This is a genomic window from Alcaligenes endophyticus, from assembly GCF_026344035.1.
GTDB classification, from domain to species: domain Bacteria; phylum Pseudomonadota; class Gammaproteobacteria; order Burkholderiales; family Burkholderiaceae_B; genus Alcaligenes; species Alcaligenes endophyticus.
The window spans coordinates 57,672-166,869 of record NZ_JAPKND010000009.1; the positions used below are offsets into that span (position 1 = coordinate 57,672).

A 109,198-nucleotide genomic window follows, 5' to 3' on the forward strand; every position below is an offset into this window, starting at 1 on the left:
TTGAGTTGCGGCCGGCTGTGACACAAGTGGATGACTTGTTAGGGGAAATTAAGCTGCGTACAGATGTCCAAGAGCGTGTGCTGGTGACTACTCTGACTAAGCGGATGTCCGAAGATCTGACTGACTATCTGAGTGAGCATGGTATTCGAGTGCGCTACTTGCACTCGGATATTGACACCGTAGAGCGGGCGGAAATTATTCGGGATCTGCGCCTTGGGGCATTTGATGTATTGGTTGGGATCAACTTACTGCGTGAAGGGCTAGATATTCCCGAGGTTTCCTTAGTGGCGATTTTAGATGCAGACAAGGAAGGATTTTTGCGCTCCGAGCGCAGCCTGATTCAGACAATAGGACGAGCGGCTAGAAATCTGAACGGCAAGGCGATTCTGTACGCAGACCGGGTCACGGATTCTATGCAGCGCGCCATGCAAGAAACAGAACGGCGCCGCAATAAGCAAATACAGTTTAATGAAGAGCACGGCATTACCCCTAAAGGCGTGACTAAAGCGGTGCGTGAGCTTATTGATGGGATTGTGGTACCCAGTAACGTGGGCGAGCAACTATTGGAGGACTTTCCGATTGAGTTGTTACGTGATGAGAAGGCCATGTCGCGGGAAATACGCAAGCTTGAAAAAGAAATGATGGACCATGCTAAAAATCTAGAGTTTGAACAAGCAGCGCAAGCGCGTGACAAGCTGCATAAACTGAAAGACAAACTACTTGCCTTGTGAGCAGAAGGGGCAGGGCATAACGTTGTGATGGAACAACGGTGTGCGTAGCGCTGGGACTATCTTTTTTAATAAAGAAATATAAATTTGTCCTAGGTCATTCGTTGTCTGCAGTGGTTCACGCCACTTTTCCGCTATTTATCGCTTTTCTTCTTGGAGCTATTCGCGCTGAGTTACTGTTAATCAAGTCGTGTATAGCATGTAATATTTACATCATAAACGCAGGTGGTGGGCCTGAGATTTGTTATACTGGACTAAAATGGTCGGATATGGATTTAAGCATCCGTACATATTAGTTATAGGCAAGGAAACTATCATGCGTTTGACGACTAAAGGGCGTTTCGCGGTAACAGCGATGATTGATCTGGCATTACGCCAGCAAAGTGGGCCAGTTACTTTGGCCGGAATCAGCCAGCGTCAGGGTATCTCCCTTTCTTATCTGGAGCAGCTTTTTGGAAAGTTGCGTCGCCATGAGCTGGTTGACAGCGTACGCGGGCCAGGGGGGGGCTACACCTTAGCTCGTTTAGCACGTCATATTACAGTGGCCGACATGGTGTTTGCTGTTGATGAGCCGGTAGATGCCACGCAGTGCGGGGGTAAAGGCAATTGTAAAGTGGGTGAAGACGGTACGCGTGGCGAATGCATGACACATGAGTTATGGGCGACACTTAGTCGTAAAATGGTAGATTATCTTGACTCTGTATCGCTGCAAGACTTAGTTGATAAGCAGCGTATGCGACAGCTAGAAATAGCCGCTCAAGAAGCGCATAGGAATGAAGCGAGCACAGCCAGTGTGTAAATGCGCTGCGGTTGGCCGGCTAAAAGCTCAATCAGGAATATTATGACAAGTAATAAGTCCCGTATCTATTTGGATTACGCTGCGACCACGCCAGTGGACCCTGAAGTGGTGGACGCAATGTTGCCTTGGCTTTACGAGCGTTTTGGGAATCCCGCCTCTGGTAGTCACGACTACGGCTGGGATGCCCAAGATGCCGTTGAGCATGCTCGGCGGCAGGTGGCCGCTTTAGTGGGGGCAGAGCCGCGTGAAATTGTGTGGACCTCGGGCGCAACAGAATCTATCAATCTGGCCTTGAAGGGTGCAGCACAGTTTTACCAGTCGCGTGGCAAACATATTATTACTCTCAAGACCGAACATAAGGCGGTGTTAGATACTTGCCAGGCCCTTGAGGAGCAAGGCTTTGAAGTTGCCTACTTGGATGTGCAGCCGGATGGTTTAGTCAATCTAGAGCAGTTCAAGGCTGCCTTGCGTCCTGATACGATTCTCGCTTCGGTATTGCTCGTTAATAATGAAATAGGTGTGATTCAAGATGTGCCAGCGTTGGGGGCTGTGTGTCGGGAGCACGGAGTGGTTTTCCACGTGGATGCGGCTCAGGCACCAGGTAAAGTAATAATCGATCTGGCTTCTTGGCCGGTGGATCTCATGTCCTTGTCGGCACACAAAGTTTATGGGCCTAAAGGTGTAGGGGCTTTATTTGTACGTCGTAAACCCGCTATTCGTTTGAAGGCTCAAACTCATGGCGGTGGGCATGAGCGAGGTTTTAGATCAGGTACTTTAGCAACCCATCAAATTGTGGGCATGGGGGCGGCGTATGCGAAAGCGCAGCAGCTCATGGAGGCGGAAACTCTACGGGTTGCGCAACTGCAGCAGCGTTTGCTGGATGGTCTCAAAGATTTGTCCGGTTTGCATGTGAATGGTAGTTTACGCGCTCGCGTGCCTCATAATATAAGCCTTAGCTTTGAGAATATTGAAGGTGAGGCCCTGATGATTTCTTTAAGTGAGCTTGCCGTCTCTAGTGGCTCGGCCTGCACTTCGGCCAGCCTTGAACCTTCTCATGTATTGCGGGCCTTGGGTTTAGACGACCAATTGGCACACTGTACGCTGCGTTTGAGCTTAGGGCGTTTTACCACTTTTGAAGAAATTGATCGTACGATAGTGGCTATAAAAGAAAAAGTAGCCCATCTACGGGCGATCTCTCCCTTGCTTGACGCTAATCCCCTACCTGTTTAAGAAGGACTGAGAGTACAGTAATTATGGTTTATAGTCCCTTAGTGATGCAGCATTTTCAGCACCCTTGTGGTGTGGGGGTGCTTGATATTCAGCAGGACAATGTAGTGTGGGCGCAGGCGGGTACCCACGAGCAAGGTGCATTAGTACACGTCTACTTGCAGTGGTCAGCACAAAACACCATAGAGCAAGCACGTTTTAAAGCTTATGGTTGCCCTTGTACGATTGCGGCCGTGTCCTGTCTAGTGTCACAATTGACGGGCTTGGATGTTGCGCAAGCAAAGGCATTGAGTGCGGGGAATTGGGCCGCAGCACTACAACTTCCGCCCATTAAGTTGCACTGTGCAATGCTTGCCAAAGAGGCGGTGACCACTGCTTTACAACATTGGCAAAATAAACAGCAGGACTAGAAAGGGCGTGTTGCCTTTTTAGATTTGATTTTGTAGGAAGGAACAATATGTCTATTAATTTAACTCAACAGGCCGCTGAGCATATTGCTCGGCACTTGAAAAAACGGGGTTCGGGCATAGGGTTGCGTTTGGGGGTGCGTCTGACAGGCTGCTCGGGCATGGCGTATAAAATGGATTATGTCGATGAAGCGGTAGAGGGTGATCAGCTCTACGAAGAGTTTGGCGTCAAATTATACGTGGATCCAAAAAGCCTCCCGTTTATTGAAGGTACGACGATAGATTACGGACGCGACGGGCTTAATGAAGGGTTCCGTTTTCGTAATCCTAACGAGAAAGCGTCCTGCGGATGCGGTGAGTCTTTTACTGTTTAGGTTGATATGTCTTTACGATTTGGGCTGGCGGCTAATCAATTGCATCACGACTCGGCGGATGCAGCACTATTTCACTGGCTGAGACGCTCTGCCAGTGGTATACGAGAGCTTGAGATCGAGCTCTATACCGTTGGGCGTACCTGTAATGCGATCGAGCGTTCGGGCTTGCTAGAGGGGTATGCTGGCTTAATTCGTTACCCCTATGGGCGCGAAGGTGGCTTGATGAAGCTGGTGGCGCGAGTCACACGTAGCCCAGATGGCACTCCTCCATTTGATGGTGCTATTTACCTCATTGATCCTGTCGATCCGTCCTCTGTTTTTCCCGAGGCACAGGCTTTAAAGCGACAGTGCATTACGCATGGTAAACCGTTCATCTCTACGCTGATGGGCGCGATAGAGTGGGTCGAGGTAGAGCGAGTGAGCCGTGGGTTATGGCCTGACTCTAGTCATAAGCGAATGTTTGATCTCAACGAACAAACTGTGGCGTTGATTGCTCACGATGCGTTGAAGGCCGAAATGGTGGATTTTGCAGCTCAGCATTTTGATTTATTATCTCGCTTTGCTCAGCGTGTGGGCACAGGAACCACCAGCAACCGTCTTAATGATATGGCGTGGTCTAAGGGGTGGCCTAAAGACACTCCTTGGGTACAGGCTTATCTGAGCGGTCCTTTAGGGGGCGATGCGCAGATTGCTGAGTTGGTGTTAGAGCAGCGTTGTCAACGAGTGATTTTTTTTGAAGACCCTCATGTAGCGCGACAGCATGAAGCCGATATTCAACTGTTAGAACGCGCGGTGCGCGTTATTACTGACAAAGCCAGTTGTATTGCTTCTCCTGTGGTTGCCCATAAGTGGGCAAGGGCTGTTTCGCGTATGCTGTGATTGTGTCGTGCATCAGCTAATGCTGTCATGCTACTAAAGCATGTGTTAAATAAACTAAGCCGCCCCTTGAGGCGGCTTAGTTTTTCTGTACTATCCCCCCGTATGAAAAGGGAGGGCTGCTTGCTTAGTCTTCGCGACGTAAATGAGGAAAGAGAATGACGTCTCGTATCGCAGGGCTATCACTTAAAAGCATCACCAACCGATCAATGCCAATACCACAGCCGCCTGTGGGAGGCATGCCGTATTCTAAAGCTCGGATGTAGTCGGCGTCGTAGTACATGGCCTCTTCGTCGCCCGCATCTTTGGCTTGCACTTGAGCTTGAAAGCGCGCTGCTTGGTCTTCAGGGTCGTTGAGCTCAGAAAAACCATTCGCTATTTCCCGGCCGGTAATGAATAGTTCAAAGCGCTCAGTGATCTCCGGATGCAGATCTGAAGCGCGAGCTAAAGGGGAAACCTCAACGGGGTAATCAATAATAAAAGTCGGGTTCCAAAGCTTGGACTCAGCAGTTTCTTCGAATAGAGCCAGTTGTAGGGCTCCTAGGCCGGCATTCAGCAGTGGTGGAGCATTCACATCAACTTTTAGGCGTTGTAGCTCTTGGCGTAAAAAGTCAATGCTGTGTAGCTGCTCGTCGCTGTATTGTGTGGTGTACTTTTGTATCGCTTCGGTAATCGTGAGGCGGTCAAATGCTTGGCTTAAATCAAGCGTTTGTCCTTGATACTGAATGCAGGCGCTACCGCAAGAGGCGATCGCCGCTTCCCGAATCAGGGTTTCGGTGAAGTTCATCAGCCACTGATAGTCCGTGTAAGCCGCGTAGAATTCCATCATGGTGAATTCTGGGTTATGACGCGGGCTCACCCCTTCATTGCGAAAATTTCGGTTGATCTCAAAGACGCGCTCAAAGCCCCCAACGACTAACCGTTTTAAGTAAAGTTCAGGCGCAATGCGCAAGTACATTTCCATGTCTAGGGCATTGTGGTGGGTCGTAAAAGGCTTGGCCGAGGCTCCCCCTGGTATGGGGTGTAGCATAGGAGTTTCGACTTCTAGAAAGCCTGATTCGATCATGTGCTGACGTATGCTGCCGATGGCTTTACTACGCGCCAGAAATGTCTTTCTAGTTTCCTCGCTCATAATGAGATCGACATAGCGCTGACGGTAACGCATTTCTTGGTCAGCCAAGCCATGAAACTTGTCAGGCAAAGGGCGCAGCGATTTTGTTAATAAGCGGATGCTAGCAGCGTGAACAGAGAGCTCACCTTTATTAGTTTTGAAAACCGTGCCGCTCACCGCTAAGATATCGCCGATATCCCATGTTTTAAAGTCTTCGTAAACCTCTTCGCCTACCGAGTTTTTATCCAAATAGATTTGAATGCGCCCGCTGCTGTCTTGCAACGTAGCAAAACTGGCTTTACCCATCACACGCTTAAGCATCATACGGCCTGCTACTTGAGCTTGATGGCCCTCCTTGGCGAGCGTCTCTTTATCTAACTGGTCATACTGCTGATGTAGAGTTTGAGCGTGAGTGTCGGGTTGAAAGTCGTTAGGAAAAGCTTGGCCTTTTTCGCGTAATTTATCGAGTTTGGCGCGACGCTCAGCGATGAGGCGGTTTTCATCCACGGGTGTGATGTGGTCTGTGGGTTCGGTCATGGTATGGGTTCTATTCGTAGTGACGTATATCGTCTATGGTGACACGGCCAAAGTTGGGGCTGTCTAGGTAGGCGACGATGCGCTGTGCAGTGAGTTCAGCCGAGCTAAGTTGCTGATTTTTGTGCAAGTCAATAAAGCGGTTAAGGTCGGGGAAGTTGTCTTGGTCTTGCGAGCGGATATGGGCTTGCATATCAGTATCGATCACTCCAGGGGCCAAGGAAACCGCTTGTAGATCTGGGTTTTCTTGCTGGAGCACTTGGGTGTAGTAGTCAAGAGCGGCTTTTGTCGATCCGTAGACCGCCCAACCTGCCACCGGCCTGCGACCTGCGCCGGAGGAAATATTCAGAATTTGGCGTTGCGTCTTATGTGGCGCGTGCTGCAAAAAAGCGCTGCACAGGCTAATAGGCGAGAGCAAATTCAGTTGGTAGGCAGTGGTAAGGGCCGTAGAGTCGTCGAGGTTTTTACAGGCAGCTACAGGAGCTACAGTGCCGGCATTATTGATCAATACATAGCGCTGCGCTGGCGTAGCCAGTAGGCCTTGTATTTGCTCCACGGCGCTACGGGCACCTTCTGGCGTACTGAGATCTGCCTGAACATGTAGGTGATCAAATGAGGGGTGTGTTTGTGCAGCCCAGGGTAGGGCGGCGCGCGACATGGTAACCAGCAGGGTGTTGGGGCGTGCGTAGCACTGTGCCAATGCTGCTCCTAAGCCGCGTGACGCTCCTGTCACAAACACTAGGTTTTCAACGTGCATTTAAACCCCTAGTTTTAGGCTGGCTTCAATAAAGGGATCAAGATCCCCATCCAGAACCTTTTGTGTATTAGATATTTCGACGTTGGTACGCAGGTCTTTAATGCGACTTTGATCCAGCACATACGAGCGGATCTGATGGCCCCAACCCACATCGCTTTTCGAATCTTCCAGCTTTTGCTGTTCCGCCATGCGTTTGCGCATTTCTAGCTCGTACAAACGTGATTTCAGCATTTGCATGGCTTCTGCGCGGTTGCGGTGTTGAGAGCGATCATTTTGACACTGTACAACAATGCCCGTCGGTTCGTGCGTGATACGAATGGCTGAGTCGGTTTTGTTGACGTGCTGGCCTCCGGCACCACTGGCGCGATAAGTGTCTACACGCAGGTCCGCAGGGTTCACGTCAATTTCAAAGGAGTCATCAATTTCGGGGTAAACGAATACGCTGGAAAATGATGTATGACGTCCGTTGGAAGAGTCAAAGGGGCTTTTGCGTACCAGTCGGTGCACCCCAGTTTCGGTGCGCAAATAACCATAGGCGTGATCGCCTTCGATTTTAAGCGTGGCAGATTTCACCCCGGCTACGTCACCGTCAGACTGCTCAAGAATCTCGACTTTAAAACCTTTATGCTCGCAATAGCGTATGTATTGCCGTAACAACATAGAGGCCCAGTCTTGTGCTTCTGTACCGCCCGCGCCTGCCTGGATATCCATAAAGCAATTTAAGGGATCCGCAGGGTTAGAGAACATGCGTCGGAACTCAAGTTCGTCAATTTTGGTGGCCATACCGTCTAGGTCTTGTTCAATGGCGACAATCATGTCGTCATCATGGTCCAAGGCAGCCAGTTCAAATAAGTCTCGCGCATCTTGTAAGCCGCTGTGTAGTGTGTCGAGTACGCCGACTACATTCTCTAGGCTTTTTTTCTCGCGTCCTAAGTCTTGGGCTTTTTGTGGGTTGTTCCAGACATTAGGGTCCTCCATTTCGGCGTTGACTACTTGCAAACGCAAAGATTTGTCAGCGTAGTCAAAGATACCTCCGTAGGGCTTCTTCTCGTTCGGAGTAATCTTCGAGACGAGCTTCTAGTTGATTTAAACGTTCCGATTCCATGGCCAATCCGATATTTCAGTAAGGTTTCCCGATAAATAGGGGAAACCTTGGATTTTAACCTGATCGGGGAGAACTGGCACGTTTAGGATGTACGGGGCGTAAATTTGTATTTATGCCGCCAAGCGATAATTGCTTTGCGTAGCACTATACGACGAGGCAAGGGCAGAGTCGCCGTCAGCGTATTCTGAAGCGCGTAGCGAATCTTGCTCATAGTCTACGGAGTTTGGGTCATCGCACTCTAGCTCAAAGTGTGAGACTACCTCTTGGAGACGTTCGGTTTCTGTCAACTGCTGTTCGGTGGTTTGGGCGGCTGCTTGCACTAAGGCGCTGTTATGACGGGTGATTTGATCAAGCATCGTCATGGCCTGACTAACCTGCTCAACACCAGCGGCCTGCTCTTGTGAGGCTTGCGCGATTTCAGCAACGATGTTGCGTACTTTGTGCACCGTTTGCTGTGTGTGCGACATCGCACGTTCCATGGAAGCCGCTGAGCTAGTTCCATTTTTTACTTGCTCGATAGAGCGCGAGATCAGAGTTTCGATTTCGCGTGAGGCATCGGAGGAGCGTAAGGCTAGTTGCCGTACCTCGGTGGCCACCACCGCAAAACCTCGGCCATGTGTGCCAGCACGAGCGGCCTCCACGGCGGCATTTAAAGCGAGAATATTGGTTTGAAAAGCGATGTTGCGTATAAGAGTTGTGATGTCGCTCATTTGACGCGAACTGTCTCGTATGGACTCCATGTTGTTAAGTAAATTTTGGGCCAACGTAGTGCTATTGAGCACTTGCTGTGCTGCTTCTTGAGCAAGCCTATCGGCGTGTTGCGCGTTATCAGCGTTTTGACGCACAGTTTGTGCCAACTCTTCCATGGTGCTGACGGTTTGTTCTACATTGGTGGCTTGTTCTTGCGTACGTAAGGCAAGGTTATGATTGCCCTGAGAAATGGATTGCGAACTTTCAGCAATAAATAAAGTTCGTTCACGTACTTGATTGACCGCCCCGTGTAGCCCAACCCCAATGCCATTTAGTGCATGCAGTAGTTCGCCTAATTCGTCGTGGCGAATCACTTGTAAGCGAGCCGAGAGGCGGCCAGCAGCAAGTTCGCGAGCTAAGGCAACGCCTTGGTCTAGAGGGTGTTTAATAGAGCGGTAAAGAGCAAGTAGACCTATGCCGCTAGCGGCAAAAAACAACAAAAGAGCGATCATCGCAAACCAAAAGGCTCGATTGCTGGTTTGTCTTGCTTGGGCGATCTCCAGATTCATGCGCGAAGACAGTTGCTGCTCAAAGTTATTGATGGCGGTTTCGATATTGGACGCTGCTTGGGCATATTGTTGGCTAAAAACCAAGACCTGGGCCATCAGTTGATTAGGTAAGGCGACACGTATACCCCCTTGGCCATCGTCGAACTCTCCGGCGGCAGTACTAATGGCTTCTACTTGTGTCGTGCTTAAGGCTAAGATTTGCTCGTAAGCAGACTCAATATTACGTAGTTCTTCGGCCGTAAAGGAAAGGCTGTGGAACTCTTGCAAGAGGCTAGGGAGCGAGCTGTTGGGAGTGGTATGTTTAAACGCCTGAAGCGCTTCTTCGTATTGTTGCTTAAATTCTATTTGTTGCGAAGAAACAAAGGCGATTGAGTGACGGCTGAGAGCATCGCTGGTGTTATTTAAACGATTCGCTAAGCGAGTCGCTAAATAACGATTTTCTTCGAGTTTTTGTAGATGGTCTTGGCTGTGCAGCAAATGCTGGGTGACGCCAAATATCAGTAATGAAAACAGGCTTAAGAAAATGAAGTACGCAATAAAGCCGGTTTTTATAGTAAGCAGTTTACGCAAGGTGGGCACTCCAGTTCGTTATAGGAATGCGAGCGTTGAACTAGCTTTTTAAACGCACCCTATCAAATTGAAATGATTGTTGCATTTCAATGTGACAAGGGCGTTTCTTCATAACTGTATCTAAAAATATCAGTTGTGGCGACGACGTGGGGTGCTGCTAACAACGGGACGTTTATTGAGGTGACGGAAAATGATACGCCCTTTGCTCAAATCATAAGGGGACATTTCCAATGTCACTTTGTCACCGGCCAAAATGCGTATATGGTGCTTACGCATTTTTCCGCCAGTGTAAGCGATCACCGGATGACCATTGTCTAAGGTGACACGAAAGCGAGAGTCGGGCAGGATTTCGGTCACAGAACCTTGCATTTCAAGTAATTCTTCTTTAGCCATACTAAGACTCCTATAAAAATAAAACATGCCCTGGCAAGCAAGCAGGGGCGAGTCGTTGGCGCAAACCAATAGGGGAGCAGGTCGCATATCGTGGAAGCGATTGCGGAAACGGCGGTATTCGGGGGGCGATTGCTCGCTACGAATGGGGTCTGCGCTTGCTTATCAACCTAGTGGCTGATAAATGTGCTGCCTGTCAAGGCAGTGGTGGATGAGGCCGGACGTGCCGGATAAAATGGTGTGCGCCTTGTATGCTGGGCAAGGGCCGTGCTGCGCTGCACTATAATAACAGAAGTATAAGGTAAATTAGTTGTATGGTCAAATAACTCGCTTGTGGAACCTCTTAATCGAAGGGGGGGTGGTTTTCTTATATACTTTCAAACTTTGGCCACGAACCTGTGCTATGCGTGTGGCGAGCAAGTAGAGACGATTTATTCCATGCAAGAACCTAAGCATCAGGGCTTGAGCGTAAGCAATATTGTTTTGTTGGTGATTCCCACCTTCTTGTGGGCAGGCAATGCCATTGTCGGACGGATGGTGCATGCATGGATCCCGCCTATTACCCTGAATGTTTTACGGTGGTCGGTGGCCTTTATTGTGCTGCTATTTTTTGCTCATAAAATTTTGCGCGCTGGTAGCAGCCTTTGGAGTCAATGGCGTCGTTATTCCATGCTTGGCTTACTAGGCATAGGTTTATACAACGCATTGCAATATATGGCTTTGCAGACTTCAACGCCTATCAACGTTACCTTAGTTAACGCCAGCTTACCTTTTTGGATGTTGTTGATAGGGCGTTTGTTTTTTCGCATGGTCGTGAGCCCACGCCAATTGGTAGGCGGGGTATTTTCTCTACTCGGCGTCACCATTGTGCTGGCACAAGGAGATCCGCAGCAGTTGCTTCATTTGCGCTTTGTGCCCGGTGATATTTACATGATCCTTGCGACGATAGCGTGGGCACTATATAGCTGGATGCTTAGTGCTAAGCCTCACCCCGAAGATATGCTGCAGCATTGGTCTTATGCGATATTTGCGCAAATATTCTACGGTGTGTGGTGGTCCGGTTTGTTTGCCGTAGGCGAGTGGCAACTCAGCGATTGGCAAATTCAGTGGAGTTGGCCTTTAGTGTTAGCGATCCTGTATGTCGGCATTGGCCCGGCTTTGATAGCTTTTCGCTGCTGGGGGGTAGCCGTACAGCGAGTCGGGGCCGCGACGGCAGGCTTCTTCGTGAATCTGCTGCCTATTTTTGCTGCTGTGTTATCGGTGTTGATACTGGGGGAAAGCCCACGGCTCTACCACGGGCTTGCTTTCTTGTTGGTGGTGGCAGGGATAGTGATATCTTCCGCGCGCCAAGGGCGCTAGCACTCTAGCAAATCACTGATGCTGTGGGCCTTTTATGGTGATGTATTCGGTCAGGTCAATGGTATGGCCATAAAGCGGTTGATCTGTACTAATAAACGCTTCTTGTACTGGCCGGCCTAGGAGCAGATGTTTTTCTTTAGTCGCTGACGGGTATAAGTGGGGTAGGGGTGGTGGTGCTATGCGGGTCGGGTTGATACGCAGAGCGAGAGGTTTCGGTGTGTAGCAGCTCAATCGCCAGTTTTAAGTGTGCAGCTTGAGATGTGATGTGCTTTACCGTGTGGCCTAACGTGTGCACCAGCTGGGTATTATCTTTGGTTCCTTGGTCAATGCGTGTAACGGCTTGGTGAATATGCACTAAGCCTGCTGCTTGCTCATCCGACGCCGCGGCAATTAAGGTGATAATTTGTTGTACCTCTCTGACCGACGTAACTATATTTTGCATGGAATTCTGGGTTTTTTCCACTTGTTTAGCACCATAGTTCATGCGTGTCACCGACTCTACGACTAAGGCTTTTATCTCACCCGCTGCCTGAGCAGTTTTCTGTGCTAATTGGCGTACTTCCGCGGCTACCACGGCAAAACCTCGCCCTGCTTGACCTGCTCTGGCCGATTCTACGGCGGCGTTTAGGGCTAAAATATTAGTTTGAAAAGCAATGCTTTCTATTATGCTGACTATGTCAACGATGCGCTGCGAGCTTTGATGTATTCCGTGCATGACGTTGACCATGTCTTGCACCACACCGCCCCCATGTTCCGCGGTGTGTAAACTATTTTTGGCGAGCTCATCGGCCAGTTTTGCATTATCCGCGTTTTGCTGCACTGTGGTAGTGAATTGCTCCATGCTGGCGGCTGTTTGCTCTAGTGAGCTTGATTGTTCTTGTGTGCTGGCCGCTAAATGCTGGTTATTGCGAGTGAGAAGGTCAGACGTACTTAATGAGGCATGAATGCCAGTACGTACATCGTGGGCTAAACCCACTAAACTATTACGCATCATATCTAAGTAGAAGTAAAGTTGCGTGACCTCTTCGTGTCGATTTGTCGTGTTGAGCTCGACCAGTAGATTGCCAGTAGCAATTTGCTGAGCTACCAAAGTCGCATGGTGTAAGGGGGCAAGCATGCGTCGGCCGACTAACCAGCCATAGGCAAGGAGTGCTACGTTGGTGCTACTAAGTGCTGCTAAGCTTCCGAGCAAGTAGGGCCCATTGGCTCCGCTGTGCAATAATAAATAAAAACTTAACGCGCTACACAGCAAGCTAAGTAAACCCAAGCGTAGTAAACAGGCGTGTAAGCTTTGGCCTAATGGTTTGGCAAAGCGTTGTACTAAAGACCTTATCGCGCCGCTGTACGGTTGACCTTGACGTAGGCCAGACCGTATCCGTGTTGATGAGTGCATGCCTTGATACAGTTGTTCGGCTGCTTGTATTTCCTCAGCATTGGCACGTGTTCGTACCGACGCATAGCCGACTACTTGGGCTTGCTGGAAAAGGGGAATGACACGTGCTTTAATCCAGTAAAAGCCACCATCCTTGCGTCGATTTTTAACTATTCCCGACCATGCTTGTTTTTTCTTCAACGTTTGCCAGAGATCTTCATATACCTGTTTGGGCATATCAGGATGACGTACAAGGTTGTGCGCTTTGCCTAGTAGCTCTGCTTGAGTATATCCGCTCACTTCAATAAACGCTTGGTTCGCATAAGTGATTCGGCCTTTTAGATCTGTTTTTGAGATTAGGTAAATTTGATCAGGTACGACGGTTTCCTGATCGGTAATCAGAGAATTCATGCGCATGACAGCATCACAAAAAAGAGCAGGCCCAGAACAAACGCAGGGATTTACGCTTCCGAGACAAGCACAGTGAGGGACCCCTGTTGCCGTGAAAGTAACATAGGTATCAAATTGTATCGTTTTGTGATGAGTGGCGGGCCCGCAAAGTCATGAGTTTTTGCTATTAATCAAACAAGTTGGTGTATGCGACAACATGCAAGCCGCAGAATGGTCGCACAAGCTCAGCGGTGGCAAAGCTTGTGCCACCGAAACTAAGCTACGCAAGTAGCCCGTGCTACTTGAGCTGATTAGTTTGCTGCTGCCCTGCAGAGGGTAAGTGCTGATAAGACATCACTTGTGTGCTGTGCGGTGTGTGTTGTAAACGGAGTATCTCTTCGTGGTGTTGCTGAGTAGAGCGATTCTCGTCGGGGGTGACCAGCACTTTCATCGCGTCTCCTAATTCATGTGCTTGTAGCGCAAGATTACGTACGGTGTGCCCCAACTCATGCACCAGCACGGCATTTTGGTGTGTCACTCCGTCCATCTGTGACATAGCTTGGTTTATTTGATCCAGCCCGGTTGCTTGTTCGATGGAAGCAACAGAGATCTCTCCAATAATGTCTCTCACTTGCTTGACGGAGGTCACAATATCTTCCATGGTGCTACCGGCACTAGCCGCTTGTTCTGCGCCTACGGCCATTTGTCCTACGGAAGCATCAATGAGCTGCTTAATTTCTCCGGCTGCTTGAGAGCTTTTTTGGGCCAGACTGCGAACCTCTCCGGCAACTACAGCAAAACCTCGTCCTGCTTCGCCGGCTCGAGCAGACTCAACCGCGGCATTTAAGGCCAAAATATTGGTTTGAAAAGCGATACTTTCAATCATGGTAACGATGTCCCCAATGCGTCGAGAACTATCATGGATTTTTTGCATAGTATCGACGACTTGATGCACCACGCCGCCACCACGCTGTGCAATTTGCATACTGGCATCGGCTAACTGGTTGGCTTGATTGGCATTGTCGGCATTTTGTTTGACCGTAACGGTGAGTTGCTCCATGCTCGCGGCCGTTTCTTGTAGCGAAGCGGCTTGATCTTCTGTACGGGTAGCTAAGTGTCTATTGTTTTTTTCCAGCGCCAATGATGTGTTAATTGAGTTTTCAATCCCGTGCCTAGCGTCATTAGCGATGCCAACTAAGCTTTTTCGCATTAGGTCCAAGCAAAAATAGAGTTGGCTGACTTCGTCGTGCTCTTGTGAGGGTGGGCAATCGATATCTATGCCTAGGTTACCTGCGGCGATTTGTTGGGCAATCATGGCCGCTTCATTCAAGGGCTGTGTTACACGCTGAGAAATAATCCAACCGTAGCCCATCATCAGAGCCATGGCGCCTAGCAATAAGCCGCTTATCCAAAGTTGTGCATTCGCCGGCACGCCACCGGTTAAAGCAAAGTAGCTAGCGGTTAATGTGGTGGCAATAGCGAGCATGCTCATACGAAACATGCTGGCGCGCAGGCTGCGATTAAAAGGCTGGCGCAGTAAGTTAAGCGTCTTACGCCAACCTGTGGGGGCTTTTCTCCCACCTTTCACTGTGTAGCCGCCGGCGCGATTTTCATTCAGGGCTTGGTAGAAGGCTTGCGCATCGGCGACTTGTTCTGCGCTAGGTTTGACACGCACTGAGGCGTAGCCGGTTACCTGACCATTTTCGTAGACTGGAATGGCCATCGCATAAACCCAATAAAAATCTCCGTTTTTACGTCGATTTTTTACTACTCCCATCCATGTCTGCTCGGCATGTAGCGTATCCCAGAGATCTTGAAACGCCGCTGCAGGCATATCAGGGTGACGTACGATATTGTGGGCTTTGCCAAGCAACTCTTCACGGCTGAAACCGCTAATATCGATGAACGCGTTATTGGCGTAAGTAATACGTCCTTTAAGATCTGTTTTGGATATTAAGTACTGGTCAGCGCGTACATGCACTTCGTGGGCTGAGATAGGATAGTTTTTACGCATTCAATGATCAAGTTTATGGTTCTATCTTATTTACGGTAGTTCTTTTGATTAATTTAGCTTTCTACTTTTCCTGCCAAAATTAGCAGCGATTCGACGGTGTGGAAAGTGTGTGGTAGCAGCAAGTTATAGTTCCGTTCGAATGCCCACAGCCCGTCTATAATCAGATAGCGTCGTTTTTATTGCTTAAGGCCAGAGGGTGTGTTTGTGAGTGTGATTATGGAACCTGCAGTCAGTGCTGAACTTGTGGCGGTGTTAATTGCTGTGAGCGATGGCGAACCTCGTGTGCTAACCACCGAGTGCGCGCAGGCGTTGCCAGCAGGGCCGTTCCAACAAACACATCGTTCCTTACAAACAGGCTTGAGAGACTGGGTGGAGTCGCAAACTCATCATCCCTTAGGGTATGTTGAGCAGCTTTATACCTTCGCCGACCGGGATCGTTTTAATGCGGATGGCTCGCGGGTTGTCTCAGTGAGCTACGTAGGATTAACACGAGAAGTAGGCCGGCCTGATATTGCTCAGGTAAGCTGGCAAGATTGTTATCGCTATTTTCCTTGGGAAGATTGGCGGGCTGGTGAGCCCGCTCTCATTGAGCAAGTGTTAATTCCAGCACTCAAGCACTGGGCGACACAGGAGCCCGAGCTTCAAGCCGCTCGTTGGCAACGCATTCAGTATAGTTTTGGCTTGCAAGGGGCCGCATGGAATGAAGACTTGGTGCTGCAGCGTTATGAACTGTTATTTGAAGCAGGTCTTGTTACCGAAGCGCAGCGACGCCAAGATAAACAGGCACTTTCCTCACTCAATACGCGTCTTGGCTTAGCTATGGTGCATGATCACCGGCGGATTTTGGCCACCGGTTTGGCGCGGGTGCGTGCCAAAATTAAATACCGTCCTGTTATCTTTGAGCTCATGCCCGCTGAGTTTACGCTGCTGCAGTTACAGCAAGCGGTCGAGGCGTTAGCTGGCCGCGGCTTACATAAGCAGAATTTTCGCCGCTTGATTGAACAGCAAGCTTTGGTTGAGGAGACAGGGGCGATGACAACGGGCGGATCGGGTCGTCCTGCGAAGCTGTTTCGTTTTCGGGGTGATGTATTGCTTGAACGCGCTATATCGGGGAGTAAGTTGCCGCTGGCCCGCCAGGCCCGTTAGTAGCAGGGTGTATCACCGCGTCGTATGTGCGGTTTATTTTGACAAATATTATGCTCAGTAGTAGCATAATTGCTGTCTATATTTTTTCGATTATATATACTCAATATGAGCAATAAAAAAGTGACCATACTAAAGGAGGCTGAGGGCAATGTGCTTTCATCTGTGAAAGAAGGCGTGGTGCCCCCTTTACCTGATGTAATGTTAGAGCCCCTTGTAAGGGCAACCTTGCTAGAGGATTTGGGTCGGGCAGGTGATCTGACGACTGATGCTATGGTGAGTCGCACCGAACAAGCGGAGCTACGTATTGTGGCGAGAGAGGCGGGAGTGTTGGCGGGACTTGACTTAGCACGCTTAGCCTTCCGCCTGTTAGATCCCACGATACATTTTGAGGCGTGTGTGTCAGACGGGGCTAACTTGCTGCCGGGGACCCCGATTGCTATCGTCAAAGGCTCAGCGCGCTCTATCCTGACGGCAGAACGCACGGCGTTGAATTTTTTAGGGCATTTAAGCGGTGTGGCCAGCGCAACGGCATCTATAGCCCGCGCTATTGCTCCTTATGGTACGCAACTAACTTGTACCCGAAAAACAATACCTGGTTTGCGAGCCCTGCAAAAATACGCGGTGCGCGTCGGGGGCGGGCGAAATCATCGCTATGGTTTAGATGATGCTGTATTGATTAAAGATAATCACATCGCTATTGCCGGTGGTTTACGTGTGGCGGTAGAAAAAGCGCGTCAGTATATAGGGCATTTAGTCAGTATCGAAGTTGAGGTGGATACCCTTGAGCAACTACAGGAAGCCTTAGACCTAGGGGTGGATTGTGTCTTGCTGGATAACATGGAGTTGGCGGTATTGCGTGAGGCTGTTGAGTTGGTCGCAGGCCGCGCTACCACTGAGGCTTCTGGACGCATCACACCAGAGACAGCGGTTGAAATTGCTCGCTGTGGCGTTGATCGCATTGCGGTGGGGTGGATTACGCACAGTGCCAAAGTGCTTGATATAGGCTTGGATGCCTGATCATGATGCTCACTCAGCTTTTTTCTGCTTTGCGTCAACACGCCCCTGTGATCGTGGCGGGCGTGTTATTAGCCAGTGCTGCGGGCCTGTATGCGCAGCAAAGCAACCCTGCGACGCCCATGGCACCCAAGGCTTATCCGAACAAACCAGTGCATTTGGTGGTAACGTTTCCGCCAGGAGGCGGTACGGATTTGTTAGCGCGCAAGCTGGCTGCTCAATTAGAGCGGAAGTGGGGACAAAGCTGGATAGTGGAAAATAGACCTGGAGCCAGCGGTAATATAGGGGCACGGTGGGTAGCTAGCGCGCCAGCAGATGGTTACACCTTGCTTATGGTGAATAGTTCGTTTGCGATCAATCCTGGTGTGTTTGATGCCTTAGAGTTTGATCCCAAGCTTGATTTTACCGCGGTGGCAAACGTGGCGTATGTGCCGTCTGTGTTCGTGACGGCGCCGCAAAGTGATGTGCACACCATGGCTGATGCTTTGCAACTCGCCCAGAGTGCAGAGGGAGTGCATTTTGCCTCTTGTGGAAATGGTACGCCTCAACACTTAGCGGGTGGCTTATTGCAAGGCCTAGGGGCATCAAACTTATTGCATGTGCCCTATAAGGGTTGTGGGCCTGCATTAACCGATGTTATGGCGGGTCAGGTGACATTAGGGATAGTCACATTGTCCAGTGCGAGTGCTTTGATTGAGGCAGGGCGTTTACGCGCCTTGGCGGTAACGTCGCCGCAGCGTCACCATACCCTGCCGCAAGTACCCAGCGTGGCACAAGCCTTGGGGCAGCAGTATGAGTTGGATCAGTGGCACGGTGTTTTGGCGCCCGCTGGCACTCCTGTTGAGGTAGTCGAAAAGCTCAATAACACCATCAATGAGATCGTAGCCCAAACGCCCATTCGAACAGATCTGGAAGCGTTAGGGTACACCTTGACGGCACAGCCGGCCCGGGAGTTCCAAGATATTGTGTGGCGTGATATAGATCGGTTTATGGCGCTAACAGACACCATGGGACTGCGGGCGCAGTAGAGTTAATTATAGAAAAAGGGCATCTTGTTCGGTGGGGGGCGGGAGGTATTCCCGGTGAAACCAGTGCTGTTCGAGAAATAAACGATGGCATAAGCCATCTTTACTGCTGTTCTCAGGGATGAGTAGCTCGGCACGCTGGCTGCTATCTTGATTGAAGTTGTCAGCTTCCACTTCGGCGGTGGCAAAGTAAGCTTCCGGGTTGAGCTCAGGTACGCCGTGATCTTGTACAAACTGAAGTATGGCCGCGCGGCCCAAAGGGGTCAACGAGTAGGTGTAGCTCATGATCCGTCTCCTGTGATTAGGAGTATTTATCATGCGTGTTTATGCTCGAGAGCACAAGCGGTATAGATGGCTAATTGTTATAGCATGTAAAAAGCCCGCCTGAAAAGGCGGGCTGGCTGGTGGTGCTGGTAGTTAGAAACTACCGAACATAGTGCCTAAGGCAATCACAACTGCCACAGCAAGCAGTGGCCAAACCATGGTAACCATAGCGATGTTGGCATATGACTGGCGGTGATTTAAACGGCAGATGGACAGTAAGGTAATAATGGCGCCACAATGCGGCAAGGTGTCTAGGCCCCCGGCCGACATCACCGCTACGCGGTGTAATAGTTCTGGACTAATGCCAGCAGCATGGGCCATTTCCAAGTAAGTGGAACCTAACGTTTGCAGGGCAATACTTAAACCACCCGATGAGGAGCCGGTAATACCTGCTAGCGTGGTCATTGCGACCGCTTCGGAGATCAGCGGATTCCCAGGTGCAACGTTGAGGACAAAGTCGCGAATGATGACAAAGCCAGTGAGGCTAGCAATAACGGCCCCGTAACCAACTTCAGAGGCGGTATTAAACAGGGGTAGCATAAAACCAAATATCCCCTTGTTCACCGTTTCGCGCAGGTTGTGCCAACGCCCCAAACGGATAAGAACTAAGCTGGCATTAGCCACCACCAAAGCGATAATCAAAGCCCATAAACCAACCGTGTTTTTAGGGTTGATGCTGGGGAATTTCTCTGTCACTGTACTGAAGTCGTAACCGGGGAATATACCGTAAGTAAATAGCGCATTTACGCCAATCACTAAGAACAATGGCAGTAGAGCCAATGCGACGGGCATAATAGTAAGCCCTTCTTTGCGGTCATCGTCCGAGTCTACGGCATCTTCAGGGTGCTCGCCGTAGCCTTCCTGCGCAGCGGCGGCTTTTTTCGCTCGGCTTTGTAACCACCATAATCCACCCACGGCCATAATAATTGACCCAATAATACCTAGGCCAGGCGCAGCAAATACGTTCGTGCCATAGTAAGGAATGGGTATAGCGTTTTGGATAGAAGGGGTACCAGGCAAGGCAGTCATGGTAAAGGTAAAGGAGCCTAGGGCGATGCTGGCGGGTACTAATCGTTTAGGGATGTTGGCGGCCTGGAATAGATCTTTGGCAATCGGGTAGATCGCAAATGCCACTACAAATAAAGACACTCCACCGTAGGTGAGTATGGCGCAAGCCGCAACGACTGTTGAGATAGCATGCTTATCGCCCAGACGACGCACAAGGTATTGAGCAATGCTGTTGGCCGCGCCAGAGTCCGCCATAAGCTGACCAAAGAGAGCGCCAAGTAAGAAAATAGGAAGAAACGACAGCACATAGTTACTCAGTGCTGACATGAAGGTGTTGGTGTAAATTGGTAATAAAAATCCGGCATCACCCGATAGCAACACAGCTAAAGCGGCCATCAGTGGCGCGAGTAACAGTACTGTTATCCCGCGGTAAGCCAAGTACATCAATAACACTAGCGATAATAAAATAGCAAGGGTGCTTCCCATAAGCGTGGGCTCCAGCCAATGAATGAAAAAAGTATTTTGTTTATGTTGACAGGCGGCGTTTAGCCTTGGATGGTGGTCCATCAGGAGTTAAAGACGCGCCTTCATCTAGTATGTAAGCTGACTGTGACAAGAGCATAAATGTCATCAGTTGCCATCATAGTCAAAAAGATGAGTATGCTTCAAACTCAGAGCTACTATTTTGCGTTAGGTCAGTCACTTAGAAAGTTATTTTGACGCCCGCAATATAGACTCTACCGCCCACCTTGCCACTAGGTGCTGCGGTTTTTGCAGGGGATGGTGATTACTTCCACTTAGGGAGCAGCGCGCCGCATATCTTCGCTGTAGTTAGTCAGTAAGCGGCGTGCGCCCTTACAGAGCCTATTTTTAGGTAAGGTGTAAGCCGCCTATAGCATCGCCGCGGGGACGGTGTCGTAAAACTGGCATACGTTGCTTGGTACTAGAGCCGCTGCAGCCGCATCCAGAATGATATGTGCTTTAGGATGCTGTTTTAAAATGGTAAAAGGTACTAGGGGGCTGACCTCATGCTCGTAGTACTTCGCGATGGTGGCTGCTTTGCTGCTGCCGGTCGCGACCAAAATAATTTCGTGAGCATCCATAATATCTCGCATTCCCATCGTAATCGCAGAGGCAGGCACAATTTCATTGGGGCCAAAAAAACGGCTGTTATCAATCCGAGTGCGCTCAGATAGTTCCACCACATGGCACTGGCTGTCAAAAGGTGTGCCGGGCTCGTTAAAGCCTATATGCCCGTTACTGCCGACCCCCAGCAATTGCATCGCAATACCACCATGGTCACGTATTGTGTCCGAGTAGGCTTGGCAGTATGCCGGCAAGTCATGGGCCAGACCGTCGGGAATATGAATGCGAGAGCGGTCAAAGGCTAAATGGCGTAGCAAATGGTGTTCCATGTACGCAGCGTAGCTTTGCGGATGCTGGGCAGGCAGGCCTACATATTCATCCAAATTGAACGTGCTAACTTGCGAAACATCGATGTTGCGCGCCAGCGCCTGTTTGACCCATTGAGCATAAATCGGCTCCATGGTGCCACCGGTGGCTAAACCCAATATCACATCAGGTTGTTGAGAAATACGTTGAATAAACAGAGTACTAACGTATTGAGCGACGTGATCCGTGTCAGGGAAAACAATAAACATGGGCGGCCAGTAGGGGGCAATTAGTAAATAGAAAGTGATCGTAGCACAGCGGCGAGAGCGTTTGTAGGGATTTTTGTTGCGTTTTGTGCTGTTGAAGTTCGATGATGATTTCTTAGGTTTGGGTACGCCTGTGAGTGCTCGGGGAGTGAAGAGTGTACGTTAACTCTTCTCGTTAGCATGGGTTGGTTCTTAAAGAGATTGTGGCACTGCGATATATGTTCGTCGTTGCCACCCTTGCGCTCCAAACCGAGCAGTCTTAAAGTGTTACGCTCAGACTAAAAAGGAGACAAGCGGCTTATGAGTAAGAAGCAAGCGGAAGGGGCCGTAGCGCGGTTTGATTATATTGTCGTGGGAGGCGGGAGTGCGGGAGCTCTATTAGCCAATCGTTTAAGTGCTGATCCGGCAAACAAGGTATTGCTGTTGGAAGCAGGGGGTACTGATACTTATCATTGGATTCGTATTCCGGTGGGGTATTTGTACTGTATCGGTAATCCCCGAACGGATTGGTGCTTTTTTACCGAATCCGAAACCGGCTTAAACGGGCGCAAACTGCGTTATCCCAGAGGTAAGGTGCTAGGCGGCTGCTCCAGCATTAACGGCATGATTTACATGCGTGGACAAGCCAGGGACTACGACGCCTGGGCGCAGATGACTGGTGACGAAAGTTGGTCGTGGGAGCATGTTCTTCCTCTATTCATGAAACATGAGAATTCGTATCGCCTAGATGCAGATGAGCGGGCCGATGTTCGCCAGTGGCATGGACACCAAGGTGAATGGCGAGTAGAAGCGCAGCGTTTGCATTGGGACATACTGGATGCCTTTGCGCAGGCGGCGCAAGAAGCGGGAATACCCGCCACTGAAGATTTTAATCGGGGTTGCAACGAGGGGGTCGCGTATTTTGACGTGAATCAAAAGTCGGGTTGGCGCTGGAATACGGTCAGTGCTTTTTTACGGCCAATTATGAAGCGACGTCCCAATTTGACGGTTTGGACACAAGCACAAGTGGCGCGCCTATTAATAGAAAAAACGGATAGTGGTTTGCATTGCAATGGGGTGCTGGCTCTACATCAGGGCAGCATGAAAACGCTGGCTGCGGATCGTGAGGTTGTTTTGTCGGCGGGAGCCATTGGTTCGCCCCACCTGTTACAGCTTTCAGGTATTGGCCCTGCGGACTTATTGCAGCAGCATCACGTTGACGTGGTGCTTGATCGCCCCGGAGTGGGGCGCAATTTACAGGATCATCTGCAGATCCGTAGCGTGTATAAGGTGCAGTCGGCGCTAACTTTAAATGATAGAGCACGCACGTGGTGGGGCAAGGCGGGTATAGGCTTAGAGTATTTGTTGCATAGGCGTGGGCCGATGAGTATGGCACCCTCGCAATTAGGTGCTTTTACGCGTTCCTCGCCGGATTATCGTTATCCTAATATTCAATATCATGTGCAGCCATTAAGCCTAGGAGCTTTTGGAGAGCCTTTGCACGACTTTTCTGCTTTTACGGCGAGTGTATGCAATCTTAATCCAAGCTCTCGCGGTCACGTAAGCCTACAAGGCCAAGACTTTTCACTTGCCCCTAAGATTTCACCTAACTATCTCAGCACGCAGGAAGACAGGCAGGTTGCCGTGGATAGCTTGCGCTTAACACGTAAAATAGTGCAGCAATCGGCCCTCAGTGCATACCATCCACAAGAATTTGTGCCAGGCGTTCAGTTGCAAAGCGACGAAGATTTAGTACGAGCTGCAGGCGATATTGCCACCACTATCTTTCATCCGGTAGGCACCTGTGCAATGGGGCGTAGTGATGATGTAGACTCCGTAGTGGATGCGCAACTTCGTGTGATAGATGGGGTAGGGGGGGTAGTGAAGGGGTTGCGGGTGGCTGACGCTAGCATCATGCCCAAAATTTGTAGTGGTAATACAAACAGTCCCACCATTATGATTGCTGAAAAAGCTGCGCAAATGATACTTAATAGTCGTTGAGGTCATTGCCTTGGAGGCACCCCAGAAAATTAATTACGTATTATTAAGAGCTAGTTTTGCGTACCACAGAAAATACGGCACTGGCTTTGAAAATAGCTTGTTCGTTAACGCTTAGGGTGCAATCAACAAAGCTTAGCGAGCGACCGCTACGGCGTATGTAGGCTCGTGCAATGATCCAGTCTCCTAATCGAGCAGGGCGCATGAACTCTGAGGTCAGGCTGACGGTGACTACGTGAGTGCCCGTAGCGTAGCCCAGTCGTGCTGCCTCGCCCATGGCATTGTCGGCTAATGCCATGAGCATGCCACCATGGCCCATCTCTTGTTGATTTAAGTGTTTGTTTTCTAGATGAATGGCTACACACATGTCTACCCCGTCTTCCTGTTTTTCGTAATAGGGGCCACAGAGCGCATTGAATGGGCTTTTGGCGCGGGCTTGGGTGAAGCCCTCTGGTATGGGGAAAAGGGAAGTGGGGGTAGGGTTTTGAGTCATGAGTGGGTCCAAAGGGTAAAAATAGATGGCACGACAACTAGCGATAGCATTGCTTGCTAATCTTTAAGCTTGCTCGCTGGTGGGTGGACATCATACGCAAAATAGAACCTTTTAGGTGGCGAGTGAGTAGATTCTTATTTAAAGAAATCGAGCCAAGGCTTGCGTGGCCTCGGGCGACTCAAGCCGCTCAATAAAGAACGCTACTTCCTGCTCGATAGCACGGAGCAAGGCAGGACGACCAGGCTCCCGTAGCATACGCTTAGATAAACGTAAGGCTTGTAAGGGTTGTGCTGCTAATCGCGCAGAGCAAGCTAAGGCCTCATCTAGACTAGTACCATTGGCGCTAACAGCGTTAAGTAATTGAGCCTCTAGAGCTTCTTGCGCTGTAAAGCTTTGTCCTTGCAACAACCAAGCACTGGCTCTACGTCGGCCCACCAAAGCTTCCAGTAAAATGGTGGTACCACCCTCAGGACAGAGGCCTAGTGACACGAAAGGCAAGCTAAACACAGTATCCGAATCCGCATAAACAAAGTCGCAGTGCAGCAGCAAGGTGACTCCTATACCTACCGCATGACCTTGTACGGCAGCAATCACAGGTATGTCGGTGTTGACCAAGCTGCGCAGGAAGTCTAATGCAGGATTGTTGGCTTGTGGCTGGCGAAAGTGCGCAAAGTCATGAATATCATTTCCCGCGGTAAAGTGGCCGCCAGAACCTGTGAGCAAAATGCTATGACAGTCTTCTGGGGCGTGATCGATGGCGTTGCTTAACTGCTCATACATCGCAAGATTAATCGCATTACGACGCTCGGGGCGTGCAAAGGTTAAAGTGAGTAAGCCATGCTCGTAGTGTTTTTTTATCATCGTGTGCGTTCCTAGGCGAAAGGCTGCTGAGTCAATTTCTCTTTGCTGCGCAGATAATCTTGGCGTAACTGTTGCACTATGTCTTTTACGCTTTGTATATGCTCAATGCTGCCCACTCCTTGACCGGCTCCCCAGATATCTTTCCAAGGTTTACTGTCGCTGGTATTTACGTGGGAAGTAGTGTCTTTGGCCGTTAGTTGTTCGGGGTCCAGGCCTGCTCGCTCTATGCTAGAGCGCAAGTAATTGCCGGGTATGCCGGTGAAGTAGGGGGTGTAAATCACATCTTTAGAGCCACTATCAATAATGGCTTGTTTGTATTCAAGGCTGGCATTGGCTTCTAGGCTAGCGATAAAGCGTGTGCCCATATACGCAAAGTCGGCTCCTAGCGCTAAGGTTGCAGCGATGTCTTGCCCGCGAGACAAGGCTCCTGATAGAGCAAGCGGGCCATCGTAAAAGCGTCGGATTTCCCCCACTAAAGCGAAGGGGTTTGTCGTTCCGGCATGGCCGCCAGCACCGCCACACACCGCTATTAAACCGTCGACACCCGCCTCTAGTGCTTTCTGCGCATGTCGTACCGTGGTGACGTCATGAAATACTTTGCCGCCCCAGGCATGTACCGTATCGACGATGTGATGGGGGGCGCTTAGGCTAGTAATGATAATGGGAACCCGATGCTGCGCGCAGACAGCCAGGTCATGCTCAACACGGGGGTTGCTGCGATGCACGATGAGATTGATCGCGTAGGGCGCCACTTTTCTTGAGGGGGCATTAAGCTTGATATGAGCCAGGTGCTGTTCTATTTGACTGAGCCACGGGGATAGGTCGGCAGCGTCACGTGCATTTAAGGATGGCATGGCACCTACAATCCCTTCAGAGCATTGAGCGATCACTAGGGGAGGCGTAGAAACGATAAATAATGGCGCGGCGATGACCGGCAAACTAAGTTGTGTATACAGCTCGGCGACCGTAGGGTGCATGGTACGACTCCTAGTCAATGGTGACGGGTTTATGTAGAAAAAGCGAGTTTTTCAAAACCGTGTTTTATGCCTACTTTCAGAAGCTATGCTTTCCTTGATAGCTACTTTACTGCTATGGTGCAAGGGGTAGCAATCGTCGTCATAAGGAGTACTCATGCGTGGGCTAATGATAGTAGGGGTAGCGGTGGTATTGGCAGCATGTCAAAGTCCAAATCGGCCATCTCAATCCATTGATATTCCTGAGCCTCCTCAGTATCAGCAAGTGCAAGGGCAATCGCCATTAGAAGTAGGCACCCAAGAGTGGATGGCGATGGTGACCGAACGGGTGGGTGTCTCTGATGGCCATGGCGGCGGGCCTGATTATGGCTCGCAGGAGTGGTGTGATGCAGTGCATTACCGTGTGTATGGTCAGCATGCTCCTAAACCTGTTGCCTGCGATACACAGTGGATGCGGCAGATTGATGAATATCTGCGCCAGCGTTAAGATTTTAAAAGTATAAGTGGCATACTACATTGCCAGCAGTCTCAGGCTATCGGTGCATGTATTGTGTCCGAGTAAACAGAATGCTAGACCTGTTTTACGCTTATTTAAGCCCTCTAGGAGAAAACTATGTCAGTGGAAAAAGTCAGCGATAAAGTAGCCGCTCGTGCTAAAGAAGGGATTGCTAGTGGCGCCGAAAAACTAGAGCAAGCTGTGGATGTCGCCGCTCAAACCAGTAAAAACACGGCACGTCGTGTACGTGCGAGTGTGGAAGATTTTGTGCAAGAATACGATGGTCTGTATGCTGAGGGCAAAGATGTGGTCGAAGAGGCACTGATTTGCACAAAAAATATGGTGCGTGCTAGGCCTTTGACTAGTTTAGCCATGGTAGGTTTATTGGGTTACTTGCTAGGGCGCTTGCGCTAATAGTGGTGCCTTTTTAGGCAGGCTGCTAACTTGGTAGCCTGTGTTCAGTGCTAGTTTTACCTACTCTTAGGCGAAATGCCATGCGTGTGCTTTATCCATTAAGGTCTATGCTCGGTTTAACTATGATTACTGGCTCATTGGGGGCGTGTAGCAATATGGCTAGCTCACCCCCTGCAGCCCAACAACTGGCGTTGGCAAACCCAGCTACGGTGCATTGTATTAGTATGGGAGGCGAGTCCATCTCGCATCGAACCAGCGGTGGAGAGTATTCAACGTGCCGGCTGCGTGATGGCAGTGAGCTAGAAGAGTGGCGTTTTTACCGCCAAAGCTTTCCACATCTTTATTAGCTGGTTTGCGGGGCGGCGTTAAATGCCTAAGTCGTTCTGTGCTTTCTCAGCCCGTTGCGCGGCGGCCAGAGTGATGAAGGCTCGTTTAATAAACTCCATGTTGTTTTTGTAGGCTTGCACTGATAAGCCGGCTATGGCTTCCACAGTAGGCTTTTCTGCTTGCTCTGCTTGTTCAATAATAGTTTCTAGTGTTTTGGCAAAATAATCGCTAGAGTGATCTAAAAAGCTGCCCACTTGATTGACTTGCTCATTGGTTTGGCCTTTAAGCTCAGCAAGTACAAAGGTGAGAATTTCTCGCAACCCATGTACTTCCGCGCGTAATTGGGCGTAGCGAATTTCAGATTCTGTCATGATAGGTTCTCCGGCATAGGGTAATTAGCCCACGCATTTAACCATACTCTGTTCGTCCGTAACCATGGTTTAGGCTGTTGGAGGCGGTTGGCAATATAAAAATATGTCGCTAAAGTGCCTATTTCCTCTTTTTTTAGCCGTAACAAGCAGTACTAATGATGCTAAACTATGACAGTTAATCGGTTTTTAGCAGGAAGCATCACACCATGACTATCACTACGCGAACTACCCACTGGTCTGTCTAGCCTTGGCTGCGTAGCGTTTCTTTGCTTTCTTAAAAAACGTTCAAATCAAAAGCGCGGCTAAAGTGTCGCGCTTTTTTATTTCCAGGAAGTTTTATGGTCCGAATCACTCTACCCGATGGCTCCCAGCGCGAGTACCCGGGGCCAGTTACTGTTAGCGATGTCGCCAATTCAATTGGCGCCGGTTTAGGGCGTGCAGCCTTGGCTGGGCGTGTGCGAACGGCAGGTAGCGAGGATTCGCAAGTAGTGGACACGTCGCATCTAATAGAACAAGATGCCGAGTTGGCTATTGTGACAGCCAAAGATGCAGACGGCCTAGATGTGATTCGTCATTCTACTGCACACTTGCTGGCTTACGCCGTTAAAAGCTTGTACCCGCAGGCACAAGTCACGATAGGTCCGGTTATTGATAACGGTTTTTACTACGACTTTTCATACGAGCGCCCTTTTACGCCTGAAGACTTGGAAGCTATCGAGAAAAAGATGGTCGAGTTGGCTAAAAAAGATGAAGCGGTGGTGCGTGAGGAGTGGCTGCGTGATGACGCTGTGGAGTTTTTTCGTGGCATAGGAGAAAACTACAAAGCGGAGATTATCGCTGCTATTCCGGCTAATGAGCCTATTAGCTTATATCGAGAAGGCGATTTTATCGACTTATGTCGTGGTCCGCACGTGCCGTCTACCGGAAAGCTAAAAGTTTTTAAGCTCATGAAAGTAGCGGGGGCTTACTGGCGCGGTGATAGCAACAATGAAATGCTACAACGTATTTATGGTACCGCTTGGGCCACCAAAGACGAGCAACAAGCTTACTTGACGATGCTCGAAGAGGCCGAAAAACGCGATCACCGTAAATTGGGGCGTGAGTTAGATTTATTTCATTTCCAAGACGAGGCCCCAGGACTCATTTTCTGGCACCCTAAGGGCTGGACAGTGTGGCAGCAAATCGAACAATATATGCGTAAGGTATACCAAGATAATGGTTACCAAGAGGTTAAAGCGCCGCAAATTCTAGACTTGTCGTTGTGGAAAAAAACAGGGCATTGGGATAATTACGCCGATAATATGTTTACCACCGAGTCCGAGCACAGAACCTATGGCTTGAAACCCATGAACTGCCCGGGTCATGTGCAAATCTTTAACTCTGGTTTGCACTCGTACCGAGAGCTGCCTATTCGTTATGGCGAGTTTGGCCAGTGCCATCGCAACGAACCCTCTGGCTCTTTGCATGGCATGATGCGTGTGCGCGGCTTTACTCAGGATGACGGGCACGTTTTCTGTACAGAAGATCAGCTACAAGACGAGTGCGCCGCTTTCACTGCCTTATTGCAAAAAGTCTATGCCGACTTTGGTTTTAAGGAAATTTTGTATAAAGTGGCCACTCGCCCCGCTAAGCGTATTGGTGCCGATGAGGTGTGGGATAAAGCCGAGCAAGCCCTAATTGAAAGCTTGCAGCGCACCGGATGTGAGTTTGAAATATCCGAAGGTGAAGGCGCTTTTTATGGCCCTAAAATTGAATATACCTTGAAAGACGCTATTGGTCGCCACTGGCAATGCGGTACTATACAAGTAGACTTTTCCATGCCAGCGCGTTTGGGGGCTGAGTACGTCGATGCGCAGGATCAGCGTCGTACCCCAGTGATGTTGCACCGAGCTATTTTAGGGTCGTTTGAGCGCTTTATCGGGATGCTAATAGAAAACCACGCAGGTGCCTTGCCAGCTTGGTTGGCCCCAGAGCATGCCGTGGTATGCTGCATCTCGGAATCTTCCGCGTCCTATGCGCGTGAAGTTGCACAAAATATGCAAAAACAAGGCTTACGTGTTATTGCGGATTTGCGTGGAGAAAAAATCACTCGTAAAATCCGTGAACATAGTATGCAAAAAGTCCCCTATATACTGGTGGTGGGCGAAAAAGAGCGTGAAACGAACGCTGTTGCCGTCCGCGCCCGGGGGGGGCTGGATTTAGGGGTAATGCCTTTGGCTGACTTCCAGATCCGTCTGCAACAAGAGATTGAGGCCCGTCAGTAAGGCTGTGGTGGCAATCATTTATTTAATTACTTAGGAGTTCTAGATATCGCAACCGAGAAAAAACATCGCATCAATGGTGAGATTCGTGTCCCCGAGGTGCGGCTCATTGGGATAGAAGGTGAGCAATTAGGCATTCAAAAAATGGCTGATGCTTTGAATTTTGCTGAGCAAAACGATGTGGATCTGGTGGAAATTTCCCCAGGAGCAGAACCACCTGTATGTCGTTTGATGGACTACGGTAAATTCCGCTACCAAGAGCAAAAACGCCAGCAGGAAGCCAAAGCTAAGCAAAAGATAATACAGCTTAAGGAAGTCAAATTCCGTCCCGGTACGGACGAGGGTGACTACCAGGTTAAGCTTCGGAACGTAAAACGATTCATCGACGATGGCGACAAAGTTAAGGTGACGTTGCGTTTTCGTGGTCGCGAAATGGCTCACCAAGAGCTGGGTATGCGGGTTCTGGAACGTATTCGTGATGAAGTCACTGAGTTGTGCCAAGTAGAGGCCATGCCAAAGCTGGAAGGTCGCCAAATGGTGATGGTGCTTGCGCCACGCAAGAAGGCAACCTGATTCGCCCTTCGAGCCTTAACGCTTATCAGGCAGGCTAGACCTGCCTGATTTCTTATCTTGTTACTCGGCCTCGCAACTGCTTGCGAAGGCTAAATTTGCCAGGTGTGTCGATGCGCATACTGTACATTATTGATCCATTAGCCAGTCTGGCTGCTTATAAAGACACTTCTGTTGCCATGATGCGTGCTAGTTTGGCGCGCGGCCATCAGGTGGCGGTCACTTTACAAGGTGATTTGTACATTGACGATAGTCGTGTGAAAACCGTTTATCGCGACATTACGATTGCGGCAGATGCTGATTTGCGTGGGCCACACTGGTGGTCATATATTAGTAACAGTGTTGAGGCTGAGTTAAATACGTTTGATGCCGTCATTATGCGCAAGGACCCTCCATTTGATATGGAGTATGCGTACTCAACACATTTATTAGGCTTTGCCGAGCAACAAGGCGCTCGCGTGTTTAATACTGGTGCTGCGTTACGCAATCATCCTGAAAAATTAGCCATCACGGAGTTTCCTGAGTTCACTCCTCTAACCCTAGTGACGCGCGATATGACGCGTTTGCGCGCATTTCATGCTCAGCATCAGGACGTGATTGTTAAACCCTTAGACGGCATGGGTGGTACGGGTATTTTCCGTCTGCGGGCAGACGAGCCTAACGTAGGCGCTATATTAGAGACCCTTACAGAGCAGGGCACTCAAACGATCATGGCGCAGCGTTACATACCTGAAATTAGCCAAGGCGATAAACGTATTTTAATTATCGGTGGCGAGCCTGTTCCATACTGCCTGGCACGCATCCCCCTAGCAGGCGAGACGCGGGGTAACTTGGCAGCAGGAGGCCGTGGTGTAGCGCAAGCGCTATCCGAGCGTGACTGGGAAATTGCTCGCAGCATTGGCCCTAAGTTGGTCGAGCGTGGTTTGTTGTTAATTGGTCTGGATGTCATTGGTGATTATGTCACCGAAATTAACGTGACGAGCCCCACTTGCTTTGTGGAAATTACCGAGCAAACGGGCTTTGATGTCGCTGATGTCTTTGTGCAGGCCGTTGAGAAAGCTGTGAGTAAACCGTGACACGCATCGCCCTTATCATGCATGAGCCCTTAGCCTCGGCTTTTGCAGCATGTGCTCAGCACGTGTTGGGCGAGAAGCCGGACATTCATGTGGTAGATATTGCTGCGGATGAATGTACCGATGCGGCCACTGAACGGTGCTTGCTGGAGATACAGCAAGAATGCGCGCCAAACACACTGATATTGTGCGATCTATATGGTGCGACACCCTTTAACGTTGCAAGACGGGTACAACAGGCTTTACAAGCGCAAGGTGATGCTGCTCACCTTCTTACCGGCGCGAATCTGTGCATGGTGCTGAAGGCGTTGACTGAAAGAGGTCAAAATCCTGAGTGTCTAAGCCAAGAAGTGATGGGTGGCGCTGTGCGTGGCATTGTCGACGCAGCTTGCCAGTATTAAGTACATTCGCTAACTTTTAGGAAATTGTATTCGTTATGCCTTCTGTTTCCATTGTCATTAGTAATAAGCTCGGCTTGCATGCGCGTGCCGCGGCAAAGTTAACACAACTGGCGGGACGCTTTAAAAGTGATATTTTTATCTCTCGTGATACTCAGCGTGTGAATGCTAAAAGTATCATGGGTGTAATGATGCTGGCCGCCGGCTTGGGCGTGACCGTTGTTCTTGACGCCGAAGGCGAGGATGCGGACCAAGCATTGGTGGACATACAGGCGTTATTTGAGGCCAAGTTCGGCGAACAAGAATAGAGTCAATCATGCTTTCTCAGCCACGTGTTACGGCGGCGCTTAGCGCTATGTTGACAGCCCAGGGTCAGGCTGTTGTTAAAGGTTACGCAATCGGTAAGGCTGCCGTCATGAGTGCTGCAGCCCTTGAGGTGCCGCACTACCGAATTACCGCTGATGACGTGGATGCTGAGTGTCAGCGCCTCTTAAGTGCAATGATGGCGACTCGTGATGAGCTCAATCATCTCGTTGATCATTTACCCCTTGATGCGCCGCGTGAGTTAGCCCCCATATTGACCGTCCATAGTCTGCTATTAGACGACCCGATGCTGACTCAGCAAACCTGCGACATTGTGCGCACTCGTCTTTACAATGCTGAGTGGGCCTTAACGGCTCAAGGGCAGGCCTTAGTTGAGCAGTTTACGCAAATTGAAGACGAGTATCTGCGCGAACGTGCTGCTGACGTGCGGCAGGTAATTGAGCGCGTTTTACGGGTTCTGGCGGGTCAGCCTGCGATGTTGCCAGATTTCGATCATCGCTCCTCTGACCCCCTTATCGTGGTCGCGCGGGATATCTCACCCGCTGACATGCTGCGTCTGCGAGAAGCGAATTTTGCCGCCTTCTTAACGGATTTGGGCGGTCCGACATCGCATACTGCGATCGTGGCGCGGAGTATGAATGTACCTGCGCTCGTAGGGCTAGGTGGATTTCGTAACTTAATCCGCGATGGCGATGTGTTGATTGTTGATGGCTTTACAGGCGCCGTGATTGTCAACCCATCAGAACAAGTGCTGAGCGAGTATCAAGAGAGGCAGCATGTTTATCAGCGTGAACGCGAAGAGTTATCGAGCCTGCATGATGCGGCAGCCTTAACCTTGGATGGAGTGATGATTCGCTTGGAGGCGAACATCGAGCTGCCACAGGAAGCCGAACAGGCTTTAGCAGCGGGCGCCGATGGGATAGGGTTATTTCGCAGTGAATTTTTATTTTTGGGTCGCAATGACTTACCGACCGAGAAGGAGCAGTACGAGGCATACAGCCGTGTAGTGCGAGCTATGGGTGGTAAAGTGGTGACTATTCGTACGTTGGACATAGGCGCCGATAAAGTGCTGGATGGCGAATCGACGGTGGCGACAAACCCTGCATTGGGTCTGCGCGCGATAAGGTATTGTCTAGACCGCCCTGATATCTTCTTGACTCAACTGCGTGCTTTGTTACGTGCCAGTGTCCATGGGCAAATTCGTATACTCATCCCCATGATTGCTTCCATGAGTGAGGTACACGCCACGCGTCAGGCACTCGAGCTGGCCGCTCAAGAGCTAGAGCGTGATGGGGTTCCTTATGCGCGCAATTATCAATTAGGGGCCATGGTTGAGGTTCCTGCGATGGCAATAGCTATTGAGCCTTTCGTCGCAGAACTGGATTTTTTATCTATTGGTACTAACGACTTAATTCAGTACGTGTTGGCGGTAGACCGTGGGGATACCGAGGTGGCAAATCTTTATGATCCCATGCACCCAGCGGTGTTACGGCTGATTGCTCATACTATCAATGCGGCGAAACGTTTTGGTAAACCAGTCGCAGTCTGTGGTGAGATGGCGGGGGATGCCAGCCTTACCCGCGTGTTATTAGGCTTAGGGTTGACTGAGTTCTCTATGCACCCGCAGCAATTGCTTGAGGTAAAGCGCGAAGTGCGACGCTCACACTCTAACGCTTTGCGCGATAAAGTTGCCCTGGCGCTGAATCGCGCTGAGCGTATAGATTTGCTTGCGTTAGCCACGTAGCAGCCCCAATGCCTTGTATAACGATCCGTAGTGATCTGTTGGTTCTAGGCCGCTACTCCAGGGTTATTACGTAGATATTTCAACTCTTGCGTGTCTTTTTGTAACAACGGTCTCCGTTCCCTTTATTGATGGTAGGCTTGTTACATAAGGCTTTTGCTCGAAAACGAGAGTTGCATTGTGAAAATATTGAAATTAGGATTTACACTAATGCCTTAACTCTTTCGATGCATGTGGCTAGAATGGTTTCAACGATAGCTTGCGTGGCTACCCTCACCAGAAAGTCGACATCGGCTCTGGCATAAATAAATGTTAGATTGTGGAACTGTAGAAGGAAATCACATGAAAAAAACTCGTGTATCCGTGGCTTTGTTGGCAGCATTAACTTCACTGACGATGCTTGCAGCTTGCTCCAAAGAAGAGCCCGCCAAAGACGTTCCTGCGGCTCCTGCAGCGAGTGCTCCGGCTCCAGTAGTGACTCCCGCTCCAGCGACTGAAACAAATGCTAGTCAGTCGAAAACCGACGCAGTGGTAGAAAAGGCGGAAGAGCTGAAAGACACAGCGGCCAAGGAAGCCGATAAAGTCAAAGAAGAAGCAGCTAAAGATAGCAATACGCTGAAAGCTGATGCGGAAGCAGCTGCAGACACCGTTACAGAGAAGGCCGCAGAATTGAAAGATGATGCAGCCGACTTGTTAGGTAAAGCCGGTGACGCGGTAAAAGAAGGCGCGGCTAAGGCTGACAATGCAATTCAAGACGCTGTTGGCAATAAGTAGTTATATACGTAGTGTTTAAAAAGTAGAAAAAGCGAAGGCAATGCCCTTCGCTTTTTTTATAGGTAAAAAACGCAGCTAGCTCGCTGACGGGGTAGTGGTATATCGCTACAATGAGTATAGAAATATTTATAGACAGGAGTGTGCCATGATCAATCGCAACGAGTGGTTGAACGATTTTCAGAAGAATATCTCAGAGCTTATCGCTAAAAGCCCGGCTGCCGATATTGAGCGCAATGTAAAAGCATTTATGGGGCAAACTTTTTCCCGTATGGATTTAGTAACGCGTGATGAGTTCGATACCTACAAGCTGATGCTTGAGCGTGCACTGACTCGTATTGCTACGTTAGAGCAGCGTATTGAGCAGCTTGAGGGAAGTGACTTAACGCAGGAAAATTCTAGCGCAGACTAAATTCGCTTATCGTAATGTTGCGCATGGAAAAAAGCGGTCTAGATGCTAGTGCCGCTTTTTTATTTGCGTCATATTGACATGATTTGAGCCGTTAATATCATGTCCTTAGCTGTTTTGTATAGTTGTGGGTTGCAAGGTATGCATGCTCACGAAGTACGGGTAGAAGTGCATATTGCATCTGGCTTGCCTGCTTTCAATGTGGTGGGTCTGCCCGATGCAGGGATACGGGAAAGCCGTGAGCGAGTACGCTCAGCCTTACTGTGTGCAGGGTACGAATTTCCGGCTGCACGTATCACCGTTAACCTAGCTCCGGCAGATCTACCCAAAGATTCCGGTCGTTTTGATTTGCCGATTGCTTTGGGGCTATTGTTGGCCAGTGGCCAACTGATAGCCTACGATGCTGGAGGCAAGCCTCAGGCTTTACAGGGCTTGAGTGAGTTTGTATTAGTGGGCGAACTGTCATTAAGTGGGGCGGTAGAGCCGGTTCAAGCGCCACTGCTTATTGCGGCCGGTATGCTTAAGCAGTGGCCAGCAAAAAAACTGATTCTCCCTTATGTGTCGGCTTGTTTAGCAACGCATGTCCCCAATTTACAAGTGCTAGGTGTACAGAGCCTGCGCCAAGCGGCTGAATACCTAATGGGGCAGGCAAGTCTGCCTGAGATTATCCCTCTGCCTGTACAGCCCGATATGGCCTCGTCGTTATGCATGAGTGACGTGCGGGGACAGCTCTTCGCCCGTCGTGCCCTAGAGGTCGCAGCGGCAGGTGGCCATAGCTTATTAATGCTGGGTACTCCAGGAGTAGGGAAGACCATGCTGGCCCAACGGTTGCCCGGCTTATTGCCAGATCTTAATGCGGAACAAACCCTAGAGTTGGCAGCTTTACACAGTTTATTGTCGGATGTATTGCGGTTTACAGCGCGTCCTCCATTCAGGTCTCCGCATCATTCTGCTTCGGTCGTGGCTATTGTTGGTGGCGGTAGTCGTCCTATGCCAGGTGAAATATCCTTAGCTCATCACGGTGTTTTGTTTATGGATGAGTTTCCAGAGTTTGAGCGACGTGCTTTAGAGGCGCTACGTGAGCCTTTAGAGGCAGGGGTGGTATGTATCGCCCGTGCTAGTGGTCGTGTGGAATTTCCGGCACATTTTCAGTTGATTGCAGCCATGAATCCTTGTCCTTGCGGATGGTCAGGCCACAAGCACAGGACCTGTCGTTGCACCCCAGAGCGCAAACAGCGTTATCAGCAAAAAATATCCGGACCTATACTGGATCGTATTGATATGCAGATTTTTTTATCTGACACGCCCGAACAGTGGGAGTCGGCGCCGCAAGGGGAACCCTCAGCGATCATACGGGTGCGTGTTGAAAAAGCTCGCGCTCGACAGTTGGAGAGGCAAGGGCGTTTAAATGCTGCTTTGGGGGCTAGTGGCTTAGCCGTTTACGCGCAGGTAGATGCGGCGGCCGAGCAGTTGTTAGGGCAGGCGATGCGCCGTTGGCAATGGTCGGGGCGCGTGCGTCATAGAGTCCTGCGCCTAGCCCGCACCTTGGCAGATCTTCACGAGTCTGAGCTCATACAGGTCGCCCATTTATCCGAGGCCATGAGTTATCGCCAGCATTTAGGATTGGGATGAGAGGCTAAATCTTTCATTTGGCATGTGCAGAAGTTTATTTTGTATTGGGTGGAGGTGTCATGTGTGACAATGTGGCCTTTTACCTAGCAGAGGCAAAGATGAGTATAGGCCTATGGCTCACCTTTTTAATGGCAGCGTTTCTGATCAGTATCTCGCCCGGCGCGGGGGCGATTAGCACCATGAATAGCGGAATACGTCATGGTGTTAAAGCTAGTTTGCCCACGATTATGGGTTTGCAGTTGGGTTATGCGGTTCAGATACTGGTCGTTGCAGTGGGCTTGGGAGCCTTATTAACATCGTCTGCTTTGGCTTTTTTAACCATTAAATGGGTGGGTATAGCTTACTTGTTGTGGTTAGGTGTACAGAAGTGGCGCTCCACCGATGCGCTGCACGTGACGGGGAGTCATTCGTTAACAGCCAGGCAACAATTTTGTCAGTCTGCTTTAGTTAATCTAACTAACCCTAAGGCTACCGTATTTTTGGTCGCCTTATTTCCCCAGTTTCTATCTAGCTACAACGCTTCTTCTTATGCGTTACAGCTATGCGTGATGGGCGCGACACTGATTTTGGCCGATGTTGTGGTGATGTTTTGTTATGCTGCCTTAGCAAGTCAGTTTAAAGGGTGGGTGAACTCACCTGTGCGTATGCAACGGATGAACCGTTTTTTTGGCTCTTTTTTTATCGTTGCGGCCCTAATGCTGGCCTTGTACAAAAAGTCCTAAGTGGCTAAGCACTAGGTTCGAGCATAGAAGTCTGTACGGTTTACCGGGTGATACGACTAGTCGTGTGCGTGGACGCCGCAGTTTTTGTTTTTTCTAGTAGGAAAGCTAGACAGGAATTTATTTTTCGCCTTATAATCAATAGCTTTTGCGGAATACGTAACTTTATTTGCTTTGCTTTTAAATGCGTTTTTGGCAAAAGAAAAATAAGTGTCTGTTAGGTTAAGCAAGCATTGTCTGTTTGTGGGGCAATCACCTGCAGTCACAAATTAGCTGAGTAATATCATGCCTAAAATGAAAACCAAAAAAAGTGCTTCTAAGCGCTTTGTGGTTCGTGGTAGTGGTTCAATCAAGCGTGGTCAGGCGTTCAAACGTCACATCTTGACTAAGAAAACGACCAAAAACAAACGTCAGTTGCGTGGCACAGTTGAGGTCCATAAAGCGGACGTCGCTGCAGTCAAAGCAATGATGCCTTTTGCTTGATAAGGGAGCACTAATATGTCACGAGTAAAACGCGGCGTTAACGCCCGCAATCGTCATAAGAAAGTAATGGCTCAGGCCAAAGGTTTCCGTGGTCGCCGCGGTAACGTATTTCGCGTAGCCAAACAAGCAGTCATGAAGGCAGGTCAATATGCCTACCGTGACCGCCGCAACAAAAAACGTGTATTCCGTGCATTATGGATTACACGTATTAATGCTGCATGCCGTGAACTGGGCATGACTTACAGCCAGTTCATCGCAGGTTTGAACAAGGCTTCTATTGAGCTGGATCGCAAGGTACTGGCCGATTTAGCTGTTAACGACAAAGCCGGTTTTGCCGCCATTGTTGCCCAAGCGAAGAACGCTTTGGCAGCCTAAGTGTAGCAATTCAATTTGTCTAGTTCGCGAACGGGGCTCTTTAGGGGCTCCGTTTGTTTTTGGGAAGTAACACTACATGACGTCCACGCAAGAAGATCTCATTGTTCAGGCACAAAGTCTGTTTGCACAGGCTCAGGATGCTGCCTCGCTAGAAAATGCGAAAGCGAAGTTTCTGGGTAAACAAGGTGCGATCACCGCACTCATGAAAGGGCTAGCGCAATTAGAGCCGGAGCAAAAGAAAGCCGAAGGTGCACGGATTAACCAAGTTAAGCGGGAAATTGAATCCCTATTAACGGATCGTCGTGCTCAGATGGCAGCCGATGAGTTAAATCACCGCCTAGCGGCTGAGCGTATTGATGTGACTTTGCCGGGTCGTGGTCGGGGCATGGGTGGTATACACCCAGTCATTCAGACTTGGCAACGTGTAGAGGCTATTTTTCGCTCAATTGGTTTTGAAGTGGCCGATGGTCCTGAAATAGAAGACGACTGGACTAACTTTACCGCGTTAAATAACCCTGAAAATCACCCAGCGCGTTCCATGCAAGACACTTTTTATGTGGACATGCAAGACGATAAAGGCTTGCCTTACTTGCTACGCACACACACCAGTCCTATGCAGGTGCGCTATGCTCGTCAGCATACCCCACCTATTAAAGTGATTGCTCCTGGGCGCACATACCGTGTAGATAGCGATGCTACACACTCCCCTATGTTTCATCAGGTGGAAGGTCTTTGGATTGCCGAAGATATTTCATTTGCTGATTTAAAAGGGGTATATACGAATTTCTTGCGGGCATTTTTTGAAAGCGATGACTTAGTCGTACGTTTTCGCCCGTCATTTTTCCCTTTCACCGAGCCGTCTGCTGAAATTGATATGATGTTCACGCAAGGCCCGAAAAAAGGGCGCTGGCTGGAAATTTCTGGCTCTGGGCAAGTGCATCCTGATGTGGTGCGCAACTTTGGTCTGGACCCCGAGCGTTATATTGGCTTTGCGTTTGGCTCAGGCCTTGAGCGCTTAACCATGTTGCGCTATGGCGTGAACGACCTACGTCAGTTTTACGAAGGTGATCTGCGTTTCTTGAAGCAGTTCAACCGCTAGAGCTTGCTTACGCTTGGTGCTGACAGTCGACCGAGCCTTGTCCATTACAGCCTTATTTAACGTTGCAGACGATTCATCATGTTATTTTCAGAATCCTGGTTACGCCGTTTCGTAAACCCGCCTATCAATACCGAAGAGCTAACCCACCGCCTAACGATGGCTGGGTTGGAAGTGGAAGAGGTGCAGCCGGCTGCACCCGCTTTTAGCCAGATTGTAGTGGGTGAAATCACCTCCATAGCCCAACACCCTGACGCAGACCGCTTACGAGTTTGCCAGGTGGATGACGGCTCTGGTCAGTCTTTGCAGATCGTGTGTGGTGCACCTAACGCAGCCCAAGGCATTAAAGTGCCGGTGGCGCGTATTGGCGCCGAGCTACCGGGCGGAATGAAGATTAGTCCCGTGAAAATGCGTGGCGTGGAGTCTTTTGGCATGTTGTGTTCGGCGCGAGAGCTGGGCCTGTCGGAAGACCATGAAGGGCTACTGGTTTTATCTGCTCAGTGCGAAAATGGTATGGACTTACGTCAAGCTCTAGACCTAGATGACCAGATCATTGAAATTAAATTGACTCCTAACCGAGCAGACTGCTTATCGGTATTAGGCGTGGCGCGTGAATTGGCAGCCTTAACAGGTGAGCCTTTGCATATGCCTGCATATGAGCCTGTTGCTGTATCGATTCCCGACACCTTGCCCGTCAAAGTGCAGGACGCAGATTTGTGTGGCAGGTTCGCGGGTCGCGTGATTAAGGGCGTGAATGCACGTGCGGTCACACCGGACTGGATGCGCCAGCGTTTAGCTCGTAGTGGACAACGCCCTATCTCAGCATTAGTGGATATTTCTAACTACGTGATGTTAGAACTCGGACGTCCTACGCATGTTTTCGATTTACAGCATGTAAATCAAGGCCTAGAAGTGCGTTGGGCTGTTGCTGGTGAAAAGCTAGAGTTGCTCAGTGGTGTAGAGGTGGTCTTGGATGCCGATGTGGGTGTAATAGCTTCTAACGGCGTACCATGTAGTATGGCGGGTATTATGGGTGGCGAAGATAGTGCGGTCACATTGGACACCCAAGATATCTACCTAGAGGCGGCATTTTGGTGGCCAGAGGCCATCATGGGCCGTGCACGCCGTTATAAGTTTTCCTCCGATGCCAGTCACCGCTTCGAGCGCGGGGTTGATTTCGCCTCCATTCCCGAGCATCTGGAACGCGTCACGGCTTTAATTTTGGAAATTTGCGGTGGGCAAGCGGGTCCAGTAGATGATCAAGTGGTGCAGTTGCCACAGCGGCCTTCTGTGTCTATGCGTCTAGCGCGTTGTCAACGGGTTCTGGGAATCAAACTTGAGCAGGCCGAGGTGGCTGCCATCTTTACCAGTTTGGGTTTGGGCTTTAGCTATACCGATGACACTTTTCATGTAACGCCTCCTAGCTATCGCTTTGATTTAAATATCGAAGAGGATTTAATTGAAGAAGTAGCGCGTATTTATGGTTTTGAGCGCATTCCTGATTTACCTCCTGTAGCCGCTGCTCAGATGTGTATTGATGCAGAGGGCTTGCGTGGCCCACACGCTTTGCGCGCCGCCTTAGCGGCACAAGACTACCAAGAGGTGATCAATTTCTCTTTTGTGCAAGAGGATTGGGAAACCAAAATTTGTGGCAATGCTGACCCAATTCGTCTGCTCAATCCTATTGCTAGCCAACTGGCGGTGATGCGCTCTAGCTTGATTCCCAGCTTGATTGCAAATATTGAGCATAATGCTAAGCGGCGCCAACCACGCGTACGAGTCTTTGAATTAGGACGCGTATTCATGCGTGATCAACATGTGGTCGACGGCCCTTTGACGGTCGCCCATGTTAATCAACCTAACCGTATTGCTGCGGCAGCGTGGGGAGGGGTGGTCGCTGAGCAGTGGGGGCAGGCGGATCGCCATGTGGACTTCTATGATGTGAAACGTGATTTGGAAAATCTGCTCGGGGTGCATGCAGCGTCAACTCGTTACGAGCCCACTGAACATCCTGCTTTACATCCTGGGCGTAGCGCTAAGGTAATGCTTCACGGTAAGGAAATTGGTTTGATCGGTGAGCTGCACCCTCAATGGTTGTCTACCTTTGATTTAAACAAAGCTCCGGTAGTATTTGAGTTGGATATGGCAGCCATTGCGCAGCAACAGGTGGTTCAGGCCCAAGGGTTCTCTAAGCAACCTGTAGTAGTGCGTGACTTGGCCGTATGGGTAGAGTCAGGAGTTCAATACCAAAGCCTGCGTAACACAATTGAACAAGTGATAGCACAGCAAGAGCAAGCTGCTATCATTAAAGATGTACAGCTATTTGATGTCTGGCGTGAAAGCCCAGATGCTACAGAAAAAAGTTTGGCTTTACGTTTCTGGTTGCAAGACCATGACAGTACCCTGGAAGATGCTCGGGTAGACGCATGTATGCAATTGATTCTGCAGCAACTTATGCAGCAACACCAAGCTAAAGTGCGCGCCTAGGAGTACAGCATGAACGTAGAACGTACCTTAACCAAAGCAGATCTGGCGGAATTGTTATTCGAACGGGTTGGTTTAAACAAGCGCGAAGCCAAAGATATTGTCGATACTTTTTTTGCGGAAATACGAGACTCTCTCTCTCAGGGAGAAGAAGTTAAGCTTTCTGGTTTTGGCAACTTCCAAGTACGTGATAAACCTCCCCGTCCGGGGCGTAACCCTAAAACAGGCGAGGTTATCCCTATCTCTGCACGTCGAGTGGTGACCTTCCATGCTAGTCAGAAATTGAAAAGCTTAGTGGAAACTGCAGGTGAGTCGGACACAGTTGAATAAGCAGAACGAGAATGATGGCTACGTTTGCGTACAGACTTTCTTGCACGAAGGTGTAGAATCATCGTCTCAAACAGAGTAAAGAGGCCTATGAGCATGAATGAAAATACGGCAAGCTTGCCGCCTATCCCTGCCAAACGCTACTTCACTATCGGTGAGGTAAGTGATTTATGTGGTGTGAAACCGCATGTCCTGCGCTATTGGGAGCAGGAGTTCACGCAGCTCAAACCGGTCAAAAGGCGTGGCAACCGTCGTTATTACCAGCACCACGAGGTTTTATTGATTCGACGTATACGTGGCTTGTTGTATGACGAAGGCTTCACCATAAGCGGCGCTCGTAATCGTTTAGGTGATGGACCCAATGTGCCTTTTGACGCGGAAGCGGCTGTACGCTTAAGTGGATCTGAGTTGCAGCATTTGCGTAATGACTTACTCGCGATACAAATTATGCTTGATAAAGCGATTGAGGTTTCTTTGGGTGGCTCGGGGCAAAGTTAAGCGCTCAATTAGTTTTATTTGATTTTTTAAGAAGACCGGCATTGTCGGTCTTTTTCTTATGCTATGAATACTCTCAGATTAGCTGCACTGGAAGCCTTGTTGCTGACCGATCCGCTGCAAAAAGTAGACGCTGTGAACGCCTTGCATCTAGAGTTGCCGGTTGGGGCTGAGCAGTCTATTCAAGACCCGGGGGGGATCCCTGGCAGGCCTAGTCACTTAGAGTTTGTCTTGCCCCAGAAAGTGCCGCGGCGTTCTGTGCATACACTACAGGGTAGGGCGGCCTTGGTGCACTCATTGGCGCATATTGAATTCAATGCTATTAACCTGGCCTTGGATATTATTTGGCGTTACCCCAACTTATCCGATAGATTTTATGGTGGCTGGTTGACCGTGGCTAAAGAAGAGGCCTTGCATTTTAGTTTGTTGCAAGCGCACTTGAGTACTTTAGGCTTTAACTATGGAGACTTCCCTTGTCATGACGGCTTATGGGAAATGGCTGAGCGCACGAAAGACAACTTGCTGGCTCGTTTAGCACTCGTGCCCCGCACGCTGGAAGCCCGTGGCTTAGATGCTTGCCCAGTCGTTCGAGAAAAATTCGCCCAAGCTGGAGATCAACAGGCGGCGCAGATTCTAGATGTAATATTGCGTGATGAGGTAGGCCATGTTGCATTGGGTAATTATTGGTACCGGCGCTTATGTCGCGAACAGGAGCGCTGTGATTTTGATACCTACCAGCAACTAGCCAAACAACATCGTGCGCCTCGTTTGCGCGGTCCTTTTAATCGCCCAGCGCGCCTTGAGGCAGGTTTTACTGAGCGCGAACTGCAGGCTCTGGAAGAGCAAGCTTAACAAAAAGCAGTCTTGCCTGATGCGTCAAGACTGCCGTTGTGTGTTCAAGATCGTTGTGGTGGAGTACCGCTTGGGTTCGATACCGGCAACTTGCCAAAGTTCACGATACTTCCTATATAAAGCACAGGCCCTTGGGGCTGCCCGGTGTCCGAACCACCCGCTTGCTCTAACGTCATTTCAAAGATTTGTCCATTTTCTAATCGCTCAACTAAGGCGGCAGGAACGGTAATGGGACGATTGGGATCGATCAAGCCCAAAGAGCGGCTGTTTGCTTGGCCGGGGGCTTGTGTCCATAGTTGAACTGATTGCTCAGCCTGTACTTCTGTGTGCACCTGTGGAATCAACAGGACATTGCCCTGTGGGTCTACAGTTACTGACCAAGCGGGTGATGAGGAGAGTCCGGGGGCTTGCAGTATAGCTCCTTGTACAGGCTGCATTTCTACTACGGTAACATTCGGTATGCGAGCCTCTCGGTACCACTGATACGCCAGAAGTACGCTCAGCAGCAAGAGCCCCACGCAAAGGCCAGGCCAAAACACAGCGGGTAGCTGACGCTCTAAATGAGTGATTCCAGGGGAGTTAACACTATGCCCAGTTTCAACGCTTGGTTCGGGCATGGGCGTTTCAGACAGCACACTATTTTGTGCGATCGTTTCTTGGCGACGTTTCCGCAAGCGACTTATAGGCCCTTTAGGGGCAGTGGTCGCTTCAGGAGCAGTAGCTGTAGTGGCTGAAGTGGGCTCAGGCTTGTGGGGCTCGGCGCTACCTAGGTTTTGGCTGCTCTGATCGGTGCGCAATAAACTAGAGTAGGAGGGGGGGACATCGTCCTGATCGATAGTGATCGATGCATGTATAACGGCAGGATTCTCAGCAGGGTGGGATTTGGACTCACCAATCGTATGTTCTGCTGTCGCCCGTGACGTCGAGGCAGGGTGAATAGCCTCTGCAGCAACAGCAGTAGCTTCTTGTGCTTGGGCTTCGATGCTGGCGTTAGGGGAGGGGTTATGAAGCGTTCTTTTTTGGGGCACCCCTAGATCTAGGCTGCGGTATATATGGGCCAGGCCGGTAGGAGTAGGGGTGATGGGAGTGAGAAAGTCGACTAACTCTAGCAGAGCCTGTTCCCATTGTAAGGATAGGCGTGCTGCATCATCGTTGTTTTGCAGGAGCGCGTGTGCTTGAGTAAGCTCGCTGCTACTGAGCAAACCCAGTGCATACTCGGCAATAAGCGTGCTTTGGCGCTGATCCAGCTGATAAGTGTTCGGTATACATTGCTGACTGACCTGCTGTAGGCCTTGTTGCACTTGTATACGCAGTTGTGCGGTGGGGCGGCCTAATAGCAGGCTCAGATTGTCGTAGGACTTTCCTTGCAGGTAAGCCAAGATTATAGCTCGTTGCTGAACGGGCTCTAATTCGCCTATGGCTAAAATGAGGTGATGCTGAGCATCAGGGCGAATGTCAGGTAAATTGCTAACGGTGCTGGGTTTGTCAGTAGCTTGGGCCTTAGAGCGGGCTTGCAGACGAAAACGTAAAATGCTGTATAGCCAAGCTCGGGCGTCCCCCAAGGTGGGGTCATAACCTGCGGCATTCTTCCATAACAACATAAAGCTTTCACGCAATACTTCTTCGGCCTCCACACGACGTTGGAGCACGCTGTGCGATAAGGCAAGCATAATAGGTGCTTCCTGATAGAACAGGGCGTCTAGGGCTGTGGGCTGCTTTTGCGCCATGGCCCCTAGAGTGACGGAGTAATTGAAGTTGCGAGCAGACATACCGATTGCTTATTTAAGTCGGAAGAGAAGAAGGGCTTATTGTATGCTCTTCGCGACTTTAATACGCGTAACAAAGTGCAGAAATTGAGCATGTTCTACGGACGCTCCCAATTGGCTGGCTCGCTAGGCCTACAATAGGGCTCGTCGTTTTTACCTATGGGCAGAGTTAACGTTGTCTACTTCTTTTTTATCTACCTCTGGCCGCGGGCTAGACACCATACGTTCTTTGCTGCCCTATGTGTGGCGCTTCAAGTTTAGGGTCGGCGTAGCACTGCTTTGCTTGGTGCTGGCCAAGTTAGCGACGGTTGCCATGCCATTGTGGCTTAAACAAATTGTCGATAGTTTAAATGTGGCGCCCTCGTTATTGGTGCTACCTGTCGGTGCCTTGCTTGGGTACGGCTTGGTGCGCCTGGCCAGTGGGTTCTTCGGAGAGCTGCGCGATGCTTTATTTGCTCGCGTCACCCAAGGGGCGGTAGAACGGATTTCGACCCAGATTTTTGCGCACTTATTGCAGTTATCGCTGCGTTTTCATATGGACAGGCAGACTGGAGGCCTGAGTCGCGATATAGAGCGTGGCACTAAGGGGGTTAGCTTTTTACTCAACTTTACCGTATTCAATATTTTGCCCACCTTGCTAGAGCTTGCTTTAGTGACGACCATACTATTATGGCGCTACGACTGGTGGTTTGCAGGTGTCACCTTATTTACTATAGCTATCTATATTTGTTTCACCTTATTTTTCACAGAAAAGCGTTTGCGCTATCGCCGTACGATGAATCAGTTAGATAGTCGTGCAAATACGCAGGCCATGGACGCCTTATTAAACTATGAAACCGTAAAGTATTTCGGCAATGAGGACTACGAGGTAAAGCGATATCAAAGGCAACTCGACAAATGGGTACAAGCGGCGGTGCGTAATCAATTATCGCTAAACGCATTAAATGTGGGTCAAGGCGCGATTATATCTTTGGGAGTCACGGCGCTGTTGTTTTTGTCCGCAGAGCAGGTGGTCGCTGGCCATATGACGATAGGAGACGTGGTGTTGGTGTCTGCTTTTCTTACACAACTTTATGCCCCGTTGAACTTCTTGGGTTTCGTCTATCGAGAAATAAAAAACTCCTTGGCCGATATGGAGCGTATGTTTGCCCTATTCGCTATCCAACAAGAAGTGGCGGATCAACCTTGCGCACAAGAGCTGTCAAGTGACCAGGCAGATATACGTTTTGAGCAGCTAAGCTTTGCTTACGATGACAGACGCCAAATTTTGCACGACTTTAGTTTGCATATTCCGGCGGGGCACACGGTTGCTGTGGTGGGTAGCTCGGGGGCAGGGAAATCTACTTTGGTGCGTTTGTTGTTTAGGTTTTATGACCCAAGCTTGGGCCGAGTCACGATTAACGGACAAGATATTCGCACACTGACCCAGCAAAGTTTACGTAGTCATATTGGTATGGTGCCGCAAGACACTGTGCTATTTAACGACACGATCTTTCATAATATTGCCTATGGCCGCCCCGGCGCAACGCAAGAGGAGGTGGTTGCAGTAGCCCGAGCAGCGCGGATCCATGACTTTATTATGGGCTTGCCAGATGCTTATCAAACGATGGTGGGAGAGCGCGGGCTTAAGTTGTCCGGTGGAGAAAAGCAACGAGTAGCCATAGCAAGAACATTGCTAAAAAATCCACCTATTTTGGTGTTAGATGAGGCAACGAGCGCATTAGACAGCCGTACCGAACATGCTATTCAGGAGCAATTGGCAGAAATCGCCAAAAATCGTACTACCTTAATTATTGCGCATCGTTTATCTACGGTAACGAAAGCAGACAAAATTATTGTGATGGAGCACGGCAGGGTTGTAGAGGAAGGCAGTCATGCCTGTCTGTTGGAAAAAGGCGGCGTATATGCGCAGATGTGGCATATCCAGCATAGAACATAAGGGGATAATTGACGCATATAGTACCAAAGCAGTACTATATTTCTACTAGACCAGATCAGAGAAGTCGAATGTTACGTATCAGTAAAATCATCGATTACGGCACGCTAGTGCTAACACACATGGCAGGGGAACCTGAACGTGTGTTCAGCGCATCTGATTTGGCCAACATATTAGGGTTGGGGCAGCCTACTGTCAGCAAAGTTTTAAAAATGCTGGGTCAGCATAAGCTGGTTATTAGCAGTCGTGGTGCCCGTGGCGGTTATGTGCTGGGGCGGCCTGCCAAGCAAATCAGTGTGGCTCAAATTATTGATGCCCTAGAGGAGCAGCCATTCGGATTAACCGAGTGTGTTGCTACCCCAGGCGCCTGTTCGGTTGAGCCCGATTGCCATATACGCAGTAATTGGCAACGCATAAACGATATTGTACGCCGTACTCTTGAAGAAGTCAGCGTTGCAGATATGGTTAAGCCGACAATGTCTGAACACCCACTTACCCACCAGCCAGGAACCGTATTGAAAAACATGAATAAGGCCCGTACCTCCAACATGGAGATTTCCTAATGAGTACAGTCAATGATCATCTCGATACCTTTCTCGACCGTGAGTACGAGGCAGGGTTTGTCACTGAAATCGAGTCAGAAACTATCCCTAAAGGTCTGAATGAGGACGTGATACGTTTTCTATCTGCCAAGAAACGTGAACCAGAGTGGTTGCTTGAGTGGCGCTTAGAAGCTTATCGTCATTGGCTGACCATGAGCTATCCAAAATGGTCGATAGCTGATTATCCAGCCATCGATTTCCAAGACATCAGTTATTATTCTGCCCCCAAAAGTAAAGCAGATGGTCCAAAAAGCTTAGACGAAGTGGATCCTGAACTGTTACGCACCTACGAAAAGTTAGGTGTGCCGCTGCACGAGCGCGCACGCTTGGCTGGGGTAGCAGTGGATGCGGTATTTGACTCGGTCTCGGTTGCCACCACGTTTCGTAAACAGCTCAAAGAAGTCGGCGTTATTTTCTGTTCCTTTTCAGAAGCGGTGCGTGATTACCCAGAGTTGGTTAGGCCTTATCTGGGCACGGTTGTGCCACCAGGCGATAACTATTACGCGGCCTTAAACTCAGCGGTGTTTTCTGACGGCTCATTTGTTTTCATTCCTAAAGGGGTGAAATGTCCGATGGAGCTATCCACTTATTTCCGCATTAATGCCCGTGACACAGGCCAGTTCGAACGTACGCTTATTGTTGCCGAAGAAGGCGCATCGGTCAGTTATCTAGAAGGCTGTACGGCGCCAATGCGAGATGAAAATCAGCTTCATGCTGCGGTGGTTGAGCTGATCGCATTGGATGACGCCAAGATTAAGTATTCCACCGTTCAGAACTGGTATCCCGGCGATAAAGATGGTAAAGGCGGTATTTACAATTTTGTCACCAAGCGTGGCGATTGCCGCGGTAAGCGCTCGCATATTTCGTGGACTCAAGTAGAAACGGGTTCCGCCATTACGTGGAAATACCCTAGCGTGATTTTGCGCGGAGATGATTCTCAGGGTGAGTTCTACTCAGTAGCGTTAAGTAATCACCGTCAGCAGGCGGATACCGGCACCAAAATGATTCATATGGGTCGCAACACCACTAGTACCATTATTTCCAAAGGTATTTCAGCGGGTGAAGGTATCAATACCTATCGTGGTTTGGTACGGGTGACCCCTACGGCTGAAAATGCCCGTAACTTTACACAGTGTGATTCCCTCTTGATTGGTAAGCGCTGCGCAGCTCACACCTTCCCCACCATGGAGGTGCAAAACCCCACTGCTAGCGTAGAGCATGAGGCGACGGCATCACGCATTGGCGAGGATCAGCTTTTCTATGCGATGCAACGAGGGTTAACGGCAGAGGATGCCGTCTCGATGATTGTGAACGGCTTTTGTAAAGAAGTTATCAAGGAATTGCCCATGGAGTTTGCTGTCGAAGCACAAAACCTGCTCGGCCTCAGCTTAGAAGGCAGCGTAGGTTAAGGAGATGTCAGAAATGTTAACGATTAAAGATTTACACGCTTCGGTAGAAGATAAGCAGATCCTAAAAGGTCTAAACCTGCAAATCAATCCCGGTGAGGTGCATGCCATTATGGGCCCTAATGGCTCAGGTAAAAGTACCTTGTCGCAGGTATTAGCGGGCCGTGAAGATTACGTGATCAATAGCGGATCGGTGGATTACTTAGGGCAAGATTTGCTGGATATGAAAATTGAAGAACGTGCCTGTGCGGGCTTGTTCTTGGCGTTTCAGTATCCCATTGAAATTCCCGGTGTATCAAACGCTTATTTTTTGCGTGCGTCAGTCAATGCGGTGCGTCGTGCGCGCGGCCTGCCTGAGCTCAATGCGATTGAGTTTCTAAAGCGCGTTCGCGAAGAAATGAAAATCGTAGGCATGCGCGAAGAGTTTTTGCATCGCTCCGTCAACGAAGGCTTTTCGGGAGGCGAGAAAAAACGCAACGAGGTGCTGCAAATGAGCATGCTCGAACCAAAGCTCGCTATTTTGGATGAAACGGACTCAGGGTTAGATATCGACGCCTTACGTGTGGTTGCTGACGGTGTAAATCGTATGCGTTCACCAGAGCGCTCCTTACTGGTCATCACTCACTATCAGCGCTTGTTAGACTATATCGTGCCGGATTTCGTGCACGTATTGGTCGGCGGACGTATCGTACGTTCGGGCGGCCGCGAATTGGCCCTAGAGCTTGAAGAGCGTGGCTACGGATGGATTCAAGAGCACGCTGAAGACAATGCCAAGGGAGAGGCTGTATGAGCACACTTCCTTCCTGGGTGAATGATTTCGTTGCACAGGCTGCCAGTCAGCCTAGTGCTGCAAGATTGCCCTGGCTGGCGGCTGTGCGTGAGCGGGCGCTAGAGCGTTTTCTCGCTGAAAGCTGGCCCACAACGCGTATTGAAGCATGGCATCACACCTCCTTGGCTCCCCTGACGCAACTAAGCTTTCGGCCTGGTGGCGAGGCGGTGGTCAGTGAAGCCTTGCAGGCGTTGAAAGGAACCGATCAGGGCTGTTATTTGGTCTTCGTGAATGGTCACTATGATGCCGCTCAGTCTTCTGTGCCAGCTTTGCCAGCGGGCGTGCAACTGCACGCTTGGTCGCAGGTAGAGCTAAGTACTCAGCAAGAGCTATTACAAAGTCACTGGGGCGAGGTCGAGCAGGGTGCGAGTACCGCAGCGCTAAACTTAGCATTGGCTCAAGATGGCGTGCTGATTGATGTGGCGCGTGGTGTTCAGGTTGAGCCTGTGGTGCACGTGGTCTTTGTGAACACAGACAGTACGGCTGCATTTACGCGTAATGTAGTGCGTGTACAAGCCGGAGCAGCATTGACCTTGGTCGAGCACTATATTGCCTTGGATGATGAGCAGCAAAATTTCACTAGCGCCACGACTAATACCTGTATTGAGCAAGATGCATGTTTTACCCATGTCAAATTGCAGCAAGAGTCTGCGCAAGCTTTTCACCTAGGTAATCTGAACACTACACAAGAACGCGGTTCGGTTTATAACTCGCATTCTTTATCGTTTGGCGCGCGCTTGGTGCGCAATGATATTGCCACAGTGTTTAACGGCGAGCGCTGTGAAACCTTATTCAATGGCTTGTATTATGTCGATGGGCGTCGTCATGTTGATCACAACACCGTGATTAACCATGCGCAGCCCAATTGCATCAGTCATGAGTACTATCGTGGCATTTTAGCCGATCGTGCTCGCGGTGTATTTAGTGGCCGTATTTTGGTGGCTAAGGGTGCCGATGGTACGGATGCGATTCAGCGCTCTGATAGCTTGTTATTGTCCAAGTTGGCACGTTCTGATGCTCGTCCAGAGCTGGAAATTTACGCTGATGACGTAAAGTGCGCGCACGGGGCAACCGTAGGCCAATTAGATGCTGACAGTCTGTTTTACCTGCGCGCTCGAGGTATGTCAGCCGAGGATGCAAAAAACACCTTGATTTATGCCTTTGCTGCACAGTCCCTTGAGCGTATTGCCAATGAGCAATTACGTGCCCGAGCAACAGCAGGTATTGCATCCTTGCTGCCGGGTGGTTTGCGTGTAGGAGAGCTTGCATGACAGTGGTAGCGCCTGAACTGAGTCCTGCCATGCTGGCACGTCAAGCTGAGTTTCCTATATTAAAACAGCCCATCCGCGGACAGCGTTTGGTCTATCTGGATAACGGCGCTACTACCCAAAAGCCTCAAGTGGTAATTGACGCTGAGCGTGATTTTTACGAACGTTCTAACGCTAATATCCACCGAGGCGTGCACTGGTTGTCGCAACACGCTACCGACCTATACGATCAGGCCAGAGTGACCGTGCAAAAATTTTTGCACGCTGCTAGGCCTGAAGAAATCGTGTTTACCCGTGGTACCACCGAGGCTATCAATATGGTGGCCTACTGTTGGGGGATGAGTAATCTCAAGCAAGGCGATGAAATATTGCTTACCGAACTTGAGCATCACTCCAATATTGTGCCGTGGCAGTTTGTTGCTCAACATACAGGCGCGCTGATTAAAGTCGTTCCAGTATTGGATAGCGGTGAATTAGATTTAACCGCTTTCCAAGCATTGCTGTCTGAGCGTACTCGCTTGTTAGCCATGAACCATGTCTCGAATGCTTTGGGTACAGTTAACCCCATTCAAGCAATGACACGTGCCGCCCAAGCAGTAGGGGCTAAGGTACTGATTGATGGTGCTCAAGCAGTGGCACACGCTGTGGTTGATGTACAAGCCATAGGTTGTGATTTTTATGTGTTTTCTGCCCATAAATTATATGGTCCTACCGGTATGGGTGCCCTGTACGCGCGTTACGACATCTTAGATGGCATGGTGCCCTGGATGGGTGGTGGCGATATGATACAAACCGTCAGTTTTGAAGGTAGTACCTATGCTCCGGTGCCTCAGCGTTTTGAAGCCGGTACACCAAATATTGCCGGTACCATTGCCATGGCAGCGGCAATTGATTATGTACAGGAAGTAGGCTTGGAGGCGATTGCGCAGCACGAGCACGACTTGTTGACCTATGCCACAGCGGCGTTGTTAGACATCAAAGGGCTTCGCATCATTGGCACGGGGCCGCATAAAGCAGCCATTGCATCATTTATGTTAGATGATATACATCCTCACGATCTAGGCACCATACTAGATATGGATGGGATTGCCATTCGGGCAGGGCATCACTGCGCTATGCCCCTGATGACTCGCTTAGGCTTACCCGCTACGGCTAGAGCGTCGTTTGCTTTGTATAACAATACGGCAGATGTGGACGCGTTGGTGGCTGGCATATACAAAGCAAAAAAACTGTTTGGTGTGGGTTAACTATTCCGTAAGCACCGCTGAGCACACTGGCCTGAGCAGCGTTGAGTAAAAATGATAAAGGCCAGTAACCGCGCAAACCGCATAAAGGCGCAACATGAGTTATTTTGATCGAGAAGAAGTAGAGGTATTACGAGACTGTCCCGCTGTGAGCATTCCTTACGGTGCACCAGTAACGGTGGAAAAAGGCTGCATGGCCACGATTACCCAGAAATTGGGTGGCAGCTATACCGTTATGGTAGAAGGCAACCTTTATCGCATTGAAGGGGTAGATGGTGACGCCCTGGGGTTTGATCCCCACGAGAAACCTCCCGTATTTGTACCAGAAAAACCGCTAACGGAAAAAACGGTAGAGGATGCGGCCTGGGTGGTGTTAACGGAAGTGTTTGATCCTGAGATCCCAGTCGATATAGTGAATCTAGGTTTGGTTTATGAGTGCAAGGTAGAACAAACTGGGCCTGAAGCTTTTAATATCCAGATGAACATGACCTTAACCGCTCCCGGTTGCGGCATGGGCACCATGATTGCCGATGAAGCCCGCTATAAGCTACTCACCATAGAAGGTGTGGAAAATGTGGTGGTTGATTTGGTGTGGGATCCACCATGGAGCCGTGAACGCATGAGCGAGTCAGCGCGCCTACAGTTAGGCATGTTGTAAGGCCCTCCTCATAAGTTGCGTTCCCTCGAAAGCTTGCTGCACAGAAAATCAGTAAGCTTTTTTCCTTTTATTTTTGCTTTAAAATTAAATAATAAATGAAATAAAGAGATAAGCTTTGCTTTTTTCCAGAACCATGTTATTATTTAATTCTTTCGGGGCGTAGCGCAGTCTGGTAGCGCACTTGCATGGGGTGCAAGGGGTCGAAGGTTCGAATCCTTCCGTTCCGACCAAATAAATCAAGGCCTTACAGTATTATCGCTGTAAGGCCTTGTTCGTTGTTGTGGGGATTTTGTGGGGATTCATTTTAACGATCCCCGCGACGCCTAAGCAGCGTCACCACAGGAGCCTCCTCGGCACTGTGCACCAACTTCTCGACCTCCGTTAATAATTTAGATAAATCAGCGGCAGAGTAATGGGTTGTAATAGAGCCATTAGTGTGACCAAGCAGTACTTGGCGGTCTTCTAAGTGAGAGCCTGCTGCTCTCAATCGCCTGCCGAATGTGTGCTTTAGATCGTGTACACGCACTGTACTAAAACCAGCCGCAGCTGGCTTTTTGTATTGCCTCTCCCACTTTATGGCTGCGCGTCTTCTAGCAGCACGCCAGCCTGATGCATTCATACGTGCCATCGGGCCTTCATCATATGGGAACACCCATATCGGATGCTGTCCCCGTTGATTTGAAATAATAGTTCTGGCTATGCTGTTTAAGACAACCAGTCTATCTTCGCCGTTTTTTACGCCTGAAGACTCAAATCTACCTCCAAAATCTGCGGGTATGAGAAACACGCTGATTCCTAGCTCAGCAACAGGAATTTCCCAATCCCACTGAAGTTTACATACCTCTTGCTCCCTGCATCCCGTATTGACCTTAAATAGAGCCATGGCGCGTAGGTGAGGGGCTAGCTCAGAGAACAGAATCTCTTGCTCCTTCCAGTCAAGTGGATAGGGTGTGCGTGCCGTCTTTTTCTCATCTAGCATTTCAATTAACGGGACGCTGTCTAGCCATGGACGATTTCTTTCATCGCGCCACTTGCGGGCGCATATATTTAAAACCCGCACAGCTCTCTGTAGGGCAATATTGATCGTTCGATTGCTTACAGTCTTTTGTCGCTCTGTGATGTATCGCTCAAAGCTTGAGTGTTTGATTTCATTAACCGGAATGTCGCCGATGTAGTCGACAAGCTGACTTAGATAGGTGGCGGTGTGCCAGGCAGAGGGTTGGTCTGAATATTCATTTAAATACCGCGTAGCCGCCTGCCTGAACGTCGGGCAACTTCTCGCGCCGTACACCACCTGCTTGCGGATTTGTTCTAGTTGATAGATTAGATATGTTTGGGCCTCCGAGTAGTTGCTCGTGCCCGTGCTGCAGCGAAGTCGTCCATATCCTGCGATCTGCTTGTCGATATGCCAGACCTCGCCACGCTTGTAGAGGCCGGGGATGCTTTTCTTTGCCATGTTTTGTGTGACTCATTTATAGAGGTATTAGTATTTTTTCCTTTGGATTGCTTGTGTCGGTCCGCCCATTGATCAAGCTCTAAGCGATCAAATGCTACCCCACGGGCGCCAATTGGTATTTCAGTGACAAATGGACGTACATCACGCTGAAACACAGCTTTGCACATCCCAAGATATGTATGCGCCTTTCCGAGGCGCAGAAATCGAGCTGATTGCATGGAAATCTCTTAAATTGTCTGGTTAAATTCTTGTAAAAACGCACTCCTAAATTGCTCAAGAGTGCGTCTATCTGCATTGCGTGGATTTCTGACGAAAGCCATCATGCGTGAATGCAGAATGTTGAAACGCTGCAGCTGTTGCTGTGCCTCTTCGTACTCGCACGCAAGACACCCTGAAACACGCGGGGGCGATTCACGGTGATGCTTGCAAATCTCTATTCGCATGATTGCTCCTTACGTGCAGCATGAATCGTGATATCTCTAACGCCGCCAAAATTAATAACTATTTCATCAGATGGGTCCTGTCCATCTTGCTGCGCACAAAAACTTGCACCGGCTACAAAAATGGCCATTGCCGCTGCCACCGTATTCATAGGGCCGACCTCGCCTGCGTAATTACTAACAGCATCCCAAAATATTTCATCTGATGCCCTTACGTCTGCGGGCTGTTTCAGTTCGCGCACCATCTGCATTACACGCGTTAAATAGTCGACGTTGTAAAACGCTGGCGCTATTTCTGCCCCGTCTATCTGCCCTCGGGCTAGGTCTAGTGCCCGCAGGATTTCATCAATGGGGGCGAGTTGTGGAGGGTGAGCAGGGCACGGCCAACGTAGAGAGCCATCACCGGACGGACATGTGCATTGCGCTGTAATGCATCTAGTATTGGATTGAGTGGTCATTGAGATATACTTTTCGAGTGTCGTTCTAGTATTCGGAGTAGAGATGTCGTTAAAACAGAAGCTCAGAAGATGCAATTAAAGGGCTGTTTTGCAGACCTGATTTAAAGGTGTATTAATGACAGTAGCCCCTGCATTCTTTTTGATTGGTGTGATATTTGCTATAGCATTCGTTGTTATTGCTTGTATTGCAGGCCTCGGCCTGTCTAAGCTGGGCAAGCATTACCCGAGCATCAAGTTACGCCGCCCTTTATTAAGTATTTATTTAGTTGTGGGGCTCGCGTTTATTCTTCAGTTGGTTTTTGTCGTGCCACAAATAGCTATATCATCGGTCCTCTCAACTTCTGTTAAGGTGGTGCCACCTTATTATCTTTGTTTTTTTATTATTGGCAGCATCGTTTTCAGCATACGTATGGAAGGCAAGCATTCGGGAAAAAGAACGGCACTCTACGCTTCATGCTTATCCCTAACATGTATTCTTTTTTTCTATTTAATAGAAATAGCTTTCCTTTTTTACCTAAATCCTTAGTGAGCATGTGGTTAGCTGTCCATTGAGTTGAGTTCATTCGGATTCCTTCATAAACACTATCCAGTGCGTTTTATTGAGTCGGCCTCCACGGTGGCCATATAGCGGTTGAGCATCAGTGCAAGCCAAGATTTCGCGTACAGGGATCTGCGTTTCGTTCCATTTAAAATTCAGGACGCAGTTGGGGCGCAGCACTCGGAAGCACTCAGCGAACCCAGCTCGTAGGTCATCCTGCCAGTGTGTACTGAGCTTTCCGTATTTCGCTGCCAACCAGTTACGTGGACCAGCTCGCACTAGGTGAGGCGGGTCAAAAACCACGTGATAGAACGATTCATCGGCAAATGGCAGACGTCGGAAGTCAAAACGCACGTCAGGGTGAATATGCACTGCTCGTGTACCGTCTTCGCGGTGTGTGCGGTCGGTGACGATGATTGATTCGTGGCGCATGTCACCGAATAGGCAGCGTTCGTCCTGTCGGTTGAACCACATCATGCGGCTACCGCAGCAGGGGTCTAAGACTGTGGGGGAATTCACTTGCCCTCCTTGGGTTTATAGTCGGCGTAACCAAGCAGGGTTATCAGGCCGTGAGTACCGTAAATAGCTACAGTGAACGAAAACAGCAGCCACTCTTTGCTTAGCGTCTCTACGCCGAGTAGGGCAAAATAAAAGCAGCCCGCTAAGATGACTGCTTCTTTGATAATGCTTGTGAGCCATGATGAGAATGCGCTCATTCCGAGACCCTCCATCCACCCTCACCGAATTTCATGTTTTCGGCACGTACCTCATGGCATAGCGATGCACGGCCGTCATCGAAGTGCCCGTACCGGTCAGACTTGCTGAGCAGCAAACGAGGCGTAGATTCGTGAATTAGGGTAAAAAATTGCCCCGGCTGAATATGCTTCAAGCGGGGCAGGGGTATTGGGCCTCTTTTTTCGGGCGCTTTATCTGTCATGCGACTTTCTCCCGCTGCAGCGTTTGCTGCTCAGAGTAATTTGCTAGAACTAGGGCTTGGGCTAGTGGCGGGCATACGCTATTGCCACACATGCGCACTTGTGCTGTTTTAGTTAGGGGTTTGTTATCGGCTACGTGGTCGATGATGTACGACTCGGGAAAGCCCTGCGCACGGTAGAGCTCACGCGGAGATAGCATGCGTAGGCCAATATCAACGATTTGATAATCTACCCCGTGAACGGTGACTAAGCCGAATCGGTCGCGGGTGGGTACCGTGTGCAATGGCTCATGAAGGCTTACTCCGTCTTGATCATTGCCGTAATACTTGATCAAGAAAGAGCGCACTTCGCCTACGTGGCCACCACCGGCTGTCAGTGTCGGCATGGGCTCCTCTACGCTCTGACCGAACTGGTTGTTACGCAGCTTCACTAGATGGCTTGTTACCAGACCTGCAGGTGCTCCGCTTGCAGTCACCGTGTTTAGTGGCTGTTCAATGTCGCGGATGCCGTGCGAAAAACGTTTGGTGCCGCATTTGCCCTCACCGTGTCCAAGGTGCACAAGACTTGCCGTTACTAGGCTATGGTGATCTACGCTAGTTACGGTACCGATTGGGCTATCTAGGTCGCTACCAACTACGCCGGTGTAATGCTTAGCTAAGAATGCTGTCACCATCCCCATAACATTCCCTGTACTCATGCGCTTTGTTTCGCCGCCAGCCGTAACTGTGTGCAGCGGTTCGTCCATCCCTGTCCCTACAGAGCCAGAGCGGAACTTAGTAATAAAGCCAACACCGCCAGGCACAATGAACGGCTCTTTAGCGTCCACCACGTAACGCATAATGCCTTTCGCTATGCGCCTACATGTTGCATCCGCAAGGGGGCGTTTTCGCTCAAAGATGGACGGGCAGGGGATTGCCCAGTCAATAATGCTTGATGCTGGTGCCCACGCCTTTTGGCCTTTTTCTGGCTTTTGAAAATGCGTTTGTTCGGGCCACACAATCGGCAGACCATCACAGCGTGCAACCATGAAGAAACGCTTCCTGATGGTAGGAGCACCATAGTCGCAAGCACGCAGCTCTTTATATTCCAGCCGGTACCCAAGTGCTCTCAGCTGCTCTTTCCAAAGCTGGAAAGTCTGACCGCGTCGCTCTTTGCAAGGCATACCATCATCGGTCAACGGGCCCCACGTCTGGAACTCCTCTACATTCTCAAGAATGATGACGCGGGGGCGTACGGCCTTAGCCCATTTAACGACGACCCACGCTAGGCCACGGATGCGCTTAGACACGGGCTTGCCGCCCTTGGCTTTGCTGAAATGTTTACAATCAGGACTAGCCCAAAGCAGACCTACTGGGCGACCGCCTGTGGCTAGATGTGGATTAACCTCAAATACGTCACTGACAAAATGCTGTGTTTGGGGGTGATTTATTTCATGTAGAGCAATAGCTTCTGGGTCGTGGTTGACTGCAACATCAACGTGACGGCCTGTGGCCTGCTCAATTCCGGTGGACGCGCCACCACCGCCTGCGAAAAGATCGACTATGATCTCCGAGGCTATCGGTAATAAATATTGTTTGGAGGCCATGGTGAGCGATAAAAGATATAGTTACGAGTACCGGATGGCAATGGCTTTGGCAGCAGGCGTTTTTCTTGGATGCATAATGGGGCTGGTGTTGGGCGTGTACATTTTTACCAGCAAATCCTTATCGTCGTTCCTTCATAACTGGCAAACACTAATAGCTGGTCTATTAGCATTTTTAGCCAGTTTTCTTGTGTTTTTTGGGGCGATATATAACGATATTTCGCGTAGAAGGAAGCAGGCCTATGTTGCGCGAGCATGCCTCCCGCATACCCTTGCGAAAATCAATAGCTATCTAATTGAGGGAGCTGAGTTTTATAAGAATTATTTCTCAGAAGATCTGGGGATTAGTGGGCAATATGCTCCACCGGATTTCGATGAGAATTGGCTTCACGGATTGCGGGCGCTGGCCGAGACCGAGTCGGATGATATAACGAAGGTAGTAGCAGCTTTTATCACCGACTTACAAATCGCTAGATCTAGAATGAAATCTACATTCAAAAAAACTCGTCAAGGAAAAAAACCTATGAGAGGCTTTATCCTTGGGGAGGTCATAGCCCTTTGTATGATGAATTTGGTTTTAGGCAGAATGTATGAGTATTCTAGGTACCATTCCGATTACGACTATTCCGTCATTACGCTAGCGGAGTTACAGGGCGTGATTTTGGACTGTGGTTTGAAGTTTAGTAACCAAAAATGGGCGGATGAGCTAAAAGAATTGATAGTGTATTTTTCAGATGCACGGAGTCCGTTAACAGGATGCTATCTTCAATGGAAGTGACTCTAAAGTCCCACTGACACCCAAGCGGCTTGGCTTTGCACCTCGCACTCGACATCTTCGTCCGTGACGATGGCGACCACTTGATACTGATTCTTTTCATAATCAGGTTTTTCAAATGGGCTTTCAATCATTTTTCCAACGCCGTCGTGCCCATATCCACCAGGATGGTTTGCCGCCATACTCGCTGCATAGCTGGCAATATCTACGATCTTCTCTTCAGGTGTGTCGCCCTCTAGACGCCAAAGACCGCTCTCCCAGTCTTTCTGCGCCTCTGTTTTGGCGTACCACTCAGGCAGAATGACGCGGACTCGTTTGGTTGTAATTACTTCGATTTCAAAAGTTTTTGTTTTCATATCAGCCCCTTCTCTCGCCGCCCAAGGCATCAACTAGACCAACAAGCATTTGTGCCACTTCGGCAGTCATCAACGCAAAATCCGCTGCGAATAGCTCATCATCATTACTAAGCTGTTCTTTCTTTTCGGTAAGAATATCTAGCGGCGCTAAGCGCTTGATTTCCAAGCCGCTATCGAGCACAAACGAGATCCGGTCAGCCCATGTAAGAGCTAGGCGTGTGCATTGCTTGCCAGCGGCTACGTGCTTGCGTACTTCGTCCACATCAGTAGAGTGCTTAACGTACTTAACTGCTGCACCACTGTCACCAGTAGAGCGTAGCTCCGCGTCTTGGTCGATACTGAAGCCATCCGGCGCCTCATCATCCAGTAGCCACTGCGTCATAGCTGAGGCTGGTGACAGTTCTGTATAGAGGGGTAAAAGTGGGAAAGGATCCAGCGTCTTGGCCAGCAGCCCCAGCACCTCATCCCCTTTAGATGTGGAGGCCGTGTCAATGACAAACCAGCCGTTGCGCGTGTTTATCCACACTAAAGTGTCACGCTGCACAGCATGCGATCGAGGCAGCAATTCAGCGATTATCTGTTCTTTGATCTCCCTCATTTGCTTGCGACCGGGCTTGTAGCCTTGTTGCTCTTCGATATCACGGGCTTTTTCGCGTGCATGCTGGTTAATGACGCTCGCCGGCAGGAGCTTCTTTTCTGCTCTATGACAGACAAGCAGTTGACCCTCCTGAGCATAAGCTAGCAGGCCACCTTCACGCGGCGGCACCCAGCCCATGCTGTGAGGCTCTTGACTGCCGCATGGCTGAAACGCCTGTGTTTCCAGCGCTTCGTGCAACTCTTCGGCGGACATTGAGAAATCGGGGGCGAGTCTAAAGACACGCAGGTTTTTAAACCATTGCATGATGGGTAATTCCTTTAGGGATAGGCTATGCTCATGCAGGTGTGTAACTGCATGTACAGGGAGGGAAGGGGATGAAAATTAAGTGGAAAGAGGACCACAGCGCTAAGACGCAGTGGTTTTGGTGGGTGATTATTGGTTGTGTTGCGGGAGTATTGATCACTCTTGTTGTGCAAGGGATATATACGTCCTGGGCAATGTTTGATAAAGCGCCCTGGTGGGATGTAGTTACCGCTTTCTCTACGTTCGGTGCCGTGGCTGTTGCCTTGTGGACGTTAACTAAAGACGCGAGAAGCCGGTCTGAGGAGCGTCGTAAATCGCAGGGTATTTATCGTTGGCTCTTCATGGCAGAGTCCGTTCAAGCCTATCTAGCTATAGGTGAATTAATGGAGATATTAGAGAGGTATACCGAACTCAAACTGGAGTCTAAATCAACCCCAGAAGACCGATTGAGAGCACTAAGCATTGTGGAAGGGCTGTATGTTCCGAACTTAGATAAGCATATTAATGCACTCGTATATTTCAAAAGCAAGTCAGCGGAATCACTTGCCTTGCTCGCAGCGGGGCTTCCGCGTATACGAGCAGATGTGTACACTATTTTTGGTGATGAAAAAAAAGAGGTTAACAAGGGCAAGCTATCCATCGAGGTGCTCGACAGGATAGAGAGCCTGTTGCAATATATGGCCAATCTTGATTGGGAAGTGCGCCCGGCCACTTCTTAAGGCGTAGCTGATATTCAGTTCGCAGCGCACTCTTTAATTTCATTGCCGCCTAGCATTTGCATTTGCTCAGCAATAACTTCAGTGGTGTAGTTATCTTTACCGTCTTGGTCTTGCTTTTAAAGCGACGCCGCCAGATCTTCACTGGCCGCATATAGATCCATATCAAGTAGCCACTCAATGACCTGGCTGTCATCGACGCGAAAGTGCCGAGTAAGCGCATCGATGATTTGGCGGTCAGTGGGCCGACTGTTGATTGGCGTTGATTTCGCGGGCTTTATTGGCTCTATAGCTGAAGCAAGCTGTCGAGCAGGTGCTGTTGAAGTGCTCGCCACAGGCTCAGGTTGGGTCTCGATCTTTGCTTTTTCCTCTTCCCGAATGCGCTCCCGCACTCGCTCTAGGCGAGCATCTTCATCCTTCTGGTGTTGTGATAGACGAGCTATCGCCGTTGATTCAAAGTGCTTTGCAGGCATGGTGACGAGATCATTGAGGTCTCGGAATAGGGGCTTATGCTGCTCGGCAACGTTATCGTCAAACCAAGTAAGCTTTGCGTATATATCATCAGCGAGTTCGTTGGCTTCGATTTTGGCTCGGGCCAACTCTGTGTCTGCGGCGTCCTGTAACGTTGCCACTGTGCGCTTACCCTTCATCGCTTGGGCAACATTACACAGCATTGACGGCAATTGAATGGGGGTCAGCCTAGCGTTGATGCGCTTTATGTGCTCTGCGAATGCAGTTTCTGCCTCAAGCTTGATGCGATTGCGAACATTTTCTTTTTCCGCTTTGACAAGACGATCAAGCTCTAGGCGGGTCGAGCGCAGCTCCGCACCTATTTCATCAATAGTGCGAAATAGCTCGTCAATAGACTGAGTTTGGCTAAGGGCATGCTGCTTGGCTGCTACCAAGCGGTCCTCCGCCTCTTTGCACCACTTAACCGATTTTTCAGCATCCGCAAAGTCTTGATCTGTTTTCAGGTTGCGGTTAATGCTCCGAATAACGGCAAGCGCATGTTCCTTGTAATCAGCCAAGTTGCTGGCTGAGACTTCTCCTGTGACCTCAATACGTAGGGCCGGTAGGTTTTCAGGGGTTCGTCCCACAGCCTCAGGTTTTTGCTCAACAGGTATGTAATTGGCGAGGTCTTCTTGAAGCTGCTTCCAGCCGGCTAGCAGCTTTTGAGCTCGACCAGGCATAGGGCGATACTCCATTGATACGTAGTTTTCAGCTGTACCGTCAGAAACTACAAAGATGGCCCGCTCAGCGCCTGACACAAGCAACTGCTGCTCCAGTTGCCAATAGTACTCTGGGGCTAGGTCTCGTCGCCGCACGGACTCTGCCAAGCATTCGTTCCACATTTTATGTTCAAAAATGGTATCGCCGAGCATGGTGCATCCATCTAGGGACGCCAGCAGGGAAATCCCTCCTATTGTGCGGGTGACAGTGATTGGGAATAGCTCCTCGCCGATTTGCCCTTCCACTAGCGGTCGTGCCATAGCTTCGTACTGATGGCCCTTGTCGAAAAGGTTTCGCTCAACCCAGTCGCTATATTCGCGCTCAGTGCCAGTAGCCTTGAGGTGCAATAGCTCATTGCGTCGAATTTTGCTTGAAGCCCCCATCATTACTGGCGCCTCGGAGGCAGTATAGTGTTGGGCTCGTAGGGCATGCCACTCGTCAGTGCCTTGATGTACTTGATGTATTTTCATCATTATTCAGCCTCAATGAGTTCTGGTTTAGCTAGGTCGGTAATAGATTTTTTTTGCAGATCACTGAGAACGAATTTGCTCTCTACGTTGGCGATTACACGCTCTGGCGTGACTCGTCCGGACTCGATCATGCCGCGCCACTTGCCAAGGTTCTCTTCTAAGCTTTCTTGCGGGTAATGCGGTAAGGCTGCCTGAGCTTGGGCGGTTGTTTGTGCGCGGCCCATGTCTTTTTCTAGGGGCGTATCTTGGACCTCTTCGGCAATGGGCATGCCTCGCAAGACGTCAGGGAAAACATCGCGCAAAGCAAAGGCTCTGGCTCGCATCTGGCGCATGCGCTTAGGGTACTGCGACCATGGCCCTGGTTTTCCCGCAAGACCAGCTGATTTTGCGTCCTCAGTACTGAAGGTGCGCACCTGCTCCTCCTCGCCGCGTCGTTTTACGCGGATGGTCGCAGTGTTGCCGTCATCAGTTTCGTAGATGTATTCACACACTGATGAACTGCGCACTAATGCGATTACAGCGTCACCCCAAAGGGCAGGGCGTCCATTAATGACCGCGATGGACTGCATGGCTTGCATGGGTTGTAAACCAAGCTCTAGGCCCCATTGAATGGCGACCAAAATATTGCCAGGGTTACCCGCAAAGTCCTTGGGTACGATACTTGACTTTGCAAGTACGTCAGCGAAGCGTAGCGCCTCATCTAATGATTGGGGTGTAAGGCTAAAGCCTTGTTTTTGATGAGTGGTTAAATCTGCCATTTTTAGGCTCCTATGAGACGCGCTGCCCACGTAGGGCCGTAAAAAAGCACTCCTAAGAGTGCGATAGCGATTACTAATGTTATTGGCCAGCCCCAAGGCGGGCGGCTGCTATTGGGCGCCCAGCCGCCTACGCCGTCGTACGGATTTTTACGGCGGGTGCGGGGGAATGCGGGGTTTCGGCTATGTGGCATTGGTTTCTCCTGCGCTTCGCGCTCGCAGCATTGAGTCGGCCATTTCATAGGACTGCTTCGCAATGTCGTCTTGCGGCCACCCGTCTACGCAATACCCGGGCGAAGCAACCATAGCTGCCATGGCCCGCATAGCAAAAGCATCGCGCAAAGTCATGCCGCCAAACTGCCATTTATCACCACCCTCCCAGTGCCCATAACCTGGACCTTCTTCATAAGGGGAGCTAATTACAGGATAAGCTGGCCCACCATCATCAATTCGCGTTGTCATGCGGTTTCTCCTGATAGGGCAGCTCTTGCCTTTTGAACCCATACGGGGCTACGGTTTTTGTACCGCTGCTGTCGATCGCTCCAGTATTCGAGCGCTAAATTAAGAGCTTCTTTCAGCCGCTCTAACTCAGCCGCTTGATCCATTACTTCCTTGTGCAAACGATCTGCCAGTGGATCGTACCAGCCCGGCATTACCTGCAAACGCTTCATATGAGCGCGCAACTCATGCGACGTTTGATCGGAAACGTAAGTCATTGCTGCCTCCAAATACTCAAAACCTCAGCCCCTAACACCACCATTGCGGCGACAAAAAGATATGTCGCTGAGAACAAGATAAATTTCAGCATGGCAACGCCTCCAGTTCACCCAAAGTCATGTTTGCATGCGTCTTATCCGCAAGCTCGTCAATGATTTGGTTGATTGCTTGCTGCAGGTCGATGCGCTGTGAATCATCAGACAGCGCTTGAATAAACTTCGCCATAAAGCATTTTTTGTACTTTTTGATCAGCTCGTCCTCGATGCCCTCAACCAGCTCTTGGCGATTTTGAGGCCAAGGCACAGAGTTAAAGCCCCAAGACAAAAGCACGGATTCTGTTTTGCCGTTCAAGCATTCTAGGATTTGTTTAGCGATGGCCTGACGACGACGCTCGGCCAGTTCGTGTGCGCGCACCTCGCGCTCAGCGATAGCGTTCATTTGATAACTCCTGAGGATGGGGATACGCACCGCGTCCGGCGCTAATGGAAAAGATTGGGTTGAGGGTTACAGCTTGCACTGCACGCCGTCACGTCCGTTCGCGACCGTCCGGTATTGGCGTTTTGTGGAGTTCTGATAGGCCCTCTGGTTTGATGAACTGTTAACAGCGATCAAACCGGAAGGTCTATCGGTGGGCTAAACTGCAATGACTTTAATGAACCCAACGGACTATTCATGCAGAAATTCGGAATCATTGCTCTACTTGCCATTCTTGGCGGCTGCGTGTCAGCTACAGACAGCCAACAGCCTCAGCAAGTTGAGATGGCGAACCCAGCCTCGGTGTACTGCCAAGCGGTGGGTGGGAGTTTGACTATTGAAAACACGTCAGCAGGGCAGGTGGGCATGTGTACACTGCCTGATGGGGAAAAGGTTGAAGAATGGGAGCTCTTTAAGGCAGCAAGCCAATGCGGTGCTGATACGCGTCAAAATCTGGTCGGTACGCCAGCCGCTAGTCTTAATCAATCTACGCTGCCCGAGCTTTCGCGAGTCATCCATCACAACTCGGCAGTCACTATGGATTACCGACAGGATCGTTTAAATGTCTATGTGGATGGCGGTGGAAAGATTGAGCGCGTGACTTGCGGGTAAGTATTGCTGGTTAGGTCATGAAGAAAATAGGCTGAGGGCGAACCGGCTAAGTCGGCTTCACGCGCCTAGGATGTGCGGCTTTGACAGGCTCGCAGTGGCCCTCAGATATGAACCCTATGGAAAGGTGCATATCAAAGGGCAGGGAGCTAGTTACTCTCTGTAGCGCTTGTTTTGGCGGTTTAAGGCACAATATTTGCGGAAATTAAAGGGGTTATTCACATGAAAAGCTATTTCTTGCGCGTGCGATGCTGTCAATTCTTTCGGCCTGGGCGGTCCACAGCCCACGAGGGTCTGTAATCGTTGATCCGGATCGTCATCATGGGTCTGGGGGCTTCTGTCCTCCAGGGCAAGCGAAGAAGGGGAGCTGTTAGGCGTTAACTAAAAGTTCTGTATATGAACTACTGACTTTGGTTACTATGATGCGATTGCAGAAATTTAAAGCATTTACAACTCATGAAGAATAAATATGGTGCCTTGGCCTCATTGGTTTATGAGCTAGATAAACCTGTAGGGGTCTCGTTTGGCGATGTTGAATATTACCTAAAGCGCTTACAGCAGATCGACGGCTTAATTCTTGAGCCTGGGGTGGGCAATGGACGCTTCCTAATCCCCCTCCTTAAAGCGGGGAAGAGTGTTGTTGGTCTCGATAGCTCAGAGCCGATGCTTGCCCATGCACGTGCAGCGTTAACCAAGCATCAAGTAAGCGCTCGTCTTGAATTGAATACTTTTCAGGGTTATCAAACAGATGAGCGGTATGAGGCTATTGTGATGCCTGTCGGGTCATTCCAGTTAATTGACTCATTTGACACTGCTACTGAACTTTTAGCTCATTTTAGAAACATGCTGTCTGAAAAAGGCAGGCTGTTGATTGATATTGATCCAGCGCACAGTATATTTCTAGGTGAACCATCTGTTCGGAAGTGGCGTTTGAGTCCTAGAGACTGCGTGACGTTATCAACTAAACGATTAGCAATTGATTATGTATCTCAGGTCACAACCGAACTGCATCGTTATGAGTTGTGGGAAGACGGCGTTTTACAGAAAACTGAACTGGAAGAGTTTTCCTTGCGGTGGTGGGGCGCTAATGAATTAGCGCTGGCATTCAAAGTTGCCGGCTTCACAGATATAGTTATTTCGGGAGGCTATGAGTTTAGCCGTAAGCCATCGAATGAAGATAGCATTATCACCGTAGAAGGGGTTAAGAAGACTTAGTGTCACAGTAAGTACCTCAATCTGTAAACAGCTTTACTGCTTGCCATCAAGAAAAAGAGCGATCCTCACCCTTGCACGTCTGGCATACGTCCGAACTTTCGTTTGCTTGCCAGTAGGGTTGATATAGTTTTGAGCGGGCCGCGCTCTTTCTTGATGAGCTACCAGCTCTCAAGCAGATGTGTAACAATGGAAGGCTTTAGCGACCTACAAACGAGGGAGATTTCCATGAGCACTAAAATCGTTACTGAAGCTGACCGCAAGCGCACTCCGCGTCCACCTTTGCCCAAGGGCATGTCCATTTCCACAAAATCCGCAATTGTGAGCAGGGAGCGTGGCCCGCATACCCATCACAAGAAAAATCCCGGTAAGCGTCACCGATAGGAGCAGTTCGCCACCAGTATCCTTCTGCCGACTTGGTTGCTGATAAGCCAGCGCATGTCGAGGCAGAGGCGCTGGTGGCCTGGGGCTTCCTGCTCTGGTACAGGAGACGATCAATATCGTTACCGTTACGGCTAGTCCCAGTGCCCCGCCGTGGAGCTGAGGAGATCCAGCTAAGCTGGCCGCCTGGGCGCGGTGTAATGTTCTAAAGTTTTAAACGGTTCCTGTGTCGAGCTCGACAGAGCTGATGTTTTTGTGGGCGATGCCAGCCGCTACCTGTTTTTGCACCTCGTTAAAGTAGGGCACACATATAAATGCGACGCCTGCTTTCGTTAGATGCTGGGCTGTATCTATAGATTGACGTAAGTCAGATACCGATGCTCTGTTAACCTGCGGCTTGCTCATGGCTCTATCCTGAATTGTCGGAAATCCTCACTACCTGTTTCGCGGTGCTCTAGGTTCCCAGTCTTGTTTGTAAAAAACTCGCCTTGCGGTAAGTAGACTCGCTCAAACTGCTCATGCCACCTACCACTTTTGCTGCATGACTTTCCATCTGAGTAGTTCGTTGGTGAGCACGCGCTGCAAAGTTGCATGCCTTTTCTGTTCTCTATGCCTGTCCAATCAAAGTGCTTCTCCCACCCTTTGTAAGGCCAGCCGTGATTAGTCAATGCCGTATTCTCACAACATCCACAATGTTGACATTGAAATAGGCTCATGTCTTTTGCTCCATAGCTGAATCTATTGCATCACGTAGACTGTGCGGGTTTTGCAGCACAATGTCTCGTGGCAGCATGACATTTCCGTCATTGCTTGGATCTGCCAGCCAATCAATGCGCTTTTTATCAGAAAGGGCTTCACGTATCTCGGGCGATTGCAAAACGGCCTGTTCAATTTTTCTGATATCTATAGGCCGTACGTAAATATCGTCAGATAGCCTTTCTATTTCCTCAGCGCTCAAAACCATTTTATCCTCCACGCCTATCTCCTATTTCAACCATAAACACCCTGATTCAAGGCGCTGGTGGTTGAACGCTGCGCTCCTAGCTACTCCCAGCAGTGCTGGCTCTAGGTAGCGCAACGTCTATTCAATCAATACCTAGCCCTTCCGGCCGTGTCTGAGCCCAGACTAGGTATCAATAGCCCCTGATCTTATTTGCGGAGTAGGGGGTTGCGTCCGCCACCTAGCCACGGCTTATTGCCGTCATTGGTGTGTTCTATACGCTTAGTAATTTGTTAAAGATCATTTAACGCTTCACTTACCTTTACTGGGCTGCCCTTGGGGCTAGGCTTTTCTGTGGTGTGTTGTGTAGCGTTAGATGAATAATCGCATATGCGATTATTATTGTCAAGCGCAATTGCGATTAAGATGATCGTAAAAGAGATCACTGCTCCCGTTGCAGTTAGGCTAGAAGACGATAGGCTCTAAGCGCGTGGGCATACAAAGTCATGTAAAGTGGCTGTCTTAGGGAAAGTAAGTGCTATTGATTTTTTAGGGGCAAATCATGACATTACGAATTGATTACAACAAGGTTGCGCCGGGCGCATCAGCTGCGCTTGCTGATGTTTATGCCTATGTAGTGAAAAGTGGCTTACCTGCTGATTTAGTAGAGCTTGTTTATCTGCGAGTGTCGCAAATCAATAACTGCGCTTTTTGTTTAGATATGCACACGCGTGCCTTACTCGCTAAGGGGGTGAAGGTTGAAAAGCTCGCACTAGTTCAGGCCTGGAGCGAAGCAGGACAGCTATTTGACGCGCGTGAGCGCGCAGCTCTTGCTTGGGCGGAATCAGTAACCTGCGTTGCTCAAACCGGCGTACCGGATAAAGTCTATCAGCAAGTCAAAGATGTTTTCACTGATAAAGAGTTGGTGGATTTGACCGTTGCGATTAGTTTGATGAATGCCTACAACCGAATGGCTATCAGTTTCCGTAATCCCCCAAAAGCAGCCATATGAAGTGGGTGGGCACGAGAAAGTTAACGTAGGAGCCGAAAGCAAAGACAGCCGATACAAAGAAGCTTTCTGAATTGCGCTAAGCCAGTCTCGCTCTTATGCTTGTGCTGAAGCCCGCACTTTTCTTTGTGGGCTGGTTCTTGCATGTCAAAATAGTCAGGATAAAGGTAGAAATTAAGACTACTTTATGGTCGCTTGTTTTAAGGATGATGTTAATGGGGTATACAGCTGTTGATTTATCTACTTGGGGGAGGAGGGAGCACTTTGAGGCGTTCCAGACTATAGCTAAGTGTACATTTAGCTTAACAGCGCAGTTGGATATTACGACTCTAGTAAAGCAGGTAAAAAGCAGGGGCTGGAAGTTCTATCCCACCATGATTCACCTCATTGCGCAGGCGTTAAATAAATATCCAGAGTTTCGTATGAGGATGAAAGAAGGTGTGCTGGTAACGTGGGACGTTATTCACCCTAGCTATACAATTTTCCATGAAGAGAGCGAAACTTTCTCTTCACTGTGGTGCCACCATAAAGAGAGCCGTGACCTTTTCTTCAAGGAGTACGAAGAAAACATGGCTTTGTATGGTGATAGCCTAGCCTACTCCCCGATGCAAGAGTCTACTGAAAATATATTCTATGTGTCAGCCAACCCTTGGGTGAGCTTTACCAGCTTTGAGTTTAACTTAGCCAGCTTTGAAAACTTCTTTGCCCCTATGCTAACCATTGGAAAGTATTATGAGCAGGGTAATAGAATACTTATGCCTTTAGCTGTACAAGTCCACCACGCCGTTTGCGATGGCTTTCACGTGGGGCGTATGATTAATGAGCTACAGGAGCTTTGTGCTGAGCAGGTCTAGCTGTGTAGTGGTTTAGCTTTGGGAAAAAGCCACATGAAGTGGCTAGGCATTAAAAAGCCGCATTGAGGGTGGCCTTGCTCTTATCTAGTGGGCTTTTCTATTTCAGTTGATCAGTTTTTAGTTTGTTATGTATGTGGGCTTTCGATCCGTTGCTGCCGTTCACGACATAGCAGTGAGCACTGCCTATATCATTAGTAGATAATTTATGGCGAATTAGATCCAGTAACCGATGCTTGCTCGAATAGATAGAGTATAAATGTGAGACATTAGATTAGCTACTGTAGGGAACTACGGTAGTAACTGATGGTGAAACCATAATCCAATTTCTCGTTTTTCCATCCAATAGAGGATAGAGACTTGCCACGTTCTTACCGGCTAAGAATGCAAAGAGCTTCTGAGGCGAAAAAGCCAAGATCAATAGTTACCGACGGACTACTCATAGCTGGCACCACTGCAGCTATCTACCTTCTGACGTTTTCCTTCGAGTATGGTTACTGTGCATACTTTGGTGTGCCGGGCTTCCTGATCGAACCCTCGACGGGAACTATTCTCTTTGCAGCACTGTTTATTTCCCTAGCAGGCATTGCGCTCGTTGAAGTAAGCTACTTGCCTCGTCAAGTGCTGGCAACAATACCTTGGCCACGACTACGAGCGCGTTTAGTACTAGCTGTTCTTATGTGGGTAACACCAGCGTTGACGGGAGCGCCGTTTAGCTGGTTACAGGTACTTTTTCTGAGCGCCTGGACACTGAGCATCATGAGCGATTACGTCTTTGCGCTAATTTGTAAATCTGGTTCTTTTGCCGAACGTATTTCTCAAGGAGAGAAGAACACCAACACCTCCAGATCGCCATGGGATGGTCTGACGAAGGCATTCGGCGGAAAGGCTGTCAGTTTGGCGATAATCGTTTATTTCGCAGTGCTAAGTGCTTGGGTGGCTGGTACGATACACGCTCGATTTCAAGAGGGTTTCATCGTCCTCAAATCAGAACCGGACATTGCGGTCATAAAACGGTATGGGGATCACTTTGTTGCCATTCGCTATGCAGGAACCCCGGCACAGGCTACGGGTGAGTTCCGAGTTATAGATCGAGAGAAAGATATGGAGCTCATTAATATGGATAAGCTCACTATTGAGTCAGTCCGGAAGCGAGCAGAAAGCAAAGTCGAGAAATAAAAATATCCACCCACCGCATTGTTGTCCGGATCAACGTTCGCTCCTATGGCTCATCGAACAATTTAATCCATCGTCCAGTCATTTGATCTGAAATTCTGAAAGTCAACTATTGGACAATTGCAGGCCTTATAAAGGCTAGCAGGAATAGAGCACTCTACAGAAAAGCCACCTAGAAGGCGGCTTTTGATTTCAAGGAGTATTAGATTTCTTGTGGCTCTTTAGCATGAAAAAAGTGTTCTGGGCGTCTGGCCACTCGTTCATTAGGATTCGGCTCTGCTAGAGCTTGATTCCACGCACGTACTTTTGCTTTGCCTTTTAGTGCGGATTGAACACGTTCCTCAGCGATGGCCACATAACTTGGGTCAATATCGCTTCCAAGAAATCTCCTGCCTTCAATTATGGCAGCAACTCCTGTGCTTCCACTACCCATAAAAGGATCCAGTATGAGATCGTCTTGCTCTGTTAACGCACGTATGAATTTTTGTGGCAATGCAACTGGGAATTGGCAGGGGTGGGCAGTTTTTTCTATGTGGTGAGCTTTGACGTTAGGAATCTCCCAAACGTCGCCGGGGTTTTTGCCTAGCGGATTGCCACTAAGCTCTCCTTTTCTGGGTCCTTTAGAGTGGCGTTTACCAGGGTACTTTTGAGGCACACGAACAGCATCGAGGTTAAATTTGTAGTTATTGCCTTTTGAATACCACAGGATTGTTTCATGTCTTCCACTGAATCTGTTGGTGCAGTGAAGCCCATGCCCTACAGACCAGACGACTCTATTGCGAAGTTGTACGCGTTCATCTGAAATCAAGAGAGAGATAATTAAACTATCAAGTGGAGTGACAACGCCATCCTTAACATGGTTTCCTGTTTGCCAACACAGACTTCCACCTGGCTTCAGAATGCGAACCAGTTCTGGTAGTAGTCTTTGATGTTGAGCAAGGAAATCGGAGACATTATTCGTAGACTCGTATTCTTTCCCCATACAATAGGGAGGGGAAGAAAAGATCATATCGATTGAGTTGTCAGGAAGGGTTTTGGCTAGTCGCAAGGCATCGCCTGTTAGGAGTGTTGCCTGTCGACAGGTATTAGTGGCAGACTTAATGGCTGCTGGAGTTGATTTGTAAGAGCTTACTAAGGACATGTACTTATCTTAGCATTCTAACATTCTAGGATCCAGTTTTACTTTGAGGGGGGTGGCTTTCATAGAGAGCTTTACCACATGCAGACCAGCGGCTTGATGTGAATGGGGCAAACTCTTCTGGTGTAAGTGTGTGGAATGTTTTTTGAAAGTCTATGTTTTCAGGATCTATACCCGAAACAATTACGTTTTTCATATAAAAGAAGGCGCCTCCAATAGAGGTCGGGGTGAGCATGCCCGTTTCTTCGTCACTCTTGGACTTAGGTTGCCAATCTTTGCCTAATACGTCTTTCATCGCTCCGAGCATTGTATTCAAGATTTTTCGGGCAAATTCAATGTAAGCGACACGTCCTGTCGTACTGCTGAGATGATTGCCTTTTTCGCTCCAGTATGTGTACAGATTGTTTTTTACCGCAGGGTCTAGAAGAGGAAGTAGTGCATATCGAGCAAATGAAGCAGTTTTTACTTTGCCTGCGCTACCGGCAAGCGTTGTTTGAATTAGACCGGCAAGCGGGCCTGATTGTGCCAGTTGTTGAAGAACTAGATTGGTAATTGAGATGGGGTTATCAGGATGGATTAGGGTTTCAAGGGCTTGCTTTAATGTATCTGTGAGTGGCGTTTGAGTACTATTAATTCGAAGAAAGAGGTCCGCCTCAAATCGGACGCGCTCATCAGCAGTTAGTCCAGGAGGTAGAATGATTCCTGTTGCTAGAAGATTATGTCTTGTTCTAACACGAGAAACGCCACTTTCGAATTCATCAGATCCCTCAAAGTAAGCGAGCACCCGATGTTGGCCGTCAATAATTCCTATGGTTCCTAACTCATCACGTAATTGCAACTCAACAGGGAGCAGCTCTGTAATTGAAGTTGGTGTAAGGGTGGCTCCATCAGTGGTACGGATTATGACTGAGGAGGGTAGAGTAACAATCAGGTTATTTAAGAAAACTTGCCCACCATTGGCGAGATAGTCTCTCATTTCAGATAGCTTTTCCCGCTTGACAAAACGCTGGTAAGAAACATCTGAGTTTTCCCATCCCTCTCTGCGGAGTACATAGGCTCGTCGAATAAGAGAGGAGGGATCCACGTAGAATGAAACGAGAGAAATCTCTCTATCATAGCTGGTGTGCCTGGACGGTAGAACATGCCCTTTGAACGAGTGGTGCGCGGTGCCTTGACCTGACTTTTTTTGATCTCCTAGCTGCGATAGTTTGACTTCGAGAAATTTGTAAAGCTCGAATCGTGCAGACTTGCTTATCGTGTTACCTAACTCCACAAAATATTCAGCAAAAGCAGGAGGAAGAAGTACGAATGGAAAGTTTTCTGTTTGGATGTTCTCAGAGAAGTTTGCATTGCCTGAGTAATATACACTTCGTATTTCATATTCGTCAGGCTCAAAACCACTATTTATGAGGTGTTGATCAAAGTCTGAATTTAGTAGTCGGTACTGTTCTAAAAAGTCTAATGGTTTTTCATGGATACGTCTGTGGAAGTGTTGTTTCTTGGGAAAGTGCTTGGTAACATCACCAGCTTGCGTCTCTTCACAAAAAATGAGGAGGTTTTCGATAGTAAAAATATGATCAATTTCGGATTTGTACCCTTCGAATGTCATGTGAATTGCATCACTATTAATATGCTTGAATCCAGCCTCTAAAAAGAGAGGAAATAATTTGGATTGAGATGCATGTATGCTACCTTGTTCCAGAATTTTTTTAGAGCTTTCTTGTGGCGTATTTTTTTGTTTGATCATATTAGATAGTGCTTTAAGCTATTCGTATTAATTTTTCGAATTTACTCTATTTTATTAATCATAATTGTACATTCTATTAAGCCTAAGTATATAAATGGATTTTCGGCTACAGTCTTATTGCATTTGACAAGTTTATGTGTGGCATTTCTATTATTAAGTAGTCACTACCAACGATAGTGCTAATGACAATGCCTCGTCCCTGCTTTTCTGTCCATATGACAACCGTTCTTATCCGTACGTCCTGAGTGCGCCCAAGCGTTAGCTGTAGTTAAACCAAGCCCTGCTAGAGCAAACAAAGTCACAGCGATTATCTTTTTCATGTTTACATCTCCAAATATAATTTAAGTTTCGTTACTTTAAGCCTAAAGAAAAAGGCCCGTGAGGGCCTTGTATTAATTTCTGCGATAGTACTTCCTGTGCTCTACCATCGTTCCGATGATCTGCACGCTATGCTGATCACTCCGCATTGATGGATAGTCCTCATTAAGTGGGACCAGCTCAAAAATCTCTTTGCCGCGCTCGTCTATGCTAATTAGGCGGTACTTCTTAAAAGTGGCTTCCTCTTCGCTATTTTTGGCAACAACAAAATCACCAGGTCTTGGGCTGATCTCACAGTCAACAATAATACGATCGCCCTCGGTAAAGTCAGGCCGCATCGAGTCGCCTTTGATCTGGAGCGCAAAAGAACGCTCAGACAAATCAAGGTCAGTGAGCAGATACTCAACCTCTGCCATGGTGAAGTTCTGCCCACCGTCCGCGAAATTGCCCGCCTGTATGTAGTTAAGCAGGGGGATGCGACGTTCGCCTACAGGAGCAGCGGCTACGTTAGCAAATCCAGACCCTTGGACTGACTCCATTGAGCCTCGGCCTGTTTCTAGCCATTCGGGGGAAACACTTAAGACACGAGCAATCTGGAGCAGTTTTCCGCTTCCTTGATTCCTACCATTCTCAATACTGCCAATAGTTGACTGCCCCGAGCCAATTAGTTTGGCTAGAGCTGCTTGTGATAGGCCAGCTTTTTCTCTGGCGATGCGAAGTCTATTAGCTAAGGAATCCATATCGCAATTGTGATACATATCTTAATCGCATTGGCGCTTGATATTTAATCGTAAATGCGATTAAATAAGGCATGAACTGGAAAACAATGATTGCAGACTTGAGCTCAAGGGGCTGGACTCAAGCGCGAATTGCAGAGGCCCTAGGAAAGCGTCATCAGTCTTGGGTGGCTGATATTGCTCGCGGTCGTTACAAGGACTTGAAGTGGCATGACGGAGAGCTATTAAGAAAGCTCCACCTTTCCGTGATGTCTAAGGAGGCATAGAGCAGCGTTCTTTCAATGAATAGTCAGCGCGCCTTCATCAAACAAGCCGCGCTCCATATTCCACTCAATACGCTCGACGATGCAATTGACATGCTCGTGGGTAGGTTCATCGAACTGTTTCTTAGCCAGTTCGACAGCGTGATCAAGTAGTTCGAGTCGTTCGTAATCAATATCCATGCCGGCAGTTTGCGGCGTTTCAACATAATTTTCCATTCGTAGTTCCCGAAGATTGACAGTCTCAGGAACTACTTTACGAGAGTAGGGTAAATCAATCATGCGAAATGCATCGCACAAATCCAAACTAGCCACGCTAATGCACTTTGTAGACCAATGGAAAGTGCGTGTTGGGAGCCGTGAGGCGGTGGCCGTGGCTATCGTGGATAAACACATTGAGCTAGGCCTAGATGCCGTAACCGGTATCCGTTTTGAGCGCAGCGGTGATGCGTTCACCCTAGCTAAGAATGCCGCTGACCGTATTTTTCGGTGGCTGGACGATAAGACTAAAGATGCAAACCTAATGCCCGCTAATTTTGAGCAAAGCATTTTGGCGGCTATGCCTGACGATCTGCGTCTTATGTTTATGAATGATTATTTGACGCCGCTAGGGATGTCGGCACGTCCACATATGCCATGCCTTGGCGAGAAGCTTGAGTTAGTGGGGCGGGCACACGCTTCACATAAGGAGACCAGCGAAGCGGTTACGGCCTTACTGGCGCTGGCCACTGATCCTAGCGCCTCACGTCTTCGGGTAGCCCACCAAGAAACCATAGAGGCTATTCATCAGTTGCAGGCGAACCAGGCGGCTATAGAGAAAGAGCTCGTAGCAATGCAAAAGGTGAGCTTATGAGTAGACAGGTATTTCACTTAGTTAACGAAGCCGTTCGACGCAATGCGCGCCAAGCAGTCGTTAATGCCCCTGAGGGCATGATCTGCGAGATTAAGCCAGCCACCAAAAAGCGCATCCAAGAAGAAAAGTATCACGCAATGATTGGTGATATAGCCAAGCAAGTTGAATTGATAGGCGCTAAGCGCAGTACTGAAGACGCCAAGCGTTTGCTTATTGATGCTTTTGCCAGAGTGATGCGCGAGGCCGGAACACCCTTGAAGCAAGAGGGCAGAATTTTACCGTCGTTAGATGGCTCTGGCTTCGTGCAACTAGGCATTCAGTCTCGTCATTTTTACGTGAAAGAGGCAGCGGAATTCATTGAGTTTTTATACGCATTCGGCACGGATCATGATGTGCGCTGGTCCGAGCGCGCAGACATACCGGAGTGGGTGCGATGAAAGCTTGGAATAGCACCTTTAAAGCGAGCCGCACACCGCTAGTAAGAGGGGAGTTTAAGCGTAAGAAGCCTGTTAGCAATAAAGAGCAGAGCCTAGCTATGCGTATAGCAATGCAGTGCGGCACTCTTGCTCAACATAAGCGCAAGCCCTCTAAGCTGCTCCGTAGCGAAGAGCATAGGCGCAATGTGGCTGCTTTAGGTTGCCTGCTAACTGGAGCCGAGGCTCAGGCGTGTCACGTGAATTTTGGTAAAGGCATGGGCATTAAAGCTTGTGACAGTCTTTGCTTTCCTCTGGCGCCTCACTTACATGCGCAACATGACCAAGGTGGGATGCCTAAAAAAGAGCGTTGGCGCGTGGAGTGGGAATACGTAGATAAAACACGCGCACAGCTAATCCGAAAAAACCTTTGGTCGGCAGAGCTTGAGGCCCATTACCGAGTTGCTGTAGAGCCGCTATCTCGAGTAGTTCATGAGGAGGAGGCATGAACACAGCACGAGTCATTCAAATGGAAGACAAGGCACTGCCACAGCTTGAGAACGGCTTTTTGCGAATTGCTAACGAGTTGTTTGATGCTGTACTTGGCTTTGGTTTCACCAGTAAGCAGATTCATGTCTTGTTAGCGGTCATCCGTAAAACCTACGGGTACGGAAAGAGCGCAGATGATGTATCAGCCTCGCAGCTAGGTGAGCTGTGCGGCATGGGCCGCTCTCACGTTACCAGTACATTGAACCAATTGGCAGAAATGAAGGTAATCAACAAACAGCCTGGAATATACGGCTCCATAGTCTCAGTTAATAAAAATTACCACGCGTGGGTGAAGGCCGAGGACCTAGTAAACGCTAGTACCAAATCGGAACAGGTGTCCCGAAATGGCTCTAGTACCGAATCGGGACAGGGTGTACCGAAACGGGTATTTGATAGTACCGAATCGGAACAGGTCGATAGTACCGAATCGGGACACACAAAAGACAACCTTCCAAAAGACAATAAACAAAAGACTTGCGCAAGCGCAGAGTCCTTTGTGCAGTTCTGGTCTGCCTACCCTAAAAAACGATCCAAGGGTGCGGCTGAGAAAGCATTTCTGAAAATCAACCCTGACGAGCAGTTGCTTGCCGACATGTTGCGCGGCATCCAGCGGGCCATGACTCAGGAGAACTGGAAAAAAGCTAAAGGCCAATTCATTCCATACCCTGCCACCTGGCTGAATGCCAAGGGGTGGGAAGACGAGATTGATGATTTGCAGGGTGAAGGCTCTGGGGCTGATGACCTTTTTGAGGGTGCGCTATGAGGGGGCAAAGCGCAATTACTGAGCTGCGTCTATGCGGCTACAAGCCACGGATTGTCTGGGTGTTGCTTCTGGACTCTGGTTGTCCTGAAAACTATTTCCTCGATGCTGCTAACTCGCTTGAACTGGACGGTAAGCCAGAAGTGCACGTTAGTGCTGACGACGATATTGCCGCTTTGGATTTTCGATTTGTGCACGGGCTCACTGTTTTGCTTCAAGGCAACGATCCAGCTCGTCTGCGGACAGCATTCAAACGGATACGTCAATTTTCACCTGAGCGGATTATCACTTCCAGCCGCGATATTTTTAACGATTACAGGCATGGACATGCAAAACGACATTCAAATCATCACGCCGGACAGCTTTGATTTCAAAGCCTACATGGCCGAGACAGAGCCTTTGATTAAGGTGTTATCAGCTGATGCCTGGCGACAAGCGCTTGTGCGTTCAGTGCGAGAAGGGGAGCAGATTTTAGGTGCCAAACTGCCTTGGTCTAAAACGCACGACCACTTACGCTTTCGTGGGGGAGAGGTGACGCTGTGGCAAGGCATTAACGGGCATGGCAAGTCTCAACTTTTGGGACAGGCTGCTATGTGGTTTGCTGCACAGGGCGAGCGGGTATGCGTTGCTAGCTTCGAAATGAGGCCGCTGTCCACGTTAAAACGCATGCTGCGCCAATTCGCCATGAACGGCACACCAGGCGAAGGCGCTGTAAACCAGCTAATGGACTGGGCGCAGGATAAGTTCTGGTTGTATGACCAGCTTGGCAGCGTCACGCCAGATATGGTGTACGCCGTCATTCGTTATTGCGCCAAGGAGTTGAACATCAAGCATTTCATTATCGATAGCTTGATGAAATGCGTTAAAGGCGAGGATGACTATAACGGTCAAAAAGACTTTGTTGATGTGCTAACAGGCCTAGCGCGAGATTTGAATATTCACATTCATGTGGTGCATCACGTTCGCAAGAGCGACTCCGAAGACAGCGTACCAGGTAAGTTTGACAGCAAAGGCTCCGGCGCTATCACGGACCAGGTTGATCAAATCTTAACTGTTTGGCGCAACAAGAAAAAAGAAAAGGCAGTGGAAAAGTTGCTCCGAAACGGTGACAGCGTTCCCGAGGATATTTCAGGTAAGCCAGACGCTATGCTGGTTTGCGATAAAAACCGCCATGGGGAATGGGAAGGCTCTGTTGCTTTGTGGTTTCACCCGCAAAGCCTTCAGTACACGCCAGACAGTCGAAATATGCCCTTAGATATTCGTAAGGCGGCCGTATGAAAACCCAAACCGAACAGCACCGCCACGAATGCGAAGCGCGCTACGTACTAAACCTGCCTTTTGCAGACCGCAAGCCGTACCTAGAGGGCATAGGCCGTAGACGCGGAGAGGTAGCTAAAGCGGCATTGGAAAGCGAAGTACGTAAGCAATACAAGCTCAGAAAGGAGGCAGCGTGAGCACGAAGCCAATCGCCGAGCAAATTCTAGAGGCTATTAAATCTAAGAGCGTGTCGATGCATTCACGTGAGATTGCTGAACTGACAGGCCTAAGTCTTAACTCCGTAAAAAGCGGGATATGGAGGCTTCAGGCAAGCGGGAAGCTATTTGCAGCGGGGAAAGTAGCAATAGAAGGGAGTAGGGCGCCCGTCATGAGATATAGCACGATCAAGCCGAAGGGGGCGCCAGCAAAGAAGGTGTCTCCTGTCGTTAAGTCGGCTCCTGAGACGACTGCATTATTGGCCCGCGCTGCAGAGCTGGGTCAGTTTGGCATCTTGGTTGCTCAGTTGGAGGTACGACATGGCGCGTAAGTACAAAAATTGTAAGGTGACGTTAGACGGCCATGAGTTTGACTCAAAGAGGGAGGCTGCACGGTACGTGGATTTAAAGCAGCAACAAAGGCAGGGAAAGATTACTGATCTGGTACTACAGCCGTCTTTTGAACTGATCCCGAAGCAACGCCGAGAGGATGGCAAGGCAGAGCGTAATTGTGTGTACATCGCAGATTTTAAATATTACGACGTGGGTACAGATAGATGGGTGATCGAGGATGCAAAAGGGATGCGGACACGGGACTACATCGTGAAAAGGAAGCTAATGCTGCATGTGCATGGTATTTCAGTGAGGGAGGTGTAGCCATGGCATTACCAAGGTTCTTGTACGGGGATCCATCCAATCACATCGACCACATACGCAAAGAGCGCAAGAAATACGAGGCACGGCAGCCCGCAGCCAAACGAGAGCAGGCGCGTGAGGGATTAAAGGCTTTGTTTGGGGAGGGAGAGCGTGCAAAGGTACGACGCTGATTCGATTCTATGGAACTGGGCTCGTTGGTGCGCTTCCGGTGAGCGCGTGGGAAATATGCTTGATGTGGTGCCATATTGCGATGAAGAGGAGGCGTCCAAGCCAGCGGTGAATACGGAGCAGGCGGAGCATGTGGATCGATTGCACAAAGAGCTTCCGCACCATGAAGGGATGATCGTTACTGCTGAATACCCACAACGCCACAAGCGCTTTGCTGGTCTGCCTGCACGCCAGCGCAGGGAGGGGGCGCAGCGGTGGATTAAGGATGTGACAGGGCTGTGGATTAGAGAAGCAGAGTACAAGCTGTATCTGGGATTGTTTAAAGAATTGGTGTGTAGGGAGGTGGCATGAAATACGCTAGAGAGGTTATTGCATTGATGGGGGCTCACCCTGATCGAAGGTTCCGAATGGCAGAAATAGTGCGTTATGTTGACCCTAAAGCTACTGGCTCAACTCGACAGCGTATTCGCAATGGTGTTCTGCGAGTAATAGAGTCCTTAGAAGAGAATGGATGCCTCGAAATCGAGCCAGCAGCGCTTCGAGGAGGATTTGCTACTTATGTATGGCGAAAAGTGCCACATGTGGTTCTACCAAAGCGCCACGGGAAGTGCCATAATAACAGCAAGCACAATTGTGCCTATAGGATTTGAAGCAGCCCGCCAGTCGAAAGATTGAGCGGGTTTTTTGTGGCTGACGAGTCAGGGTAGGTGGCGCGGATAAGGAAGGAGGCAACCGCAGCGGTGGATGTGCAGGTGAGTAAACGGATACACGAAATCGGTGCAAATTGCTACGTTACTTGATACATTGGAAGTGGGTGAATAGCGCCCGTAGGTTTTATAAAGAATTGCCAAGGCTTGTGTTTTTATATTTGATCGACAACCCAGTTTAAAAAAGAAGGTGTCATGAAATTTAATAACTTAATTATGGCTGCTTTACTTGCTGGACTCGCAATACCAGCTCAAGCGCGAGAAGTTGCATGCCAGCGCAAGGTGGATTCAATACAAAGACAGTTAGAGCACGCCAATCGCGCTGGAAACTATCATCGTGTTCGTGGGCTAGAAAGGGCTTTAGTAAGCACGAAATCTAACTGCACAGATGCTGGCTTAGTTACTCAGAAAAGAAAGGATATTAGGGAGCAGCAGGAAGATATTAAGGAAGTTCAGGAAGAGATAGAGGAAAAAAAGCGCGAAGGTCGACACGATAAAGTCCCCAGGCTAGAGAGAAAACTGCAACGGGAGCAGGATAAGCTAAGCCAGCTTCAAAGTGAGCTCCATGACTTAGAGAGCTGATTTTTCTGTGTGGTGATAGACGTACAAACGAGGTGGTTGCGCCTGCGCACGCATAAAAATTTATTTTTAGCCGCCTGGAGGGGGACGGTTTTTGTGAGTGTTTAAAAATGCGTCATTTAGCCTGACAGGCTAGTGATCTCTCCGAAATCCGTAAAGTTTTGCTTTATCTGGTATGTTAGACTAAGGCCACTTCCTCAATCCTAAACTTTATATACCCATGTAAATAACTGCTACCTGCTTGTTCTCACATTTCTTTCGTTGATGAAGCACAGCGGGTGGCATCGTGGCGTCTCGGTTTAGTCTCTACCTAATTCCTTTAAGTCTTGTCACTCGCCGTGCAGATAGGAATCTGCATGTTGAATTTGAAATCCATCTGGTTTTTTAATGCCCGTAGAGACATAGTCTCGGGCTTACTGGTAGCTTTAGCTCTAATTCCCGAGGCTATCGCTTTTTCTATTATTGCTGGCGTAGATCCTAAGGTTGGACTCTATGCTTCTTTTAGTATTGCAACAATTATTGCTTTTGTTGGTGGCAGGCCAGGGATGATTTCTGCTGCGACCGGAGCGATGGCGTTAGTGGTGGTAACGCTGGTTAAAGATCACGGTTTGCAGTACTTGTTAGCGGCTACTATTCTGGCGGGCATAATACAAGTAGTAGCTGGTGCGGTCGGATTTGGTAGGCTAATGAAGTTTGTGTCACGCTCTGTTGTGACTGGCTTCGTCAATGCATTGGCCATTCTAATTTTTATGGCCCAACTTCCGGAACTAACTAATGTTACCTGGCACGTTTACGCGCTGACAGCAGCTGGCTTGGTTATTATTTATCTGCTGCCGCGTGTAAGTAATGTACTTCCATCACCGCTCGTATCGATTGTCCTGTTAACCGCCGTTACCCTTGCCTTAGGGATAGAGGTGAGAACAGTTAGTGATATGGGCACTTTACCGGATTCTTTGCCGGTGTTTTTGCTGCCAAACATTCCGCTGAGCTTAGAGACGCTATTAATTATCTTGCCGTACTCTGTGTCACTAGCAATAGTTGGCCTCTTGGAGTCCTTGATGACTGCGTCAATTGTTGATGACATGACCGACACGCCAAGCAATAAGAATAGAGAGTGCCTAGGTCAAGGTACAGCAAACATTATTACGGGCTTTCTAGGTGGGATGGCAGGCTGCGCCATGATAGGCCAGTCAGTTATCAATGTGAGGGCTGGTGGCAGAGGCAGGCTTTCTACGCTCTGTGCTGGAGTGTTTCTTCTCATCTTAATTGTGTTTTTTGGTGAGTGGGTGGGGATGATACCGATGGCTGCATTAGTAGCGGTCATGATTATGGTGTCTATAGGCACCTTTGATTGGAGGTCGTTAAATACTTTAGTTACGCACCCTAAAAGCTCCAGCGTTGTGATGGTAGCAACCGTCATCGTTACGGTATGGACACATGATCTGTCTAAGGGCGTGCTAACAGGCGTGTTGTTATCAGCTGTGTTTTTTGCAAATAAAGTTGTTAGTGTAGTAAGCGTATATAACTACTTAGGTGACGAAGGGAAGTCCAGGATATACAAGATCAAGGGGCAGCTATTTTTTGCCTCTGCAAATCAAGTGATTGATGAGATAGATTTAAATGAGCCGATACCAGAAATATTTCTTGATTTTTCTGATGCGCATGTATGGGATATAACAGCAGTAGAAACTATCGAGAGAATACATACCAAGCTCAGCGCCAAGGGTGTTTCAGTGAAAATCCTCGGACTAAATGAAAAATCCCACCGAACGATTCTTCAATTGGCTGATGAGCCGAAGAAGCTTTTGACAGCCTAGACACACAACCGCCTTCGGGCGGCTTTTTATTGCGTACTTTTTACCATTTATTCAAAACACCCCATGAATGAGGTGCTGACATGGCCCTATGTGGCGCAAAGACGCGCAGCGGGGAGCCATGTAAGCGCCATGCGGTGCCGGGGTCCAAGCGCTGTAAATTACACGGAGGTGGTGCTAGTAGAGCCAATAAGGGCAACAAGCACGCCGTGACACCAGGGAGCATTTACTCCCGCTATTACACCGAAGAAGAAAAACTAGTCGCCGACCAGATAGAACTGGGCAAGGTCGATGAAGAACTACGCCTGACGCGGATACGCCTGATGCGTGCGTTAGATCGTGAGGCTGAGCACGGCCACACCTTAGAGCTTGATAGCGAGAAGCGCGAGCCGGTCATCATTGATGGCGTAGTGGTTGCCGGTGCCGAGCAAGTAACTACAACGAGCAAGGTGCGCGACTACCCGGCGCTTATAGATAAGCTGACGGCTCGTATTGAGAGCTTGGAGCGTACGCGAGTAGAGTTGCTAAAAGCTGAAAAGGCGGGCGGCGGCAAAGACGAGGCAGAGTTACTGCAGGAACTGATAGGACGGCTACCAGCATGATGCAAACAGGCAATCTTTTATTGGATAGACAGTTGGCCCGCTGGTATCACCTCAAGCCCCATCCCGTTCAGTTGGCATTATTGCAGGCTGTGCCTAGCGGCATACGGTTCCCCTTGGTACCAGCCGGTAGGCGTTCAGGCAAGACGGAGCGATTTAAGCGCTTCTTGGTGAAGCAAGCTAATAAAGTAGCAGGGCAGTATTTTGCAGCAGCCCCAACGCATGACCAAGCAAAGAAGATCTTTTGGGATGACCTAAAGGCCTTTACGCTTTCGAGCATGCACAAGAGACGGCCCAGTGAGTCGGATCGCATTATCTATATGCCCAATGGCAGTGAACTGCATGTTATAGGGTTGGATAAGCCCCAGAGGATTGAAGGTATCCCTTGGAAGGGGGGTGGCATTGATGAATTTGCTGACGTAAAGCCCGATGCGTGGGAAGCGAATATCTTGCCTGCGTTAAACACCGTTAACCCAATGGATCCAGAGTACCGGGCATGGTGCTGGCTGCTTGGGGTGCCCGATGGGCTAAACCATTATTACGATCTATGTAGTGCCGCGGAAGCGGGTACAAATCCAGACTTTGCTGTGTTCCATTGGAAGTCGGCTGAAATTCTGCCTGATGACGTGATTGCTGCGATGAAGCGCGCTATGTCAGAGAAGCAGTTTAGGCAGGAGTTTGAGGCTTCGTTCGAGACCGCGGCTGGCAGGATCTACGAGGATTACGGTAAAGCCAACCACACCAAAGAGCGCATTCAACCTCATGAGGCATTGATGTGGATGCATGACCAGAACTACACGCCGTTATCGTCGGCTGTTGGGGTACGCAGAGGTGCTGCTCTGTATCTATTGGATGAAATAGTGTTAACCAGTGCTGTATCGCGACAATCAGCCGAGGAATTTGTCGAAAAGTTTAAGAGCCACCAAAACAAGGTGGTTTTTTTATATGGTGACCCAGCCGGTCGAGCAGGCGAAAAGCACGGGCATGCATCTGACTATACCGATATTGAGGGCGTGCTAAGACGCAATGGCTGGAAAGCGATCAGGAAGGTAAAACCCGCACACCCAGCCATTAAAGATAGGCAGAACGCCGTTAGGGCCAAGATCAAAAGTGCCGATGGAAACATATCACTGTATGTAAACCCAGTAACGGCAAAATGGTGTGATAAAGGCCTAGCTACTGTCCAGCTTAAAGAGGGTTCGAGCTTTCAAGAAGATGACAAAAACAAATATCAACATATCACCACTGCTATTGGGTACTGCGTGGATTATGAATGGCCGATGGCGAGGGCTACGGTTGTACAAAGGGCATTAGAGATATGAGCAACACTGATCAAGTGGACTATGTACTGCCAGCAGTCGAGGCAATGGCTAAGAATTGGGCCGTTGTTGATGATTTGCGGGGCGGCACGCTGTCTATGCGCGGCAAAAAGGAGAAATATCTACCTAAGCGCCGCCTAGAGACAGATCAGGATTATGAGGCCCGAATCAATGCCGCCACGCTATATCCAGCCTTTACAGATGCTGTGGCGTCAATGGTTGGACGAGTGTTTACCAAGCCGGTAAAGCTTGGCGACAATTTGCCTGCGCGTTTATTGGGCCTGATGGAAGACGTTGATACAGAGGACCGTAACCTGCATGCCTTTGCTCGTGACTGGATGGACGACGCTGTTGCCTATGGTTTAAGTCATGTGTTGGTGGATATGCCCCAACACAATGCTAAAACCCAAGCGGAGGAACTGGCGCTAGGTGTACGACCTTATGGGGTGCTCGTAAAGCACAATCAAATACTGGGCTGGAAAACGACGAAGCAAGGTGGCAACGTCGTATTGTCCGAGGTCCGTATCCGTGAAACCGTCACTGAGGAGTCAGGTAAGTACGGCGTTGAGGAAATAGAGCAGGTTCGCGTTCTACGCATCGGCAGCTATGAAGTGCACCGTAAGGGCAAAGATGGCTGGTACTTGCATGATGAAGGGGCGACAGGCTTGAGCCGCATACCGCTAGTGACGCTGTACGCGAATCGTACTGGCTTCATGCTTGCTGTGCCGCCTTTACTTGAGCTAGCTTGGTTGAACGTAAAGCACTGGCAAAAGCAAAGCAGCCTAGACAGTTTGATTGAGACGGCGTGTGTGCCTATTTTGGCTACGATAGGAGTGCAACCCAAGTACGATGAAAATGGCAATGAGGTGCCAGGCATCATTATTGGGGCCAAGTCCGGTATTGACCTGCCCGAGGGTGGCGACATGAAGTATGTCGAGCACTCAGGGGCAGCCATTAGCTCAGGCAAAGAGGACCTTGAGGCGTTAGAGGAACAGATGCGAGTGGCAGGCGGTCAGCTGCTCAAGCCTGATACGCAGGTCATGACGGCCGCACAGTCCGAGGCAGAAAACGCCAAGGAGATAAGTCGTTTAGGCATGATTGCACAGAACCTTGAGGACTCTATTGACCAGATGATTGGCCTAATGGCTGAATGGATGGGTAATACGATTGAGTCTGGAAATGTCCAAGTGCACGTCAATTTGGATCCTGATTTTGCGCCAGTGGAGAGCATGAATGTATTGATCAATATGTTTAATGCTGGCTTGCTCAGTAAACAGGGTCTATTTAACGAGGCTAAGCGTCGTGGGTTGATCTCGGATGACGCAACATGGGAAGAAGAGCAGGAGCGCATTGAGTCTCAAGGGCCTGATGCGAGCGAAGTGGTGCGCCTGATGGCCCAGTTCCGCGCGGAGCAGGCAAAAAGCCCTGAGGGCGTTGAGCCATGAGTATTGATAAACGATTGGCCGAGTTATTTACCGATGCCAATATTGAGGCTCTACGCTTTGCGGCAGGCCAGCAGATGGTGACTGAGCAAGAGGTAAGACGTTTGATGGCACGCTTAGAGCGTTTGCTTAAGAACGCCGACTTGTTTCACGCTTCCGATGTGGAGTTCTTGATCAAAGAAGCCACAAAGCTCATTAACCAAGGCTATAAGGAAATATCCGCAGAGCAAGTCATGCAGATGCGCGGATTTGCGCCGTTAGCCGCCTCGGGTGCCGTAGAGTCTGTTAATGCAGCAGTAGGTATCAGCTTGCTCAATAGGCCTAGAAAGCTCGGGCTAGACGTTTCTAAGCTACTTATTGATGGCGCTCCTTCGGCTGATTGGTGGGCAGGGCAAGCCTATAGCGTACAAAAGCGCTTTGCCCGTGTGGTTCGTAGTGGCTTTGTCCGAGGATTAACTACCGAGAAGATTGCTCAAGCGCTGGTGGGAAAATTGCAGGATGAGGACGCTTTGCCTGGTGAAGGCATGCAAGAGATAGCCTTGCGCGATGCACGTTCGTTGGTGCATACGAGCATTCAAACCGTGGCCAGCGCATCTAGGCGTGAGGCCTTCAGGCAAAATGCTGACATTGTTATTGGTATTCGGCAGATTAGCACCCTAGATAGCCACACAACCTTGCAATGCCAAGCGCGCGATCAAAAGGAGTGGTCTATTGAGTGGGATGATGACGGCACGATGATTGCCACGCCGGTAGACCACAAAATACCGTACTTAAACGGGGTTCCTGTTCACTGGGGTTGCAGGAGTGTAGAGACTAGCGTCTTGAAGCCGCTCACGATAAACGGCGTGACATTACCTAGCTTTCGTACATCAAAGCGAGCCAGTGCGGATGGGCCGGTGGATTCAAGCCTGACATTTGAGCAGTGGCTTGAGACAAAGGACGAGGCGTATCAGAACGAGTCCTTAGGCAAGGGTAGGGCCGAATTGTGGCGTGCAGGCAAGATTACCTTGTCTGATTTACTGGATTTACGGGGCAACCCACTAACGCTGGAGCAGTTGCGGGAAAAGTACGCATAGGCACAGCAAAGCAGATTAGCCGCTTCAGGAGACTGAGGCGGCTTTTTTATTGCCTGCAGTCTGGATAGGCGGGGCGCATTAGGCTGGATAGCCAAAGGAATTGAGATGAAATTAAAGCTAGATGAAAACGGTAATGTGGTGCTTCAAGATGGCCACCCAGTGTATGTACACCCAGACGGTAAAGAGGCACCGTTTGATGCTGCGGCGGCTGTTTCGAAAATTGCCGGGTTAAATCGCGAGGCACAGACACACCGTGAAGCAAAAGAGGCAGTCGAGGCAAAGATCAAGGCTTTTGAGGGCATTGAGGACGCGGATGCGGCACGTAAGGCCTTAGAAACCATTAAAAACTTGGACGAAGGCCAGCTCGTGACAGCAGGCAAAGTCGAAGAAATCAAAGCTGCTGCTAAGTCAGCCGCTGAAGCGCAGGTTACGGCAGCCGCTAAAGCCAGCGCCGAGCGTGAAAAGACCCTACAAGGGGAGCTCGACAAGCTGCAAGGCCAGCTATATAGCGAGGTAATCGGCGGCAACTTCAACCGCTCCAAGTTTATCAATGAAAAGTTCGCCATCCCTGCTGACTTGGTGCAGGCGCGCTTCGGTCAAGCCTTTAAGGTCGAAGACGGCAAAGTGGTTGCCTATGACCCTGCCGGCAACAAGATATTTAGCCGCAGCCGACCAGGTGAGGTGGCTGATTTTGACGAGGCGCTAGAGGCCCTAGTTGATCAGTACCCCTACAAGGAGCAAATCCTCAAAGGTTCTCAAGGCTCTGGCTCTGGCGCTCCATCAAACGGCGGCGGTGGTGTCGGACAAAAGAAAGGCAACTTTGGCGGCACGCGCGATGAGCGTACAGCAGCCATCGCTGCAAAATATGATTTGCCGCCTGCATAAAGCAGTCGGCTCTTGCTGTGATCTCGGATGGGATTCGGCGCAAGGGGTGGATGCCCCGCAATGGTTATTTCAATGCTCATCCGAGCAAAACACATTAAGGAACTATTATGTCTTTATCCCAGATGCAGGTCTTCAATACATACATCATGCCTGCAACCATCGAAACCCTGGCTCAAATGGTGGGCAAGTTTAACGAAGCCAGCAATGGTGCCATTCGCCTAACTACCGAAGGCTTTGACGGTGACTTTCTTCAAGAGTCGTTCTTTGCGGCCATTCATTCGGCTCAGCGTCGTGTTGATCGCTACTCTACAAACAGTGCTGCAACGGCCACCGATCTGACTCAGCTTAAGCATTCCAGCGTAAAAGTGGCAGGAGGCTTTGGCCCGATCCGCTTTGAGCCTTCGCAATTGACTTGGCTCAACAAACCTACAGCGGAAGGCGTTGAGGTAGCAAGCCGAAACTTTGCCGAAGCCATGATGGCTGACCAGTTGAACACGGCTATTTTGGCTCTTGTGGCCGCCATTAGTAATAATGCGAACGTAACTAATGACGTGAGTGCAACTGCTGGTGTCACTTACGCTGCGATGAATGAAGCGCACGGTAAGTTTGGAGACCACTCTGGCAACTTGGTTGCTCAGATCATGAATGGCACTACCTTTCACAAACTGATTGGCCAAAACCTGAACAATGCGCAGCAATTATTCCAAGCGCAGAATGTGCGTGTGGTGGATATTCTGGGTAAGGCCGTTGTTGTGACCGATGCTCCAGCACTGTATTCGGCTGCGGTACCCGGTACGCCGGATACTCCTGCTAAGTTGCGCGTACTGTCGTTAGCTGAAGGGGCAGCTATTGTGTCTGATGGCTCTGACATCATCAGCAATATTGAAACCTCTAACGGTAAAGATCGTATCGAAACCACGATGCAGATTGACTATACCTTTGGCTTAGGTCTCAAAGGCTATGCTTGGGACGAAGTAAATGGCGGGAAATCTCCTTCTGACGCCAAGCTCGGCACTGGAGCCAATTGGGATAACGTGGCGACCTCCGACAAGCACACCGCAGGTGTTGTCACTATCGGTGATGCAGCTAAGTAAGCAAATGGGGCTGGCCTTTGGGTTGGCCCTTTTTTATTGAGAAAACCATGAGCAAAGAACGCAAGATCATCTTTGAAAAGCACCCTGTGACCTCGGAGCGCAAAGCTGAGTTACGTGAGCAGGGTTACACCATCATCGATGCAGTGTACGCGCCACAAGACTACATACACCCAGATGCTGTAGTAGCCAAGAAGGCGCCATCGCAAGCCAAACCAAAGGCTGAGCCTAAAGCTGAGGCTGTGACAGAGCCAAAGCCTGAAGGCGAAGCGGGAGCCTAGTTATGAGCCTGCTTGTCGAGGATGGCACGGGGCGGCCTGATGCTGACAGCTACATCGATCTTGCTGACGCTAGTAACTACATGGGAAAGATGGGCCATGAGGCTTGGGCAACTGCTACTGAGGCAGACAGGCAAAAGGCGTTACGCCGTGCGACTCAGTATATCGATGCGCGGTACCGCTACAAAAACAGGCCGTTAAGTACTGATCAGTCCTTAGAGTGGCCACGCACAGGCTTTCCTTGGCCAGTAAAGCGCGTGCTTGATGCAACGTGCGAGCTTGCTGTGCGTGCGCTATCTGGCGAGTTGTATGCAGATGTGTTGCCTGATGAGCGCATAAAAAGTGAAACCATAGGGCCGCTAACAACCACTTATATGGAGCCTGATAACGGCGGGCAGGTTCGTTTTGCTGTGGTGGATGACTTGCTTGAGCCTTTGGTGGCAACAGGAAAAGTGACAGCTATTCGATTAGAAAGGAATTGACATGAGGCTATCTGCTAACAATTCAGACCCCGTTGCGTATGAAGCGTTTCAGAAAATACAAGCACAGGGGTTGAAGGCTGATGTTTATTTGGATGGCATTGAGCAGAAGCAGGTTGTCATTGCTGATACTGCGCTGGGCTATATCATTCGCCACAAATTAGATGCTAACAGTCGAGTCGTAGTGGATCTAGAGAAGCAAGAAGCGGTCACCGAGCGCTTAGATGGGGTGGTAAAGATAAGGCTGGTGCCGCAATGAGTGCCCGTGACGCACAGCGCGCCTTAGCGATGATCGAGCGAGCTAGGGCAAAGGGCAGAGCCTCAGATGTTGTGCTCAGTCGACCAGGCACACCAGGCGGCTATAACCCTGACACAGGGCGAGTCGAGCCTGGCAGTGATCCAGCTACTTACGCTGCTTCTGGTGTTAAAGACGGCTATAAGCAAGCTGATATCGACGGCACATTGGTTCAGCAGGGTGATCAGCGAATCTATATCCCCGCTCAAGGCTTTACTAGGCCTGAAAGCGGCGAAACGCTAACGGTCGATGGTGCCCAGTGCAATGTCGTTGGTGTGAGCGTTATCGCGCCAGGCGCCACTGATATTCTCTACATAGCGCAAGTAAGGGGGCTGTAATGGCTAAAGGTAGCTTTGCGTTAAACATTCGCAAGTTTGCTCAACGCGCTAAAGAAAACGCGGATGAGGTGGTGCGTAGAGCGGTGATTGAAATCGGGGATAGTCTGGTGTTGCGAACACCAGTAGGGAACCCTAAGCATTGGGATGCTGATTTTAAAGAAGCGGCACTAAAGCTAGGCTGGTACGGGGAGGGCTACACTGGCGGCCGGCTTCGCGCTAACTGGCAATTACAGGCTGAATCTCCAGCGACGGGCGTGCTCGATGAAATTGATCCGACAGGGGAGCCAACAAGGGCTAAGTTCAACACCCTCGCGGCTTCTATGCAGGCGGGCGGGCTGATTTACTACAGCAATAACCTGCCTTATGCGCTGCGTATTGAGGATGGATACTCAAAGCGTGCACCAGAAGGGATGGTGGCAGTGACTAGAGATGAATTCCGCGACTATGTGCGAAAAGCCATTAGGGAGCTGCCTAAATGATTTTACACATACGTAAGACCTTAGAGCGACGGCTAAATGGTTGGGCCACAGGCAAGTCTATTGCTATTGCATGGCAGAACGTGAGCTTTAAGCCAGTACCAAACCAAACATGGTTGCAGGTGACGCTAATGCCGGCTCAGACGGTCAGTGGCTCCTTGGTAACACAGGAGCATAAAGGCATCTTACATATAAACGTTTTTGTAGCGCTTAACCAAGGCAGTGGAGAGGCTGAGAGCATTGCTTCTGAGCTGGCTGCGCTTTTCCCCGCTGGCTTAGTGGTAGATGGGGTCGCTATACCCAGTCCACCTACTATTTTACAGGGTCGTCCTGACCCTGATTATTACCAAGTTCCGGTGCAAATACGGTACCGCATGAGTTGATTGTTATTTTTTATCTATGACCGCCTCCGGGCGGTTTTTTCGTTCTGGAGGCTCTTATGAGCAGCAAAGTATTACTGGTGCAAGGCACTACGTTACAGATATCGACACAAGAGGCGGCCAGCACAGAGCCTACGGGTCTGACGATGGCTGATCTTGATTGCACTGCACGCCAGTTGCAATGGCAGGGTGGTCAAGCCACTGAGCTTGACACATCCACCCTATGCAGTACGGCCAAAGAGTTTCGCTTAGGTCTTAGCGACTCGGGCACCCTAAGCGTTACGGGCTTTTGGAAGTCCGATGATGCCGCACAAAAAGCGATTAAAGCCGCTGACAAAGATAAAAAGCCCCGCTTGATTGTTGTTACCTTCCCTGACCGGTCTAAGTTTGCTTGTCTGGCTCTGGTGCAGCAGCGCTCATGGGATGCGCAAGTAGATGGCGTGGTGGGCGCTACGTTTAACTTCCGCATCACAGGTGAGGTAGAAGAGACGGAGCCGCCTGTAGGCCCGTAAATAAAACTGGTTTCTAGGCACCCTTAAATCGGCAGATGCCGAGCCGGAATGGTGGTTTATGCCTCGATTGATCAGGCTCCTTAATTGGGGCCTTTTCTTTTTTGAGGTCATATATGAATCATTTGATTATTTCATCAATGGCAATTCGACAGGATGGTAATGGTCAATTTTGTCTCAATGATTTACATCGTGCAGCTGGAGGGCTACCAAAACACAGGCCGGGCCAGTTCATGAGGCTGGAAACTACGAAGGGTCTGGTTTACGAGATCCAGTGCGCAGATCAGCGCAGTGCATTTCAAATCATTAATGGAGGCCCACAGCGAGGCACCTATGTATGCAAAGAGCTTGTTTATGCTTATGCGATGTGGGTTAGCCCTGCTTTTTGCTTGAAAGTTATTAGGGCTTACGATCAACAGCAAAACAATGCGATGGGCTTATATCAACAACTCCAGGCCTTGATTGCCGAGGAGGTTTCCACGCAAGTGAGGGCGTCCTTTGGCTCAAGGCTAATGCTTGAGCGAAAACGAGCTATTCCTTTGCTACGAGAACGCCGAGAGCGTATCGAATCAGAGTTGCAGCCTGAGTTATTTATTCACTAACCGCCATTGAGCGGCTTTTTTTATGGAAACAATATGAGCAAAAAAGAATACTCGTTGTCCGATATCAACACACGCGCGGCTGCATCGCGGGGGTTTGAGTTAGAGCTGGAGTACCCCAAAGGTACGCCTATCGGCATCTATGTCACTGTACTTGGAGATCACTCCACGGAAGTAGAAAACTACGAGGTGGAGAAGTCTGATGCACGAGCCGCTGAGCAGATGGCCGAAGTTAAAGGTGGCAGCGTAAAGCACCGCTCTTTGCGTGATGTGATTGTTGATAGCCACGAAGCAGCGACCGTACGTGTGATCGGCTGGCGCGGGATTAAGGAAGAGTACAGCCCGGCAGGGGTGGAGACCTTACTAAAGAACAATCCTGACTTCACCGATCAAATCCTCGCTGCTTCGCGTGACCGAGCAAATTTTACGATTGCCTGAGTAATGAAGTAATTGCCTATGCAGAGCATGAGTTTGGCTTGCTTCGGACTCATGAGGGGCTAGGCATCACGCTCAGGCAGTTATACGAGCAAGTCGAAGAACAAACAGGCGTTAGGGCTAAGCAGTTGGATGGCCCACTGCTACCGCTGGCTGGTCATCGCATATGGACAGTATTTCAAGAGTTAGCCTCTAAGCGGCGCTGGCAAATAGGAATGGGGCCAGCCGTGCCAGAGCCAATAGGGTTTCAGGATATCCAGGCTTACTGCGATCTAACGCGTATTAGATTGGAATCATGGCAACTGCGACTTATTGGCCAGTTAGACAGCCTCTACCGTTCAACCATGCTTGGGGGCGCTAAAACAGAGCAAGCATCGTCAGCAGCAGGCTTAGGGCAGCTGATGAAAGGGCAGGGATAGGTAGTATTTGAAATTGATCGTTTAGAGCGGGAGTGACCGCGAAGGAGTGGGTATGTTGGTTTATTTTTTGTTATTTGCATTACTACTTTTGTGTATTGGCACTCTTATGCACCACCTCAAAATGGTAGAAGCATTTCGCCACAGGCTTTTTAATATAGATGCTCGGATACAGGCACTTAGTCTTGATGAGCAGATGGGTCGAAACTCTAGCGATGTTCGGTTGAATCGCTTAGAGCAAAAAGTATTGTAAGCTTACCGCCAGCCGTGCGACTGGCGGTGATTAGGCTTATTTTTTAGATGCTATGGTCTGCAGAAGCAGGTCATTAGTCGCACGCACATGCTTTAGTTCGGACTCCATTAGGCTTAGGGCTTCCAAGCTTCTCGTGTGGCATGTAATGAGCTGATCAACCGATTTCACTAGAAGGCGAACGCTCCCAATGTCAACTGATTTGTCTGCTTCTATTTTATCGTTAAATGTCACCAGTAAATGGTTAGCTAAGTTGAGTGACTCGCCTAGCCTTGTTATAGCGGAGCGAGCGAGGTTTTTGTCTTCTTGATTTTCCATGTGCATCTCATATTTAGGTTGTAGGAACCTGTAACATATCAAGGAAGTGTTAAGAGAGCGTTGATGTAGGGCAATGGGGGAGACTAAGGTCTAAGAGGCGCTGTGTGCGAATAGTAGGCTCTCCCCGACATTCGATCTAAGCTAAAAAGAGGTATGGAGTGAACTGTTGCAATCGCTTACTATAGGCCTAGCTTAACAATCAGATGCAAATTTGTTTTTTGGTTGTTAAACCGTTATCTGAATTTTGATGATGCCACTAGGCAAGATAGTGAGGGCGTATATGATTAGCTGGCTGATGAGGATATTAGGCCATTTATTTCAATTTTGGCAGCAGGTACCTCCGCAAACGAAGCAAGCTATTTACGATGAGCTCTGGAAGGTAGTGGAGCCATTGTTTGCTAAGATTTTTGATGTGTCCAAAAAGACTCGGAGCAAAGCATGAAAAAGGACTTGCAGGTTATAACCAAGGAGTTCACTGAGAGTCTTCCCCAAAGCGTTAAGTCTAGTTTTGTGGAGTTAGCGAAAAAAGAGATGCAGAGTCCCGCCGTGTTTGCTGCGATGGGGGAGGCTTCGATATCTTCTTCTGATAGCGGTAAGCTTTCTACTGAGCTAGTTAACCATGTGGTGTCAGAAGAGTTCTTGGGTCAATTAGTTGGTGAGGTCGGTGAGCCTCAACAAAATGAGACTAAAGAAGAGTATCTTGCTCGAGCAAAAGCCGATTTTATGAAATTATTAGATGGAAAAACCGAAGGAGCTGGGACTGTTGTTTTAGGATCAGCGATAACTCCACGGCTAGGGATCGGTTCTCTTATTGCAAAAAAACTCTTCTTTAAGTAGCTTCTCTCTAAAAAGCCGCTTTTCAGCGGCTGTTTTTATGGCGCAAAGCGGAGACTAGGGTCTAAGCTAGATTTATAACGATGCGGTCAGCTCGTAACCTTGCCTGCTAACGCCAATGAGGCACGAAGTGTATCGTTAATGCGGGTCTGCCAACCATCACCACTTGCGCGTAATGCAGCTAACACATCAGCATCTAATCTGATTTTTACCGCTTCTTTTGTGACGGCTTGCTTGCTGCCAACTGGACGACCACGGCGGCGTGAAATGATTTGCTCAGGCGTGTGTGTTTGCGCAAATTCGCCGGCTTTTGCTTCGGATAGTGACTCACGCAGCCCCGGTAGTGCCTGACCAGCATCAGCTTCGATGGCTTTTGCGACTTTATCGAGGTCTAGCGATTTTAGGTCTTTTAGGGATTTCATAATTTACTCCGCTTGTCTTTGATTTCTTTGCCTTTAACTGTTTCGCGCACAGCTTTGGCGTAAAGCATAAGGAGAAGAACAACTTCGTCATCAACAAGGTGGTAATAGATCACTCTAACACCACCGCTTTTGCCTGTGCCTTTGCGGCTCCATCGTACCTTGCGAGCACCGTCTGCGTCTTTGATTACATCACCGGCATCAGGGTGTTCAGCGATCCAGTCTATGAATGCTTCACGCTCTTCCTTAGACCATACCTCGGAGGCTTGCTTCTGAAAGGAGGGGGTTTCAATAACTGTTCGCATGAATAAATTGTACCCCCAATTAAATTGGGTGGCAATAAGGTTTATTGCTTTGTTTTGCTGCCTGTCTTGAAGTGGGTTTTTGCTTATGGCCTGTTAACCGTTACTTGGGTATGATCTCTGTAATGTTTTGATACGGGTGTGGTATGCAGAAAGTTTTACGCATAGTTTTGTACATTATGTCAGGCATAGTAGGCATGTTTGGTGTCGGAGCTATGGCGGTCATTTCGATTCCATCAGGACTTGTATTCTTAGCTGCTGCCCTATTGATTGCTCCGGCGGTCATGCAGAAAATTAGCGCACTTACAGGTAGAGCTTGGATTTCTCCAGCTGCGGCAGTTTTTATGGTGCTTGTGGCGGGGCCTATTGTTTTAGCCTTGACGGCTCCAAGCTCTGAGGAGGTCGTAGCTAGATATGAGCAGCAGGCTGCTATTTCAGCAAAAAAGGAAGCAGAGAGACAGAAGAAAGAGGATATAGATAGAGTCAATGCAGAAGCTAAGGCGGCAGAAGAAAAGCTAGCTAAGATTGCAGAATATATGGCTCAGCTAGATAGAGAAATTTTATCAATCCCGACTATTAAGGCCTCCAGCTACACGAAAGATGTACAGTCAATTAATGTGGCGCTGATTGTTCTTGGGGCGTGGGCGGTAGTATATGAAAATGGTGAGTCTCTGGATCTAAGCGAGGCTCAAGAAAAGAAGCGGCAGGAGTTTCGACGTTTAGTAGTTAAAAAACAAACAGAGTTACTCCCAGTGCTGCGTGACGCATATGGTCCTGCTATGAGGCGACAGTTATGGGAGGCTGACGGAAGCGCTAAAACGTTCGGAGCCGGTTTTAAGACTGTTGAGTTTGTGTCCGCTGCATTTGTTAGGAATGCCAACATTAAGCAAATCAACGGTCAAATTCATGAAAACTTGATTATGCTCCGGTTCAATCAAGTCAGATATAAGTGGTTTAGTGAAGCATCGGAGTATACCTATTACGATTTGAACTCACCGAAGGACTCCGAGGTCGTTAGATGGGAAAACGGAAGAGAGTTCACGGTGTTAAAGTGATCAGGTCATTACGATCAGCCTCTGGTTAGTTTTTTATATCTACGCTATATGGCTTTAACGTTCGACCTGCTTAATGTGGGCTTTTTATCGATAGCGCTTATTGCCACCTGATGTGATGCAATACCTCCCCCCTCTTGGCCCATAGCAGTTATTACCGGAAGAGCAAGAGCACCCAGAGCTGTACTGAGGGGTAGAGCGGGTAATAGTGCGTAAAGGTGGGGGCGGCGCAGGCTTCCATTTGGGCTGGTCACTACAGTCGCTATATTCACATAAGTGAGAGTTGGATACCCAGAGGTCAGGGGAGTCATTGCCTGATATCTTGCTCCAGCTGCCTTCCTCTGAGTAAATGATGACTTTCGCACCATGCTTTAAAGAGCTAATGATTTTTCCGTTCGGGCTGGAGCGTATGTTTAATGTCTTTGGGCCTATGTATCGTTCTTCGTATGCAGGCTCAGTTTTAGCAGGAAGAGGCTCCATTGCAGCGGAGAATTCCTGATTTTTGGCTATTTCAGTATATGATTTCGTCGAAGATGATTGATTGTTGCGTCGAGAAGAGGAATCGTCTCCACCGCACATTTTCATGATCAATACTAAGACAAATAATCCAAATAAAAGTTGAGCTTTCATAGAGAAACAATAATAGATTGATGTTATTTCTATATGTAACTTAGCTTGTATGTGAAAATAAAGATACTGGTTTAAAAAACAGCCTCTAAATAGTGAGCTATGATGCCTTGTATTGATTTGATACTGGGTGCTAGGGATGAGCGTGGCAGATGAATTGAGAAAGCTGGATGACCTAAGAAAGGACGGGCTGCTCAGTAATGCTGAGTTTGAGAGGCAAAAGGCAGTTCTTTTGGGCGAAGATAGGCCGCTTGAAGATCCCCAAAGGCAAGGTCGCTCAGGCTTCTCTATAGCTTTTCGATTAATGCTAGGCGCCGTAGTTGTTTTTGTGCTTTTGCTTCTTTTGGGGCAGTGTAAATTGAGTGAAGGGTTAACGGAGAAGCAAAACGCCCGAAACTCTATTAAATATTGTTGGGAGGAGACGGAAAGAAAGGCGTTATCCCCGAGCGAGCAAAGATTTACTGCAAGGACATGTGAATACATGGAGTCCGAGTTTGAGAAAAAATACGGGTATCAACCCTAAAAAACCAATTTTCGCGATTTTGATGGCGAATTACCCACCCTAGCCCTGCCAGTGAGCAGGGTTTTTTTATGGGCGAACGATTATGTCAATGACATTGGCTGAATTGCAGCTAGAAATAGATAGCCGTCGTGTTAAGGAGGCTCAGAAGGAGCTTGACCGTCTGGCGCAATCTGCCGATAAGGCTGAGGGCGCAACCGATTCTCTAAATCGTACAAATAAGGAAGCAGAAGACCGTTATAAATCGATTGCTCAGGCTGCTGTCGCAAGACAACTTGCCATGCAGGAGGAGGTTCGATCTATGCGCGAATCGAACTCTGTGGTGCGAAAAACAAGTGAAGGCTGGCAAGAGCGTGCGCGTACTTATACGGCGGTAGCCTCGGCGGAGCGTAAAGTTCAACTCGCCCAAGAGCGGCAAGAGGCCGCTATGAAGGCCGCGGCAGAAGCAGCAGACAAAAATAGATCTTCGCTTGAGAAGCTGCTAAACCAGATCGATCCGCTTGAGGGCAAGCTTAGTCGGCTCGATCGGATGGAAAAACAGTTAAATCAGTCTTTCCGTCAGGGCATCCTAGATGTTGATACTTACGCCCAATCATTAGCCAAAATTGCTGGGCAGAGATCAGCGATTAGTGATCAGCAAATGAAGCAGGTCGCTGATGGCGCGGGTCAGGCTGTGGTTATGATGGATAGACTGGGCCTAAGCACGACCACAGCGCGATATAACCTTTTGCTTCTTGCTCGTGCGGCCGCAAGCGGAGACATCAGGCAGGCCGGCAGCTCGATACTTAGACTTGGCTCAGGCGTTGATCTGCTGAGCGGCGTCTCAAGAGGGGCAGCATTGTCAGTGGGAAGCTTGGTTGCCGCTATAGGGGCGTCCGCTGGAGCCATGGCCTTATATGAGCGAGGCGCACAGGAGGCACGTAACTATAATATTGCGCTCATCGATACAGGGCGGATTGCTGGGGTTAGTGGCGGGCAGCTAGAGGAAATGGCACGTCGTATTAGTGACTCTGAGGCTGTTACCAGAGCGGCTGCGGCTGTGCTTGTTGAATTAACTGCGAATGCGAGGCTCTCTGGGCGGGATATTGAGGTAGCAGGCCAGGCCATATACGCCATGTCTCAATTAACAGGGCGTGGCGTCTCTGATATGGCTGGAGAATTTGCGGCATTGCGTAGAGACCCAGTGCAGGCATTGCTTGATCTGAATGAGCAGTACGGCTATTTGAGCCTATCTACTCTAAATCAAGTTCGAGCATTAGAGCGAGAGGGTAGGCAGCAAGAAGCGGTTTCTGTAGCTGTTCGTGCGCATGCAGACATGATGCAGCAGAGAGCGCCACAGATTGCTGAAAACATTAATGTTTTCACTAAGGCTTGGCTTTCAGCTAAAAGCGCGGCAAACGACTACTTCTCTGCTGCAGCCAAATCCTTTAACTACGCTCTTGGTGGTGCTCGGCCAGTTAGTGATATTAAGTCTGATTTGGACGAAGCGCTTCAAGAAAGGGACCGTGAGCTAGCAGGAGTAGGGCGCGGGCTAGACCGTCCAATCAAATGGATACAAGCGAATGTTTTTGGGAAAGAAGGAGAGGAGCTAGCGGATAAGTATGCACTTACTGATATTGATGAAAAAATTCGCAAGCTACGGATTGATTTAGAAGCGGCAGAAAAGCGTGAGCGTGACGAATTAGAAAGAGGCCGTTTGCAGGAAACGCAAAATGCAGGCTTAGCTGGGTCTTCTTTTTTGGACCATTACGCTGAACGTTCCAAGTCTGATTATGCCAAAGCTTTAGAAATTCAAAAAATCAAGCGCTCGACTACAGCCGCAATCATGGCTGACGGGGAAAATGCGGCGCATTACCTGAAGCTAGAGAAAATTGCGCTTGATGAAGTCGAGAAGCGCTTCAAGCCCGCCGGCTCCAATAAACAGGCTGATGTATCTGTGTACCGCCGGCAGCTTCAGTCTTTGGTCGATGACTTCCGCAACGCCAACTCCATACTGGACTCTGAGCGTCGAGCAGGAAACATTAGCGAAGAGGAGTACTGGCAAAAGAAAATCAGCCTTATTGATCAAAATGAGGCAGCTCAAAAAATCGCGATGCATGGCGAACTTGAACGCTTATCTCGTACCAAGAACAGCGCCAAGCAACGAGCAGATATTGAGGCGCAGTTAGCCAAGATATCCAAAGAGGCAGACCGAGACCGCCAGTTAGCGGCTAATGGCCAGAAAGAGGCGATGCATAAGGCAGAAATAGCCATTACTGCTTATATCGACGCCTTAAATCAGTTGGTGAAAGCCGAAGAGCGGGCAGGGCAGCAGCGTCTAGCGGGGATGGGTTTAGGTTCGCGTGAGCGTGAACTACAAGCTGGGTTAGACGGTGCTGATGCGCGGTTTGCGCAGGAGCAAGTAAATCTTAGTAGAGATCTAGACTCTAAAAATATCAATCAAGGTGAGTACGAGAAAAAACTAGCAGGAATTCGGCAAGCGCACCAAAGTTTACGCGATCAGTTGGTAGCAAACTACCACGCTATCCGAGAGGCTGAGGGTAACTGGCTTCTGGGCTCACAGGAAGGCTTGCGTAACTATGCGGACGAGGCGGCTAATGCCTATAAAGTGGCGGCTGACTTTTCTCATAGCTTTGCGCGGAATATGGAAAACGCCATCATGGATTTGGCAACTACCAGTGACCACTCATTTAAGAGCGTGGCTAGATCGTTTGGCAATCTGACGGCTAGTGTTTTGCGTGATATGGCTCGTATGGCGTTACAGCAACAGGTGATGGGGCCGTTAATGGGCATGCTGTCCAGTGCCTTTACTCCTACTTTAACGATGGGTGGAGCCGCGGTGTCAGCGGCTCCTAGCGTGGACCTAAGTCACTCGATGGGGCAGTTTTCGTTTTCTAGTGGTGGCTTCACTGGCGTAGGTGGGCGGTATGAACCAGCGGGCGTAGTTCACAAAGGAGAGGGTGTACTAAACCAAGATGAGATCCGCGCACTTGGTGGTGAGGCTGGGTTTAATGCCTTACGTCGTGCGATTCGTGGGCCTGGGCATTCTATGGGTGGCATGGCTGGGAGCCCTATGCTTCCTCCGCCGGTGGGTAGGCAAGCCCCTGCCGGTGGCGAGCCTAAGGTAGAAATCCATATTCACAATAATGGTGAGGTCAGTTCCGAGGCAACGCCGGGCTTAGAAGAGTTCGCAAAGCTCATGCAGCAAATTGCACGAGCTGAATATCAGAAACTACAGGTTCGGTCTCAGCGTCCAGGTGGGATCAGCTGGAACGATAGTCAGAGGTTCGTCTAATGAGTTTTCAAACCTTTACGTGGTGCCCAAGGGTGGATCCTGAGGGCTCTACTGCTTTTCGGCTCCATGAGATTCAGTTTGGGGATGGCTATAAACAGTCTGTGGGCGACGGGATTAACAATGAGGTGCGGACGTGGCCACTGACATTTGTAGGGCTAGAGCACGAAATTGCGCCGATTCGGGACTTTCTGCGTGCTCACAAAGGGTATAAGCCTTTTAAGTGGACGCCTCCCTTGGATTCTGAGGGGTTATATGAGGTGCAGCAATTTACCTTACGGCCTCACGGGGGCGGCGTGTATACCTTGAGCGCTACGTTTGCGCAGAGGTTTGCGCCTTAAGAAGTACTTAGCAATATATTGACTCGCTTAGGCGGGTTTTTTTATGGGCAATCGCATGATATTAGCGGATGTACAAAAGTTAACGCCTGGCAATTTGATCACCTTATACGAGGTAGATTGCCGTGCCATTGGTGGCGATGTAGAGCGGTACCACAACCACACAGATAGCACGATTACATGGCAGGGGCATCAATATTTGCCTTGGGCAATTGAGGCCGAGGATTTCGAGCGCACCGGTGAACCTCAGCAGCCACAGCCTACGCTTCGGGTAGGCAATATAGGCACTGATCAAAATGGTGAGCCGATTACTGGCGTGGTGTCGGCATTGTGTTTGGCCTTGGGTGACTTGAAAGGGGCGACGCTGGTCCGTAAACGTACGTTTGCTAAATATTTGGACGCGGTCAATTTTGATGGGGGCAACCCAACAGCAAGCACCACTGAGCACTTGCCTGATGAGCGCTGGTTGATCAGCCAAAAGAGTGAAGAAAATCCTCAGTTTGTGACCTTTGTGCTTTCCTCGCCGTTGCAGTTTGATGGCGTGCAGTTACCCAGCAGGCAGATCATTGCTAACGTTTGTGGGTGGTTAATAAAAGCTGCGCCAGAGGGTGGGTACCGAGGCGCATGGTGTGGGTACACAGGGCCAGCCATGTTCACTAAAGAGGGCAAGCCAACCACTGACCCAAGTCTTGATCGCTGTGGAGGCTGTTTATCGGATTGTGTGCTCAGGCATGGCAAAAACAAGCCGTTGCCTTACGGTGGCTTTCCTTCAGCAGATCGGGTGCGCTAATGCGAGTACATATTAAACGTGCAATAGAGCGGCATGCCTTAGCTGATTACCCCCGTGAGGCGTGTGGACTGATTGTGGCGGATGGTAATAAGCAGCGCTATGTACCGTGTCGCAATATTGCAGATGATGGCGCGGATTTTCATTTGCCGGCGGCCGATTTTGTAGCGGCTGAGGAAGTAGGGCGGGTTTTGGCTGTAGTGCATTCACATGTTGACCAAGACGCTCAGCCTTCAGAAGCTGATCTGGTGTCATGCGAGGCAACAGCTCTGCCATGGCATATTGTGGCTGTTGGCCAAGACGCAGGCGATGAAGCTCCAAGTGTGCGTGGTTGGCACTCCTTCAAGCCTACGGGGTATGTCGCGCCATTAGTGGGTCGCTCATTTCATCACGGCAGCCTTGACTGCTATGGCCTGATTCGCGACTTTTATCAACGCGAGCTGGACATTGAGCTTTTAGATTTTGAGCGTCCCGATGACTGGTGGAGTAAGCCGGAGTCTGGTGAGTTGTATTTAGAGAACTTTGAAAAGGCGGGCTTTGTGCAGGTTACGGATGGACCGCGTTATGGGGACGTGATTCTGATGCAGTACCGCTCTGAGCGCACTAATCATGGCGGCGTGTATCTGGGCGATCAACCTTTAAAAGCAGAGCCGTATTTGTATCCAGTACCAAACGCCATGCTTCATCACGCCATGCCAAGATTATCTGAACGTGTCGTTTACGCGGGCTACTGGCAGGACATAACGCGCATGATAGTGAGGTATCAACAATGACAAGCATAACGCTGCCGGCACAAGCCGGTTTTTTTACGTCTGATGACTCCGAGCGTCTACGGGAAGTTCGTTTGGCAGGGCGGCTAGGTAAGACGTTTGGGCGAGTCCATTACTTTGTTTGTAATGACATTGCAGGAGCTGTGCGCGCGCTGTGCACGATGGTTCCAGGCTTTGCTCAAGAGCTATACGGCAGTCAAGATAAAGGCGTTGCGTACTCGTGCTGGGTGGGCAAAGAGAACGTCGGCGAGGACATGTTGCATGCGCCTGTAGGTGATGACGTTATTCGTATTGCTCCGGAAATAATCGGGTCAGGGCGGGGGGGCATATTCCAAGTGGTGCTTGGGGCGGCGCTGATTGGGTCAGCTTTCCTGACGGGCGGCGCGACGCTAGCTGCTGGAAAGCTCGCCTTTAGCGGAATTCTGGGTCAAATGTCGTTTGGGGTTGGGTTCTCGATGGTTCTAGGCGGTGTGTCGCAGTTACTCACTCGCCAACCTCAAGGGCTCACCAGTGTGAAATCGGTCGATAACGGAGCCTCGTATAACTTTAATGGCCCCGTAAACACTACCGCTCAGGGCAACCCCGTGCCGGTTTTGTATGGCGAAGCCATTGTGGGCGCAGCCACTATTTCCGGTGATATGTATTCTGAGGATACGCAGTAATGACAGTAACTATTGAGCAAAGACGCGGCGGCATGCGCATCGTTGGGTCTGGTGGCGGCGGCAAAGGCGGTGGTGGTAGCGCACGCACGCCTGTAGAGCAGCCCGATAGCTTGCACAATACCGCCTATGCCGCTGTGCTGGATGTTGTCGGCAATGGCGAAATGGCTGGCCCCGTTCACCGTGATGAACCGTTGCGTGATATTTATTTAAACGGCACGCCTATACAGAACGCCGATGGCAGCCTGAACTTTCGTAATGTGCAGGCAGAATACCGCGTTGGCACGCAAGACCAAGAACATATTGCAGGATTTCCAGCGGCTGCGAGCGTGACGTCAGTTGGGCGTGAGGTCGGCACCACTACTCCATTCACTCAGTTGCTGACGAATCCGGATTTGTCCGCCGTTCGCATTACCTTGCATTGGCCACAGCTAATGCGCATGGTTGACTCGGGCGGCAATGCTGGCGATCGAGTTGGGTACCGAGTCGAGTACGCTATTGATTTAGCCATTGGCACGGGCTCGTTTTCAGAGGTGTTGCGCACTGCTGCGGACGGAAAAACGGTAAACGGCTATACCCGTACGCATCGTATTGAGTTGCCGCAGACAAGCCACGGTTGGACTGTGCGCGTTCGACGTTTAAGTCCAGAGCCAAACGATAGCGCTATTCAGTCGAAAATGATGGTGCAGTCGTACGCTGAGGTGATTGACGGGAAATTCCGCTATCCGATGACTGCCGTGGTGGGTATCAAAGTGGATGCCGAGCAGTTTCAGTCCATTCCTACGCGTGCCTATCACTGGCGAGGCCAAATCATCCGAGTGCCGAGCAACTACGACCCCGTTGGCCGTACTTATTCAGGCACTTGGGATGGGACGTTTAAGCGTGCCTGGTCGAACAATCCGGCTTGGGTTTTCTATGACATTCTCACCAATAAACTATACGGTTTAGGTGATCGCATCGATGCGTCAATGGTGGATCGCTACGCGCTTTACCAAATTGGCGCTTATTGCGATCAACGAGTGCCTGACGGGCAGGGCGGTACCGAGCCTCGCTTTACGTGTAATGCGTACATACAGTCATCCGTGGATGCCTTGCGCCTTGTTAATGACTTGGCCAGCACGTTTAGGGGCATGACGTACTGGGCTAATGGCCAGGCTGTAGGCGTTGCCGATATGCCTAGCGACCCGATCTACACATACTCGAATAGCAAAGTCGCGGGCGGCGTATTTAACTACACTGGCGCGGATCTATCGACGGTTAGCACGGTTGCATTGGTGTCTTGGAGCGACCCGAGTGATTTTTATCGCGCCAAAGTCGAGGTGGTGCAGGACGAGGCAGGAATCCGCTTATTTGGTATCCGCAAAACAGAAATCACCGCTTTTGGCTGCTCGTCTCGTGGGCAGGCACAGCGTGTTGGCCTATATCACCTCTACACATCGCTTATGGAGCAAGGCGGGGTATCGTTTGCGGTAGGGCTAGAGGGTGTTATTCCACAGCCCGGCAGCTTGGTGCGTATTGCCGATGCAAATCGTAGTGGGCGTCGTAATGGCGGGTTAGTTAGTGCGGCAACGGCCCGAGTGGTGACACTTGATGCTGATCATTCAATCAAAGTCGGCGATCGTTTAACGGCAAATCTGCCGAGCGGGAAATCGCAGACTCGCACAGTGTCGGGCGTGGCTGGCCGCAAGGTGACTGTGAGCACAGCTTTTGGTGAGGTTCCGGCCGCTGAATCGTCTTGGTCTGTCGATTCTGACGACTTAGTGACCCAGCTCGTGCGAGTGATTTCCGTTAAGGATGTGGGCGGCATTACGTTTGAGATTTCAGGCGTATTCCATCATCCCGACAAATTTAATGTGATTGATAGCGGTGTGCGGCTGGAGCCGTTGCCTGTGTCAGTTGTGCCGCCACGGGTGCAGTCGGCACCTACCAATGTTCGTATTGCTGAGCATCATACTGTGCGTCAAGGTGTATCACGTCACACAGCAGAAATAGCTTGGGAGGCGGTTGATCACGCGACTGCGTATGACTTGCAGTGGCGCCGAGACAGTGGCGACTGGGTGCAAGTGCCGCGGACTGGTACGCGTTTAGTAGAAATACCAGACATCTACAGCGGCAGCTACCTAGTCCGCGTCCGCGCCATCAACGCTTTAGATGTACCTAGTCTATGGGCTTACTCAGAGCCTACAGAACTTAGCGGGCAAGTGGGCCAGCCGCCAGCAGTAGCGTTCTTGAATGCCACTCCAATAAACTGGGGCATCCGCCTTAACTGGGGCTTTCCTACCGGTCCCAACATTTTTGAGCGTACAGAGATTCGCTACGGCGTCAGCTCTGAATTTGCCCAGTCTTTGCCGGCTGGTGGCTTTGCTTATCCGACTAATCAGTTTGAGCAAACAGGCCTAGCTGTCACAACGGAGCATTTCTACTGGGCGCGGCTAATCGATAAAAACGGCACGCCCGGGCCGTGGTATCCGACAGAGAATCAGTCGGGTGTGCGGGGTAAACCGAGTCAAGATGCGGAGAGCTATAACGATCTAGTCACCAAAGAGATTGCTGAGGGCGCGCTCGGTCAGCAACTGATGGCCGATATTCTAGATATACCGAATATCCGTGATACGGCGGGGTCGGCTTTAGCTGAAACGGGCTTGCAAGCTCAAAAGATCGCGGACAATGCGCAGGCTATTGCTAAAGAGGTAATCGATCGAGGCACGGCGGTCGCTGCTGAGGCTCAGGCTCGCATTGACGGGCAGGTTGTTGCTGCGCAGGCGTTAGCCGATGGATTGACTGCCGAGGCTCAAGCTCGCGGTGCGGCTATTACTACGGAGAAAACGGAACGTCAGACAGCTGACGCTTCATTGTCGAGTCGTATTGATACAGTAACAGCGTCAGCAGGCGCTAATGCTGCAGCGATACAGCAAGAGGCGCAAGCCCGGGCCTCGGGTGATAGTGCGGAGGCAAACGCACGCCAAACGCTTGCTGTGCAAGTGCGCGGCGACTACTCGGGTTCCGATGTTAATCAAGTTAGCACTGGTTTGATTGGTGGTTTAAAGCGCGTGGTTGCTGACAATCACGAGTCTGTTGTGCAGCAAATGTCGCAGTTACAGGCAGGCATCGGCGAGCAGTTCGACTACGCGAAGATGTGGTACTGGGAGGGTGTTCGAGAGGGGTGGAGCAGTGGCACGATTGTTGATGGTAGCTGGCTCAGGCCGGCGGACAGTATAGGTTATGTGGTCTCACCTCGTGGTTTAAACGTGAACGGCGCTGAGTACCCGCAGGTACGCTTGCGTTTAAAAAAGGTTGGCACTCCACGGTGGGACGCCATCGTTGGGCTTTATGCGCCGGGAGCAACCGCCTCCAATTACACGATGCACAAGCCGTTAGAGCCTGAGTGGGATGAGAGCGGCATTGGCGTAATCGTCTTCACTCACACGCATCAAGAGGTTATTGATGGTGTAATCCTGCGAGGAGGAAGAGATCTAAGTCCTGGTGATTACTACGCTTTTGACTGGTTCGCTATTGGCCGTCCTGCGCCTGGCGCTTCAACCTCAGCATTAAATAATGAGGCTAAGCTACGTGCTACGGCTGATATTGCAGAGGCTACAAGTCGTGAGACATTGAGCGTCAAACTCACCGGCAAAGCAGATCCCTCCGGCGTTACGCTAAATAACGTCACCTCAGGGCTTTTCTTTGACGAGAAGTCCGCTCGCGTATCCGGTGACGAAGCGGCGATGACGGAAATTACTGGCCTCAAAGCTCGAATGCCGGCCGGCACCGGAAAAGTAGCGACGGAAGCCAGCGTTACGACTGAAGCGCAAGCACGGGCAACGGCGGATACTGCTCTTGCAAACCGAGCGACGGCGCTAGAAAGCCGTATGCCTACAGGTAATGGGAAGCTTGCTACTGCTGATGCTGTTTCTGCACTCGATACACGTGTAGAGCAAACTGAAAGCAAGCAAACAAGCACGGCTAGCGATGTTACTCAGCTAAAAACTAGCGTAACAACGGCTCAGAATACTGCTAATAGTGCTCAAACTGCAGCTAACGCAGCTCAGTCTACTGCTGCCGCCGCTCAGACGGCGGCGCAGGCAGTAAGCGATAAAGCTGACGGAAAAGGCGAGGTGATCTACGGCAGTACTGTGCCGGCGGCGGCTAAGCGTTTGACCCAAAACCTGTGGATTGACACGACCGGCAATGCGAATACGCCTAAACGCTGGAATGGCACGGCGTGGGTCGCAGTGACTGACAAAGTAGCCACTGACGCGGTTGCTGCAGCTGCCCAAGCCAAAGCAGATGCGGCTGCAGCTAAAGCCGCTGCGGATGCGGCTCAGGCAACGGCCAACAAAAAGGCCGACGCAACAGCAGTAGACGGTCTGACAAACCGTGTCACAGCAACGGAAAATGGTCTTACTGCCGCAGGTGAGCGATCTACTGTGATTGAGGCGCGAATCGCTGCAGATCAAGATAGTGACTCGCTGATTCCCGATTATTTAATGGCGAATCCAGACTGCTGGTACAGTCATTACGGGCATGACCTAGCGCCTCGTTTCGTGATGACGGAAACGGGAAAAATAGCTCCTACTGTTTTTCGACACACGACTGGCACAAGCTTTAATTACAGCCGCACAGCAATACCGACCGGCACACGTTATCGAGTGAGATTCTGGGCGCGAAGGTCTGCGGACTCGAACGGCTCAATGCACATTACGATGAAAAATGTGCGGCCGAATGGCAGCTCAGGTGGCTCTGACTATAATGCGGTCGATGTTAAGTCTAGCGTGCCAGCGGATGAGCAGTGGCACTTAGTTGATCGAGTCGTACAGCCAAGCGACGCCACGTTTTCCCGCGTGCAGTTTGGGTTTTCCGCAAATCACACGGGAAGCGCAGGCTGGGCTGAAATTCAGGGCTACCGCGTCACAGCCGTTATCGGTACCGCTGATATTAACCCGAGCGAAGTCGCGACAGCGCAGTCTGTTTCGAGCTTGAGCAGTACAGTCACGCAGCTAGACGGCAAAGTAACAAGCCAGGGTACTTCGCTAACATCGCTGAGCAACACGATTAATCATCCGCAAACAGGCCTGCAGGCCACTGCTGACGCGCTGAATCAGACAAACACAAAGCTAGACGGTACTGAAAAAGCGGTCATCAATCAGCAAAACATCTTACAAGCTGGCTTGCGACAGCTGT

At 49.7% G+C, this 109,198-nt stretch carries 127 protein-coding genes and 1 tRNA gene (2 of these 128 only partly in view); 88 read left to right on the top strand and 40 right to left on the bottom strand.

Translation table 11 applies throughout. The features are described 5' to 3' along the window. The 6 genes from uvrB to OSH01_RS14220 form a co-directional block, all read left to right on the top strand. Positions 1-731 carry the end of an excinuclease ABC subunit UvrB gene (gene uvrB / locus OSH01_RS14195; protein WP_266124778.1) on the top strand. The gene continues 1,297 nt to the left of window position 1, outside the view, so only the last 731 of its 2,028 coding nucleotides appear in the window; the start codon falls outside the window, past its left edge; the stop codon is at positions 729-731. A gap of 313 nt (positions 732-1,044) precedes the next feature. Beyond that, the gene (iscR, locus tag OSH01_RS14200; RefSeq protein ID WP_266124779.1) at positions 1,045-1,527 is read left to right on the top strand and encodes a Fe-S cluster assembly transcriptional regulator IscR; all 483 of its coding nucleotides are present in this window, start codon (positions 1,045-1,047) and stop codon (positions 1,525-1,527) included. A gap of 42 nt (positions 1,528-1,569) precedes the next feature. Then, positions 1,570-2,757 carry an IscS subfamily cysteine desulfurase gene (locus tag OSH01_RS14205; RefSeq protein WP_266124780.1) on the top strand — a complete coding sequence of 396 codons (1,188 nt, stop codon included), beginning with the start codon at positions 1,570-1,572 and terminating at the stop codon, positions 2,755-2,757. A 23-nt stretch (positions 2,758-2,780) separates the two neighbouring features. Beyond that, positions 2,781-3,164 (top strand): iron-sulfur cluster assembly scaffold protein, encoded by a 384-nt coding sequence (locus tag OSH01_RS14210; protein ID WP_266124781.1) that lies wholly within the window; start codon positions 2,781-2,783, stop codon positions 3,162-3,164. A 47-nt stretch (positions 3,165-3,211) separates the two neighbouring features. Continuing rightward, entirely contained in the window at positions 3,212-3,535 is a 324-nt protein-coding gene (locus OSH01_RS14215) for a HesB/IscA family protein (RefSeq protein WP_266124782.1), read from the top strand. Positions 3,536-3,541: 6 nt separating this feature from the next. Next, positions 3,542-4,414 carry a methylglyoxal synthase gene (locus tag OSH01_RS14220; protein ID WP_266124783.1) on the top strand — a complete coding sequence of 291 codons (873 nt, stop codon included), beginning with the start codon at positions 3,542-3,544 and terminating at the stop codon, positions 4,412-4,414. 124 nt (positions 4,415-4,538) lie between these two features. On the opposite strand, the gene lysS is transcribed toward OSH01_RS14220, so the two are convergent. From lysS to infA, 5 genes are all read right to left on the bottom strand, one after another. Then, on the bottom strand, positions 4,539-6,059 hold the full coding sequence (gene lysS, locus OSH01_RS14225; protein ID WP_266124784.1) for a lysine--tRNA ligase: 1,521 nt from the start codon (positions 6,057-6,059) through the stop codon (positions 4,539-4,541). A gap of 10 nt (positions 6,060-6,069) precedes the next feature. After that, on the bottom strand, positions 6,070-6,813 hold the full coding sequence (locus tag OSH01_RS14230) for an SDR family NAD(P)-dependent oxidoreductase (protein WP_266124785.1): 744 nt from the start codon (positions 6,811-6,813) through the stop codon (positions 6,070-6,072). Continuing rightward, positions 6,814-7,918, bottom strand: a protein-coding gene (prfB, locus tag OSH01_RS14235) for a peptide chain release factor 2 (protein ID WP_266124786.1) whose coding sequence is annotated in 2 segments (ribosomal slippage) — positions 6,814-7,836 and positions 7,838-7,918 — 1,104 coding nt in all. Because the reading frame shifts where the segments join, the coding sequence is not laid out codon by codon here. It lies immediately after the preceding gene. A gap of 110 nt (positions 7,919-8,028) precedes the next feature. Continuing rightward, complete coding sequence (locus OSH01_RS14240) at positions 8,029-9,747, bottom strand: methyl-accepting chemotaxis protein (protein ID WP_266124787.1); 1,719 nt, start codon at positions 9,745-9,747, stop codon at positions 8,029-8,031. Positions 9,748-9,876: 129 nt separating this feature from the next. Next, positions 9,877-10,140: a translation initiation factor IF-1 gene (gene infA, locus OSH01_RS14245; RefSeq protein ID WP_266124788.1), complete on the bottom strand. Its 264-nt coding sequence runs from the start codon at positions 10,138-10,140 to the stop codon at positions 9,877-9,879. Positions 10,141-10,575: 435 nt separating this feature from the next. On the opposite strand from infA, the gene OSH01_RS14250 reads away from it, so the two are divergent. Next, positions 10,576-11,496: a DMT family transporter gene (locus OSH01_RS14250; protein WP_266124789.1), complete on the top strand. Its 921-nt coding sequence runs from the start codon at positions 10,576-10,578 to the stop codon at positions 11,494-11,496. A 136-nt stretch (positions 11,497-11,632) separates the two neighbouring features. Here the strand turns inward: OSH01_RS14250 and OSH01_RS14255 are convergent, their stop codons facing one another. Together OSH01_RS14255 and OSH01_RS14260 are read right to left on the bottom strand one after the other, a co-directional pair. Further along, positions 11,633-13,279: a methyl-accepting chemotaxis protein gene (locus OSH01_RS14255; RefSeq protein WP_266124790.1), complete on the bottom strand. Its 1,647-nt coding sequence runs from the start codon at positions 13,277-13,279 to the stop codon at positions 11,633-11,635. A 277-nt stretch (positions 13,280-13,556) separates the two neighbouring features. Then, a complete protein-coding gene (locus OSH01_RS14260) occupies positions 13,557-15,272 on the bottom strand; it encodes a methyl-accepting chemotaxis protein (protein ID WP_290459121.1) in 1,716 nt (571 codons plus the stop codon). Positions 15,273-15,488: 216 nt separating this feature from the next. Here OSH01_RS14260 and OSH01_RS14265 point away from each other — a divergent pair, with 216 nt between their 5' ends. The 3 genes from OSH01_RS14265 (at position 15,489) to OSH01_RS14275 (ending at position 18,460) form a co-directional block, all read left to right on the top strand. Then, positions 15,489-16,418 (top strand): NUDIX hydrolase, encoded by a 930-nt coding sequence (locus OSH01_RS14265; protein ID WP_266124791.1) that lies wholly within the window; start codon positions 15,489-15,491, stop codon positions 16,416-16,418. 198 nt (positions 16,419-16,616) lie between these two features. After that, a complete protein-coding gene (gene nadC / locus OSH01_RS14270) occupies positions 16,617-17,435 on the top strand; it encodes a carboxylating nicotinate-nucleotide diphosphorylase (RefSeq protein ID WP_266124904.1) in 819 nt (272 codons plus the stop codon). Positions 17,436-17,440: 5 nt separating this feature from the next. After that, a complete protein-coding gene (locus tag OSH01_RS14275) occupies positions 17,441-18,460 on the top strand; it encodes a tripartite tricarboxylate transporter substrate-binding protein (protein WP_376918110.1) in 1,020 nt (339 codons plus the stop codon). A 6-nt stretch (positions 18,461-18,466) separates the two neighbouring features. On the opposite strand, the gene OSH01_RS14280 is transcribed toward OSH01_RS14275, so the two are convergent. The 3 genes from OSH01_RS14280 to nagB all read right to left on the bottom strand — a co-directional run bounded on the left by OSH01_RS14280 (position 18,467) and on the right by nagB (position 21,450). Beyond that, positions 18,467-18,742 (bottom strand): hypothetical protein, encoded by a 276-nt coding sequence (locus OSH01_RS14280; protein WP_266124793.1) that lies wholly within the window; start codon positions 18,740-18,742, stop codon positions 18,467-18,469. Positions 18,743-18,874: 132 nt separating this feature from the next. Next, complete coding sequence (locus OSH01_RS14285; protein WP_266124794.1) at positions 18,875-20,275, bottom strand: GntP family permease; 1,401 nt, start codon at positions 20,273-20,275, stop codon at positions 18,875-18,877. Between the two features lie 404 nt (positions 20,276-20,679). Next, on the bottom strand, positions 20,680-21,450 hold the full coding sequence (gene nagB, locus OSH01_RS14290; protein WP_266124795.1) for a glucosamine-6-phosphate deaminase: 771 nt from the start codon (positions 21,448-21,450) through the stop codon (positions 20,680-20,682). 297 nt (positions 21,451-21,747) lie between these two features. On the opposite strand from nagB, the gene OSH01_RS14295 reads away from it, so the two are divergent. Further along, the gene (locus OSH01_RS14295; RefSeq protein ID WP_266124796.1) at positions 21,748-23,427 is read left to right on the top strand and encodes a GMC family oxidoreductase; all 1,680 of its coding nucleotides are present in this window, start codon (positions 21,748-21,750) and stop codon (positions 23,425-23,427) included. A gap of 43 nt (positions 23,428-23,470) precedes the next feature. On the opposite strand, the gene OSH01_RS14300 is transcribed toward OSH01_RS14295, so the two are convergent. From OSH01_RS14300 to OSH01_RS14310, 3 genes are all read right to left on the bottom strand, one after another. After that, entirely contained in the window at positions 23,471-23,917 is a 447-nt protein-coding gene (locus tag OSH01_RS14300) for a PaaI family thioesterase (RefSeq protein WP_266124797.1), read from the bottom strand. 138 nt (positions 23,918-24,055) lie between these two features. Further along, positions 24,056-24,778: an enoyl-CoA hydratase-related protein gene (locus OSH01_RS14305; RefSeq protein WP_266124798.1), complete on the bottom strand. Its 723-nt coding sequence runs from the start codon at positions 24,776-24,778 to the stop codon at positions 24,056-24,058. Between the two features lie 11 nt (positions 24,779-24,789). Next, positions 24,790-25,755 (bottom strand): NAD(P)H-dependent flavin oxidoreductase, encoded by a 966-nt coding sequence (locus OSH01_RS14310; RefSeq protein ID WP_266124799.1) that lies wholly within the window; start codon positions 25,753-25,755, stop codon positions 24,790-24,792. A 154-nt stretch (positions 25,756-25,909) separates the two neighbouring features. Here OSH01_RS14310 and OSH01_RS14315 point away from each other — a divergent pair, with 154 nt between their 5' ends. The 3 genes from OSH01_RS14315 to OSH01_RS14325 all read left to right on the top strand — a co-directional run bounded on the left by OSH01_RS14315 (position 25,910) and on the right by OSH01_RS14325 (position 27,009). Next, positions 25,910-26,239: a hypothetical protein gene (locus OSH01_RS14315; RefSeq protein ID WP_266124800.1), complete on the top strand. Its 330-nt coding sequence runs from the start codon at positions 25,910-25,912 to the stop codon at positions 26,237-26,239. Between the two features lie 126 nt (positions 26,240-26,365). Further along, positions 26,366-26,662, top strand: a complete 297-nt coding sequence (locus OSH01_RS14320) for a hypothetical protein (protein ID WP_266124801.1) — start codon at positions 26,366-26,368, stop codon at positions 26,660-26,662. Between the two features lie 122 nt (positions 26,663-26,784). Further along, positions 26,785-27,009: a putative hemolysin gene (locus tag OSH01_RS14325; RefSeq protein ID WP_266124802.1), complete on the top strand. Its 225-nt coding sequence runs from the start codon at positions 26,785-26,787 to the stop codon at positions 27,007-27,009. A gap of 18 nt (positions 27,010-27,027) precedes the next feature. Here the strand turns inward: OSH01_RS14325 and OSH01_RS14330 are convergent, their stop codons facing one another. Further along, positions 27,028-27,360 carry a hypothetical protein gene (locus OSH01_RS14330; protein ID WP_266124803.1) on the bottom strand — a complete coding sequence of 111 codons (333 nt, stop codon included), beginning with the start codon at positions 27,358-27,360 and terminating at the stop codon, positions 27,028-27,030. Positions 27,361-27,698: 338 nt separating this feature from the next. Between OSH01_RS14330 and thrS the strand changes: the two genes are divergently transcribed. The 17 genes from thrS (at position 27,699) to OSH01_RS14415 (ending at position 43,370) form a co-directional block, all read left to right on the top strand. Beyond that, a complete protein-coding gene (gene thrS, locus OSH01_RS14335) occupies positions 27,699-29,624 on the top strand; it encodes a threonine--tRNA ligase (protein ID WP_266124804.1) in 1,926 nt (641 codons plus the stop codon). A 45-nt stretch (positions 29,625-29,669) separates the two neighbouring features. Then, positions 29,670-30,194: a translation initiation factor IF-3 gene (gene infC / locus OSH01_RS14340; protein WP_266124905.1), complete on the top strand. Its 525-nt coding sequence runs from the start codon at positions 29,670-29,672 to the stop codon at positions 30,192-30,194. 110 nt (positions 30,195-30,304) lie between these two features. After that, positions 30,305-31,267 (top strand): glutathione synthase, encoded by a 963-nt coding sequence (gshB, locus tag OSH01_RS14345; RefSeq protein ID WP_266124805.1) that lies wholly within the window; start codon positions 30,305-30,307, stop codon positions 31,265-31,267. Further along, on the top strand, positions 31,264-31,665 hold the full coding sequence (locus tag OSH01_RS14350) for a PTS sugar transporter subunit IIA (protein WP_266124806.1): 402 nt from the start codon (positions 31,264-31,266) through the stop codon (positions 31,663-31,665). The genes gshB and OSH01_RS14350 overlap by 4 nt, the downstream gene beginning before the upstream one ends. A 35-nt stretch (positions 31,666-31,700) precedes the next feature. Further along, on the top strand, positions 31,701-31,970 hold the full coding sequence (locus OSH01_RS14355; protein ID WP_266124807.1) for an HPr family phosphocarrier protein: 270 nt from the start codon (positions 31,701-31,703) through the stop codon (positions 31,968-31,970). A gap of 47 nt (positions 31,971-32,017) precedes the next feature. Continuing rightward, positions 32,018-33,730 carry a phosphoenolpyruvate--protein phosphotransferase gene (gene ptsP / locus OSH01_RS14360; RefSeq protein ID WP_266124906.1) on the top strand — a complete coding sequence of 571 codons (1,713 nt, stop codon included), beginning with the start codon at positions 32,018-32,020 and terminating at the stop codon, positions 33,728-33,730. A 339-nt stretch (positions 33,731-34,069) separates the two neighbouring features. Then, entirely contained in the window at positions 34,070-34,501 is a 432-nt protein-coding gene (locus OSH01_RS14365; protein WP_266124808.1) for a hypothetical protein, read from the top strand. Between the two features lie 145 nt (positions 34,502-34,646). Further along, the gene (locus OSH01_RS14370) at positions 34,647-34,910 is read left to right on the top strand and encodes an accessory factor UbiK family protein (RefSeq protein WP_266124809.1); all 264 of its coding nucleotides are present in this window, start codon (positions 34,647-34,649) and stop codon (positions 34,908-34,910) included. Between the two features lie 99 nt (positions 34,911-35,009). After that, complete coding sequence (locus tag OSH01_RS14375; RefSeq protein ID WP_266124810.1) at positions 35,010-36,539, top strand: YifB family Mg chelatase-like AAA ATPase; 1,530 nt, start codon at positions 35,010-35,012, stop codon at positions 36,537-36,539. 98 nt (positions 36,540-36,637) lie between these two features. Further along, entirely contained in the window at positions 36,638-37,261 is a 624-nt protein-coding gene (rhtB, locus tag OSH01_RS14380) for a homoserine/homoserine lactone efflux protein (protein ID WP_266124811.1), read from the top strand. 282 nt (positions 37,262-37,543) lie between these two features. Next, positions 37,544-37,741, top strand: a complete 198-nt coding sequence (rpmI, locus tag OSH01_RS14385; protein WP_266124812.1) for a 50S ribosomal protein L35 — start codon at positions 37,544-37,546, stop codon at positions 37,739-37,741. A gap of 15 nt (positions 37,742-37,756) precedes the next feature. Continuing rightward, the gene (gene rplT, locus OSH01_RS14390; protein WP_266124813.1) at positions 37,757-38,116 is read left to right on the top strand and encodes a 50S ribosomal protein L20; all 360 of its coding nucleotides are present in this window, start codon (positions 37,757-37,759) and stop codon (positions 38,114-38,116) included. A 76-nt stretch (positions 38,117-38,192) separates the two neighbouring features. Next, the gene (gene pheS / locus OSH01_RS14395) at positions 38,193-39,215 is read left to right on the top strand and encodes a phenylalanine--tRNA ligase subunit alpha (protein WP_266124814.1); all 1,023 of its coding nucleotides are present in this window, start codon (positions 38,193-38,195) and stop codon (positions 39,213-39,215) included. Positions 39,216-39,293: 78 nt separating this feature from the next. Beyond that, positions 39,294-41,699, top strand: a complete 2,406-nt coding sequence (gene pheT, locus OSH01_RS14400) for a phenylalanine--tRNA ligase subunit beta (RefSeq protein ID WP_266124815.1) — start codon at positions 39,294-39,296, stop codon at positions 41,697-41,699. 9 nt (positions 41,700-41,708) lie between these two features. Next, positions 41,709-42,026, top strand: a complete 318-nt coding sequence (locus OSH01_RS14405) for an integration host factor subunit alpha (RefSeq protein WP_266124816.1) — start codon at positions 41,709-41,711, stop codon at positions 42,024-42,026. An 87-nt stretch (positions 42,027-42,113) separates the two neighbouring features. Beyond that, a complete protein-coding gene (locus OSH01_RS14410; RefSeq protein WP_266124817.1) occupies positions 42,114-42,521 on the top strand; it encodes a MerR family transcriptional regulator in 408 nt (135 codons plus the stop codon). Between the two features lie 63 nt (positions 42,522-42,584). Further along, positions 42,585-43,370, top strand: a complete 786-nt coding sequence (locus OSH01_RS14415; protein ID WP_266124818.1) for a ferritin-like domain-containing protein — start codon at positions 42,585-42,587, stop codon at positions 43,368-43,370. Positions 43,371-43,414: 44 nt separating this feature from the next. On the opposite strand, the gene OSH01_RS14420 is transcribed toward OSH01_RS14415, so the two are convergent. Then, positions 43,415-45,139 (bottom strand): anti-sigma factor domain-containing protein, encoded by a 1,725-nt coding sequence (locus OSH01_RS14420; protein WP_266124819.1) that lies wholly within the window; start codon positions 45,137-45,139, stop codon positions 43,415-43,417. A 172-nt stretch (positions 45,140-45,311) separates the two neighbouring features. Between OSH01_RS14420 and OSH01_RS14425 the strand changes: the two genes are divergently transcribed. From OSH01_RS14425 to OSH01_RS14460, 8 genes are all read left to right on the top strand, one after another. Then, entirely contained in the window at positions 45,312-47,075 is a 1,764-nt protein-coding gene (locus OSH01_RS14425) for an ABCB family ABC transporter ATP-binding protein/permease (RefSeq protein ID WP_266124820.1), read from the top strand. Positions 47,076-47,143: 68 nt separating this feature from the next. Beyond that, entirely contained in the window at positions 47,144-47,635 is a 492-nt protein-coding gene (locus OSH01_RS14430) for an SUF system Fe-S cluster assembly regulator (RefSeq protein WP_266124821.1), read from the top strand. Then, a complete protein-coding gene (sufB, locus tag OSH01_RS14435) occupies positions 47,635-49,083 on the top strand; it encodes a Fe-S cluster assembly protein SufB (protein ID WP_266124822.1) in 1,449 nt (482 codons plus the stop codon). The genes OSH01_RS14430 and sufB overlap by 1 nt, the downstream gene beginning before the upstream one ends. Before the next feature lie 13 nt (positions 49,084-49,096). After that, positions 49,097-49,870, top strand: coding sequence for a Fe-S cluster assembly ATPase SufC (sufC, locus tag OSH01_RS14440; protein ID WP_266124823.1), 774 nt, complete (start codon positions 49,097-49,099; stop codon positions 49,868-49,870). Continuing rightward, on the top strand, positions 49,867-51,180 hold the full coding sequence (sufD, locus tag OSH01_RS14445; protein ID WP_266124824.1) for a Fe-S cluster assembly protein SufD: 1,314 nt from the start codon (positions 49,867-49,869) through the stop codon (positions 51,178-51,180). Before sufC ends, sufD begins: the two co-directional genes overlap by 4 nt. Then, positions 51,177-52,424 (top strand): cysteine desulfurase, encoded by a 1,248-nt coding sequence (locus OSH01_RS14450; protein WP_266124825.1) that lies wholly within the window; start codon positions 51,177-51,179, stop codon positions 52,422-52,424. The genes sufD and OSH01_RS14450 overlap by 4 nt, the downstream gene beginning before the upstream one ends. A gap of 94 nt (positions 52,425-52,518) precedes the next feature. Next, positions 52,519-53,079, top strand: coding sequence for a putative Fe-S cluster assembly protein SufT (gene sufT / locus OSH01_RS14455; protein ID WP_266124826.1), 561 nt, complete (start codon positions 52,519-52,521; stop codon positions 53,077-53,079). A gap of 153 nt (positions 53,080-53,232) precedes the next feature. Further along, positions 53,233-53,309: transfer RNA gene (locus OSH01_RS14460), tRNA-Pro, on the top strand. A gap of 74 nt (positions 53,310-53,383) precedes the next feature. Here the strand turns inward: OSH01_RS14460 and OSH01_RS14465 are convergent. The 3 genes from OSH01_RS14465 to OSH01_RS14475 all read right to left on the bottom strand — a co-directional run bounded on the left by OSH01_RS14465 (position 53,384) and on the right by OSH01_RS14475 (position 55,433). Continuing rightward, complete coding sequence (locus OSH01_RS14465; RefSeq protein ID WP_266124827.1) at positions 53,384-54,535, bottom strand: tyrosine-type recombinase/integrase; 1,152 nt, start codon at positions 54,533-54,535, stop codon at positions 53,384-53,386. Positions 54,536-54,762: 227 nt separating this feature from the next. After that, on the bottom strand, positions 54,763-54,978 hold the full coding sequence (locus OSH01_RS14470; RefSeq protein WP_266124828.1) for a hypothetical protein: 216 nt from the start codon (positions 54,976-54,978) through the stop codon (positions 54,763-54,765). Then, positions 54,969-55,433: a DUF6683 family protein gene (locus OSH01_RS14475; protein ID WP_266124829.1), complete on the bottom strand. Its 465-nt coding sequence runs from the start codon at positions 55,431-55,433 to the stop codon at positions 54,969-54,971. Before OSH01_RS14475 ends, OSH01_RS14470 begins: the two co-directional genes overlap by 10 nt. 115 nt (positions 55,434-55,548) lie before the next feature. Between OSH01_RS14475 and OSH01_RS14480 the strand changes: the two genes are divergently transcribed. Further along, the gene (locus tag OSH01_RS14480; protein ID WP_266124830.1) at positions 55,549-55,959 is read left to right on the top strand and encodes a hypothetical protein; all 411 of its coding nucleotides are present in this window, start codon (positions 55,549-55,551) and stop codon (positions 55,957-55,959) included. Positions 55,960-55,992: 33 nt separating this feature from the next. On the opposite strand, the gene OSH01_RS14485 is transcribed toward OSH01_RS14480, so the two are convergent. From OSH01_RS14485 to OSH01_RS14500, 4 genes are read right to left on the bottom strand one after another with little or no spacing between them, the layout of a single operon-like run. Continuing rightward, a complete protein-coding gene (locus OSH01_RS14485) occupies positions 55,993-56,445 on the bottom strand; it encodes a class I SAM-dependent methyltransferase (protein ID WP_266124907.1) in 453 nt (150 codons plus the stop codon). A gap of 41 nt (positions 56,446-56,486) precedes the next feature. Next, positions 56,487-56,687: a hypothetical protein gene (locus OSH01_RS14490; protein ID WP_266124831.1), complete on the bottom strand. Its 201-nt coding sequence runs from the start codon at positions 56,685-56,687 to the stop codon at positions 56,487-56,489. Next, the gene (locus OSH01_RS14495) at positions 56,684-56,908 is read right to left on the bottom strand and encodes a hypothetical protein (protein ID WP_266124832.1); all 225 of its coding nucleotides are present in this window, start codon (positions 56,906-56,908) and stop codon (positions 56,684-56,686) included. Before OSH01_RS14495 ends, OSH01_RS14490 begins: the two co-directional genes overlap by 4 nt. Beyond that, entirely contained in the window at positions 56,905-58,491 is a 1,587-nt protein-coding gene (locus OSH01_RS14500) for a DNA cytosine methyltransferase (RefSeq protein WP_266124833.1), read from the bottom strand. Before OSH01_RS14500 ends, OSH01_RS14495 begins: the two co-directional genes overlap by 4 nt. Here OSH01_RS14500 and OSH01_RS14505 point away from each other — a divergent pair. Then, a complete protein-coding gene (locus OSH01_RS14505) occupies positions 58,490-59,266 on the top strand; it encodes a hypothetical protein (protein ID WP_266124834.1) in 777 nt (258 codons plus the stop codon). The genes OSH01_RS14500 and OSH01_RS14505 overlap by 2 nt on opposite strands. Before the next feature lie 2 nt (positions 59,267-59,268). Here OSH01_RS14505 and OSH01_RS14510 read toward each other — a convergent pair whose 3' ends face one another. Both OSH01_RS14510 and OSH01_RS14515 read right to left on the bottom strand, forming a co-directional pair. Beyond that, complete coding sequence (locus OSH01_RS14510) at positions 59,269-59,619, bottom strand: hypothetical protein (RefSeq protein WP_266124835.1); 351 nt, start codon at positions 59,617-59,619, stop codon at positions 59,269-59,271. A gap of 1 nt (position 59,620) precedes the next feature. Further along, on the bottom strand, positions 59,621-60,520 hold the full coding sequence (locus OSH01_RS14515) for a recombination-associated protein RdgC (RefSeq protein WP_266124836.1): 900 nt from the start codon (positions 60,518-60,520) through the stop codon (positions 59,621-59,623). A 71-nt stretch (positions 60,521-60,591) separates the two neighbouring features. Here OSH01_RS14515 and OSH01_RS14520 point away from each other — a divergent pair, with 71 nt between their 5' ends. Continuing rightward, a complete protein-coding gene (locus OSH01_RS14520; protein ID WP_266124837.1) occupies positions 60,592-61,239 on the top strand; it encodes a hypothetical protein in 648 nt (215 codons plus the stop codon). Positions 61,240-61,355: 116 nt separating this feature from the next. Here the strand turns inward: OSH01_RS14520 and OSH01_RS14525 are convergent, their stop codons facing one another. From OSH01_RS14525 to OSH01_RS14550, 6 genes are all read right to left on the bottom strand, one after another. After that, on the bottom strand, positions 61,356-62,939 hold the full coding sequence (locus OSH01_RS14525) for a YqaJ viral recombinase family protein (RefSeq protein WP_266124838.1): 1,584 nt from the start codon (positions 62,937-62,939) through the stop codon (positions 61,356-61,358). Next, positions 62,939-63,694, bottom strand: a complete 756-nt coding sequence (locus OSH01_RS14530; RefSeq protein ID WP_266124839.1) for a hypothetical protein — start codon at positions 63,692-63,694, stop codon at positions 62,939-62,941. The genes OSH01_RS14525 and OSH01_RS14530 overlap by 1 nt, the downstream gene beginning before the upstream one ends. A gap of 2 nt (positions 63,695-63,696) precedes the next feature. Further along, a complete protein-coding gene (locus tag OSH01_RS14535) occupies positions 63,697-63,885 on the bottom strand; it encodes a hypothetical protein (protein WP_266124840.1) in 189 nt (62 codons plus the stop codon). Beyond that, on the bottom strand, positions 63,875-64,153 hold the full coding sequence (locus OSH01_RS14540; RefSeq protein ID WP_266124841.1) for a hypothetical protein: 279 nt from the start codon (positions 64,151-64,153) through the stop codon (positions 63,875-63,877). Before OSH01_RS14540 ends, OSH01_RS14535 begins: the two co-directional genes overlap by 11 nt. Beyond that, entirely contained in the window at positions 64,150-64,407 is a 258-nt protein-coding gene (locus OSH01_RS14545) for a hypothetical protein (RefSeq protein WP_266124842.1), read from the bottom strand. Before OSH01_RS14545 ends, OSH01_RS14540 begins: the two co-directional genes overlap by 4 nt. A gap of 85 nt (positions 64,408-64,492) precedes the next feature. Then, a complete protein-coding gene (locus tag OSH01_RS14550) occupies positions 64,493-64,846 on the bottom strand; it encodes a hypothetical protein (RefSeq protein WP_266124843.1) in 354 nt (117 codons plus the stop codon). 234 nt (positions 64,847-65,080) lie between these two features. Here OSH01_RS14550 and OSH01_RS14555 point away from each other — a divergent pair, with 234 nt between their 5' ends. From OSH01_RS14555 to OSH01_RS14565, 3 genes are all read left to right on the top strand, one after another. Then, entirely contained in the window at positions 65,081-65,494 is a 414-nt protein-coding gene (locus OSH01_RS14555; RefSeq protein WP_266124844.1) for an I78 family peptidase inhibitor, read from the top strand. Positions 65,495-65,947: 453 nt separating this feature from the next. Further along, positions 65,948-66,706, top strand: a complete 759-nt coding sequence (locus OSH01_RS14560; protein ID WP_266124845.1) for a class I SAM-dependent methyltransferase — start codon at positions 65,948-65,950, stop codon at positions 66,704-66,706. Between the two features lie 225 nt (positions 66,707-66,931). After that, entirely contained in the window at positions 66,932-67,087 is a 156-nt protein-coding gene (locus tag OSH01_RS14565; RefSeq protein WP_266124846.1) for a hypothetical protein, read from the top strand. Between the two features lie 210 nt (positions 67,088-67,297). Here OSH01_RS14565 and OSH01_RS14570 read toward each other — a convergent pair whose 3' ends face one another. Together OSH01_RS14570 and OSH01_RS14575 are read right to left on the bottom strand one after the other, a co-directional pair. After that, positions 67,298-67,489, bottom strand: coding sequence for a DUF1382 family protein (locus OSH01_RS14570; RefSeq protein WP_266124847.1), 192 nt, complete (start codon positions 67,487-67,489; stop codon positions 67,298-67,300). A 307-nt stretch (positions 67,490-67,796) separates the two neighbouring features. Beyond that, positions 67,797-68,060 carry a hypothetical protein gene (locus tag OSH01_RS14575; protein ID WP_266124848.1) on the bottom strand — a complete coding sequence of 88 codons (264 nt, stop codon included), beginning with the start codon at positions 68,058-68,060 and terminating at the stop codon, positions 67,797-67,799. A gap of 526 nt (positions 68,061-68,586) precedes the next feature. Here OSH01_RS14575 and OSH01_RS14580 point away from each other — a divergent pair. The 3 genes from OSH01_RS14580 to OSH01_RS14590 all read left to right on the top strand — a co-directional run bounded on the left by OSH01_RS14580 (position 68,587) and on the right by OSH01_RS14590 (position 71,063). Then, on the top strand, positions 68,587-69,036 hold the full coding sequence (locus OSH01_RS14580) for a carboxymuconolactone decarboxylase family protein (RefSeq protein ID WP_266124849.1): 450 nt from the start codon (positions 68,587-68,589) through the stop codon (positions 69,034-69,036). A 203-nt stretch (positions 69,037-69,239) separates the two neighbouring features. Continuing rightward, positions 69,240-69,887: a type A chloramphenicol O-acetyltransferase gene (catA, locus tag OSH01_RS14585; protein WP_266124908.1), complete on the top strand. Its 648-nt coding sequence runs from the start codon at positions 69,240-69,242 to the stop codon at positions 69,885-69,887. 357 nt (positions 69,888-70,244) lie between these two features. Beyond that, entirely contained in the window at positions 70,245-71,063 is an 819-nt protein-coding gene (locus OSH01_RS14590) for a hypothetical protein (RefSeq protein WP_266124850.1), read from the top strand. Positions 71,064-71,262: 199 nt separating this feature from the next. Here the strand turns inward: OSH01_RS14590 and OSH01_RS14595 are convergent, their stop codons facing one another. From OSH01_RS14595 to OSH01_RS14605, 4 genes are all read right to left on the bottom strand, one after another. Continuing rightward, positions 71,263-72,201, bottom strand: coding sequence for a DNA-methyltransferase (locus tag OSH01_RS14595; protein WP_266124851.1), 939 nt, complete (start codon positions 72,199-72,201; stop codon positions 71,263-71,265). A 25-nt stretch (positions 72,202-72,226) separates the two neighbouring features. Further along, positions 72,227-73,945 (bottom strand): DGQHR domain-containing protein, encoded by a 1,719-nt coding sequence (locus tag OSH01_RS14600; RefSeq protein ID WP_266124852.1) that lies wholly within the window; start codon positions 73,943-73,945, stop codon positions 72,227-72,229. A 179-nt stretch (positions 73,946-74,124) separates the two neighbouring features. Next, positions 74,125-74,265, bottom strand: a complete 141-nt coding sequence (locus tag OSH01_RS16555; RefSeq protein ID WP_354270626.1) for a YHYH domain-containing protein — start codon at positions 74,263-74,265, stop codon at positions 74,125-74,127. A gap of 72 nt (positions 74,266-74,337) precedes the next feature. After that, positions 74,338-75,003, bottom strand: a complete 666-nt coding sequence (locus OSH01_RS14605) for a LexA family protein (RefSeq protein ID WP_266124853.1) — start codon at positions 75,001-75,003, stop codon at positions 74,338-74,340. A 71-nt stretch (positions 75,004-75,074) separates the two neighbouring features. Here OSH01_RS14605 and OSH01_RS14610 point away from each other — a divergent pair, with 71 nt between their 5' ends. Further along, complete coding sequence (locus tag OSH01_RS14610) at positions 75,075-75,266, top strand: hypothetical protein (protein ID WP_266124854.1); 192 nt, start codon at positions 75,075-75,077, stop codon at positions 75,264-75,266. Between the two features lie 12 nt (positions 75,267-75,278). Here the strand turns inward: OSH01_RS14610 and OSH01_RS14615 are convergent, their stop codons facing one another. Beyond that, the gene (locus OSH01_RS14615) at positions 75,279-75,479 is read right to left on the bottom strand and encodes a hypothetical protein (protein ID WP_266124855.1); all 201 of its coding nucleotides are present in this window, start codon (positions 75,477-75,479) and stop codon (positions 75,279-75,281) included. Between the two features lie 61 nt (positions 75,480-75,540). On the opposite strand from OSH01_RS14615, the gene OSH01_RS14620 reads away from it, so the two are divergent. The 31 genes from OSH01_RS14620 (at position 75,541) to OSH01_RS14770 (ending at position 95,254) form a co-directional block, all read left to right on the top strand. Further along, on the top strand, positions 75,541-76,113 hold the full coding sequence (locus tag OSH01_RS14620; RefSeq protein ID WP_266124856.1) for a hypothetical protein: 573 nt from the start codon (positions 75,541-75,543) through the stop codon (positions 76,111-76,113). Further along, complete coding sequence (locus tag OSH01_RS14625) at positions 76,110-76,550, top strand: recombination protein NinB (protein WP_266124857.1); 441 nt, start codon at positions 76,110-76,112, stop codon at positions 76,548-76,550. The genes OSH01_RS14620 and OSH01_RS14625 overlap by 4 nt, the downstream gene beginning before the upstream one ends. Further along, positions 76,547-77,035, top strand: coding sequence for a hypothetical protein (locus OSH01_RS14630; protein ID WP_266124858.1), 489 nt, complete (start codon positions 76,547-76,549; stop codon positions 77,033-77,035). The genes OSH01_RS14625 and OSH01_RS14630 overlap by 4 nt, the downstream gene beginning before the upstream one ends. Further along, the gene (locus tag OSH01_RS14635) at positions 77,032-77,838 is read left to right on the top strand and encodes a replication protein (RefSeq protein ID WP_266124859.1); all 807 of its coding nucleotides are present in this window, start codon (positions 77,032-77,034) and stop codon (positions 77,836-77,838) included. Before OSH01_RS14630 ends, OSH01_RS14635 begins: the two co-directional genes overlap by 4 nt. Continuing rightward, complete coding sequence (locus OSH01_RS14640) at positions 77,835-78,203, top strand: hypothetical protein (protein ID WP_266124860.1); 369 nt, start codon at positions 77,835-77,837, stop codon at positions 78,201-78,203. The genes OSH01_RS14635 and OSH01_RS14640 overlap by 4 nt, the downstream gene beginning before the upstream one ends. Further along, a complete protein-coding gene (locus tag OSH01_RS14645) occupies positions 78,163-79,113 on the top strand; it encodes an AAA family ATPase (RefSeq protein ID WP_266124861.1) in 951 nt (316 codons plus the stop codon). Before OSH01_RS14640 ends, OSH01_RS14645 begins: the two co-directional genes overlap by 41 nt. Then, complete coding sequence (locus OSH01_RS14650) at positions 79,110-79,289, top strand: DUF7696 family protein (RefSeq protein ID WP_266124862.1); 180 nt, start codon at positions 79,110-79,112, stop codon at positions 79,287-79,289. Before OSH01_RS14645 ends, OSH01_RS14650 begins: the two co-directional genes overlap by 4 nt. Continuing rightward, positions 79,286-79,639: a hypothetical protein gene (locus tag OSH01_RS14655; RefSeq protein ID WP_266124863.1), complete on the top strand. Its 354-nt coding sequence runs from the start codon at positions 79,286-79,288 to the stop codon at positions 79,637-79,639. The genes OSH01_RS14650 and OSH01_RS14655 overlap by 4 nt, the downstream gene beginning before the upstream one ends. After that, entirely contained in the window at positions 79,629-79,964 is a 336-nt protein-coding gene (locus OSH01_RS14660; protein WP_266124864.1) for a DUF1064 domain-containing protein, read from the top strand. Before OSH01_RS14655 ends, OSH01_RS14660 begins: the two co-directional genes overlap by 11 nt. Before the next feature lie 2 nt (positions 79,965-79,966). Next, positions 79,967-80,134, top strand: coding sequence for a hypothetical protein (locus OSH01_RS14665; protein ID WP_266124865.1), 168 nt, complete (start codon positions 79,967-79,969; stop codon positions 80,132-80,134). After that, positions 80,115-80,483 (top strand): hypothetical protein, encoded by a 369-nt coding sequence (locus OSH01_RS14670; protein WP_266124866.1) that lies wholly within the window; start codon positions 80,115-80,117, stop codon positions 80,481-80,483. Before OSH01_RS14665 ends, OSH01_RS14670 begins: the two co-directional genes overlap by 20 nt. A 551-nt stretch (positions 80,484-81,034) precedes the next feature. Then, positions 81,035-81,421 (top strand): DUF1090 domain-containing protein, encoded by a 387-nt coding sequence (locus tag OSH01_RS14675; protein ID WP_266124867.1) that lies wholly within the window; start codon positions 81,035-81,037, stop codon positions 81,419-81,421. A gap of 353 nt (positions 81,422-81,774) precedes the next feature. Beyond that, positions 81,775-83,235, top strand: coding sequence for a SulP family inorganic anion transporter (locus tag OSH01_RS14680; protein ID WP_266124868.1), 1,461 nt, complete (start codon positions 81,775-81,777; stop codon positions 83,233-83,235). Between the two features lie 80 nt (positions 83,236-83,315). Continuing rightward, positions 83,316-83,834: an HGGxSTG domain-containing protein gene (locus OSH01_RS14685; RefSeq protein WP_266124869.1), complete on the top strand. Its 519-nt coding sequence runs from the start codon at positions 83,316-83,318 to the stop codon at positions 83,832-83,834. Continuing rightward, entirely contained in the window at positions 83,831-85,153 is a 1,323-nt protein-coding gene (locus OSH01_RS14690) for a hypothetical protein (RefSeq protein ID WP_266124870.1), read from the top strand. The genes OSH01_RS14685 and OSH01_RS14690 overlap by 4 nt, the downstream gene beginning before the upstream one ends. After that, the gene (locus OSH01_RS14695) at positions 85,150-86,595 is read left to right on the top strand and encodes a DUF4055 domain-containing protein (RefSeq protein ID WP_266124871.1); all 1,446 of its coding nucleotides are present in this window, start codon (positions 85,150-85,152) and stop codon (positions 86,593-86,595) included. Before OSH01_RS14690 ends, OSH01_RS14695 begins: the two co-directional genes overlap by 4 nt. After that, on the top strand, positions 86,592-87,668 hold the full coding sequence (locus tag OSH01_RS14700) for a hypothetical protein (protein ID WP_266124872.1): 1,077 nt from the start codon (positions 86,592-86,594) through the stop codon (positions 87,666-87,668). Before OSH01_RS14695 ends, OSH01_RS14700 begins: the two co-directional genes overlap by 4 nt. Before the next feature lie 105 nt (positions 87,669-87,773). Then, entirely contained in the window at positions 87,774-88,553 is a 780-nt protein-coding gene (locus OSH01_RS14705) for a DUF6651 domain-containing protein (RefSeq protein ID WP_266124873.1), read from the top strand. 107 nt (positions 88,554-88,660) lie between these two features. After that, complete coding sequence (locus tag OSH01_RS14710; protein WP_266124874.1) at positions 88,661-89,647, top strand: major capsid protein; 987 nt, start codon at positions 88,661-88,663, stop codon at positions 89,645-89,647. 47 nt (positions 89,648-89,694) lie between these two features. After that, a complete protein-coding gene (locus OSH01_RS14715; RefSeq protein WP_266124875.1) occupies positions 89,695-89,925 on the top strand; it encodes a hypothetical protein in 231 nt (76 codons plus the stop codon). Between the two features lie 2 nt (positions 89,926-89,927). Further along, a complete protein-coding gene (locus tag OSH01_RS14720; RefSeq protein WP_266124876.1) occupies positions 89,928-90,404 on the top strand; it encodes a DnaT-like ssDNA-binding protein in 477 nt (158 codons plus the stop codon). Position 90,405: 1 nt separating this feature from the next. Continuing rightward, on the top strand, positions 90,406-90,660 hold the full coding sequence (locus tag OSH01_RS14725) for a hypothetical protein (protein ID WP_266124877.1): 255 nt from the start codon (positions 90,406-90,408) through the stop codon (positions 90,658-90,660). Beyond that, complete coding sequence (locus OSH01_RS14730) at positions 90,657-91,034, top strand: hypothetical protein (RefSeq protein ID WP_266124878.1); 378 nt, start codon at positions 90,657-90,659, stop codon at positions 91,032-91,034. The genes OSH01_RS14725 and OSH01_RS14730 overlap by 4 nt, the downstream gene beginning before the upstream one ends. After that, positions 91,034-91,513 carry a hypothetical protein gene (locus OSH01_RS14735; RefSeq protein ID WP_266124879.1) on the top strand — a complete coding sequence of 160 codons (480 nt, stop codon included), beginning with the start codon at positions 91,034-91,036 and terminating at the stop codon, positions 91,511-91,513. Before OSH01_RS14730 ends, OSH01_RS14735 begins: the two co-directional genes overlap by 1 nt. Further along, positions 91,510-91,893: a phage tail terminator-like protein gene (locus OSH01_RS14740; protein ID WP_266124880.1), complete on the top strand. Its 384-nt coding sequence runs from the start codon at positions 91,510-91,512 to the stop codon at positions 91,891-91,893. Before OSH01_RS14735 ends, OSH01_RS14740 begins: the two co-directional genes overlap by 4 nt. Before the next feature lie 56 nt (positions 91,894-91,949). After that, on the top strand, positions 91,950-92,402 hold the full coding sequence (locus OSH01_RS14745) for a phage tail tube protein (protein ID WP_266124881.1): 453 nt from the start codon (positions 91,950-91,952) through the stop codon (positions 92,400-92,402). Positions 92,403-92,515: 113 nt separating this feature from the next. Then, complete coding sequence (locus OSH01_RS14750) at positions 92,516-93,001, top strand: KilA-N domain-containing protein (protein WP_266124882.1); 486 nt, start codon at positions 92,516-92,518, stop codon at positions 92,999-93,001. A 33-nt stretch (positions 93,002-93,034) separates the two neighbouring features. Further along, positions 93,035-93,436, top strand: a complete 402-nt coding sequence (locus tag OSH01_RS14755; protein ID WP_266124883.1) for a hypothetical protein — start codon at positions 93,035-93,037, stop codon at positions 93,434-93,436. Positions 93,437-93,474: 38 nt separating this feature from the next. Beyond that, positions 93,475-93,852, top strand: coding sequence for a phage tail assembly chaperone (locus OSH01_RS14760; protein WP_266124884.1), 378 nt, complete (start codon positions 93,475-93,477; stop codon positions 93,850-93,852). Positions 93,853-93,904: 52 nt separating this feature from the next. After that, positions 93,905-94,102, top strand: coding sequence for a hypothetical protein (locus OSH01_RS14765; protein ID WP_266124885.1), 198 nt, complete (start codon positions 93,905-93,907; stop codon positions 94,100-94,102). 753 nt (positions 94,103-94,855) lie between these two features. Then, the gene (locus OSH01_RS14770) at positions 94,856-95,254 is read left to right on the top strand and encodes a hypothetical protein (protein WP_266124886.1); all 399 of its coding nucleotides are present in this window, start codon (positions 94,856-94,858) and stop codon (positions 95,252-95,254) included. A gap of 86 nt (positions 95,255-95,340) precedes the next feature. Here OSH01_RS14770 and OSH01_RS14775 read toward each other — a convergent pair whose 3' ends face one another. Together OSH01_RS14775 and OSH01_RS14780 are read right to left on the bottom strand one after the other, a co-directional pair. Further along, complete coding sequence (locus OSH01_RS14775; RefSeq protein ID WP_266124887.1) at positions 95,341-95,673, bottom strand: BrnA antitoxin family protein; 333 nt, start codon at positions 95,671-95,673, stop codon at positions 95,341-95,343. Then, positions 95,670-95,975, bottom strand: coding sequence for a DNA-binding protein (locus OSH01_RS14780; protein ID WP_266124888.1), 306 nt, complete (start codon positions 95,973-95,975; stop codon positions 95,670-95,672). Before OSH01_RS14780 ends, OSH01_RS14775 begins: the two co-directional genes overlap by 4 nt. 143 nt (positions 95,976-96,118) lie before the next feature. Here OSH01_RS14780 and OSH01_RS14785 point away from each other — a divergent pair, with 143 nt between their 5' ends. Further along, a complete protein-coding gene (locus tag OSH01_RS14785; protein WP_266124889.1) occupies positions 96,119-97,027 on the top strand; it encodes a hypothetical protein in 909 nt (302 codons plus the stop codon). An 84-nt stretch (positions 97,028-97,111) separates the two neighbouring features. Here OSH01_RS14785 and OSH01_RS16560 read toward each other — a convergent pair whose 3' ends face one another. Further along, positions 97,112-97,654: an SH3 domain-containing protein gene (locus OSH01_RS16560; RefSeq protein WP_354270627.1), complete on the bottom strand. Its 543-nt coding sequence runs from the start codon at positions 97,652-97,654 to the stop codon at positions 97,112-97,114. Positions 97,655-97,790: 136 nt separating this feature from the next. On the opposite strand from OSH01_RS16560, the gene OSH01_RS14790 reads away from it, so the two are divergent. The 7 genes from OSH01_RS14790 to gpJ all read left to right on the top strand — a co-directional run. Next, positions 97,791-98,174: an SHOCT domain-containing protein gene (locus OSH01_RS14790; protein ID WP_266124890.1), complete on the top strand. Its 384-nt coding sequence runs from the start codon at positions 97,791-97,793 to the stop codon at positions 98,172-98,174. A gap of 82 nt (positions 98,175-98,256) precedes the next feature. Beyond that, positions 98,257-101,466, top strand: a complete 3,210-nt coding sequence (locus OSH01_RS14795; RefSeq protein WP_266124891.1) for a phage tail tape measure protein — start codon at positions 98,257-98,259, stop codon at positions 101,464-101,466. Beyond that, a complete protein-coding gene (locus OSH01_RS14800) occupies positions 101,466-101,804 on the top strand; it encodes a phage tail protein (RefSeq protein ID WP_266124892.1) in 339 nt (112 codons plus the stop codon). The genes OSH01_RS14795 and OSH01_RS14800 overlap by 1 nt, the downstream gene beginning before the upstream one ends. 43 nt (positions 101,805-101,847) lie before the next feature. Next, positions 101,848-102,591: a phage minor tail protein L gene (locus OSH01_RS14805; protein ID WP_266124893.1), complete on the top strand. Its 744-nt coding sequence runs from the start codon at positions 101,848-101,850 to the stop codon at positions 102,589-102,591. Beyond that, entirely contained in the window at positions 102,591-103,361 is a 771-nt protein-coding gene (locus tag OSH01_RS14810) for a C40 family peptidase (RefSeq protein WP_266124894.1), read from the top strand. The genes OSH01_RS14805 and OSH01_RS14810 overlap by 1 nt, the downstream gene beginning before the upstream one ends. Beyond that, positions 103,358-104,020 (top strand): tail assembly protein, encoded by a 663-nt coding sequence (locus OSH01_RS14815; RefSeq protein ID WP_266124895.1) that lies wholly within the window; start codon positions 103,358-103,360, stop codon positions 104,018-104,020. The genes OSH01_RS14810 and OSH01_RS14815 overlap by 4 nt, the downstream gene beginning before the upstream one ends. Then, positions 104,020-109,198 carry the 5' portion of a TipJ family phage tail tip protein gene (gene gpJ / locus OSH01_RS14820; protein WP_266124896.1) on the top strand. It continues 977 nt past the right edge of the window, so 5,179 of the gene's 6,156 nt are visible here — the first part of the coding sequence; it begins with the start codon at positions 104,020-104,022; the stop codon falls past the right edge of the window. The genes OSH01_RS14815 and gpJ overlap by 1 nt, the downstream gene beginning before the upstream one ends.

Excerpts from the sequence above, each read along its gene's own strand:
- OSH01_RS14650 (WP_266124862.1), top strand. The coding sequence starts at position 79,110 with ATGAAAACCCAAACCGAACAGCACCGCCACGAATGCGAAGCGCGCTAC.
- OSH01_RS14620 (WP_266124856.1), top strand. The coding sequence starts at position 75,541 with ATGCGAAATGCATCGCACAAATCCAAACTAGCCACGCTAATGCACTTT.
- OSH01_RS14300 (WP_266124797.1), bottom strand. The coding sequence starts at position 23,917 with ATGACTCAAAACCCTACCCCCACTTCCCTTTTCCCCATACCAGAGGGC.
- OSH01_RS14600 (WP_266124852.1), bottom strand. The coding sequence starts at position 73,945 with ATGATCAAACAAAAAAATACGCCACAAGAAAGCTCTAAAAAAATTCTG.
- OSH01_RS14410 (WP_266124817.1), top strand. The coding sequence starts at position 42,114 with ATGAGCATGAATGAAAATACGGCAAGCTTGCCGCCTATCCCTGCCAAA.
- OSH01_RS14520 (WP_266124837.1), top strand. The coding sequence starts at position 60,592 with ATGAAAATTAAGTGGAAAGAGGACCACAGCGCTAAGACGCAGTGGTTT.
- OSH01_RS14365 (WP_266124808.1), top strand. The coding sequence starts at position 34,070 with ATGAAAAAAACTCGTGTATCCGTGGCTTTGTTGGCAGCATTAACTTCA.
- OSH01_RS14525 (WP_266124838.1), bottom strand. The coding sequence starts at position 62,939 with ATGATGAAAATACATCAAGTACATCAAGGCACTGACGAGTGGCATGCC.
- OSH01_RS14285 (WP_266124794.1), bottom strand. The coding sequence starts at position 20,275 with ATGGGAAGCACCCTTGCTATTTTATTATCGCTAGTGTTATTGATGTAC.
- OSH01_RS14665 (WP_266124865.1), top strand. The coding sequence starts at position 79,967 with ATGGCATTACCAAGGTTCTTGTACGGGGATCCATCCAATCACATCGAC.
- OSH01_RS14515 (WP_266124836.1), bottom strand. The coding sequence starts at position 60,520 with ATGCAATGGTTTAAAAACCTGCGTGTCTTTAGACTCGCCCCCGATTTC.
- OSH01_RS14315 (WP_266124800.1), top strand. The coding sequence starts at position 25,910 with ATGCGTGGGCTAATGATAGTAGGGGTAGCGGTGGTATTGGCAGCATGT.
- OSH01_RS14205 (WP_266124780.1), top strand. The coding sequence starts at position 1,570 with ATGACAAGTAATAAGTCCCGTATCTATTTGGATTACGCTGCGACCACG.
- nadC (WP_266124904.1), top strand. The coding sequence starts at position 16,617 with ATGTTAGAGCCCCTTGTAAGGGCAACCTTGCTAGAGGATTTGGGTCGG.
- sufC (WP_266124823.1), top strand. The coding sequence starts at position 49,097 with ATGTTAACGATTAAAGATTTACACGCTTCGGTAGAAGATAAGCAGATC.
- OSH01_RS14475 (WP_266124829.1), bottom strand. The coding sequence starts at position 55,433 with ATGACCACTCAATCCAATACTAGATGCATTACAGCGCAATGCACATGT.
- OSH01_RS14765 (WP_266124885.1), top strand. The coding sequence starts at position 93,905 with ATGTTGGTTTATTTTTTGTTATTTGCATTACTACTTTTGTGTATTGGC.
- OSH01_RS14500 (WP_266124833.1), bottom strand. The coding sequence starts at position 58,491 with ATGGCCTCCAAACAATATTTATTACCGATAGCCTCGGAGATCATAGTC.
- OSH01_RS14375 (WP_266124810.1), top strand. The coding sequence starts at position 35,010 with ATGTCCTTAGCTGTTTTGTATAGTTGTGGGTTGCAAGGTATGCATGCT.
- OSH01_RS14605 (WP_266124853.1), bottom strand. The coding sequence starts at position 75,003 with ATGGATTCCTTAGCTAATAGACTTCGCATCGCCAGAGAAAAAGCTGGC.
- OSH01_RS14680 (WP_266124868.1), top strand. The coding sequence starts at position 81,775 with ATGTTGAATTTGAAATCCATCTGGTTTTTTAATGCCCGTAGAGACATA.
- OSH01_RS14260 (WP_290459121.1), bottom strand. The coding sequence starts at position 15,272 with ATGCGTAAAAACTATCCTATCTCAGCCCACGAAGTGCATGTACGCGCT.
- nagB (WP_266124795.1), bottom strand. The coding sequence starts at position 21,450 with ATGTTTATTGTTTTCCCTGACACGGATCACGTCGCTCAATACGTTAGT.
- thrS (WP_266124804.1), top strand. The coding sequence starts at position 27,699 with ATGGTCCGAATCACTCTACCCGATGGCTCCCAGCGCGAGTACCCGGGG.
- OSH01_RS14755 (WP_266124883.1), top strand. The coding sequence starts at position 93,035 with ATGAGCAAAAAAGAATACTCGTTGTCCGATATCAACACACGCGCGGCT.
- OSH01_RS14775 (WP_266124887.1), bottom strand. The coding sequence starts at position 95,673 with ATGAAATCCCTAAAAGACCTAAAATCGCTAGACCTCGATAAAGTCGCA.
- OSH01_RS14625 (WP_266124857.1), top strand. The coding sequence starts at position 76,110 with ATGAGTAGACAGGTATTTCACTTAGTTAACGAAGCCGTTCGACGCAAT.
- OSH01_RS14210 (WP_266124781.1), top strand. The coding sequence starts at position 2,781 with ATGGTTTATAGTCCCTTAGTGATGCAGCATTTTCAGCACCCTTGTGGT.
- OSH01_RS14255 (WP_266124790.1), bottom strand. The coding sequence starts at position 13,279 with ATGAATTCTCTGATTACCGATCAGGAAACCGTCGTACCTGATCAAATT.
- OSH01_RS14635 (WP_266124859.1), top strand. The coding sequence starts at position 77,032 with ATGAACACAGCACGAGTCATTCAAATGGAAGACAAGGCACTGCCACAG.
- OSH01_RS14280 (WP_266124793.1), bottom strand. The coding sequence starts at position 18,742 with ATGAGCTACACCTACTCGTTGACCCCTTTGGGCCGCGCGGCCATACTT.
- OSH01_RS14415 (WP_266124818.1), top strand. The coding sequence starts at position 42,585 with ATGAATACTCTCAGATTAGCTGCACTGGAAGCCTTGTTGCTGACCGAT.
- OSH01_RS14510 (WP_266124835.1), bottom strand. The coding sequence starts at position 59,619 with ATGAAAACAAAAACTTTTGAAATCGAAGTAATTACAACCAAACGAGTC.
- OSH01_RS14370 (WP_266124809.1), top strand. The coding sequence starts at position 34,647 with ATGATCAATCGCAACGAGTGGTTGAACGATTTTCAGAAGAATATCTCA.
- OSH01_RS14790 (WP_266124890.1), top strand. The coding sequence starts at position 97,791 with ATGAGCGTGGCAGATGAATTGAGAAAGCTGGATGACCTAAGAAAGGAC.
- pheT (WP_266124815.1), top strand. The coding sequence starts at position 39,294 with ATGTTATTTTCAGAATCCTGGTTACGCCGTTTCGTAAACCCGCCTATC.
- OSH01_RS14490 (WP_266124831.1), bottom strand. The coding sequence starts at position 56,687 with ATGAGCGCATTCTCATCATGGCTCACAAGCATTATCAAAGAAGCAGTC.
- sufB (WP_266124822.1), top strand. The coding sequence starts at position 47,635 with ATGAGTACAGTCAATGATCATCTCGATACCTTTCTCGACCGTGAGTAC.
- catA (WP_266124908.1), top strand. The coding sequence starts at position 69,240 with ATGATGTTAATGGGGTATACAGCTGTTGATTTATCTACTTGGGGGAGG.
- gshB (WP_266124805.1), top strand. The coding sequence starts at position 30,305 with ATGCGCATACTGTACATTATTGATCCATTAGCCAGTCTGGCTGCTTAT.
- OSH01_RS14730 (WP_266124878.1), top strand. The coding sequence starts at position 90,657 with ATGAGTGCCCGTGACGCACAGCGCGCCTTAGCGATGATCGAGCGAGCT.
- OSH01_RS14545 (WP_266124842.1), bottom strand. The coding sequence starts at position 64,407 with ATGACTTACGTTTCCGATCAAACGTCGCATGAGTTGCGCGCTCATATG.
- OSH01_RS14565 (WP_266124846.1), top strand. The coding sequence starts at position 66,932 with ATGAGCACTAAAATCGTTACTGAAGCTGACCGCAAGCGCACTCCGCGT.
- OSH01_RS14695 (WP_266124871.1), top strand. The coding sequence starts at position 85,150 with ATGAGCAACACTGATCAAGTGGACTATGTACTGCCAGCAGTCGAGGCA.
- OSH01_RS14640 (WP_266124860.1), top strand. The coding sequence starts at position 77,835 with ATGAGGGGGCAAAGCGCAATTACTGAGCTGCGTCTATGCGGCTACAAG.
- iscR (WP_266124779.1), top strand. The coding sequence starts at position 1,045 with ATGCGTTTGACGACTAAAGGGCGTTTCGCGGTAACAGCGATGATTGAT.
- OSH01_RS14220 (WP_266124783.1), top strand. The coding sequence starts at position 3,542 with ATGTCTTTACGATTTGGGCTGGCGGCTAATCAATTGCATCACGACTCG.
- OSH01_RS14750 (WP_266124882.1), top strand. The coding sequence starts at position 92,516 with ATGAATCATTTGATTATTTCATCAATGGCAATTCGACAGGATGGTAAT.
- OSH01_RS14725 (WP_266124877.1), top strand. The coding sequence starts at position 90,406 with ATGAGGCTATCTGCTAACAATTCAGACCCCGTTGCGTATGAAGCGTTT.
- sufT (WP_266124826.1), top strand. The coding sequence starts at position 52,519 with ATGAGTTATTTTGATCGAGAAGAAGTAGAGGTATTACGAGACTGTCCC.
- OSH01_RS14805 (WP_266124893.1), top strand. The coding sequence starts at position 101,848 with ATGGGCAATCGCATGATATTAGCGGATGTACAAAAGTTAACGCCTGGC.
- OSH01_RS14770 (WP_266124886.1), top strand. The coding sequence starts at position 94,856 with ATGAAAAAGGACTTGCAGGTTATAACCAAGGAGTTCACTGAGAGTCTT.
- OSH01_RS14505 (WP_266124834.1), top strand. The coding sequence starts at position 58,490 with ATGGTGAGCGATAAAAGATATAGTTACGAGTACCGGATGGCAATGGCT.
- OSH01_RS14690 (WP_266124870.1), top strand. The coding sequence starts at position 83,831 with ATGATGCAAACAGGCAATCTTTTATTGGATAGACAGTTGGCCCGCTGG.
- OSH01_RS14275 (WP_376918110.1), top strand. The coding sequence starts at position 17,441 with ATGCTCACTCAGCTTTTTTCTGCTTTGCGTCAACACGCCCCTGTGATC.
- OSH01_RS14540 (WP_266124841.1), bottom strand. The coding sequence starts at position 64,153 with ATGACAACGCGAATTGATGATGGTGGGCCAGCTTATCCTGTAATTAGC.
- OSH01_RS14320 (WP_266124801.1), top strand. The coding sequence starts at position 26,366 with ATGTCAGTGGAAAAAGTCAGCGATAAAGTAGCCGCTCGTGCTAAAGAA.
- OSH01_RS14215 (WP_266124782.1), top strand. The coding sequence starts at position 3,212 with ATGTCTATTAATTTAACTCAACAGGCCGCTGAGCATATTGCTCGGCAC.
- OSH01_RS14325 (WP_266124802.1), top strand. The coding sequence starts at position 26,785 with ATGATTACTGGCTCATTGGGGGCGTGTAGCAATATGGCTAGCTCACCC.
- OSH01_RS14685 (WP_266124869.1), top strand. The coding sequence starts at position 83,316 with ATGGCCCTATGTGGCGCAAAGACGCGCAGCGGGGAGCCATGTAAGCGC.
- OSH01_RS14800 (WP_266124892.1), top strand. The coding sequence starts at position 101,466 with ATGAGTTTTCAAACCTTTACGTGGTGCCCAAGGGTGGATCCTGAGGGC.
- OSH01_RS14795 (WP_266124891.1), top strand. The coding sequence starts at position 98,257 with ATGTCAATGACATTGGCTGAATTGCAGCTAGAAATAGATAGCCGTCGT.
- OSH01_RS14570 (WP_266124847.1), bottom strand. The coding sequence starts at position 67,489 with ATGAGCAAGCCGCAGGTTAACAGAGCATCGGTATCTGACTTACGTCAA.
- OSH01_RS14675 (WP_266124867.1), top strand. The coding sequence starts at position 81,035 with ATGAAATTTAATAACTTAATTATGGCTGCTTTACTTGCTGGACTCGCA.
- rplT (WP_266124813.1), top strand. The coding sequence starts at position 37,757 with ATGTCACGAGTAAAACGCGGCGTTAACGCCCGCAATCGTCATAAGAAA.
- OSH01_RS14330 (WP_266124803.1), bottom strand. The coding sequence starts at position 27,360 with ATGACAGAATCTGAAATTCGCTACGCCCAATTACGCGCGGAAGTACAT.
- OSH01_RS14465 (WP_266124827.1), bottom strand. The coding sequence starts at position 54,535 with ATGGCAAAGAAAAGCATCCCCGGCCTCTACAAGCGTGGCGAGGTCTGG.
- OSH01_RS14580 (WP_266124849.1), top strand. The coding sequence starts at position 68,587 with ATGACATTACGAATTGATTACAACAAGGTTGCGCCGGGCGCATCAGCT.
- lysS (WP_266124784.1), bottom strand. The coding sequence starts at position 6,059 with ATGACCGAACCCACAGACCACATCACACCCGTGGATGAAAACCGCCTC.
- OSH01_RS14355 (WP_266124807.1), top strand. The coding sequence starts at position 31,701 with ATGCCTTCTGTTTCCATTGTCATTAGTAATAAGCTCGGCTTGCATGCG.
- OSH01_RS14630 (WP_266124858.1), top strand. The coding sequence starts at position 76,547 with ATGAAAGCTTGGAATAGCACCTTTAAAGCGAGCCGCACACCGCTAGTA.
- ptsP (WP_266124906.1), top strand. The coding sequence starts at position 32,018 with ATGTTGACAGCCCAGGGTCAGGCTGTTGTTAAAGGTTACGCAATCGGT.
- OSH01_RS14535 (WP_266124840.1), bottom strand. The coding sequence starts at position 63,885 with ATGCCACATAGCCGAAACCCCGCATTCCCCCGCACCCGCCGTAAAAAT.
- pheS (WP_266124814.1), top strand. The coding sequence starts at position 38,193 with ATGACGTCCACGCAAGAAGATCTCATTGTTCAGGCACAAAGTCTGTTT.
- OSH01_RS14405 (WP_266124816.1), top strand. The coding sequence starts at position 41,709 with ATGAACGTAGAACGTACCTTAACCAAAGCAGATCTGGCGGAATTGTTA.
- rhtB (WP_266124811.1), top strand. The coding sequence starts at position 36,638 with ATGAGTATAGGCCTATGGCTCACCTTTTTAATGGCAGCGTTTCTGATC.
- OSH01_RS14430 (WP_266124821.1), top strand. The coding sequence starts at position 47,144 with ATGTTACGTATCAGTAAAATCATCGATTACGGCACGCTAGTGCTAACA.
- OSH01_RS14815 (WP_266124895.1), top strand. The coding sequence starts at position 103,358 with ATGACAAGCATAACGCTGCCGGCACAAGCCGGTTTTTTTACGTCTGAT.
- OSH01_RS14450 (WP_266124825.1), top strand. The coding sequence starts at position 51,177 with ATGACAGTGGTAGCGCCTGAACTGAGTCCTGCCATGCTGGCACGTCAA.
- OSH01_RS14785 (WP_266124889.1), top strand. The coding sequence starts at position 96,119 with ATGCAGAAAGTTTTACGCATAGTTTTGTACATTATGTCAGGCATAGTA.
- OSH01_RS14740 (WP_266124880.1), top strand. The coding sequence starts at position 91,510 with ATGATTTTACACATACGTAAGACCTTAGAGCGACGGCTAAATGGTTGG.
- OSH01_RS14595 (WP_266124851.1), bottom strand. The coding sequence starts at position 72,201 with ATGTCCTTAGTAAGCTCTTACAAATCAACTCCAGCAGCCATTAAGTCT.
- OSH01_RS14660 (WP_266124864.1), top strand. The coding sequence starts at position 79,629 with ATGGCGCGTAAGTACAAAAATTGTAAGGTGACGTTAGACGGCCATGAG.
- OSH01_RS14420 (WP_266124819.1), bottom strand. The coding sequence starts at position 45,139 with ATGTCTGCTCGCAACTTCAATTACTCCGTCACTCTAGGGGCCATGGCG.
- OSH01_RS14470 (WP_266124828.1), bottom strand. The coding sequence starts at position 54,978 with ATGCGAATAGAGATTTGCAAGCATCACCGTGAATCGCCCCCGCGTGTT.
- OSH01_RS14720 (WP_266124876.1), top strand. The coding sequence starts at position 89,928 with ATGAGCCTGCTTGTCGAGGATGGCACGGGGCGGCCTGATGCTGACAGC.
- OSH01_RS14265 (WP_266124791.1), top strand. The coding sequence starts at position 15,489 with ATGGAACCTGCAGTCAGTGCTGAACTTGTGGCGGTGTTAATTGCTGTG.
- OSH01_RS14645 (WP_266124861.1), top strand. The coding sequence starts at position 78,163 with ATGCAAAACGACATTCAAATCATCACGCCGGACAGCTTTGATTTCAAA.
- OSH01_RS14295 (WP_266124796.1), top strand. The coding sequence starts at position 21,748 with ATGAGTAAGAAGCAAGCGGAAGGGGCCGTAGCGCGGTTTGATTATATT.
- OSH01_RS14715 (WP_266124875.1), top strand. The coding sequence starts at position 89,695 with ATGAGCAAAGAACGCAAGATCATCTTTGAAAAGCACCCTGTGACCTCG.
- OSH01_RS14610 (WP_266124854.1), top strand. The coding sequence starts at position 75,075 with ATGAACTGGAAAACAATGATTGCAGACTTGAGCTCAAGGGGCTGGACT.
- rpmI (WP_266124812.1), top strand. The coding sequence starts at position 37,544 with ATGCCTAAAATGAAAACCAAAAAAAGTGCTTCTAAGCGCTTTGTGGTT.
- OSH01_RS14560 (WP_266124845.1), top strand. The coding sequence starts at position 65,948 with ATGAAGAATAAATATGGTGCCTTGGCCTCATTGGTTTATGAGCTAGAT.
- OSH01_RS14230 (WP_266124785.1), bottom strand. The coding sequence starts at position 6,813 with ATGCACGTTGAAAACCTAGTGTTTGTGACAGGAGCGTCACGCGGCTTA.
- OSH01_RS14555 (WP_266124844.1), top strand. The coding sequence starts at position 65,081 with ATGCAGAAATTCGGAATCATTGCTCTACTTGCCATTCTTGGCGGCTGC.
- OSH01_RS14780 (WP_266124888.1), bottom strand. The coding sequence starts at position 95,975 with ATGCGAACAGTTATTGAAACCCCCTCCTTTCAGAAGCAAGCCTCCGAG.
- OSH01_RS14705 (WP_266124873.1), top strand. The coding sequence starts at position 87,774 with ATGAAATTAAAGCTAGATGAAAACGGTAATGTGGTGCTTCAAGATGGC.
- OSH01_RS14700 (WP_266124872.1), top strand. The coding sequence starts at position 86,592 with ATGAGTATTGATAAACGATTGGCCGAGTTATTTACCGATGCCAATATT.
- infA (WP_266124788.1), bottom strand. The coding sequence starts at position 10,140 with ATGGCTAAAGAAGAATTACTTGAAATGCAAGGTTCTGTGACCGAAATC.
- OSH01_RS14710 (WP_266124874.1), top strand. The coding sequence starts at position 88,661 with ATGTCTTTATCCCAGATGCAGGTCTTCAATACATACATCATGCCTGCA.
- sufD (WP_266124824.1), top strand. The coding sequence starts at position 49,867 with ATGAGCACACTTCCTTCCTGGGTGAATGATTTCGTTGCACAGGCTGCC.
- OSH01_RS14810 (WP_266124894.1), top strand. The coding sequence starts at position 102,591 with ATGCGAGTACATATTAAACGTGCAATAGAGCGGCATGCCTTAGCTGAT.
- OSH01_RS16560 (WP_354270627.1), bottom strand. The coding sequence starts at position 97,654 with ATGAAAGCTCAACTTTTATTTGGATTATTTGTCTTAGTATTGATCATG.
- OSH01_RS14530 (WP_266124839.1), bottom strand. The coding sequence starts at position 63,694 with ATGGCAGATTTAACCACTCATCAAAAACAAGGCTTTAGCCTTACACCC.
- OSH01_RS14250 (WP_266124789.1), top strand. The coding sequence starts at position 10,576 with ATGCAAGAACCTAAGCATCAGGGCTTGAGCGTAAGCAATATTGTTTTG.
- OSH01_RS14305 (WP_266124798.1), bottom strand. The coding sequence starts at position 24,778 with ATGATAAAAAAACACTACGAGCATGGCTTACTCACTTTAACCTTTGCA.
- OSH01_RS14495 (WP_266124832.1), bottom strand. The coding sequence starts at position 56,908 with ATGACAGATAAAGCGCCCGAAAAAAGAGGCCCAATACCCCTGCCCCGC.
- OSH01_RS14735 (WP_266124879.1), top strand. The coding sequence starts at position 91,034 with ATGGCTAAAGGTAGCTTTGCGTTAAACATTCGCAAGTTTGCTCAACGC.
- OSH01_RS16555 (WP_354270626.1), bottom strand. The coding sequence starts at position 74,265 with ATGAAAAAGATAATCGCTGTGACTTTGTTTGCTCTAGCAGGGCTTGGT.
- OSH01_RS14745 (WP_266124881.1), top strand. The coding sequence starts at position 91,950 with ATGAGCAGCAAAGTATTACTGGTGCAAGGCACTACGTTACAGATATCG.
- OSH01_RS14615 (WP_266124855.1), bottom strand. The coding sequence starts at position 75,479 with ATGGAAAATTATGTTGAAACGCCGCAAACTGCCGGCATGGATATTGAT.
- OSH01_RS14550 (WP_266124843.1), bottom strand. The coding sequence starts at position 64,846 with ATGAACGCTATCGCTGAGCGCGAGGTGCGCGCACACGAACTGGCCGAG.
- OSH01_RS14485 (WP_266124907.1), bottom strand. The coding sequence starts at position 56,445 with ATGTGGTTCAACCGACAGGACGAACGCTGCCTATTCGGTGACATGCGC.
- OSH01_RS14310 (WP_266124799.1), bottom strand. The coding sequence starts at position 25,755 with ATGCACCCTACGGTCGCCGAGCTGTATACACAACTTAGTTTGCCGGTC.
- OSH01_RS14480 (WP_266124830.1), top strand. The coding sequence starts at position 55,549 with ATGACAGTAGCCCCTGCATTCTTTTTGATTGGTGTGATATTTGCTATA.